Origin of the sequence: Bordetella genomosp. 10 (assembly GCF_002261225.1) — a bacterium.
Taxonomy (GTDB): Bacteria; Pseudomonadota; Gammaproteobacteria; order Burkholderiales; family Burkholderiaceae_B; genus Bordetella_C.
In genome coordinates, this window is record NZ_NEVM01000005.1 from 854,455 (window position 1) to 969,797 (window position 115,343).

General features: G+C 67.8%; 97 protein-coding genes and 1 pseudogene (1 of these 98 running past the window's edge). 35 read left to right on the forward strand and 63 right to left on the reverse strand.

Annotated features, from left to right (window positions below; genetic code table 11):
- Positions 1–97 precede the first annotated feature (97 nt).
- From CAL29_RS20080 to CAL29_RS20115, 8 genes are all read left to right on the forward strand, one after another.
- Positions 98–667, forward strand: coding sequence for an RDD family protein (locus tag CAL29_RS20080; RefSeq protein WP_094854793.1), 570 nt, complete (start codon positions 98–100; stop codon positions 665–667).
- Positions 668–912: 245 nt separating this feature from the next.
- Positions 913–1,905: a DUF2167 domain-containing protein gene (locus CAL29_RS20085; RefSeq protein ID WP_094854794.1), complete on the forward strand. Its 993-nt coding sequence runs from the start codon at positions 913–915 to the stop codon at positions 1,903–1,905.
- Between the two features lie 399 nt (positions 1,906–2,304).
- Positions 2,305–3,024, forward strand: a complete 720-nt coding sequence (locus CAL29_RS20090) for a site-2 protease family protein (protein WP_094856779.1) — start codon at positions 2,305–2,307, stop codon at positions 3,022–3,024.
- A 134-nt stretch (positions 3,025–3,158) separates the two neighbouring features.
- Entirely contained in the window at positions 3,159–4,034 is an 876-nt protein-coding gene (locus CAL29_RS20095; RefSeq protein WP_094854795.1) for a UDP-2,3-diacylglucosamine diphosphatase, read from the forward strand.
- A 244-nt stretch (positions 4,035–4,278) separates the two neighbouring features.
- The gene (locus CAL29_RS20100) at positions 4,279–5,952 is read left to right on the forward strand and encodes an acyl-CoA synthetase (protein WP_094854796.1); all 1,674 of its coding nucleotides are present in this window, start codon (positions 4,279–4,281) and stop codon (positions 5,950–5,952) included.
- A 15-nt stretch (positions 5,953–5,967) separates the two neighbouring features.
- Positions 5,968–6,489 carry a gamma carbonic anhydrase family protein gene (locus tag CAL29_RS20105; RefSeq protein ID WP_094854797.1) on the forward strand — a complete coding sequence of 174 codons (522 nt, stop codon included), beginning with the start codon at positions 5,968–5,970 and terminating at the stop codon, positions 6,487–6,489.
- Positions 6,490–6,564: 75 nt separating this feature from the next.
- Complete coding sequence (gene hslO / locus CAL29_RS20110) at positions 6,565–7,491, forward strand: Hsp33 family molecular chaperone HslO (RefSeq protein WP_094854798.1); 927 nt, start codon at positions 6,565–6,567, stop codon at positions 7,489–7,491.
- Positions 7,492–7,659: 168 nt separating this feature from the next.
- Positions 7,660–8,361 (forward strand): TadE/TadG family type IV pilus assembly protein, encoded by a 702-nt coding sequence (locus tag CAL29_RS20115; protein ID WP_094854799.1) that lies wholly within the window; start codon positions 7,660–7,662, stop codon positions 8,359–8,361.
- A 64-nt stretch (positions 8,362–8,425) separates the two neighbouring features.
- Here CAL29_RS20115 and ftsB read toward each other — a convergent pair whose 3' ends face one another.
- From ftsB to CAL29_RS20130, 3 genes are all read right to left on the reverse strand, one after another.
- Complete coding sequence (gene ftsB, locus CAL29_RS20120) at positions 8,426–8,818, reverse strand: cell division protein FtsB (protein ID WP_094854800.1); 393 nt, start codon at positions 8,816–8,818, stop codon at positions 8,426–8,428.
- 53 nt (positions 8,819–8,871) lie between these two features.
- Complete coding sequence (gene eno, locus CAL29_RS20125; RefSeq protein WP_094854801.1) at positions 8,872–10,158, reverse strand: phosphopyruvate hydratase; 1,287 nt, start codon at positions 10,156–10,158, stop codon at positions 8,872–8,874.
- Between the two features lie 148 nt (positions 10,159–10,306).
- On the reverse strand, positions 10,307–11,962 hold the full coding sequence (locus CAL29_RS20130) for a CTP synthase (protein ID WP_094854802.1): 1,656 nt from the start codon (positions 11,960–11,962) through the stop codon (positions 10,307–10,309).
- Between the two features lie 204 nt (positions 11,963–12,166).
- Here CAL29_RS20130 and CAL29_RS20135 point away from each other — a divergent pair, with 204 nt between their 5' ends.
- Positions 12,167–13,183 carry a hypothetical protein gene (locus CAL29_RS20135; RefSeq protein ID WP_094854803.1) on the forward strand — a complete coding sequence of 339 codons (1,017 nt, stop codon included), beginning with the start codon at positions 12,167–12,169 and terminating at the stop codon, positions 13,181–13,183.
- 55 nt (positions 13,184–13,238) lie between these two features.
- Here CAL29_RS20135 and CAL29_RS20140 read toward each other — a convergent pair whose 3' ends face one another.
- From CAL29_RS20140 to CAL29_RS20225, 18 genes are all read right to left on the reverse strand, one after another.
- On the reverse strand, positions 13,239–15,071 hold the full coding sequence (locus CAL29_RS20140) for an aminopeptidase P family protein (RefSeq protein WP_094854804.1): 1,833 nt from the start codon (positions 15,069–15,071) through the stop codon (positions 13,239–13,241).
- Positions 15,072–15,082: 11 nt separating this feature from the next.
- Positions 15,083–15,901 carry a M55 family metallopeptidase gene (locus tag CAL29_RS20145; RefSeq protein ID WP_094854805.1) on the reverse strand — a complete coding sequence of 273 codons (819 nt, stop codon included), beginning with the start codon at positions 15,899–15,901 and terminating at the stop codon, positions 15,083–15,085.
- Positions 15,902–15,908: 7 nt separating this feature from the next.
- Positions 15,909–17,063: a DmpA family aminopeptidase gene (locus tag CAL29_RS20150; RefSeq protein ID WP_094854806.1), complete on the reverse strand. Its 1,155-nt coding sequence runs from the start codon at positions 17,061–17,063 to the stop codon at positions 15,909–15,911.
- Positions 17,064–17,082: 19 nt separating this feature from the next.
- Positions 17,083–17,997, reverse strand: coding sequence for a glutathione ABC transporter permease GsiD (gsiD, locus tag CAL29_RS20155; RefSeq protein WP_094854807.1), 915 nt, complete (start codon positions 17,995–17,997; stop codon positions 17,083–17,085).
- Positions 17,998–18,004: 7 nt separating this feature from the next.
- On the reverse strand, positions 18,005–18,925 hold the full coding sequence (gene gsiC, locus CAL29_RS20160; RefSeq protein ID WP_094854808.1) for a glutathione ABC transporter permease GsiC: 921 nt from the start codon (positions 18,923–18,925) through the stop codon (positions 18,005–18,007).
- Positions 18,926–19,028: 103 nt separating this feature from the next.
- Entirely contained in the window at positions 19,029–20,582 is a 1,554-nt protein-coding gene (gene gsiB, locus CAL29_RS20165) for a glutathione ABC transporter substrate-binding protein GsiB (protein WP_094854809.1), read from the reverse strand.
- 112 nt (positions 20,583–20,694) lie between these two features.
- Complete coding sequence (locus CAL29_RS20170) at positions 20,695–22,593, reverse strand: dipeptide ABC transporter ATP-binding protein (protein ID WP_094854810.1); 1,899 nt, start codon at positions 22,591–22,593, stop codon at positions 20,695–20,697.
- A gap of 53 nt (positions 22,594–22,646) precedes the next feature.
- Complete coding sequence (locus CAL29_RS20175; protein WP_094854811.1) at positions 22,647–23,627, reverse strand: isoaspartyl peptidase/L-asparaginase family protein; 981 nt, start codon at positions 23,625–23,627, stop codon at positions 22,647–22,649.
- On the reverse strand, positions 23,624–24,511 hold the full coding sequence (locus tag CAL29_RS20180; protein WP_094854812.1) for a MurR/RpiR family transcriptional regulator: 888 nt from the start codon (positions 24,509–24,511) through the stop codon (positions 23,624–23,626). Before CAL29_RS20180 ends, CAL29_RS20175 begins: the two co-directional genes overlap by 4 nt.
- Before the next feature lie 388 nt (positions 24,512–24,899).
- Complete coding sequence (locus CAL29_RS20185) at positions 24,900–26,042, reverse strand: lysylphosphatidylglycerol synthase domain-containing protein (RefSeq protein ID WP_179284117.1); 1,143 nt, start codon at positions 26,040–26,042, stop codon at positions 24,900–24,902.
- The gene (gene clsB / locus CAL29_RS20190; RefSeq protein WP_256977615.1) at positions 26,023–27,363 is read right to left on the reverse strand and encodes a cardiolipin synthase ClsB; all 1,341 of its coding nucleotides are present in this window, start codon (positions 27,361–27,363) and stop codon (positions 26,023–26,025) included. Before clsB ends, CAL29_RS20185 begins: the two co-directional genes overlap by 20 nt.
- Before the next feature lie 112 nt (positions 27,364–27,475).
- Entirely contained in the window at positions 27,476–28,243 is a 768-nt protein-coding gene (locus tag CAL29_RS20195) for an endonuclease/exonuclease/phosphatase family protein (RefSeq protein ID WP_094854814.1), read from the reverse strand.
- 93 nt (positions 28,244–28,336) lie between these two features.
- Positions 28,337–28,993: a CoA transferase subunit B gene (locus CAL29_RS20200; protein ID WP_094854815.1), complete on the reverse strand. Its 657-nt coding sequence runs from the start codon at positions 28,991–28,993 to the stop codon at positions 28,337–28,339.
- Positions 28,994–29,005: 12 nt separating this feature from the next.
- Positions 29,006–29,707: a CoA transferase subunit A gene (locus CAL29_RS20205; RefSeq protein ID WP_094854816.1), complete on the reverse strand. Its 702-nt coding sequence runs from the start codon at positions 29,705–29,707 to the stop codon at positions 29,006–29,008.
- Between the two features lie 250 nt (positions 29,708–29,957).
- A complete protein-coding gene (locus CAL29_RS20210; RefSeq protein ID WP_094854817.1) occupies positions 29,958–30,764 on the reverse strand; it encodes an aspartate dehydrogenase in 807 nt (268 codons plus the stop codon).
- A gap of 85 nt (positions 30,765–30,849) precedes the next feature.
- Positions 30,850–31,860, reverse strand: a complete 1,011-nt coding sequence (locus CAL29_RS20215; protein WP_094854818.1) for a LysR substrate-binding domain-containing protein — start codon at positions 31,858–31,860, stop codon at positions 30,850–30,852.
- A 22-nt stretch (positions 31,861–31,882) separates the two neighbouring features.
- Positions 31,883–32,866: a Bug family tripartite tricarboxylate transporter substrate binding protein gene (locus CAL29_RS20220; RefSeq protein ID WP_179284118.1), complete on the reverse strand. Its 984-nt coding sequence runs from the start codon at positions 32,864–32,866 to the stop codon at positions 31,883–31,885.
- Positions 32,867–33,045: 179 nt separating this feature from the next.
- Positions 33,046–33,543, reverse strand: a complete 498-nt coding sequence (locus CAL29_RS20225) for an acyl-CoA thioesterase (RefSeq protein WP_094854820.1) — start codon at positions 33,541–33,543, stop codon at positions 33,046–33,048.
- A gap of 161 nt (positions 33,544–33,704) precedes the next feature.
- Between CAL29_RS20225 and CAL29_RS20230 the strand changes: the two genes are divergently transcribed.
- The 3 genes from CAL29_RS20230 (at position 33,705) to CAL29_RS20240 (ending at position 37,247) form a co-directional block, all read left to right on the forward strand.
- Positions 33,705–35,351, forward strand: a complete 1,647-nt coding sequence (locus CAL29_RS20230) for an electron transfer flavoprotein-ubiquinone oxidoreductase (RefSeq protein ID WP_179284119.1) — start codon at positions 33,705–33,707, stop codon at positions 35,349–35,351.
- Between the two features lie 16 nt (positions 35,352–35,367).
- On the forward strand, positions 35,368–36,282 hold the full coding sequence (locus CAL29_RS20235; RefSeq protein WP_094854821.1) for an NAD-dependent epimerase/dehydratase family protein: 915 nt from the start codon (positions 35,368–35,370) through the stop codon (positions 36,280–36,282).
- 71 nt (positions 36,283–36,353) lie between these two features.
- Complete coding sequence (locus CAL29_RS20240) at positions 36,354–37,247, forward strand: GntR family transcriptional regulator (protein WP_094854822.1); 894 nt, start codon at positions 36,354–36,356, stop codon at positions 37,245–37,247.
- 107 nt (positions 37,248–37,354) lie between these two features.
- On the opposite strand, the gene ltaE is transcribed toward CAL29_RS20240, so the two are convergent.
- Positions 37,355–38,374, reverse strand: a complete 1,020-nt coding sequence (gene ltaE / locus CAL29_RS20245; RefSeq protein WP_094856782.1) for a low-specificity L-threonine aldolase — start codon at positions 38,372–38,374, stop codon at positions 37,355–37,357.
- A 244-nt stretch (positions 38,375–38,618) separates the two neighbouring features.
- On the opposite strand from ltaE, the gene CAL29_RS20250 reads away from it, so the two are divergent.
- The 3 genes from CAL29_RS20250 to CAL29_RS20260 are packed head-to-tail and all read left to right on the forward strand — an operon-like array spanning position 38,619 to position 52,311.
- Positions 38,619–39,050, forward strand: a complete 432-nt coding sequence (locus CAL29_RS20250) for a hypothetical protein (RefSeq protein WP_094854823.1) — start codon at positions 38,619–38,621, stop codon at positions 39,048–39,050.
- A 58-nt stretch (positions 39,051–39,108) separates the two neighbouring features.
- Positions 39,109–47,439 carry a Tc toxin subunit A-related protein gene (locus tag CAL29_RS20255; protein ID WP_094854824.1) on the forward strand — a complete coding sequence of 2,777 codons (8,331 nt, stop codon included), beginning with the start codon at positions 39,109–39,111 and terminating at the stop codon, positions 47,437–47,439.
- 39 nt (positions 47,440–47,478) lie between these two features.
- Positions 47,479–52,311, forward strand: coding sequence for a SpvB/TcaC N-terminal domain-containing protein (locus tag CAL29_RS20260; protein WP_094854825.1), 4,833 nt, complete (start codon positions 47,479–47,481; stop codon positions 52,309–52,311).
- A gap of 12 nt (positions 52,312–52,323) precedes the next feature.
- Here the strand turns inward: CAL29_RS20260 and acs are convergent, their stop codons facing one another.
- From acs to CAL29_RS20280, 4 genes are all read right to left on the reverse strand, one after another.
- Positions 52,324–54,303: an acetate--CoA ligase gene (gene acs, locus CAL29_RS20265; protein ID WP_094854826.1), complete on the reverse strand. Its 1,980-nt coding sequence runs from the start codon at positions 54,301–54,303 to the stop codon at positions 52,324–52,326.
- Between the two features lie 180 nt (positions 54,304–54,483).
- Positions 54,484–55,128: a DsbA family oxidoreductase gene (locus CAL29_RS20270; protein WP_094854827.1), complete on the reverse strand. Its 645-nt coding sequence runs from the start codon at positions 55,126–55,128 to the stop codon at positions 54,484–54,486.
- Positions 55,129–55,207: 79 nt separating this feature from the next.
- Positions 55,208–55,612 (reverse strand): heme-binding protein, encoded by a 405-nt coding sequence (locus tag CAL29_RS20275; protein ID WP_094854828.1) that lies wholly within the window; start codon positions 55,610–55,612, stop codon positions 55,208–55,210.
- Complete coding sequence (locus CAL29_RS20280) at positions 55,609–57,495, reverse strand: propionate--CoA ligase (RefSeq protein WP_094854829.1); 1,887 nt, start codon at positions 57,493–57,495, stop codon at positions 55,609–55,611. Before CAL29_RS20280 ends, CAL29_RS20275 begins: the two co-directional genes overlap by 4 nt.
- A gap of 376 nt (positions 57,496–57,871) precedes the next feature.
- On the opposite strand from CAL29_RS20280, the gene CAL29_RS20285 reads away from it, so the two are divergent.
- On the forward strand, positions 57,872–58,564 hold the full coding sequence (locus CAL29_RS20285; RefSeq protein WP_094854830.1) for a C40 family peptidase: 693 nt from the start codon (positions 57,872–57,874) through the stop codon (positions 58,562–58,564).
- A gap of 88 nt (positions 58,565–58,652) precedes the next feature.
- Here the strand turns inward: CAL29_RS20285 and CAL29_RS20290 are convergent.
- Both CAL29_RS20290 and CAL29_RS20295 read right to left on the reverse strand, forming a co-directional pair.
- A pseudogene (locus tag CAL29_RS20290) lies at positions 58,653–59,177 on the reverse strand (cytochrome b); the annotation flags it as partial.
- Positions 59,174–60,253 (reverse strand): catalase family peroxidase, encoded by a 1,080-nt coding sequence (locus tag CAL29_RS20295; protein ID WP_094854832.1) that lies wholly within the window; start codon positions 60,251–60,253, stop codon positions 59,174–59,176. The gene CAL29_RS20295 and the pseudogene CAL29_RS20290, both read right to left, overlap by 4 nt.
- 198 nt (positions 60,254–60,451) lie before the next feature.
- Here CAL29_RS20295 and CAL29_RS20300 point away from each other — a divergent pair, with 198 nt between their 5' ends.
- Together CAL29_RS20300 and CAL29_RS20305 are read left to right on the forward strand one after the other, a co-directional pair.
- On the forward strand, positions 60,452–60,973 hold the full coding sequence (locus tag CAL29_RS20300; protein ID WP_094854833.1) for a sigma-70 family RNA polymerase sigma factor: 522 nt from the start codon (positions 60,452–60,454) through the stop codon (positions 60,971–60,973).
- The gene (locus tag CAL29_RS20305; RefSeq protein WP_094854834.1) at positions 60,970–61,737 is read left to right on the forward strand and encodes an anti-sigma factor family protein; all 768 of its coding nucleotides are present in this window, start codon (positions 60,970–60,972) and stop codon (positions 61,735–61,737) included. The genes CAL29_RS20300 and CAL29_RS20305 overlap by 4 nt, the downstream gene beginning before the upstream one ends.
- Positions 61,738–61,902: 165 nt before the next feature.
- On the opposite strand, the gene CAL29_RS20310 is transcribed toward CAL29_RS20305, so the two are convergent.
- From CAL29_RS20310 to CAL29_RS20325, 4 genes are all read right to left on the reverse strand, one after another.
- Positions 61,903–62,235 carry a DUF2325 domain-containing protein gene (locus CAL29_RS20310; RefSeq protein ID WP_094854835.1) on the reverse strand — a complete coding sequence of 111 codons (333 nt, stop codon included), beginning with the start codon at positions 62,233–62,235 and terminating at the stop codon, positions 61,903–61,905.
- Between the two features lie 300 nt (positions 62,236–62,535).
- Positions 62,536–63,483: a CysB family HTH-type transcriptional regulator gene (locus tag CAL29_RS20315; RefSeq protein WP_094854836.1), complete on the reverse strand. Its 948-nt coding sequence runs from the start codon at positions 63,481–63,483 to the stop codon at positions 62,536–62,538.
- A gap of 189 nt (positions 63,484–63,672) precedes the next feature.
- Entirely contained in the window at positions 63,673–65,166 is a 1,494-nt protein-coding gene (locus CAL29_RS20320) for a CoA-acylating methylmalonate-semialdehyde dehydrogenase (RefSeq protein ID WP_094854837.1), read from the reverse strand.
- 22 nt (positions 65,167–65,188) lie between these two features.
- On the reverse strand, positions 65,189–66,406 hold the full coding sequence (locus CAL29_RS20325; protein WP_094856783.1) for an ABC transporter substrate-binding protein: 1,218 nt from the start codon (positions 66,404–66,406) through the stop codon (positions 65,189–65,191).
- A gap of 287 nt (positions 66,407–66,693) precedes the next feature.
- Here CAL29_RS20325 and CAL29_RS20330 point away from each other — a divergent pair, with 287 nt between their 5' ends.
- Entirely contained in the window at positions 66,694–67,614 is a 921-nt protein-coding gene (locus CAL29_RS20330; protein WP_094854838.1) for a LysR family transcriptional regulator, read from the forward strand.
- 96 nt (positions 67,615–67,710) lie between these two features.
- Here the strand turns inward: CAL29_RS20330 and lptF are convergent, their stop codons facing one another.
- Positions 67,711–68,838: an LPS export ABC transporter permease LptF gene (gene lptF / locus CAL29_RS20335; RefSeq protein ID WP_094856784.1), complete on the reverse strand. Its 1,128-nt coding sequence runs from the start codon at positions 68,836–68,838 to the stop codon at positions 67,711–67,713.
- Positions 68,839–68,893: 55 nt separating this feature from the next.
- On the opposite strand from lptF, the gene CAL29_RS20340 reads away from it, so the two are divergent.
- From CAL29_RS20340 to CAL29_RS20365, 6 genes are all read left to right on the forward strand, one after another.
- Entirely contained in the window at positions 68,894–70,411 is a 1,518-nt protein-coding gene (locus tag CAL29_RS20340; protein ID WP_094854839.1) for a leucyl aminopeptidase, read from the forward strand.
- A gap of 13 nt (positions 70,412–70,424) precedes the next feature.
- A complete protein-coding gene (locus CAL29_RS20345; RefSeq protein ID WP_094854840.1) occupies positions 70,425–70,889 on the forward strand; it encodes a DNA polymerase III subunit chi in 465 nt (154 codons plus the stop codon).
- A gap of 34 nt (positions 70,890–70,923) precedes the next feature.
- Positions 70,924–71,214 (forward strand): hypothetical protein, encoded by a 291-nt coding sequence (locus tag CAL29_RS20350; RefSeq protein WP_094854841.1) that lies wholly within the window; start codon positions 70,924–70,926, stop codon positions 71,212–71,214.
- Positions 71,215–71,425: 211 nt separating this feature from the next.
- A complete protein-coding gene (locus tag CAL29_RS20355; RefSeq protein ID WP_094854842.1) occupies positions 71,426–72,139 on the forward strand; it encodes a Bax inhibitor-1/YccA family protein in 714 nt (237 codons plus the stop codon).
- Positions 72,140–72,235: 96 nt separating this feature from the next.
- Positions 72,236–73,150, forward strand: coding sequence for an aldo/keto reductase (locus CAL29_RS20360; RefSeq protein ID WP_094854843.1), 915 nt, complete (start codon positions 72,236–72,238; stop codon positions 73,148–73,150).
- A 159-nt stretch (positions 73,151–73,309) separates the two neighbouring features.
- Entirely contained in the window at positions 73,310–74,683 is a 1,374-nt protein-coding gene (locus CAL29_RS20365) for an NTP/NDP exchange transporter (RefSeq protein ID WP_094854844.1), read from the forward strand.
- 65 nt (positions 74,684–74,748) lie between these two features.
- Here the strand turns inward: CAL29_RS20365 and recO are convergent, their stop codons facing one another.
- The 18 genes from recO to CAL29_RS20455 all read right to left on the reverse strand — a co-directional run bounded on the left by recO (position 74,749) and on the right by CAL29_RS20455 (position 90,699).
- On the reverse strand, positions 74,749–75,339 hold the full coding sequence (recO, locus tag CAL29_RS20370; protein WP_094854845.1) for a DNA repair protein RecO: 591 nt from the start codon (positions 75,337–75,339) through the stop codon (positions 74,749–74,751).
- A gap of 7 nt (positions 75,340–75,346) precedes the next feature.
- Positions 75,347–76,237: a GTPase Era gene (gene era / locus CAL29_RS20375; protein WP_094854846.1), complete on the reverse strand. Its 891-nt coding sequence runs from the start codon at positions 76,235–76,237 to the stop codon at positions 75,347–75,349.
- On the reverse strand, positions 76,234–76,992 hold the full coding sequence (gene rnc / locus CAL29_RS20380; RefSeq protein ID WP_094854847.1) for a ribonuclease III: 759 nt from the start codon (positions 76,990–76,992) through the stop codon (positions 76,234–76,236). Before rnc ends, era begins: the two co-directional genes overlap by 4 nt.
- 1 nt (position 76,993) lies before the next feature.
- A complete protein-coding gene (lepB, locus tag CAL29_RS20385) occupies positions 76,994–77,893 on the reverse strand; it encodes a signal peptidase I (protein WP_094854848.1) in 900 nt (299 codons plus the stop codon).
- Positions 77,894–77,913: 20 nt separating this feature from the next.
- A complete protein-coding gene (gene lepA, locus CAL29_RS20390; RefSeq protein WP_094854849.1) occupies positions 77,914–79,707 on the reverse strand; it encodes a translation elongation factor 4 in 1,794 nt (597 codons plus the stop codon).
- Between the two features lie 98 nt (positions 79,708–79,805).
- The gene (locus CAL29_RS20395) at positions 79,806–81,323 is read right to left on the reverse strand and encodes a DegQ family serine endoprotease (RefSeq protein ID WP_373559801.1); all 1,518 of its coding nucleotides are present in this window, start codon (positions 81,321–81,323) and stop codon (positions 79,806–79,808) included.
- A gap of 108 nt (positions 81,324–81,431) precedes the next feature.
- Entirely contained in the window at positions 81,432–82,475 is a 1,044-nt protein-coding gene (locus CAL29_RS20400) for a MucB/RseB C-terminal domain-containing protein (RefSeq protein ID WP_179284120.1), read from the reverse strand.
- Between the two features lie 17 nt (positions 82,476–82,492).
- Complete coding sequence (locus tag CAL29_RS20405; RefSeq protein ID WP_179284121.1) at positions 82,493–83,017, reverse strand: sigma-E factor negative regulatory protein; 525 nt, start codon at positions 83,015–83,017, stop codon at positions 82,493–82,495.
- A 13-nt stretch (positions 83,018–83,030) separates the two neighbouring features.
- Entirely contained in the window at positions 83,031–83,630 is a 600-nt protein-coding gene (rpoE, locus tag CAL29_RS20410; protein ID WP_094854851.1) for an RNA polymerase sigma factor RpoE, read from the reverse strand.
- A complete protein-coding gene (locus tag CAL29_RS20415) occupies positions 83,627–84,169 on the reverse strand; it encodes a hypothetical protein (protein ID WP_094854852.1) in 543 nt (180 codons plus the stop codon). The genes rpoE and CAL29_RS20415 overlap by 4 nt, the downstream gene beginning before the upstream one ends.
- 1 nt (position 84,170) lies before the next feature.
- Complete coding sequence (gene fabF, locus CAL29_RS20420) at positions 84,171–85,400, reverse strand: beta-ketoacyl-ACP synthase II (RefSeq protein ID WP_094854853.1); 1,230 nt, start codon at positions 85,398–85,400, stop codon at positions 84,171–84,173.
- Between the two features lie 218 nt (positions 85,401–85,618).
- The gene (acpP, locus tag CAL29_RS20425; protein WP_003813816.1) at positions 85,619–85,858 is read right to left on the reverse strand and encodes an acyl carrier protein; all 240 of its coding nucleotides are present in this window, start codon (positions 85,856–85,858) and stop codon (positions 85,619–85,621) included.
- Positions 85,859–86,068: 210 nt separating this feature from the next.
- Positions 86,069–86,812 carry a 3-oxoacyl-ACP reductase FabG gene (fabG, locus tag CAL29_RS20430; RefSeq protein WP_094854854.1) on the reverse strand — a complete coding sequence of 248 codons (744 nt, stop codon included), beginning with the start codon at positions 86,810–86,812 and terminating at the stop codon, positions 86,069–86,071.
- Position 86,813: 1 nt separating this feature from the next.
- Positions 86,814–87,749 carry an ACP S-malonyltransferase gene (gene fabD, locus CAL29_RS20435; protein WP_094854855.1) on the reverse strand — a complete coding sequence of 312 codons (936 nt, stop codon included), beginning with the start codon at positions 87,747–87,749 and terminating at the stop codon, positions 86,814–86,816.
- Positions 87,750–87,762: 13 nt separating this feature from the next.
- Positions 87,763–88,752 (reverse strand): beta-ketoacyl-ACP synthase III, encoded by a 990-nt coding sequence (locus CAL29_RS20440; RefSeq protein ID WP_373559828.1) that lies wholly within the window; start codon positions 88,750–88,752, stop codon positions 87,763–87,765.
- An 11-nt stretch (positions 88,753–88,763) separates the two neighbouring features.
- Positions 88,764–89,828: a phosphate acyltransferase PlsX gene (gene plsX, locus CAL29_RS20445; protein WP_094854857.1), complete on the reverse strand. Its 1,065-nt coding sequence runs from the start codon at positions 89,826–89,828 to the stop codon at positions 88,764–88,766.
- A gap of 59 nt (positions 89,829–89,887) precedes the next feature.
- Entirely contained in the window at positions 89,888–90,070 is a 183-nt protein-coding gene (gene rpmF / locus CAL29_RS20450; protein WP_094854858.1) for a 50S ribosomal protein L32, read from the reverse strand.
- Between the two features lie 53 nt (positions 90,071–90,123).
- Positions 90,124–90,699, reverse strand: a complete 576-nt coding sequence (locus CAL29_RS20455) for a YceD family protein (RefSeq protein WP_094854859.1) — start codon at positions 90,697–90,699, stop codon at positions 90,124–90,126.
- 252 nt (positions 90,700–90,951) lie between these two features.
- Between CAL29_RS20455 and CAL29_RS20460 the strand changes: the two genes are divergently transcribed.
- From CAL29_RS20460 to CAL29_RS20470, 3 genes are read left to right on the forward strand one after another with little or no spacing between them, the layout of a single operon-like run.
- Positions 90,952–91,563 (forward strand): Maf family nucleotide pyrophosphatase, encoded by a 612-nt coding sequence (locus CAL29_RS20460; RefSeq protein WP_094854860.1) that lies wholly within the window; start codon positions 90,952–90,954, stop codon positions 91,561–91,563.
- A complete protein-coding gene (locus CAL29_RS20465) occupies positions 91,560–92,354 on the forward strand; it encodes an SAM-dependent methyltransferase (protein ID WP_094854861.1) in 795 nt (264 codons plus the stop codon). Before CAL29_RS20460 ends, CAL29_RS20465 begins: the two co-directional genes overlap by 4 nt.
- Before the next feature lie 11 nt (positions 92,355–92,365).
- The gene (locus tag CAL29_RS20470) at positions 92,366–93,304 is read left to right on the forward strand and encodes an N-acetylmuramoyl-L-alanine amidase (protein WP_094856787.1); all 939 of its coding nucleotides are present in this window, start codon (positions 92,366–92,368) and stop codon (positions 93,302–93,304) included.
- Between the two features lie 36 nt (positions 93,305–93,340).
- On the opposite strand, the gene msrQ is transcribed toward CAL29_RS20470, so the two are convergent.
- From msrQ to CAL29_RS20490, 4 genes are all read right to left on the reverse strand, one after another.
- Entirely contained in the window at positions 93,341–93,991 is a 651-nt protein-coding gene (gene msrQ / locus CAL29_RS20475; RefSeq protein ID WP_094854862.1) for a protein-methionine-sulfoxide reductase heme-binding subunit MsrQ, read from the reverse strand.
- Positions 93,992–94,004: 13 nt separating this feature from the next.
- The gene (gene msrP / locus CAL29_RS20480) at positions 94,005–94,970 is read right to left on the reverse strand and encodes a protein-methionine-sulfoxide reductase catalytic subunit MsrP (protein WP_094854863.1); all 966 of its coding nucleotides are present in this window, start codon (positions 94,968–94,970) and stop codon (positions 94,005–94,007) included.
- 187 nt (positions 94,971–95,157) lie between these two features.
- Positions 95,158–95,808, reverse strand: a complete 651-nt coding sequence (locus tag CAL29_RS20485; RefSeq protein WP_094854864.1) for an HAD-IA family hydrolase — start codon at positions 95,806–95,808, stop codon at positions 95,158–95,160.
- A gap of 2 nt (positions 95,809–95,810) precedes the next feature.
- Positions 95,811–96,785 (reverse strand): RluA family pseudouridine synthase, encoded by a 975-nt coding sequence (locus tag CAL29_RS20490; protein WP_094854865.1) that lies wholly within the window; start codon positions 96,783–96,785, stop codon positions 95,811–95,813.
- A 543-nt stretch (positions 96,786–97,328) separates the two neighbouring features.
- On the opposite strand from CAL29_RS20490, the gene CAL29_RS20495 reads away from it, so the two are divergent.
- Positions 97,329–100,613: an Rne/Rng family ribonuclease gene (locus CAL29_RS20495; protein WP_094854866.1), complete on the forward strand. Its 3,285-nt coding sequence runs from the start codon at positions 97,329–97,331 to the stop codon at positions 100,611–100,613.
- A 325-nt stretch (positions 100,614–100,938) separates the two neighbouring features.
- On the opposite strand, the gene CAL29_RS20500 is transcribed toward CAL29_RS20495, so the two are convergent.
- The 6 genes from CAL29_RS20500 to CAL29_RS20525 all read right to left on the reverse strand — a co-directional run bounded on the left by CAL29_RS20500 (position 100,939) and on the right by CAL29_RS20525 (position 108,582).
- Complete coding sequence (locus tag CAL29_RS20500; protein ID WP_094854867.1) at positions 100,939–101,478, reverse strand: acyloxyacyl hydrolase; 540 nt, start codon at positions 101,476–101,478, stop codon at positions 100,939–100,941.
- Positions 101,479–101,708: 230 nt separating this feature from the next.
- Positions 101,709–102,584, reverse strand: a complete 876-nt coding sequence (gene accD / locus CAL29_RS20505) for an acetyl-CoA carboxylase, carboxyltransferase subunit beta (RefSeq protein WP_094854868.1) — start codon at positions 102,582–102,584, stop codon at positions 101,709–101,711.
- 35 nt (positions 102,585–102,619) lie between these two features.
- A complete protein-coding gene (gene trpA, locus CAL29_RS20510; protein ID WP_094854869.1) occupies positions 102,620–103,477 on the reverse strand; it encodes a tryptophan synthase subunit alpha in 858 nt (285 codons plus the stop codon).
- Positions 103,478–103,498: 21 nt separating this feature from the next.
- Positions 103,499–104,698, reverse strand: a complete 1,200-nt coding sequence (gene trpB / locus CAL29_RS20515) for a tryptophan synthase subunit beta (RefSeq protein ID WP_094856788.1) — start codon at positions 104,696–104,698, stop codon at positions 103,499–103,501.
- A gap of 259 nt (positions 104,699–104,957) precedes the next feature.
- The gene (gene argE / locus CAL29_RS20520) at positions 104,958–106,145 is read right to left on the reverse strand and encodes an acetylornithine deacetylase (protein WP_094854870.1); all 1,188 of its coding nucleotides are present in this window, start codon (positions 106,143–106,145) and stop codon (positions 104,958–104,960) included.
- 103 nt (positions 106,146–106,248) lie between these two features.
- The gene (locus CAL29_RS20525; protein ID WP_094854871.1) at positions 106,249–108,582 is read right to left on the reverse strand and encodes a RelA/SpoT family protein; all 2,334 of its coding nucleotides are present in this window, start codon (positions 108,580–108,582) and stop codon (positions 106,249–106,251) included.
- Between the two features lie 223 nt (positions 108,583–108,805).
- Between CAL29_RS20525 and CAL29_RS20530 the strand changes: the two genes are divergently transcribed.
- Positions 108,806–109,663, forward strand: a complete 858-nt coding sequence (locus CAL29_RS20530) for a M90 family metallopeptidase (protein ID WP_094854872.1) — start codon at positions 108,806–108,808, stop codon at positions 109,661–109,663.
- Positions 109,664–109,716: 53 nt separating this feature from the next.
- Entirely contained in the window at positions 109,717–110,223 is a 507-nt protein-coding gene (locus tag CAL29_RS20535; RefSeq protein ID WP_094856789.1) for an NAD(P)H-dependent oxidoreductase, read from the forward strand.
- A 65-nt stretch (positions 110,224–110,288) separates the two neighbouring features.
- Here CAL29_RS20535 and CAL29_RS20540 read toward each other — a convergent pair whose 3' ends face one another.
- Together CAL29_RS20540 and pncB are read right to left on the reverse strand one after the other, a co-directional pair.
- Complete coding sequence (locus CAL29_RS20540; RefSeq protein WP_094854873.1) at positions 110,289–110,642, reverse strand: RidA family protein; 354 nt, start codon at positions 110,640–110,642, stop codon at positions 110,289–110,291.
- A gap of 83 nt (positions 110,643–110,725) precedes the next feature.
- A complete protein-coding gene (pncB, locus tag CAL29_RS20545; protein WP_094854874.1) occupies positions 110,726–111,913 on the reverse strand; it encodes a nicotinate phosphoribosyltransferase in 1,188 nt (395 codons plus the stop codon).
- A 186-nt stretch (positions 111,914–112,099) separates the two neighbouring features.
- Between pncB and fdxA the strand changes: the two genes are divergently transcribed.
- From fdxA to rsxB, 4 genes are all read left to right on the forward strand, one after another.
- The gene (gene fdxA, locus CAL29_RS20550) at positions 112,100–112,423 is read left to right on the forward strand and encodes a ferredoxin FdxA (RefSeq protein WP_094854875.1); all 324 of its coding nucleotides are present in this window, start codon (positions 112,100–112,102) and stop codon (positions 112,421–112,423) included.
- A gap of 31 nt (positions 112,424–112,454) precedes the next feature.
- Entirely contained in the window at positions 112,455–113,351 is an 897-nt protein-coding gene (locus CAL29_RS20555; RefSeq protein ID WP_094854876.1) for a ferredoxin--NADP reductase, read from the forward strand.
- 298 nt (positions 113,352–113,649) lie between these two features.
- Positions 113,650–114,879 (forward strand): polyhydroxyalkanoate depolymerase, encoded by a 1,230-nt coding sequence (locus tag CAL29_RS20560; protein ID WP_094854877.1) that lies wholly within the window; start codon positions 113,650–113,652, stop codon positions 114,877–114,879.
- Positions 114,880–115,023: 144 nt separating this feature from the next.
- Positions 115,024–115,343, forward strand: partial view of an electron transport complex subunit RsxB gene (gene rsxB, locus CAL29_RS20565; RefSeq protein ID WP_094856790.1) — the start only. Its footprint extends 373 nt past the window's final position; the window shows 320 of its 693 coding nt (coding positions 1–320); the start codon lies at positions 115,024–115,026; the stop codon falls past the right edge of the window.

Below are 115,343 nucleotides of genomic sequence, written 5' to 3' on the forward strand. Positions count from 1 at the left end.
CCCCTTGGGGGCTGCAAAGCCCCTTTTCTAGACCCGTCACTCAGTGACGGGTTTTTTTTGCATGGCGCCATTGGCGGTTGCTGCGGATAATGCCCGGATGTCCCAGCCCTTCCCGTCCGCCGCCGCCACCCTCCCCGCCACGCCCTCGGAGACCACGCCGCCCCGGCTGCGCCGGTTCGCCTGCATGATGTACGAAGCCGTGCTCCTGTTCGGCGTCGTCTTCCTGGCGGGATATCTGTTCGACACGCTGACGCAGAGCCGCAGCGGCATGATGTACCGCCATGGCCGGCAGGCCTGGCTGTTCTTCGCCCTGGGCGTCTACTTCATCAGTTGCTGGCGGCGCAACGGCCAGACGCTGCCCATGAAGACCTGGAACATCCGGCTGGTGGACCGCGATGGCCAGCCGCCCTCGATGGCCCGCCTGATCCTGCGTTACCTGCTGGCCTGGCTGCTGCCGCTGGCGGCGGCCGGCGCCATCCTGGCGGCGACGCTCTGGAGCGGCTGGCCGACCATGCAGCTCCTGATCGTCGCCGCGCCTTTCGCGGTCTTCATCGGCAGTTGGCTGGACCGGGACGGGCAATTCCTGCACGACCGCCTAGCCGGCACCCGGCTGGTCAATGCCGCAGCGGCCAAAACAAAAAGTATCAAATCGGCCGTTTCAATGTAACCGTTTTTGACGGCAGAACGAATAAGCCGCCTCGACGGGGGACGGAAGATTTTCCTATCGGCTTGCTGAGAGGAAATCCCCGTGGCGCTATATCGGCGCTGATATAACGAAGGCGTGCACAGGCGGTTGGCGAGCGGCCGTTCTCCCCTCTGCCTTACCTTTGGCGACATATTCAACACGACCGTTCAGAAAGGCGTCAGCCGGCCGCTTCGACAATTGCGCCGTCCAAAAGTTCCAGAAAAATCATGTACGCCAAACTGCTCGCATCCTTCGCCATCGCCGGCGCCCTCCTCGGCTTCGCGCCCGCCGCTTCCGCCCAATCGGAAGCCGCGCAGCGGGAAATCCAGGCCGCCACGGAAGCGGCCTTCCGCGCCGCCCAGGAAAGCGGCGTCGTCAAGCTGGGCGACCAGGCCACGCTCCAGTTGCCGCCCAACACCATCTTCGTGCCGCGCGCCCAAGCCAACCGGCTGATGGAAGCCTACGGCAACGGCCGCGACGAGACGCTGCTGGGCCTGTTCATGCCGCCGGCGGATTCCCCCGACGACTGGATCGTCACCGCCAACTTCGAGAAGGCCGGCTACATCAAGGATGACGACGCCAAGAACTGGGACGTCAAGGAACTGCTGCAAAGCCTGCGCGAGGGCACCGAGGACCAGAACAAGGAACGCCGCGCGCGCGGCATCGCCGAACTGGAAGTGGTGGGCTGGGTGCAGTCGCCGCAGTACGACAGCGCGCACCAGCGCCTGGTGTGGTCGGTCGAAGGCCGCGACAAGGGCTCGGCCGCCGATGCCGACTCGACCGTCAACTACAACACCTATGCCCTGGGCCGGGACGGCTACATCAGCCTGGACCTGCTGACCAGCAAGAGCCAGGTGGCGGCGCAGAAACCCGCCCTGATCTCCCTGTTGGACAACCTCAGCTACAACGACGGCAAGCGCTACGCGGACTTCAACTCGTCCACCGACAAGATCGCCGAATACGGCCTGGCGGCGCTGGTGGCCGGCGTGGCGGCCAAGAAGCTGGGGCTGCTGGCCATCGTCCTGGCCTTCCTGGCGAAGTTCGGCAAGCTGGCCATCCTGGCGGTCGCCGCGGGCGGCGGCGCCATCTTCAAGGTGTTCCGCCGCAAGAAGGCGGAAGAACCGCAGGCCCCGGCGCCCAGGATCGAGGAACCGAAAGCGGAAGCACCGGCGGCTGAAGAACCGAAGGCGGAAGAGCCGAAGGCGCCGGGCGCCGTCTGATTCCCGCCAGCCCGTTTCCCGCCGTTCAAGGCACGTTCGGTCCTCCGTGACCCGTCGCGCTGGAAAAGGGCTTGCGCCGCGCGCAAGCCCTTTTTTGCCGCCGGGCCGCCAAGGGAGGCCCACCCCCTACCCGCTTCGCGGGCCCCCTCAAGGGGGCGACACCGGCGGACCGGGGAACCCGGCTCCGCGGTGTCTTCGATGGGCGTTGCTTCTTGCCGCCGGGCCGCCCCAAGGCAAAAACGCCCCCTCGGGGGCAGCAAGCGGCGCAAGCCGCGCGGCGTGGGGGCCTTTTTTGCCGCCGGGCCGCCCCAAGGCAAAAACGCCCCCTCGGGGGGCAGCAAGCGGCGCAAGCCGCGCGGCGTGGGGGCCCTTTTCATTTCCCCTTTCCGGATCCGCACCGTGAAACTGCTACTGCTCCTGCTGTCCGGCTTCAAATACCTGAAGTTCAGCAAAGTGCTGCTCTCCGGCGGCACCATGCTGCTGTCGGTGCTGAGCTACGCGCTGATCTTCGGCTGGCCCTACGCCGTCGGCTTCGTGGCGCTGATCTTCATCCATGAAATGGGCCATTACGTGGCCGCCCGCCAGCGCGGGCTGGACGTCGGCGCGCCCACCTTCATTCCCTTCGTCGGCGCCTGGGTCGAGTTGCGGGACATGCCGCACAACGCCGAGACCGAGGCCTACGTCGGGCTGGGCGGCCCCTTCCTGGGCACGGTGGCCGCGCTGTGCTGCTATCTGCTCGCGCGCAACGAAGGCAGCCGCCTGCTGCTGGCCCTGTCCTATGCCGGCTTCTTCCTCAATCTGTTCAACCTGATTCCGCTCTCGCCCTTCGACGGCGGCCGCATCACCGCCGTGCTTTCGCCTCGCATCTGGCTGGCCGGCGTGCCCATCCTCGCGGCGCTCTTCTTCTATCGGCCCAGTCCCATGCTGATCCTGGTCGCCGTGCTGGCGCTGCCCAAGGTCATCCAGGCCTGGCGCTACGATCCGGCGGCCCCGGAGAACCAGGCCTACTACACCACCAGCACGGCCACCAAGGTAGGCTACGCCGCCGTCTACCTGGGCCTGGTGGGCTTGCTGGCCATCATGACCCACGACGTCCACGAGATGCTGGGCGGCGCCTGAGGCGCGGGCGGCATGCCCGCCGCCGTCCATGACGCATTCGACCGACGACAGGTCCGATACATATGACGGCTTCCCCCTTGGTGTCATAAAGCGTTCACGCCTTTTTAACGTTCACGTCATCGCCCGGTGTTCCCATGCTCAGGTGGAAGCAGCCTGCGAGGAGACGCGCCGTGAACGATATCCGCCCCACCCACTGGCGCACCTTGTGGATTTCCGACATCCATCTCGGCACCGCGGGATGCAAGGCGGAATTCCTGCTCGATTTCCTCGAGCACAACGAGGCGGAAACGCTGTATCTGGTCGGCGACATCGTCGACGGCTGGCAGTTGCGCAAGCATTGGCACTGGCCGCGCGCGCACAACGACGTCATCCAGCGCATCCTGCGCAAGGCGCGCAACGGCACCCGCGTCGTCTTCGTGCCCGGCAACCATGACGAATTCGCCCGCGAATTCGCCGGCCATGCCTTCGGCGACATCGAAATCCTCGACGAGGACGTCCATGTCACCGCCGACGGCCGCAAGCTGCTGGTGCTGCACGGCGACCGCTTCGACGGCGTCATCCAGCACAGCAAGTGGCTGGCGCACCTGGGCGACAGCCTCTACCAGATGGCGCTGTGGATGAACCACCATTTCAACCGCCTGCGCCACCGCCTGGGCCTGCACTACTGGTCGCTGTCGCAATACCTCAAGCACAAGGTCAAGAACGCGGTCGCCTTCATCAGCGACTTCGAGCAGGCGCTGGCCGGGGAAGCGCGCCGGCGCGGCATGGACGGCGTGGTCTGCGGCCACATCCACAAGCCGGAACTGCGCGACATCGAAGGCGTGCTTTATTGCAATGACGGCGACTGGGTGGAAAGCCTGTCGGCGCTGGCCGAAGACCACGCCGGCCAGTTGCGCCTGTTGGACTGGGCCACCGTCATGGCCGGACGCAACGAAAGCGCCCCCGCCGCCCGGCGCCGCACCGTCGAACTGCCTGCCCTGCCTTCGGCCCTGCGACGCCAGGGGAAATAGGCGCGCGGGGTTGCCTGCCCCGCCGTCGGCCCCACGCTGGCCTCCCTGCTCCTCCATGCCCGTTCCATATCAGTGGAAACCCTAGCCATTGTTGAGGGAAGCCCTCTGAAATGAACGGGAATGTTGCAGTTCAACGCCCTCTCAGTCATGCTTGCGATTGGGGCAATCCGGCCCCAAAAGCACTGCCGACGAGTCTCCCATCGTTGTAACGGGCGGATGGCCGCCCCCCTATCACAACAGGGCCATGAACGATCAATACCAGGCGCTTTACCAATCCTTCCGCTGGCTCGTGCCCACGCAGTTCAACATCGCGGATGTGTGCTGCCATCGCTGGGCCGCCAACAGCCCCGATGCGCGGCGCATTGCGATTTATTACGAAGACGAAGCCGGCAACCGCGAAGTGTGGACCTACGCGCGGTTGGCGGAAGCGGCCAACCAGCTCGCCAACGGCTTGGTGCGCATGGGCGTGGGCAAGGGTGACCGGGTAGGTGTTGTATTAGGACAACGGCCGGAGACCGTGGTGGCCCACATGGCCACCTACAGCGTCGGCGCCGTCATCCTGCCGCTTTCCTCGCTGTTCGGACCGGACGCCCTGGAAGCCAGGCTGCGCGACGCCGAGGCCCGGGTCGCCATCGTCGACGCCGCTTCCAGCGCCAACCTGCTGGCGGTGGCGGACCAGTGCCCGGCCCTGCACCAGATCATCGGCATCGGCTTCGCCGACGAATGCGTCCTGCCCTGGCGCAGCCTGCTGGCGCGCCAGCCCTCGGAATTCAAGCCGGTGCCGACGCTGGCGACCGACCCGGCCATCCTGCTCTATACCTCCGGCACCACCGGCGCGCCCAAGGGCGCTCTGCTGCCGCATTCGGTGCTGATCGGCAACCTGCCCGGCTTCGTCGCCTCGCAGGACTGGTTCCCCAAGCCCGGCGACGTCTTCTGGTCGCCCGCCGACTGGGCCTGGACCGGCGGCATGATGGACGCCCTGCTGCCGACGCTGTACTTCGGCCATCCCATCGTCGCCACCCGCGCCCGCTTCTCGCCGGAGCGCGCGTTCGAGTTGATGGAGCGCTACCAGGTCACCAATACCTTCCTCTTCCCCACCGCCCTGAAGGCGATGATGAAGACGGTGCCGGCCCCGCGCGAACGCTACAAGCTGGCCTTGCGCGCCATGATGAGCGCCGGCGAGAGCGTCGGCCAGGCCGTGTTCGACTGGTGCCGGACGGCCCTGGGCATCACGCCCAACGAAATGTTCGGCCAGACCGAGATGAATTACCTGGTCGGCAACAGCCAGCGGCGCTGGCCGGCCAAGGCCGGCAGCATGGGCCGGCCCTATCCCGGCCACCAGGTCGCGGTGATCGACGACGAGGGCCGCCCCGTGGCCGCCGGCGAGATCGGCGAAGTCGCGCTCAACCGCCTGGACATCCACGGCTATCCGGACCCCATCCTGTTCCTCGGCTACTGGAACAACCCGGCGGCCACGGCGGCCAAGTTCACCGGCGACTGGTGTCGCACCGGCGACCTGGCGCGCATCGACGCCGACGGCTATCTCTGGTACGCCGGACGCAGCGACGACGTCTTCAAGTCGGCCGGCTACCGCATCGGGCCGGGCGAGATCGAGAGCTGCCTGGTCAGCCACCCGGCGGTGGCCAATGCCGCCGTCGTGCCCAAGCCCGACGCCGAACGCGGCGCCCTGGTCAAGGCCTACGTGGTGCGCACCGCGGAGTATGCCGAGCGCGAGCCGCAGGCCCTGATCCAGGAACTGCAGGATTACGTGCGCGACCGCCTGGCCGCCTATGAATACCCCAAGGAAATCGAATTCCTGGACGAACTGCCGATGACCACCAGCGGCAAGATACAACGCCGGGTGCTGCGGCTGCGCGAGGAAGAACGCGCGGCGAACGCCGCCCACGACGCGACCTGACGGAGACAATGCCGCATGGCGATCTATCAACTCGAAGACCTCGTTCCCGACATCGACCCCGACGCCTGGGTGGCCGAGAGCGCGGCCATCATCGGCAACGTCACGCTGGAGGCCGGCGTCAGCATCTGGCCGCAAGTGACCATCCGGGGGGACAACGCGCCCATCGTGATCCAGCGCGGCAGCAACATCCAGGAATCCAGCGTCCTGCACGTGGATGCGGACAAGGGCCTGGTGGTCGGCCCCTACGTGACCGTGGGCCATCAGGCCATGCTGCACGGCTGTACCATCCAGGAAGGCGCCCTGGTGGGCATGCAGGCCATCGTGCTGAACGATGCGGTGATCGGCCGCAATTGCCTGATCGGCGCCGGCGCCATCGTGCCGGAAGGCCGCGTGATTCCCGACAACAGCCTGGTGATCGGCATCGGCAAGGTGGTGCGCGAGCTGTCGCCCGAGGAAATCGCGAACATGCGCAAGAACACGGAAGGGTATGTGCGGCGCGCCGCGCAGTACAAGCGGGCGTTGAAGCGGCTGGCCTAGGGAAGGTTCGCTCATGCCCCTGCCGGCCGCGCGGGCGGCATGCCGGCCGCGCGGCGGATCGGCTAACATTCCCGCATGACCGATCTCCTCAAGAAATATCTGTTCGAAGACCGCAGCGTGCGGGTGCAGGCCGTGCGCCTGCACCAGACCTGGCTGGATGCCCAGACCAATCACCAATATCCCCCCGCCATCAAGCGCCTGCTGGGCGAGCTGGTGGCGGCGTCCACCCTGCTGGCCGCCAACCTGAAGTTCGACGGCTCCCTGCTCCTGCAACTGCAGGGCGACGGCCCCATCGCCCTGCTGGTGGTGGAATGCCGCTCCGATCTCAGCCTGCGCGCGACCGTCAAGCTGCGCGACGGCCATGCGGTGCCGGAAGACGGCACCATGCAAAGCCTGATGAATCCGGGCGGCAACGGCCGCTTCATCGTGGTGCTGGACCCGCAGCGCAAGGTGCCCGGCCAGCAGGCCTACCAGGGCATCGTGCCCATCATCGGCGAAAGCGTGGCCGAGGCGCTGGCGCACTATATGCGGCAGTCCGAGCAGTTGGATACGCAGTTGTGGCTGGCCGCCGACGAGCAGCATGCCGCCGGCGTGCTGCTACAGCGCCTGCCCGAGCAGGGCGGCAACGGCGAGCCGGGCGCGCCCGGCAGCGCCGCGCTGACCTGGGAACGCGCCGGCCACCTGGCCGCCACCATCAAGCGCGAGGAACTGCTGCAGTTGGACATCGATACGCTGATCCACCGGCTGTTCTGGGAAGAAACCTTGCTGGCCTTCGATCCCCTCGAAGTGCGCTGGCACTGTACGTGCTCGCGCAACCGCGTCGCCGGCATGCTGCGCATGCTGGGCCGGGAGGAAGTCGACAGCGTCCTCGCCGAGCAGGGCAAGGTGGAAGTCGCCTGCGATTTTTGCGGCAAGCCCTATGTGTTCGACGCGGTCGACTGTGCGCGCGTCTTCGCCGGCTCGCAGACGATGCCGGAGCAGGACCCGCCGACCGTGCATTGACGGGGGCGGCGCGGCGCCTTGGATCGCGGCCCGGCAACCGCGCACCCGCAAGGCGCGCGTAGCGGCGCATATCGCGCGATGCGTGCCGCCAGGATGGCGGCCTACGCAGGTCTACGCGCGTAGGTTTCCGTATGGACGGCGGCGGGCCGGCCGCCGACACTGTGCGGCATGGCTGCATCGACGCTCCCCTTCCGACTATCCGGGCCGGCCGCCCAGCGCGGCGCGGCGCTCGCCGGTTTCGTCATATCCCTTCCCGTGCTGCTGTTGGCCGGGCTGGCGGTCATAGAAGCCGCCTACTGGCACATCACCCGCCAGGTCCTGGACGTGGCCCTGCTGGAGGCCGCGCGGGCCGGCGCCACGGCGCATGGGCGTCCGCAAGCCATGGCGACGGCCTTCGAGGCGGCCCTGCGGCCGCTGCCCACCGGCAGGGCCCGCTGGCGGCGCATCCATGACGACAGCGGCGCGCCCGCCTGGCGCATAGACATACTCGCCCCGCCTGCCGCCGCCTACGCCGACTTCGGCGTGCGCGGCCTGGCCGTGCCCCATGGCGCGGGCACGACCGCGATACGCAACGACTACCAGGCCGAGGAACATGCCCGCCGGCGCGCCAAGGGTTGGCCCGAAGGACGCGGGCCCGCGTCCGGGATGACGATATTCGAAGCCAATGTCCTGCGGCTGCGGCTCAGCTACCAGTTGCCGCCGCTGACGCCCATCGTGCGCGCCCTGCTGCGGGCGCTGGCGCCGGCCGGCGGCGACGCGCTGCGCGCCTCGGCGGCGCGGGCGGGGAACGTCCTCATCGTGCACGAGATGGCGCTGGAGATGCAGTCGCACCCCGCGGCATGGCCGCGACGGAGGATAGAACCGGGATGAAGGAAACGCCGCGGAGAGAGAAAAACAGGAGGCGGGACGCCACCCGGCAATCAGTCCCGGACGATCAATGCCGGGCAGCGGGACGCGCGGGGGCGGCGGGACGATTGTTCGACGCGGCCGGCGCGGGCGTGGCTGGCGCGGCGGCGGGGGGCGCCACCGAAGCGCCGCCAGCGGGCGGCGCCGTGTTCTGCGGCAGGATCTGCACGAAAATCTCGCCTTCGCGCATCATGCCCAACTCGCTGCGGGCACGCTCCTCGATGGCGCCGGTGCCCGACTGCAGATCGTGCACTTCGGCGTCCAGCGCGTTGTTGCGCGCCCGCAGGCCGTCATTGGTCTCGCGCTGCGCGGCCAATTGCTTCTGCAAGTCCCAGACTTTGAACCAGCCGCCCTTCCCCGCCCACAACGGGTATTGGATCAGGCCGACCAGGACCAGCAGAACCAGGAACAGCAAACGCATGAGCGGATATCCGTGCAGCGGGCACGCGCCGGCAGGCGCGCGCCCTGATGCGATCAACGCAGGTTGTAGAAGGCTTCGAGGCCGGGATAGGAAGCGACTTCGGCCAGTTCTTCCTCGATACGCAGCAACTGGTTGTACTTGGCCATGCGGTCGGAACGCGACAGCGAACCGGTCTTGATCTGCATGGCGTTGGTGGCCACGGCGATATCGGCGATGGTCGAGTCCTCGGTTTCGCCCGAACGGTGCGACACGACGGCGGTGTAGCCGGCGCGCTTGGCCATTTCGATGGCGGCGAAGGTCTCGGTCAGGGTGCCGATCTGGTTGATCTTGATCAGGATCGAGTTGGCCACGCCCCTGGAGATGCCTTCGCGCAGGATGCGGGTGTTGGTCACGAACAGGTCGTCGCCCACCAGTTGCACCTTCTTGCCGAGTTGATCGGTCAGGATCTTCCAGCCGTCCCAATCGTTTTCGGCCATGCCGTCCTCGATCGAGATGATGGGGTACTTGTCGCACCAGGCCGCCAGCAGGTTGGCGAATTCCTGCGAGGACAGCGAGACGCCGCCTTCGCCGGCCAGGGTGTACTTGCCGTCGCGGAAGAATTCCGAGCTGGCGCAGTCCAGGCCCAGGGCGATCTGCGTGCCGGGCTCGTAGCCGGCTTCGGCGATGGCCTTGAGGATCAACTGGATGGCCGCCTCGTGGTTGGCGACGTTGGGCGCGAAGCCGCCTTCGTCGCCCACGGCGGTGGACATGCCCTGGGCGTTGATCAGCTTCTTCAGCGAGTGGAAGACCTCGGCGCCCCAGCGCATGGCTTCGCGGAAGCTGGCCGCGCCCACCGGCAGGATCATGAATTCCTGCATGTCCAGGGTGTTGTTGGCGTGCGCGCCGCCGTTGATGACGTTCATCATCGGCACGGGCATGCTCATCGGGCCGCTGCCGCCGAAATAGCGGTACAGCGACAGGCCGGATTCGTCGGCGGCGGCGCGGGCCACGGCCATGCTGGCGGCCAGGATGGCGTTGGCGCCCAGGCGCTCCTTGCTGTCGGTGCCGTCCAGTTCGATCAGGGTGCGGTCGACGAAGGTCTGTTCCTGCGCGTCCAGGCCCATGAGGGCTTCGGAGATCTCGGTATTCAGGTTCTCGACGGCGCGCAGCACGCCCTTGCCGAGATAGCGGCTCTTGTCGCCGTCGCGCAGTTCGATGGCTTCGCGCGCGCCGGTCGACGCGCCCGAGGGCACGGCGGCGCGGCCCATGGCGCCGGACTCCAGCAGCACGTCGCATTCGACGGTGGGGTTGCCGCGCGAATCGAGAATCTCGCGGCCGATGATATCGACAATTGCACTCATGGTTTTGTCCCTAGAACGTTTGAAAAGTCTGACCCTCTCCCGGCCTCATGGTACCGCGCCCGCCGGGCGCCGCCATGGGCGGGCGGGAGCGGCGGCGCCATGCCGGCCATGGACCCGGGGCGGCAGGCGGCACCGCCCCCGGGCCAAATCATGCCGCGCCCTTGTTACGCGCGGCCTGGTTGGCCAGCGCGGCCTGGATATAGCTGGAGAACAGCGGGTGGCCGTCGCGCGGGGTGGAGGTGAATTCAGGGTGGAACTGGACGCCCACGAACCAAGGGTGCTTGGGCAGCTCCATCATTTCCGGCAGGTTTTCCGTCGGCGTGCGGGCGCTGATCACCATGCCGGCCTCTTCCAGGCGGGGCACGTAGACGTTGTTGACCTCGTAGCGATGGCGATGGCGCTCGTTGACCTCGGGACCGTAGATCCGCGCCGCCAGCGTGCCGGCCTTGATGGGGCAGCGCTGCGCGCCCTTGCGCATCGTGCCGCCCAGGTCGGAATTGGCGTCGCGCTTCTCGACGCGGCCTTCGCGGTCCATCCATTCGCTGATCAGCGCCACCACCGGGTGCGGCGCGGCGGGATCGAACTCGGTGCTGTTGGCGCCGCCCAGGCCGGCCACGTGGCGGGCGAACTCGATCACGGCCAGTTGCATGCCCAGGCAGATGCCCAGGTAGGGCACGTTGTTCTCGCGGGCGTAGCGGATGGCGGCGATCTTGCCTTCCGTGCCGCGCTTGCCGAAGCCGCCCGGGACCAGGATGGCGTCGAGATGCTTGAGCTGGTCCGTGCCGCGGGTCTCGATGTCTTCCGAATCGATGTACTCGATCTTCACGCGCGAGCGGGTGTGGATGCCCGCGTGCACCAGCGCTTCGGTCAGGGACTTGTAGGATTCGGTCAGGTCGATGTACTTGCCGACCATGCCGATGGTGACCTCGTGCTGGGGATGCTCCAGCGCGTCGACCAGGTTGTCCCACATGGACAGGTCGGCCGGCGGCGGCGTCAGGGCCAGCGCGTCGCACACCAGGTTGTCCAGGCCCTGCTTCTGCAGCATGGACGGGACCTTGTAGATCGAGTCGGCGTCCCACACCGAAATGACGGCGTCCAGCGGAACGTTGGCGAACAGCGAGATCTTGGCGCGCTCGTCGTCCGGAATCGGGCGGTCCGCGCGGCACAGCAGCGCGTTCGGGTAGATGCCGATTTCGCGCAGCTTCTGCACCGAGTGCTGGGTCGGCTTGGTCTTGAGCTCGCCGGCCGAGGCGATGAAGGGAACAAGGGTCAGGTGGATGAAGGCCGCGTTGTTGCGGCCCAGGCGCAGGCTCATCTGGCGCGCCGCTTCCAGGAAGGGCAGCGATTCGATGTCGCCCACCGTGCCGCCGATCTCGACGATGGCCACGTCGGTGGCGCCGTCGAAGCCGGCTTCCGCGCCGCGGGCGATGAAATCCTGGATTTCGTTGGTGATGTGGGGAATGACCTGCACGGTCTTGCCCAGGTAGTCGCCCCGCCGCTCCTTGCGCAGGACCGATTCATAGATCTGCCCGGTGGTGAAATTGTTCACCTTGCGCATGCGGGTGGAGATGAATCGCTCGTAGTGGCCCAGGTCCAGGTCGGTCTCGGCGCCGTCTTCGGTCACGAAGACTTCACCGTGCTGGAAGGGGCTCATCGTGCCCGGATCGACGTTGATATACGGATCCAGCTTGAGCATGGTGACTTGGAGGCCGCGCGATTCGAGAATGGCGGCAAGAGACGCGGCGGCGATGCCTTTCCCCAGGGAGGACACCACGCCACCGGTGACAAAGACGTATTTGGTCATCGTAATGAGCACCCGGTTCGGCCGGGCGCGTGCGGGAAATTTGGATTATAGCTGGGAGCCGGCCGCTGTTTTTGTTTTCCCTGAGCGACGGGGCGTAACAAAGCAACACCACCTTGACAGCGCCCCGGCGCGGCCATGGCGCCCCATTTTGATAAGATCGGGCCCCTCCCCGACACCTCCAGCCAGACAAGGAGATAAACCTGCATGTCCAGCCCCGACAGCGATCGTCTCCCCCTGCCCCGCCTGCTCGCCCTGACCGCCGCCGTCATGGCGCTGCTCCTGTCCCTGGCGCTCATGGCGATCCAACTGAGCTTCGGCGCCTACGCCGAGCAGCTTCGCCATCTCTACATGGACCGGGGATACCTGCTCACCATGGCGCTGGACTGGAGCGCGAACGTGACGCTCACCGCCCTCATCGTCTACGCCTGCGCGCGCGCCCATGAGGAAAACCACGGCGCCCTGCCCCTGGCCGCGCGCCGCCGGGTGCAGGGGCTGACGGCGGTCGCGGTGGTGGTCGTGACCCTGGCGCTGCAGATGGTGTGGATCACGCTGTATCCCGTGACGGTGGCGCCCCTGATGCAGTGGACCTTCACCCATGGCCACCATTACGCCGCGCCCCTGATCATGCAGGGCATCAACCTCGTGCAGACCATCATCGCGGCCCTGCTCGTCAGCCTGGCCGCGCTGGCCTATGCCCGCCGCCTCACGGCCATGCTGGGCCACGACGAGCCGGTGGGTCCCATGGTGCCCGCCGCGCGCTCGGCCGCCGCCGTTTTCGGCTGGACCTGGGCGGTCCTGCAGTTGCAGTTGACGCGTCCCCTCTACAGCCTGTTCGGCACCGACGTCATGCGCGAACACCCGAAGGCCGCGCTGGCCCTCGTCGTCCTGCCCTTGCTGCCCGCCCTGGTGGCCTTTGTCGCCGCGGCCAAGCCGCTGGCCGACCTGCAGCCCTGGCGCGCCGCGCCGGGCCGGGCCATCCTGGCCGCCCTGTGCGCTTTCGTCTCGGCCCAGCTCGTCCACGCCGCGGTGGCGCTGGGCCTGGCCTACACCCTGGGGCTGGCGCTGCTGTCGCAGATCGGCATGGTGAGCGGCGCCGTCGTATTGCTGCTGATCTATCTGGTGGCGCTGGTGCCCCTGAGCCGCCTGTTCCTGCGCCTGTTCTACCGAAGCGAGGCCAGCGCGGGAGCGCCGGCCACGCTGTCGAACGCCAGCGTGGACTGAGCCCCTGAGCCCCTAAGCCCCGGCGGGCCGGCGCCGGCCCGCAAGAAAAGAATTCTTATCGCGCCCGTTCCAGCGGTTCGGTCGCCTGGACCAGCCAGTCGCGGGCCGCGCCCTCGACGTGGGGCAGCAGGCGCTCGCGCACCTCGGCGTGATAGGCGTCCAGCCAGGCGGCCTCGTCGGCCGCCAGCAGCGCGCGGTCGATGCAGCGCGTGTCGATCGGGCACAGCGTCAAGGTCTCGAAGGCCAGGAATTCGCCCAGTTCGGTGGTCTGCCAGGGCCGGTTGCAGACCAGGTTCTCGATGCGCACGCCCCAGCGCCCCGGCCGGTAGAGCCCGGGCTCGTTGGACGTGATCATGCCCGGCTCCATGGCCGTGTGCGGCCCCGCCGGCGCGCGATGCGAGATCACCTGCGGGCCCTCGTGCACGTTCAGGAAATATCCCACGCCGTGGCCCGTGCCATGGCCATATTCCGCGCCGCCCGCCCAGATCGGCGCGCGCGCGATGGCGTCGAGCATGGGCGAGAACACGCCGCGCGGGAAACGCGCGCGCGACAGGGCGACCATGCCCTTGAGCACCAGGGTGTAGTCGCGCTTCTGCTCGGCGGTGGGCGCGCCCACCGCCACCACGCGCGTGATGTCGGTGGTGCCGCCCACGTACTGGGCGCCCGAATCGATCAGCAGCAGGCCGTCGCCGGCAATGGTCGCGTGCGACTGCGCGGTGGCGCGGTAGTGCGGCATGGCGCCGTTGGCGTTGAAACCCGCGATGGTGCCGAAGCTCAGCGAGACGAAGCCCGGCTTGCGCGCGCGCGCCGCGCTGAGCACCTCGTCGACCGTCAGCTCCGTCACGGTCTCGCCGCGCGCCAGGGCCGCCTCGAACCAGGCGAAGAATTCGCACAGGGCGGCGCCGTCCTGCTCCATGGCGGCGCGCACGTGCGCCAGCTCGGCGTCGGTCTTGCGCGACTTGGCCAGCGTGCTGGGATTGATCGCCTCGATGCGCCGCGCCGACGGCGGCAGCGCGGCCAGCACGCCCACCGTCACGCGGGCCGGATCGACCAGCACCGCGGCATCGTCCATCGCCGCCAGGGCGGCGGGCAGCTCGGCGTAGGGCCGCACGGCCACGCCGTCGGCCCGCAAGGCCGCCTGCAAGGCGGCGTCCACCTTGCCCAGCGCCACGAACAGCGTCGCCGCCGAGTCCGTCACCAGGGCGTGCGCCACGAAAACGGGGTTGTATTCGACGTCGGCACCGCGCAGATTGAACAGCCAGGCAATGTCGTCCAGCGAGGAAACCAGGTGCGCGTTCGCCTGGCGGGCGCGCATGGCCTCGCGCACCCCGCGCAGCTTCCCGGCGCGCGTGACGCAGGCATAAGGCGCCAGGTGCTCATAGACCTTGCCCTCCGGCAGCCCGGGCCGGCCGGGCCAGACGGCATCCAGCACGTCCTGGCCGATGTCCAGCGTCACGCCGCGCGGACCCAGCGCGGATGACAGCGCCTGGAAGGCGCCGAGCGACAGCACCTGGCCGTCCACGGCCGCGCGCGCGCCCTTCGGCAGGTGCGCCGCCAGCCAGTCGACATGGCCGGGAACGCCCACCGCGGCGATCTTCATCAGGCTCACGCACGTGCCGGCCAACTGGGCCTCGGCCTGCACCCAATAACGGCTGTCGACCCAGAGGCCCGCGAAATCCGCCGTGACCACCAGGGTGCCGACCGAGCCGGTGAACCCCGACAGCCACTGCCGCCCCTGCCAGCGCGCCGGCAGGTATTCCGACAGATGCGGATCGGCCGAGGGCACGATGCAGGCCGACACGCCGCGCGCGGCCATTTCGTGGCGCAGGGCGGCGATGCGGGCGTCGGCGGCGGAGGACGGGGAAGCGGAAGGCGTCGGTCGGGTCATGGTTCCAGGGTTCAGCGCAGCATGAAGGACATGGCGGCCAGGCTGTTGAGCGTGCGGATGGCCGCCTGCATGCTGTCGGTATGGAACCGCAGGTTGACGCCGTCCACCCGCTCCAGCGAGGGCAACATGCAGAACAGGTCGGCCACGGCCGTGGTCTGGGTTTGCAACTGGCATTCTATCGGGGGCGCGATGCGGAAGGGCTTCAGGCTGCCCAGATTGGCCATGGCGGCCTGCGCCGCCTCGGCGATGGCCGCGCGCGAGGCCGCCGGCGACAGCGTGGCGCCGCTGCCCTGCCCGCGCGCCACCTTGGTCTGCACCCACAGGGCGCCGGGGAACAGCTCGCGCGTTTCGCCGATGAAGACGTCGTCGCCGCTGGCCAGCGCCACCGGCACGCCCAGTTCGCCCGCCAGCGCGCCGTACAGGCCGGCCTCGCCCAGCTCCATGCCGTTGATGCGCACCTTGGCGAAGGCGAAGCTGTTGATCGTGTGGGCCAGGATGCCGCGGCCCTGCGCGCGCGAGTGGTAGCCGATCATGAAGACGCCGTCGCACGGTTCTTCCAGGCCGCCCATCATGCCCAGGTAGCGCGGCTTGCCCATGACCAGGCGGGCGCGTTCGTCGATGCCGTCGAGCAGCAGGTTGCGGAAGCCGCCGTGCGAATCGTTGACCAGGACGTCGTCGGCGCCGCCGGCGAAGGCGCCGCGCGCGGCCGCGTCGGCCTCGCCGGTCATCCAGGCGCGGGCCCGTTCGTATTCGCCGTTGCCGGCCGTGATCTGCTGGGAATGGAAGACGCCGGCGACGCCTTCGATATCGGTGGAAACAAGAATGCGCATGGCAAGCTCACGAGGAAGTGGAGACCGGGGCCGCGGCAAGCCAGGCGGACCAGGACGGAATGGCTTCGGTGATGGCCTGGCGGACGTGGCCGTCGCGGCCGCGCACCGTGACGGCGCGCCACAGGGCGTGGATGATGGCCTGCTCGGTCGACTCGGCGGCGGCCTCGAACAGGGGGTCGATGCGGGATTCGTGCAGCAGGCGCGGCGCGGGCATCTCGCGCTCGGCCAGGTGGGGCACGGTATAGGCGGTGGAAAACGCCAGCGCGATATCGCCGCTGCCGTGGCCGTACACCGAGCCGGTGCGCGCCAGGCCGGCGCCCGCGCGCAGGGCCAGGCGGCGCAACTGGCGCGCGTCCAGCGGCGCGTCGGTAGCCAGCAGGAGAATGATGGAGCCCTTCTCCGGGCCATTGTCCGGGCCTTGGCCCAGGTCCTGGCCGCGCCCCGGGCCATCGCCCGCGGCGCCCGCATTCGCCCCGGCAACCGCAGCATCGCCATCGACAGCCTTCGCGCTTTCCGCCTCCCGCAGCCAGCGCCCGAACGGCCGCCCCGCCACGGTCAGGTTGGGCTTGCGGCCGTAATTGGCCAGCACCAGCGCGCCCACCGTGTAATCGCCGGCCCGGCGCGAGGCCGAGCCGATGCCGCCCTTGAAGGAAAAGCAGGACATGCCGCGTCCCGCGCCCACGGCGCCCTGGTCGAACACACGGCCGGCGGCGGCCAGCGCCTGGCCGTAATGCGCCTCGGTCACGGCCAGGGCCTGGATGTCGTTCAGATAACCGTCATTGCACTCGAAGACCAGCGGATTGACCGTGGCCCACTCCCGGCCCACCTGCGGATTGGCCCGCACCGCGTCGCGGATCTGCGCGTTGGCCACCGTGCCGACGCCGAAGGTATTGGTCAGCGCGATCGGCGTTTCCAGCACGCCCAGTTCCTCGACCTGGATCAGGCCGGTGCTCTTGCCGAAGCCGTTGATCACCGACGCCGCGGCCGGCACCTTGTCGCGATAGGGATCGCCGCCGTGCGGCCGGACCACGGTGACGCCGGTCTGGATCGGCCCGTCGTCCAGGGTGGCGTGGCCGACGGCCACCCCCGGCACGTCGCAGATATTGTCCAGGGGGCCCGTGGGCAGTTCCCCGATGCGTGGCGGATTCCGCTTGCCATCCATGATGCTGTTTCCTGCTGTCTTACTTGCGGTCGATCTTGGGGTCCAGCGCGTCGCGCAGGCCATCGCCCAGCAGGTTGAAGGCCAGCACCGTCAGGAAGATGGCCAGCGCCGGGAAGATGGCGATGTGCGGCGAGGTCACCATGTCGGCGCGCGCCTCGCTCAGCATGGCGCCCCACTCCGGCGTGGGCGGCTGCGCGCCCATGCCCAGGAAGGACAGGCTGGCGGCCGTGATGATGGACGTGCCCACGCGCATGGTGCCGTACACCACGATGGGCGAGATCGTGCCCGGCAGGATGTGGCGCATGATGATGGTCCAGTCCGAGGCGCCCACGCTCTTGACGGCCTCGACGTAGGTCATGTGCTTGATGGCCAGCGTGTTGCCGCGCACCAGCCGGGCGAAGGCCGGCACGCTGAACACGGCCACCGCCACCACGACGTTGACCATGCTGGAGCCCAGGATGGCCACCACGCCGATGGCCAGCAGCATGCCGGGGAAGGCCAGCAGCACGTCGGACACGCGCATCGTGATGCGCTCCCACCAGCCCTCGTAATAGCCCGCCATCAGGCCCATCGCGGTGCCGACCACGGCGCCCAGCGCCACCGACACGAAGCCGGCGATCAGGGAGATGCGCGAACCCATGAGGATGCGGCTGAAGATGTCTCGGCCCAGCGAATCCACGCCCAGCCAGTGGGTCAGCGACGGGCCCGCGTTCAAGGCGTCGTAGTCGAAATAGTTTTCGGGATCGAACGGCACCAGCCAGGGCGCGAAGATCGCCACCAGCACCAGCAGCAGCACGAAGACGGCGGCGGCCACCGCCAGGTGCTGCTTCTTGAACTTGCGCCAGAACTCGCTGAACGGCGTGCGCACGTCGGTCGGCGCGGCCGGGGCGGCGGGCGGCGCCGAGGAAGGGGTAACGGTATTGATGTTGCTCATGGCCGCCTCACTTGTAGCGAATGCTGGGATTGATGACGCCGTACAGCACGTCCACGACCAGGTTGATCGCAATGAATTCGAAGGAGAACAGCAGCACCAGTCCCTGGATCACGGGATAGTCGCGCTGCGTCACCGCGTCGACCAGCAGGCGGCCCAGGCCGGGCCAACTGAACACGGTTTCCACCACGATGGAGCCGCCCAGCAGGAAGCCGAATTGCAGGCCCATCATGGTGACCACCGGAATCATGGCGTTGCGCAGCGTGTGCTTGACCACCACCACGCGTTCGGACAGGCCCTTGGCGCGCGCGGTGCGCACGAAGTCTTCCTGGATCACTTCCACGAAGGAGGCCCGCGTGAAGCGCGCCATCACGGCGGCCACGGCGGCGCCCAGGGTGATCGAGGGCAGGATGTAGTGCTTCCAACTGGAAGCGCCCACGGTGGGCAGCCATCCCAGGCCCACGGAGAAAATCTGCATCAGCATCATGCCCAGCGCGAAGGCGGGAAACGAGATGCCGGAGACGGCCAGCGTCATGCCCAGGCGATCGGGCCACTTGTTGCGCCAGACCGCGGAAACGATGCCGATCACCATGCCGAACACCACGGCCCAGACCATGCTGGTCAGGGTCAGCAGCAGGGTCGGCATGAAGCGGTCGGAGATTTCCGTCGTCACCGGGCGCTTGCTGCGCAGCGAAGTGCCCAGATCGCCCTCCAGCATGTGCTGGAAGTAGCGCACGAACTGCTGCGGCAGCGGCAGATCCAGGCCGAGGTCGTGGCGCACCAGCTCGACGGTCTGCTGATCGGCATCCTGGCCGGCGGCCAGCCGCGCCGGATCGCCCGGCAGCATGTGCACGAACAGGAACACCACCACCGAGACCAGCAGCAGCGTGGGGATCATGCCCAGAAGGCGTTTGACGATATAGGAGAACATTTAGATCATTCCAGCGCGCGGGTCCGTCGGGACGCCGCGCCAACTTGCGGCAAAAGGCCGCGCGCCGGCCCATTGCCGGGCGCGGCGCGCGGATCGTTGCGGCTTACTGCTTGAGGTCGATGTCGCCGTACCAGAAGTTGGTGTCGGGCTGCACGTACACGCCGGTCAGGTTCTTGGATTTCGCATACACGTTGTTCTGCGTCACCAGGAAGGCCCAGGGCGCATCCTTCCAGACGACTTCCTGCGCGTCCTTGTACAGCGCGGCCTTCTCGTCGCGGTTGGAGGTGGCCAGCGCCTTGGTCACGTCCTCGTCGACCTTGGGGTTCGAGTAATAGGCGGTGTTGTTGAACACCGGCGGGAACGCCGCGGTAGTCAGCAAGGGACGCAGGGCCCAGTCGGCCTCGCCGGTCGACGACGACCAGCCGGCGTAGTACATGCGGACCTGGGCGTCATCGGGCTTCTGCACCTGCTGCACGCGTTGCACGCGCTGGCCGGACTCCAGCACCTCGACCGACACCTTGATGCCGACCTGGGCCAGTTGCTGCTGCAGGAACTGCACCACCTTGACCGAGGTGCCGTCGTTATAGGCCGACCACAGCGAGCTTTCGAAACCGTTGGGGTAGCCGGCTTCCTTCAGCAGTTCGCGCGCCTTCTTCGGATCGTAGGGGTATTCGCCGGTCTTCACGGCGAAGTCCACGCCCTGCGGCACCACGCCCGTCACCGGCGTGGCGTAGCCGGCGAAGGCCACCTTGGCCAGGGCCTGCTTGTTGATGGCGTAGTTGATGGCCTCGCGCACCTTCGCGTTGTCGAAGGGCTTCTTCATCGTGTTCATGGACAGATAGCGCGCCATGATCGAGTTCTTGTCGTTGACCAGGTCCAGCTTGTCGTTCTTGGCAAGCACGGCGGCCTGCTCGAACGGCACCGGGAAGGCGAACTGCGCCTCGCCCGTCTGCACGACGGCCGCGCGGCTGTTGTTGTCCGTGACGGTGCGGAAGGTCAGCGTATCGATCTTCGGATAGCCCTTCTTCCAGTAGCCGTCGAACTTCTTCACCTTCAGGTATTCCGCCGGCTTCCATTCGACGAATTCGAAGGGGCCGGTGCCGACCGGGTGAAAGCCGATGTCCTTGCCCCATTTCTTCAGGGCGGTCGGCGAGATGATCATGGCCGACGAGTGGGCCAGCGCGTTGATGAAGGCCGAGAACGGCTTCTTCAGCGTGATGCGCACGGTGTAGGGGTCGACCACTTCGGTCTTGGCGACCTGGTTGAACTGCGTGTACCGAGCCAGGTGGTTTTCCGGATTAGCGACGCGGTCGAAGTTCACCTTGACGGCGTCGGCGTTGAAATCGGTGCCGTCCTGGAACTTGACGCCCTGGCGCAGCTTGATCGTGTAGACCAGGCCGTCCGGGCTCACTTCGTAGCCGGTGGCCAGCAGCGGCTGGATCTTCAGGTCCTTGTCGAATTCGAACAGGCCTTCGTAGTAGGCCTTGCCGGCCGCCTGGTTCAGGGTGCTATTGGTGTTGTAGGGGTCCAGCGTCTCCAGCGCGATGGCGACGGCGAAGGTCACGTCCTTGCTGGCGTGGGCCAGCGGGGCCGCGATCATCCCGAAGGCCAGCGTGGCGGCGGCCATCATGCGGGTCGGGCGCAGTAGTTTCATGATGAAGCACTCCTGTTGTCGAGGAAGGAGGTTTGGTGGTTGAAAGACAAAGCGATCGTCTGGATGGGGACTGCCGGACCGCCGCGGCGAAGGGGAAGGCGCCGCGGCAATCCTTTCAATACGCGCCGCCCAGCGCGTGGCGGGCGACGTAGTGATCGGGACCGACGTTCACCAGCGGCTCGACCAGGGGCTCGTCGCCCGGCTTGCGCACGGGGCTGGGAATCTCCTCGGTCAGCAACTGGCGCTTCAGGTGCCGGCGCTGCGGATCGGCGATGGGCACGGCGGCCATCAGCTTCTTCGTGTACGGGTGCTGCGGATTCTCGAAGATGGCGCGGCGCGGGCCGATCTCCACGATCTGGCCCAGGTACATCACCGCCACGCGGTGGCTGATGCGCTCGACCACCGCCATGTCGTGCGAAATGAACAGGAAGGACACGCCCAGGTCGCGCTGCAGGTCGATCATCAGGTTGACGATCTGCGCCTGGATGGACACGTCCAGCGCGGACACCGATTCGTCGGCGATCACCACCTTCGGATTCAGGGCCAGGGCGCGCGCGATGCAGATGCGCTGGCGCTGGCCGCCGGAGAACTCGTGAGGATAGCGCTGCGCCACTTCCTGCGGCAGGCCGACGCGGTCCAGCAGCTCGGCGACGCGGCGCTCGGCCTGCTTGCCGCTGGCCACGCGGTGCACCAGCAGGGGCTCCATGATGGAGAAACCCACCGTCACGCGCGGATCGAGCGAGGCGAAGGGGTCCTGGAAAACGAACTGCATGTCGCGGCGCAGCGTCTGCATCTCGGCGCCCTTGAGCTTGCCGATGTCGCGGCCTTCCAGCAGGATGGTGCCGGACTGGCTTTCCGTCAGGCGCAGCAGGGAGCGGCCGGTGGTCGACTTGCCGCAGCCGGACTCGCCGACCAGGGCCAGCGTTTCGCCGGGATAGAGGTCGAAGCTGACTTTTTCGACGGCGTGCACGCGGCCGCGCACCCGGCCCAGGATGCCGCCGCGCAGATCGAAGCGGGTCACCAGGTCGCGCACGCTGAGCAGCGGCTCGCCGCCGTGGCTGGACGGCGCCGACGGCGGCGCTTGCGTGGTCTCGGGCGCGGGCGCCGCCGCGGACCGCGGCGCGCCCTCGACCTGCACCAGCGGGAAGCGGGCCGGCAGGTCGGTCCCGGCCATGGAGCCCAGGCGCGGCACGGCCGACAGCAGGGCCTTGGTGTAGGGATGCTTCTGCTGGGAGAAGACCTGCTCCGAAGGCCCTTCCTCGACCTTGTCGCCGCGGAACATGACCAGCACGCGGTCGGCGACTTCCGCCACCACGCCCATGTCGTGGGTGATGAAGATCACCCCCATGTGCATTTCTTCCTGCAGCGCGCGGATCAACTGAAGGATCTGCGCCTGGATGGTCACGTCCAGCGCGGTGGTCGGTTCGTCGGCGATCAGCAGCGCCGGCTTGCAGGCCAGCGCCATGGCGATCATGACGCGCTGGCGCATACCGCCCGACAACTGGTGCGGGAAGCGGTTCATGATGGAGCGCGCTTCCGGGATGCGGACCAGTTCCAGCATGCGCAGGGCCTCGGCGCGGGCGCCCGCCTTGTCCTTGCCCTGGTGCAGGCGGATCGACTCGGCGATCTGGTCGCCGGCCGTGAACACCGGGTTCAGCGAGGTCATCGGCTCCTGGAAGATCATCGCCATGTCGGCGCCGCGCACGCCGCGCATGGTGCGCTGGCTGGCGCCGGCCAGCTCCAGCAGCGAGCCGTTGCGGCGGCGCAGTTGCATGCTGCCCTGGGCGATGCGGCCGCCGCCGTGCTCGACCAGGCGCATCAGCGCCAGCGAGGTCACGGACTTGCCGGAACCCGACTCGCCCACGATGGCCAGGGTCTCGCCCCGGTCGACGTGGAAATTGAGATTGCGCACCGCTTCCACGGTGCGCTCGGCGCCCACGAAGCGCACGGTCAGGTCACTGACCTGGACAACCCGGTTATCCGGCATCGCCAGGCGTTCGGCTCCATCGGCCATCGTTCTGTTTCCTTGCTTGCTCAATACGGGAGACGGGTCCGCCAGCCGCCCGCTTATCGGTAAATCGAAGCCACCGGGGCCTCGCCCACGCGGGCGTAGCCGCGGTACATGCCCTCGGTGTTGAAGGGCAGCGTCACGTTGCCCTGCGCGTCCACCGCGATCAGGCCGCCCTTGCCCTGGATGCGCGGCAGCTTTTCATGGATGACGGCATGCGCGGCCTGCTCCAGCGTGGCGCCGCCATATTCCATCTGCGCCGCCACGTCGTAGGCCGCCACCATGCGGATGAACATCTCGCCGGTGCCGGTGGTCGACACCGCGCAGGTGGCGTTGGCCGCATAGCAGCCCGCGCCGATCAGCGGCGCGTCGCCGACGCGGCCGACCTGCTTGTTGGTGATGCCGCCGGTCGAGGTGGCGGCGGCCAGGTTGCCCTGGGCGTCCACCGCCACGGCGCCGACCGTGCCGAACTTGCGGTCGGCGTCGATGGGCTCGGGCGCCGGCTGGGCGCGCGCCACCATGGCCTGGCCGTCGTGGTCCAGCACCGCGGCGTCCGGCTGCTCGCGCTGCACGCGCAGCAACTGCTCGCGGCGCGCCTCGGTGGAGAAATAGGAAGGATCGACGATCTCCAGGCCCTGCTCGCGGGCGAAGGCCTGCGCGCCCTCGCCCACGAAGAACACGTGCTTGCTGTTCTCCATGACCTTGCGGGCCGCCAGCACCGGATTGCGCACGCAGTTCACGTTGGCGATCGCGCCCGAGCGCAGCGTGGCGCCGTCCATGATGGAGGCGTCCAGCTCGTGCGTGCCGGCGCTGGTGAACACCGCGCCGTGGCCGGCGTTGAACAGCGGACAGTCCTCCAGCAGGCGCACGGCCTCGGTGACGGCGTCCAAGGCCGATCCGCCCCGCGCCAGCACGGCCTGGCCGGCACGCAGGATGCCTTCCAGCGCGTCGATGTACTTGCGTTCCTGCTCGGCGGACATGGCCGCGCGCGACATGGCGCCGGCGCCGCCGTGGATGGCGATAACGGGTTGTTGCTTCATCTCTTGCGGTCTCCTGCGCCGTGGATCAGCCACGGCATGACGGACTGGGTCACTTCCAGCGCCGCCTGTATCGAATCCCTGGCCTTGTAGGACACGGCCGCGCCCAGCGCCTCGATCAGGCACAGCGCGGCGGCTTCCGAATTGGACGAGTACTGTCTTTCGCTGTGGGCGTAGAGCGCCCCGACCGTGGCGGTGGGCGCCAGCGGGGAGGTCGGCTTGTCCGTCATGGCCAGCACCTGCACGCCGGCGGCCTTGGCGGCCGTCGCCAGCGTCACGGTGTCGTTCAGGTAGCGGGGGAAGGAAATGGGGATCAGCAGGTCCTTGGGCGTCAGGCGGTAGGTCTGCCGCGCCGCCCAGGACACGCCCGCGGGCGTGGCCAGCGACTCCACCGAGCCGCGGTACACGAACAGCGCGCGCTGCAGCAGGCCGGCCAGGAAGCCGCTGGCGCCGAAGCCGACGATGGCGATGCGGTCGGCGGCCAGCACCGCGTCGACCGCGCGCTCGATCACGCGCGGGTCCATCGTTTGAAGCGTGCGCTCGATATTGCGCGCGTCCTCGCGCAGCGAGGTGGCGAACACGTCGGCCGCGCTGGCCGGCTGGGCCAGTTGGGTGCGCAGCCTTTCCACCGGCGCCAGCGCCGATTCGAACCCGCGCGCCAGCTCGGCGCGGAACTGGGCGTAGCCGGGCAGGCCCAGCGTGCGCGCGAAACGGTTGGCGGTGGCGATGGACACCCCGTTGGCGGCGGCGAACTCGTCGATGGTCATGGTCGCCGCGCGGAACTGGTGCGCCAGCACGTACTCGGCCAGCTTGTGCTGGGCGCGGCTCATCGTGTCCTGGACGCTGGCAATGCGTTCGGCAATGGAGGCGACGGGCGCGTCGTTCAAGGGGGCATCCAACTTGGGTAAGGCTCTCAGGACAGGATGTAAATTTAATTACGGCATAATTTTAATTAAGAAAATAAATTTTCAAAGTCGGGGTAAACCCCAAAAAACGCCCCCACGCCGCGCGGCTTACGCCGCTTGCTGCCGCGTTTTTGCCTTGGGGCGGCCCGGCGGCAAAAAAGGCCGGGCATAAGCTTCGGTGCCCATCCAGGGCGTAGCGGAGCCGGCTTTGCCGGTCCGCCAACGCCGCCCCCTTGAGGGGGCCCGCGAAGCGGGTAGGGGGTGGGCCTCCCTTGGCGTCACGGCGGCTTGCAGATTTAGATTTCCGGATTGATTGGGTGAAATAGGTGGATTTTGAGGACTGTAGACGTCCAGATGAAGCCGGAAGGGTTCAGGGCCGCATGGCGTGCATCCGCGCCTCGCGCGTTTTCGTTTCGCCACGCTCCCCTGCCCCTTCGCCCCCGGCGCCGGTCCGTGGCGGCGCTGCGCCGGCGTCGCCTTCCGCCTCGGCCTCGTCCTTCTCCGCCAGCTTCGGCAAGCGGGCCTCCAGGAAGAAATACAGCACGGCGGCCAGCGCGAACGGCCCCAGGTAGTACACGGCGCGATAGGCCAGCAAGGTGCCGATGATCTCGTAGTGCGGCACCTTGCCGCCCAGCATGGCGACGAAAACCGCCTCGACCACGCCCAGTCCCCCGGGAATATGCGTCACCGCGCCCGCGATGCCGCTGAGCAGCAGCACGCCGAGGACGAAGGGGAACGACACGTCGTGGCGCATCAGCGACCACACCACCAGGCCGATCGACACCCAGCAGGCGCCGCCCAGCAGGCTCTGCGCCACGGCGATCTTGAACGCGGGCAGCTCGATTTCGTGCCCGCGCACCGACCACGCCCGCCGGCGCGACAGCCCGCACAGCGCCACGTAGGCGGCGGCCGCCGCCACCATGGCCACGCCGATGCCGCGCAGGGCATAGCCGCTGATGCTCCAGTTGTCGGGGATGGGCAAGCCGCCCCAGGCGAATATCCCGCCCGCGACCCAGAGATATCCCAGCCAGTTGGTGGTCAGGCTCAGGCCGATGATGCGGGTGATCTCGCCCGCCGCCAGCCCCAGGCGCAGGTACAAGCGGAAACGGAAGCCGACGCTGCCCACCAGCGATCCCATGTTCAGGTTGAAGGCATAGGCGACGATGCCGACCGCCATGACCCGCAGCGGCGGGATCATGTGGCCGAGGTAGGGAATCGCCAGCAGGTCGAAGCAGCTATAGATCAGGTAGCTCAGGAGCGACAGCCCCGCAGCGCGCAGCAGCACCGGCCAGGTGTAGGCCTGCACCGCGCCCAGCACCTTGTCCCACTCGACGTGGCGCGCCTGGTCGGCCAACAAGCCGATGACCAGCAGCGCGAAGGCGATGAAGAAGATCTTGCGTAACAGCGGCCAATGACGGCGCAGGCCGGCGGCGCGACGACGGCCGTGCCCGCCCGTCCCCGCGCCGATTCGCGCTTGGGGCGGCCCGGCGCGCTCATGCCGTTCGTTGCGCATGCCGCCCTCCGTCCATCGCGCCGTCGTCCTGCATCGACTGCTTTTCATGGGGCCGCCCAGCCGATTCCGCGTACGGGGTTTCCGCAGCCGCCGAGGCGTCGGCATCGGCCTGGATGACCGGATCTGCCGGCCCGGCCGATGCTTTCGGCCGCCAGGGTTGCAGCCTGGGCTTGTGCGCCGGCAGCCAGCCGGTCCACGAAGGAAAGCGGCGCAGGAAGTGATAGACGAACACCCCGAAGAACAGGCGGCGCAGCTTGCGGCTGCCCAGCGGCGCCGGCTCCGGCTGGCGGCAATGATGCGCGATCAGCCATTCCAGCCGCTCGTTCAGGACGCCGGCGAATTCGCGGTCGCGGATCATCACGTTGGCTTCCAGGTTCAAGGACAGGCTCAGCGGATCGAGATTGCTGGAGCCCACCGTGGCCCAGGTATCGTCCACGCTGGCGACCTTGCCGTGCAAGGGCCGCTCGCAGTACTCATGGATCTGCACGCCGGCCGCGGTCAGGTAGTCGTACAGCATGCCCGCGGCCAGCTTGGCGATGGGCATGTCCGGCTCGCCTTGCAGGATGAGGCGCACGCGCACGCCGCGCCGGGCCGCGTTGCGCAGTTCGCGCAGCAGGCGGTAGCCGGGGAAGAAATAGGCATTGGCGATGATGACGTCGCGCCGCGCCAGGCGGATGGCGGCCCGGTAGTGGCGTTCGATGTCCGTATGGTGGCGATGGTTGTCGCGCACCACGAACATGGCTTCGGCCGATCCCGCTTGCGGCGGATTGGCGGCCGCGTGCGAGCGCTTGCTCCACCAGCGGCGGCGGCGCGGCGGCTCCAGCGCGTTCAAGGCGAAGCGATGGATTTCGCCGACGATGGGGCCATGGACTTCCACCGCATAGTCCTGCTTGGCCTGGGGCCCGAAATCGCCCAGGTGATCCGCCGAATAATTGATGCCGCCGACGAAGGCGAGCCGGCCGTCGACGACCACGATCTTGCGGTGCATGCGGCGAAAGACGTTGGTCCGCAGGCCGAGCACGCGGGCGCGCGGGTCGAAGGCCTGGATCACCACGCCGGCGTCGGTCATGCCGCCGATGAAGGCGTCGGACAGGCCTTCCGAGCCGAAGCCGTCCACCAGCAGGTTGACGCGTACGCCGCGCCGGGCCGCGTCGATCAAGGCCTGGCGCAGGGCCTGGCCGACCTTGTCGTCGAACAGGATGAAGGTCTCGACCAGCACCTCGTCGCGGGCCTCGCCGATGGCCTCGATCACGCGCGGAAAAAACGCTTCGCCGTTTTCCAGCAGCTTGAAGTCATTGCCCGGTATCCAGCGCACGCTCACGATATGCCCTCCTGTCGCTTGAGACGGCCCGATAGGCTCATCGATGTGCCCTCCTGTCGCTGCGCGATCGCCTCCCCGAGAGAGAATGCGCGCTTGGGACTTCCCTGCTCCCTCATAGCTCCACCTCCGCCGCCAGCGGCGCGTGGTCGGACAGGTGCATCCAGGGGCGCGTGGCCAGCGCCAGGGGGCGGAAGCGGCCGATGTTGCGCACGTAGATGCGGTCGAGCCGCAGCAATGGCCAGCGCGCGGGAAAGGTCCGCGCGGCCACGCCCTGCGTGCTGACGAACACTTCCTCCAGGCCGGCGCAGCGGCTGAGCTTGCCGTGCGCGCGCAGCCGCCAGTCGTTGAAGTCGCCGGCGATGAGCACGGGATGGCCGCGCGGGATTTCCCGCTCGATGCGCGCGCACAGCAGATTGAGCTGGCGCTGCCGGTGCGCCTCCTGCAAGCCCAGGTGCACGCAAATGGCATGCACCTGGGGCCGCCCCGGCGGCTCGATCACGCAATGAAGCAGGCCGCGCTTTTCGTGCCCGTCCACCGACACGTCCATATTCTCGGCGTGCACGATGGGAAACTTCGACAGCACCGCGTTGCCGTGGTGGCCTTGCGGATATACGGCATTGCGCCCGTAGGCGAAATCGGCCCAGATACTGTCGGCCAGGAATTCGTATTGCGAGGTCGCGGGCCAGCCGGCGAAGCGCGCGGCATGCCCCTCGTGCGCGCCCAGCACTTCCTGCAGGAAGACCAGGTCCGGCCCGACGGCCCGGACGGCGTCGCGCAATTCGGGCAGGATGAATTTGCGATTGAAGAAGGTGAAGCCCTTATGGGCGTTCACCGTCAGGAGTTTGAGAGAAAGGGGGGCGTCCCCGTTCAAGCCGGACATGGATTCCCGCGATCGTTATAAGACCGACGGGTAAAGCAAGCCCCGTGCCCGGCAGGCCGCGCAGCGGGTACGGGGTGGGCTTCCCCTCGCCGCTCAGGCCGCGATCTTGCCCGTATCCAGCGGCGCGCCGGTCTTGGCCTTGATTTCCTCGACCGTCACGCCCGGCGCCAGTTCGACCAGCTTCAGGCCGTCGTCGGTGACCTCGATCACGCCCAGGTCGGTGATGATCAGGTCGACCACGCCCACGCCGGTCAACGGCAGGTTGCACTCGGGCAGCAGCTTCAGGTCTTCGGTGCCGTCCTTCTTGCGCGCCACGTGCTCCATCAGCACGACCACGCGGCCGACGCCGGCCACCAGGTCCATCGCGCCGCCCATGCCCTTGACCATCTTGCCGGGAATCATCCAGTTGGCCAGGTCGCCCTTGGCCGACACCTGCATCGCGCCGAGGATGGCCAGGTTGATCTTGCCGCCGCGGATCATGCCGAAGGAATCGGCCGACGAGAAAATCGACGAGCCCGGCAGCGTCGTCACCGTCTGCTTGCCGGCGTTGATCAGGTCGGCGTCGACTTCCGCTTCCGTGGGGAAGGGGCCGATGCCCAGCAAGCCATTTTCCGATTGCAGCCAGACTTCGACGCCGGCCGGCACGTGGTTGGCGACCAGGGTGGGCAAGCCGATGCCCAGGTTCACGTAAAAACCGTCTTGCAGCTCGCGCGCGGCGCGCGCGGCCATTTCGTCACGGGACCATGCCATGATGTGTTCTCCTTACGCGGCGGGGCGGATGGTGCGTTGTTCGATGCGTTTTTCCGGATTCGCGTTGACCACGATCCGGTGCACGAAAATGCCCGGCAGATGGATCTGGTCCGGATCCAGGTCGCCCGTGTTCACTACCTTTTCCACTTCCACGATGGTGATCTTGCCGGCCTGCGCCACGTTGGGATTGAAGTTGCGCGCGGTCTTGCGGAACACCAGGTTGCCGCTGCGGTCGGCGATATGCGCCTTCACCAGCGACACGTCCGGCACCAGCGAACGCTCCATCACGTATTGCTGGCCGTCGAATTCGCGGATTTCCTTGCCTTCGGCCACCAGCGTGCCCACGCCGGTGCGCGTGAAGAAAGCCGGAATGCCGGCGCCGCCGGCGCGCAGCTTTTCCGCCAGCGTGCCCTGCGGCGTGAATTCCAGCTCCAGCTCGCCGGCCAGGAACTGGCGTTCGAACTCCTTGTTCTCGCCCACGTAGGAGGCGATCATCTTGCGGATCTGGCGCGTGGCCAGCAACTGCCCCAGGCCGAAGCCGTCGACGCCCGCGTTGTTGCTGATGCAGGTCAGCCCCTTGACGCCCGAGTCGCGCAAAGCGGCGATCAGCGCTTCCGGGATGCCGCACAGCCCGAACCCTCCCACGGCGATCATTTGGCCGTCCTTGACGACGCCGGCCAGCGCCTCGGCGGCGCTCGCATAAACCTTGTCCATCGCTCCAACTCCAGTAAGGTCAGTAAACCGGCCTGTCCCGTTCCCGCCGCATCCCCGCAGGGCCCGGCGCGGGCGGCCGGATTGGTGTTATTGGTCCAGCACGTCTTTGCATCGGCCGGCCGCTTGCGCGCGGCAGCCGATGGGCGCGGTCGATTTTACGGGGGAATGCCGCAATGCGAAAACCGGCGGCGTGGAAAGGTGTTCTGCGAATCCGGAGGATGCAGCGCCGGGCGGGCCGGCCCGCCGTCCCTCAAGTCCCCACGCGCAGAGGCCCGCCGAGCTTGCGCAGCACCGCCAGCACGCTCAGCGCCGTGATGCGGCCGGTCTTGGGATTCTCCGACGGGATATTCTGGATTTCCATCGAGAACGAGGCTGAATCGGAATCCACCACCACGCGGTGCGTATTGCGCTCCAGGTGCGGATCGGCCCAGATCTCCAGGGTCGTGCGGTCCGGCCCGATGCCGGCCAGCGACACGCTGACCGCCACGTTCAGGTTGGCGGGAAAGCCCACCGCCGCCTCTCGTGGCGTACCGCGGAACACCAGCGTCGGCTCGGTGATGCCGGAGATATCGATGCCGTTCTTTTCCAGATAGGGAGCGCCCAACAGCCCGCGCACCGGCTTGCGCGTGATCATGGTGACCGAGTGGATGACGCCCTCGGCCGCCGCGGTCAGGGCGTCCAGGCCCAGCACGGCGCCCGACGGCACCAGGATCTGGCCGCCCTTGGCGCGCGCCAGTTCGATCAGTTCCGGATGCGACAGCAAGGCGCCCGAACTGAGCACCACCAGCTTCTTGCCGGTGCCCAGAATGGGCTTGGCGATCTGGCCGAAGACCGCCGCCGGCGCGCATTCGATCACCACGTCGCACAAGGGCTCCAGGCCGTCTATGGTCGTGAACAGCGGCGCCTGGCCCTGCCACGCCATGGCGGCGTGGCGCAAGGGATCGCGCACGGCGATGGCCGCCAACGCCAGGCCGGGCACCACGCCCGCGTCCAGCGACTTCGCCACCGATTGCCCGATAGCGCCAAACCCAGCAATACCCACTCGAATCCGGTTCATTTACATCCTTGTCGAAAAAGCGGTGAACGGTCTCGCCGCCATGCCGCGCCCATCCTAGACGGGTGCCGGCGCGCGCGGCAAACGATTATTTTTGCGCGCCAGCCCCATCGGCGCTCATGGGCGCGGCGGAGATCGCCCCGGCGAACTCGCGCGCCTGCTCCAGCACCCAGGCACGAAAAGTCCGGATGGCGGGGCGTTCCCGCACCGCGTCCTGGATCAACAGGTAGTACTCCCCGGCGCTCTTGACCGGCCGCGCCGGCCGGAACGGCACGACCAGCTCGCCGCGGCCCGGATAGCCGTCCAGCAGCACGTCCGGCACCAGGGCGATGCCCTTGTGCTCCTGCGCCGCGCGCAAGGCGATGTAGAAATGCCCGACCTCCAGGTTGGCGCGCCGGCGCGGCAGCCCCGCGCCCTGCGCGCGCAGCCAGTCGCGCCACGCATTGGGCCGGCTGGCCGTGTGGATGAGCTCGAAGGCGGCCAGGTCGGCCAGGCTGTCGATCGGGCCGCCCTGCTCGTACAGCCGGCGCGACATCACCGGCACCATCACGTCGTCGAACAGGTAGTCCGCGCAGACACCTTCCCAGCGCTGCACCAGCGTCAGGTCTATGCCCGGCAGGTCGCGCGCATAGTGGCGGCCGGCCAGCGGCCCGACCCGGATGGCGGCGTCGATGCCGTCGGCCTGCATGTCCAGGGGCCGGATATCGGAGACCACACGCACCTCGATGTGCCGGTGCGCGTCGGTGAAGGACGCCAGCCGGGGCATCAGCCAAAGCTGCCCTATCGTCGGAATGGTGCTGATGATCAACAGTTCGTTGCGGTCGCGGCTGCGCATGCGCCGCGTGGCGTTTTCCAGGTCCGCCAGCACCCGCCGGCAGGCTTCGAAATAGGCCGCGCCATCGGCGGTCAGCTCGACCCTGCGCGGGTGGCGCAGGAACAGCTTCTTGCCCAGATAGGCTTCCAGCTTGCGCACCTGCAGGCTGACCGCGCCCTGGGTCACCGCCAGTTCGTCGGCGGCCAGCGTGAAGGAGCCGTGCCGTGCCGCGGCCTCGAAAGAGCGCACCGAGGACAAGGGTGGCAAGCTGCGCGTCACGGCCATGGCCGCATGGGCTCCAGGGGGATTACTGCATTTCGATATGGGCGTCGCGGATGACGCCCGCCCAGGTCTGGTTTTCGGCGCGCACGTAGTCCGTGAACGCGGGCCGCGCCAGCGGCAAGGGATCGATGCCGTGCGCGCGGAAGTCCTTCTGTAGCGCCGGATCGGCCAGCGCGGCCGACAAGGCCTTGCCCAGCTTCGCCACGATCGGGGCCGGCGTATCCTTGGCCACGAACAGGCCGAACCAGGTGCTGGCATTGTAGTCGACCCCCAGCTCCTTCAGCGTCGGCACATCGGGCAACGTCGCCGAGCGGACGTCGGTGGTGATGGCCAGCGGCCGCACGCGGCCGGCCTTGACGTTGCCCAGGGTAGTGGGCAAGGGATCGACCAGCAGGGCAATCTGGCCGCCGATCAGGTCCACCGTCGCGGGCGCCCCGCCCTTGTACGGAATATGGCGGAAATGTGTGCCGGCGCGGATATTGAGCATTTCCGCCTGCATATGGTGGCTGGTGCCGAAACCCGCCGAGCCGTAGTCCAGCGAGCCCGGCCTGGCCTTGTCCGCCGCCACCAGGTCGGCGAATGTCCGATACGGCGAATCGGCCGACACGATGACGACGCTGGGCACCGAGGCGATGCCGCCGACGGCTGTCAGGTCCGCGGCCGTGTAGCCCGGATTGCGGTACAGATGGGGCGCCACCGCCATGGTGCTGGCCGCGCCGAGCAGGATGGTGTAGCCGTCGGCCGGGCTGTTGATGGCGCTCACCGTGCCTATGGTCCCGCCGGCGCCCGGCTTGTTCTCGATGACGATGCTGGCGTTCAGCTTATCGCCCAGGGCCTTGAACGTCACACGGGCCACGATGTCGTTGATGCCGCCCGCGGGGAAAGGCACCACCGCGCGGATCGGCCGCGACGGGTAATCGTCGGTCGCCTGCGCCCGCGCGGCGGCGGGCGCGAGCCCCAGCCATGCCGCGCACAACATGGCCACGAGGCCCAGTCTGGATCGTTGCACATCACGCATTTGCTGGGCTCCGCGGTGGTAGGGGCATGCCCGCCGCGCCGGCGCGGCCAGGGGACAGCGTGAAGTCTACGAGCGGCGGGAAACGCCAGGCAAACGATTAATTGCGCGGGCCGGCGCGAGTAAAACTCATGCACGGGCCCGGTTCATGCGCACCATCGTGGGGCGCCAGCCTAAGGCCGCATGACCCGCGCCAGCGCGGCCAGCGTCTCCGCCGGCCAGGGGGCGGAGCGATTGGCGGTGTTGTCCATCCAGACCAGCACGTTGCGCCCTCGCGCATAGGGCCCGCTGTCGTCGCCGACCTTCTCCAGCAACAGTTCGAGCTCCATGCTCGAGCGCCCGACGCGGGTCACCACGTGCGTCACCCGCACGGTGGCCGGATAGGTCAGCGAACGCAGGAAATCGCAGGACGCGTGCGCCAGGATGGGGCCGTCGCCGCCCGGCACCCGCAACCCGGCGGCATACAGGATCTGCACGCGCGCTTCCTCCATCAGGCGGAAATACAGGGTGTTGTTCAGGTGGTTGAGGGCGTCGGAATCGCCCCAGCGCAAGGGCAGTTCGGCGACGTGGCTGGCGCCGGGCGCCAGGACGGCGGACGGGGCCGCCGCGGAGGCGGTCCGGGCGGCGTCCGGGTCAGTGTCTGAAAGGCAATCGGAAAGGGAATCTGACATGAAAACCTGGCGGAATATCGCCGCGGCGCCCCGGCGCGGCGCGATGGGCGCGGGCGTGTTCGCGGCTGCAATACAATCGAGGGTTGAGCCTGGATCATACTTCCAGCAAACGCCGCCGGAGCGCGGCATTCTTCGCCAGGAAAACAGAGGGGCAAAAGCGCATGTCAGAACGCGAAAGCATGGAATACGACGTCGTCGTCGTGGGGGGCGGCCCCGCCGGCCTGGCCGCGGCCATCCGCCTGAAGCAGTTGGCGGCAGAGAAAAACCACGAGGTCAGCGTCTGTGTGCTGGAGAAAGGCGCCGAACTGGGCGCCCATACCCTGTCCGGCGCGGTCATGGACCCCGGCGCGCTGACCGAACTCATTCCCGACTGGAAGGAAAAAGGCGCCCCCCTGACGGTAGCCGTCACCGAGGACAAATTCCTTTTTCTCAGCAATACCGGCGCGCGCCAGACGCCGGACTGGCTGCTGCCCGAATGCTTCCACAACAAGGGCAACTACATCGTGCGCCTGGGCGACGTGGTGCGCTGGCTGGGCGAACAGGCCGAAGCCCTGGGCGTGGACATTTTCCCGGGCTTCGCCGCCGCCGGCGTGCTGTATGACGAACAGGGCGCCGTGCGCGGCGTCTACACCGGCGACATGGGCGTGGCGCGCGACGGCAGCCACACCGACCAGTACCAGCCGGGCATGGAGCTGCTGGCCCGCTATACCCTCTTCGCCGAGGGCTCGCGCGGCCAACTGGGCCGCGAACTGATCGCCCGCTACAAGCTGGACAAGGACTGCGACCCGCAGGCCTACGGCATCGGCCTGAAGGAATTGTGGGAAGTCGACCCGGCGCAATCGCGCCCGGGCCTGGTGGTGCACACGGCCGGCTGGCCGCTGGACGCCGACACCTACGGCGGCTCCTTCCTCTATCACCTGGACAACAACCTGGTCGCCGTGGGCATGGTGGTGGGCCTGGATTACGCCAATCCCTGGCTCTCGCCCTTCGAGGAATTCCAGCGCTACAAGACGCATCCGGCCATCCGCCCCACCTTCGAGGGCGGCAAGCGCATCGCCTATGGCGCGCGCGCCATCACCGCCGGCGGCCTGCTGGCCTTGCCCAAGCTGGTGTTCCCAGGCGGCGCGATGGTGGGCTGCGAGGCCGGCTTCCTCAATGCCTCGCGCATCAAGGGCAGCCACGCCGCCATCAAGACCGGCGCCATGGCCGCCGAAGCCGCCTTCGACGCGCTGGTGGCGGACCGCCGCCAGGACGAACTGGCCGCCTACCCGGCCGCCTTCCAGTCCTCCTGGCTGCACGCCGAACTGAACAAGGCGCGCAATTTCAAGCAGTGGTTCAAGAAGGGGCGCACCGTCGCCACGATCATGACCGGCATCGAGCAGTGGCTGCTCAAGGGCAAGATGCCCTGGACCATCCATCGCACCAAGCCCGACTATGCCTGTCTGCAGCCGGCCTCGGAATGCGCGCGCATCGACTATCCCAAGCCGGACGGCAAGCTCACCTTCGACCGCCTCAGTTCGGTATTCATCTCGAATACCAACCACGACGAGAACGAGCCCGTCCACCTGACGCTGAAGGATCCCACCATCCCCGTGGCCGTCAACCTGGCCAAGTACGGCGGGCCGGAGGCGCGCTACTGCCCCGCCGGCGTGTACGAATTCGTCAAGGACGATCACGGCGCCGACCGCCTGCAGATCAACGCGCAGAACTGCGTGCACTGCAAGACCTGCGACATCAAGGACCCCACGCAGAACATCGTGTGGGTGGCGCCGCAGGGGGGCGAAGGCCCCGTCTACAGCGGCATGTAGGCCGGGGCCGCCGCCGATGCCCGCCGTTCCCGCAGCGGATGCCCGCGCCGAGCGGATCCTGCTGGCGGGGGGCGGCGACCTGGGCATGCGCGTGGCGGCGCGGCTGCTCGCCACGGGCCCCCTCTGGGCGCTGCGCCGCCATCCGCCGGCCGCGGCCGGGCCGATCCGGTGGCTGGCCGGCGACGTCAGCCGTCCCGCCACGCTGTCCGGCCTGCCGCGCGGCATCACCCGCCTGGTCTATGTCCTGGCCCCGGACGCGCGCGATCCGCGGGCCTATCGGGACGTATTCATCGACGGGCCGCGCCACCTGCTGGACGCCCTGGACACCAGCGCCTTGCGCCGCATGGTCTTCGTCTCCTCGTCGGCGGTCTACGGCGACCATGGCGGCGACTGGATAGACGAGGACACCCCGCCGGCCCCGCAAGGCATGAACGGCGAAATCCTGCTGCAAGCCGAGCAATGGCTGGCCGCGCAGCGCCTGCCCGTCACGACCCTGCGCCTGGCGGGGCTCTACGGCCCCGGCCGGCTCCAGCTTCTGGCGCGGCTGCGCCAGGGCCAGGCCCGCGCGCCGCGCGCGGCGCCGCACTGGGCCAACCGCATGCACGCCGACGACGCGGCGGCGGCGATCGCGCATCTGGTCCGCCTGGCGGACGCGGAACCCCTCTACCTGGGCGCGGACGACACGCCGCTGCCGCTGGACGTCCTCTACGATCACCTGGCCCGCCTGCTGGGCGCGCCCTTGCCGCCCGACGGTCCGCCGCCGGCCGGCGTGGGCAGCAAGCGGATGCGCAACGCCCGCCTGCGCGCGAGCGGCCTGCGGCTCGACTGGCCGGACGCGCGCGACGGCTATGCGCGCCTGATCGAATGCGCCGGAGACGGGTTCGGACCGGCTGGCTGTTACGTTAATTTGTCGCCATATAGGCACAAATAGCGTATTCTGCCGTGACCACGGCGGTCCGTCCCCGTGGTCACCCTGCCGTTCAACGCAGACGGGAGCCGCTTATGCTGGACCACGCCCAAGCGCTTCGCCCCACCGCCTTGCAGGTAGACCTGGCACGCCGCATCGCACGGGAAATACTGGCCGGCGCGCATGTGGCGGGAACCCACCTGTCGGAAGAGCTGCTGGCCCGGCAATACCAGGTCTCGCGCACGCCCGTACGGGCCGCCCTCAAGCTGCTCGCCACGCAAGACCTGATCAGCTACCGGCAGAACAGCGGCTATTTCGTCTGCGAGTTGGCCGAGAACGCGCAGGCGCCGGAATGGCAGTCGCAGGGCTTGACCAGCGACGAACTCTATCGCGTCATGATCGAGGACCGCGCCAACCGCCAGTTGCCCGACAGCCTCACCGACCGCGACCTGCTACAGCGCTACGCCGTGACGCGCAGCGTGCTGGCCAAGACGCTGGTGCGCCTGAGCGCCGAGGCGCTGATCGAAAAACGCAAGGGCCACGGCTGGCGCTTCCCGAATTCGCTGGAAGACGCGCAAGCGCGCGCGGAAAGCTTCCGCTTCCGTTCCGCCGTCGAATGCGCCGGGCTGCTGGAGTCGGACTTCCGCGCCGACCCGGCCGCGCTGGCGCGCATGCGCGCCAGCCACCAGGCGCTGGCCGAGGAAAGCGACCCCGAAGCGATGGCGCAGGGTTTTTTCGCGCTGAACGCCGAATTCCATGAAATGCTGGCCCGCTTTTCCGGCAACCGCTTCGTCCTGCAGACGGTGCAGCAGCAGAACCAGTTGCGGCGCCTGGCCACCCACGGCACGCGCGTCCAGGCGCCGCGCTACGCGGCCTCCATCCAGGAGCACCTGCAGATCATCCAGGCCGTGACAGACAACGAGCTGGAATGGGCCGCGGCGCTGATGCGGCAGCACCTGCGCCTGGACTACAAGGCGACAGGCGAGTAAGGAAACAGGGAACAAGAAACAGGGAACAGGGACCACGGGCACGGGGACATGGAGACCGGCAGTGGCATGCCGCCCTCCGGTCCCCGGCCCGCGAGCCGTAGCTCGAACTACGCCTGCGTGGCGAAATAGGACTTGAAGATCCCGACGGCGCGATCGACGTCCGCTTCCGATACGTCCAGGTGCGTGACCAGGCGCATGGCGGCGCCGTAGACCGGATTGATCGCCAGCCCCTGCCCGGCCGCGTAGGCGCCCAGCGGCGCGCTGTGCTCCGGCGCCACCGAGACGAACACCATATTGGTCGCCTGCCCGTTCACGGTCACGCCCTCGATCTCCGCCAGGCCGCGCGCCAGGCGTTCGGCATTGGCATGGTCCTGGGCCAGGCGCTGGAGGTTGTTTTCCAATGCATACAGGGCAGCCGCCGCCAGCACCCCGGACTGGCGCATGCCGCCGCCCAGCACCTTGCGCCAGCGGCGCGCGCCGTCGATCAGCGCGCGGCTGCCGACCAGTACCGAGCCGACCGGCGCGCCCAGCCCCTTGGAAAAGCAGATCGATACGGTATCGAACGGCGCGCACAGGTCGGCGATGGATTTGCCCGTGGCCGCCGCGGCGTTGCAGACCCGCGCGCCGTCCAGGTGCACGCCCAGCTCGTGCCGGCGCGCGAAGGCGGCGGCCTCGACGATGTAGTCCTGCGGGATCACCCGGCCGTGGCAGGTATTCTCCAACGCCAGCAGCCGCGTGCGGGCATAGTGCGGGTCTCCCAGCGGCTTGATGGCGGCCGCCAGCCTGGCGATCGGCAGCGATCCGTCGTCGGCGTGCTCGATGGGCTGCGGCTGGATGCTGCCCAGCACCGCCGCGCCGCCGCCTTCGTATTTGTACGTGTGGGCCAACTGCCCCACCAGGTACTCGTCGCCGCGCCCGCAATGGGCCATGATGCCCGCCAGGTTGCTCTGCGTGCCGGTCGGAAAAAACAGTCCCGCTTCCTTGCCGGCGCATTCGGCCGTGCGCGCCTGCAGGCGCAGGACGCTGGGGTCGTCGCCCATGACGTCGTCGCCCACCTCGGCGGCGGCCATGGCCGCGCGCATGGCGGCGCCGGGCCGGGTCACGGTATCGCTGCGTAAATCGATCATGCTGGTTCCCTTGTCGAAGTTGTCGTTGGCGCGATGTGCCGGATGCCAGATGCCGGATGCCATGGGCCATGGGCCGGCGCGCGGCGCATCGCCGCCGTGCGTGCTTTCAAAATGATCGGGCGCTTATCCAATGCCGCGCCACGGCGGCGGCCTCATACACTCGCCCTGCGAACCGCGCCGATGACAACGATGGAATCGCGCCTGAACGCCGCCCCGGTCGACAATTTCAAACGGAAAATGCGCGATGAGCAATACGTTCAACATGACGATCAAGGCCGGCAAGTTCGCGGACACCGGATACGGCGTCCTGATCCGGCCGCCCGAGGGCTATCCGCCGAACAGCTCCAACATGCAAACGTGGCGCGTTCCGGAGAACGATACCAGCATCTCGGAAATCGGTCCCAAGTCATGGTCGGGACAGGTCGTCGCCAAGGGCGCCAAGGCCTACAACACCTGGGTCTGCGAAATCCGGAGAGCGCTCAACGTCCTGGGCACGGCCACCTTCCAGCTCCAGCTCAATAACGACGGCGTGCTCGTCGACGCCGCGACATACGCGGGCGACGCGGAAAATTTCGTCAACGCGGCGACCCTGAACGGGAACGACTGCCTGAACAGGACGGTGTCGGACACCGAAGGCGATCTCATCGTCACGATAGGGCCGCCCCCGGCCTCCTAGCGCGGCCCTGCTTCGACCCGCAAGGCCATCGACAACCCGACGCGCAAGGTCCGCCGCCATGAACGCTTCCCCGTCCGCCATCGAGATCCTGGAACGCCACAGCCGACAGCCCGCCGGAACGCTTGCCGCGTTGGGGATCGCGTCCCTGGCCGGCATCGTCCGTATGCGCAAGACGACCTTCGTCGCGAAATACCATGAAGGCCTGGGCGGCAAGGCCAACGCGTCGCTGCTCTATCGCTACGCGCTCTCCCTCCTGCGCCATGCCCGCTCGCGCCAGGCCACGCCGATCGTCTCCGGCCAGCCTTATATCGGCGTGGCGCCCGACGACATCTCCGATCCGAACGAATTCCCGCCCACCTGGGTCAATCAGTTCGGCGTGGGCGGTCCCTATGCCGCGCAAGGCAGCCTGGGCGCGCAGGACTCGCCGGTGGCGTACGCCGCGATGCTGTACGACCTGGCCACGGAACTGGAGACGGAATTCGGCGACAGGTTCGAACCGGACGACCCGGGCCACGACTACCGCCACAAGATGATCCCGCTGTCCCAGCGCCGGGCCGATATCGCCAGGATCGCGCTCACGTCCGTGACGGAAAGCCAGGTCATCCCGAAACTGGATCTGGTGAACCGGGTATTGCAGCAAGGCGTGGACGATTACCTGGCGTCCGTGTTCGGCGCCAGCCCCCCGGACAGCGCGACGCGCGAGGAATTCACGGCCCGCATCGCGTACCCCGCCGACAAGCTGCCGTATCACGCCGCCTACGACCAGGCGAGGCAGGCTTGCGACGCCAGGCATCTCTCGCTGTTCCAGTTGATCTACGCCACCGACGCCGGCTTCCCCTGCGTCGACAAGATCTGGCCCGGCGCGGCGACCGACGCCGACATCCAGGCCGCGGGGCTCAGTCCCGCGCTCATCGCCGTCCTGGAATCGCAACCGGGAACGAGCAGCGGCGCCTCCGGCGACGGCGACAGCGAGGGCGACGACGCTGACGATCCCCAGGCGGACTATCGCAGCCGGTACTACGGCAACCCCAACATCAACGGGCTCAACGACGTCGCCACGCTCGGCGCCAGCCTGGGCGCGCCGGCCGATCGCATCAAGGAAATGCTCTGCGTCGACGGCGCCGGCAACAACACCGCGGTCACGCTGACGGCGTCGTATGCCTGGACACCCCCGCGCACCGAACAGAATGCCTACGAGAACAACCGGCTCCACGGCGCCCGCTACCTGTGCGCCGACGGCCCCCTGTGCCTGCTCGGCCTCGCCACCCCGGCGGCCGAGACCATGCGCCTGGCCAACACGCCCGCGGACACGCCCAGCCTGAACACGGCCGTCGCGCCCTCGTTCTTCGTGAAGATCCACAAGCTGATGCGCCTGCACGACGCCACGGGCCTGCCCTTCGACCAGCTCGACGCGCTGATCGTCGCGGCCGCGAGCGCTTCGCTGGACACGCCGCCGGCCGCCGCGCCGGACTTCGGCGCCAACACCTATCGCCTGCTCGGCCTGTACGAGCGCTGGAAGGCCAGCCATGGCGCGACGCTGGAGGACATTTGCAGTTTCGCCTACCGGCTCGCGCTCGGGGCGGTCGGCAATGCCACGCCGCAATTCGATCGCATCTTCAACAGCGTCCCGGGCATGACGCCGCTTCGCATCGACGACGGGCAGACCTTCGACCCCGCCGATTCCGGCGACGCCATCGTCGTCGCCCTGTGCGCTGCGTTGAAGATCGACCATGCGACGTTCCGCGCCATCGCCGCCGGGCTGCCCCAGGTGTCCGGAAAAATCGCCTTGTCCCTGGACAACTACACGGCGCTGTTCAACCTGGTGCGCATTCCTTCCTACCTGGGCATTTCGCCGCAGGCCTTCGAGGCGCTGATGCTGCGCGTCCCCGACCGTCCCAACGCCCGCATGCTGGAGCGGCTGCGGGCCAATGGCCCACGGCTCAAGGCTGCCGAGGGGGCCGCCGACGGGACCGATCAAGGCCCCGATCTCATCGACTGCCTCAACTATCTCGAATACGTGCTGGCCCTGCTGAAGCAGCGCGGCATCTCCCTGGCCGCCTACCTGGCGACCACGGCGCTCTACTACGACGGCAAGGACGAACTTCCCGCCCCGGCCGTGGCGACGCAAAAGGAAGTGGAACTGGTGAACGGGGCGATCAGCCAGTCGCTCCCCGCGCGCGTCAACGTGACGGAGCTCCTGCAAAGCCTGCCCTTGCAGCGGCAGGACTACGCCGCGCCGCCCGTGACGATAGACTGGCAGCAAGCCATCGCGGCGACCGGCATCGTGGACGGCCACGGGCTCATCGCCATGGAGTACGACGCGGACCGCACGGCGGCCTTCCGTCTTGCGCTCGACGGCTACCAATGGGTCGCCGGCCAGAAGACCGTGGACAACGCCACGCCGGAAGCCATCGCCAACATGGACGCCGCGTCGCTGCCGCTGCGCGAGGCGTTCGACGCGGCCTATCGGAATCAATGGCAGGTGACGGACAGCGTGCTACAGCAGGCCCTGGGGCTGGACAGCGCCGAGCTGATGCATGAAATCATACGCACCTGGGCCGACGGCGTCGTCAACGACGGCGCCGCCTCCGACTTCGCGGGCCGCCCGGGCGCCAGCTACGTCTTTCTTTCCGCCTGCGACGCCCTGAACGACGGACTACCCATCGCGGACGCCGGCCAGATCGACGGCAGCGCCGGCCTGCTGAAGCAGCTCGGCCTTTTCTCCCGCATGGCGCTGGTGGCGATCACCCACGGGCTCGGCGCTCCCGCCGTGCGGGCCACGGCGTACCGGCAACCGCTCGACGACGACACCGTGCAGAATTGGTTCGGCTTCGTCCCGCGGACCATGATGGGCAGCCTGTACATGCTGACGCCCGGCGCGTTCCTGGTCTTCTGCGCCTACGGCACATGGCGGGAACTGGCCGACAGCGAGGACGACGTGCTGCAATACCTGGCGGACGTCCATCTGCGCGGCGACGACATGACGGCGGACCAGGCCGCGCTGCGGCTGTCCGGCCAGATCGGCGCCGCCATCGAGGACGTCAAGGCCGCGGCGCCCTGGGCCGGCGGCGACACGTCCGCGACGAAAATCCTCACCGTCGCCCAGATGCTCAAGGCGCTGGGCCTGCTATCGACCGCCGCGCGGGCGGGCCTGACGGCCGCGCAACTCCTGCGGACCGGCGCATTGGCGTACAAGGCGGACGGCGGCATCGCCCTGAACGTGGCCGCGGATCCCGCCTACCTCGCCTGGCGCGGCGCCGCGGCGAATCTGCTGGCCGGCGTCGGCGTGAAGTCCGACAGCCGCTTGTGCCCGCTGGCGCCGGACGACGCCGGCATGGAAACGGTGCGCGGCGCGCTGGCGCGGAACCGGCGCAACGGCCTGTGCGGCGCATGGCAGGTTTTCATCGCGCGCCAGATCTACCGCAATGCCGACCTGGCGCTGACCCAGCAGGAAGTCTCGGAATACCTGCTGACCGACACCCAGGTCACGCAGGACGTCGACACCAGCGTATTGGCCGACGCCATTGCCTCGCTGCAGCTCTACATCAACAATATCTTCAACGCCACGGAGCCCGGCTACGAGGGCGTGCAGTGGGCGCAACTGGATTACGCCACCGTCCTGGACGACTGGCAGCAGATCGATGCCCAGTACAGCACCTGGGCCGCCAATGTCGAACTGGGCGAGTATCCCGAGAACTACCTGGCCCCGCCGCTGCGGCCGGACCAGACGCAAAGCTTCCAGGCCTTCTGCACGAACCTGCAGCAAGGCCCCATCGACGAACCGCGCGCGCTCGACGCATTGCAGAAGTACCTGAGCGCGTTCGAACGCATCGCCAACCTGACCGTCGTCAGCGGCTACATGGACGAAATAAACGGCGGTCGGACCGATGCCTATGCCTTCCTCACGGGCCGCGTGCACCTGATCGGCAGGACGGCCACCGAGCCGGGCGCCTATTTCCTGCGCCGCGTCGATCTCATGCGCACCGACGACAAGGGCTACCCCCTGACCGACGCCTGGACGGACTGGCAGGAAATAACGGTGCTCGGCGACGCCGGCAGGATCGTGAGCATCCCGCGCGTGGCCACGCACAATTCGCGTCCGTCCGTCTGCTGGTTCGAACGGGAAATCATCGAGGACAGCGAACAGAACCGCTACTTCGAGGAAAACAATACCTACGCCGGCACCCACGAAAACCCGCAGAACGCCGTCATCAACCCCCTGGTCAGGCTGACGGGCTACGTCTCGTTCCTGATGCTGGATGGCACCTGGTCCATGCCGCAGGAAGTCGCGAGCGCACAGGGCACGACCTACGGCAGGAACTCCCTCTTTTACTACTACAAGGAATCGGACGGCGTGGACCCCGTGGAATCCGACTACTGGACCATGGCGTTCGAACACCGGCCCACGCCCGGCCTGCCGCCGGTCCTCTATGCGGTCCTTTACGCCGACGCGGCGCAGGCAAAGTCTCCCGACGATCCGGAGAACGGCTGGCAATACGCGCTGGTCGGCACGCTGGACGCGTTCGACGAGGCCAATACGACGAATGGCGCGACCGTCCCCGCGGACTACTGGGAAACGTTCGCCGGCACCACCGGACTGACCGACGATGAGAAAAAGCAGGTGCAGAACCCGGCGCTGACGGGACAGTCCCGCGTCCAGGCGGGCGCCGAAGGCAATGCCGAACTGCCGAACGGCAATACGCAGGTCATCGTCGACGATTTTCCCGTGCTGGCTTCCGGCTTCGACGGCGCGGCGCCGCAGGCGCTGGCGCGCCTTACCGCGGAAACGCCGCAGATCGGCGATGCCGTCAACGTACTGCGCTGCAAGGACAAGACGGGCAGGTTCACCTACCAGCCGGGCCTGAACCTCCATGGCGATTCGAGCAATCCCGTCAATCCTCGCTTCTATCAAAGAGGCTGCACGTTCAGCCAGCCCAACCTGATCGAAAAGGGCTCCTGGACCGTCGATTTCAGCGACAGCGATTACCACCGGTGGACGGGGACGCTGTATATCAAGCTGGCGTCGAATTGCGGCTTCACCTTCAAGGAGCCCGACCTGTCCGCGATAGGCGCGTCCAATGTGAAGCGCTATCTGCCGCAACTCTATTTCAAGGACTACAGGCAGTATCAGTGGTACACCCGGAAGATCTGGACGTATGCCGGTCTCGAACTGGAAGTGGATCTCGTCTTCTACGATGACAACGACGTCACCGACGCGCGGAACAATACGCCGGCCGGCGCGCTAAGCTACGATCATTGGGGCGACTACCTGATACGGTTCTCCGACAACAATTGCGTCAATCCTTCCTCCGGGGACATCAACGCGCACCTGAATCCCGACACCCTGAACGTCACCGTGCAAACGCCGGGTTACGACAAATCGGGTCCCAGGCCGAAGAGCGGCAAACAGACGCACTGGGCCATCGACGCGGACAATTCGGCGCCGATGAATTTCAATACGCTGTACACGCCGGCCATCTCCCTGGGCAACTACCGGGACAAATCGAACTGGAAGGACGGCAACGGCGTCAGCCTAGCGCTTTTCAATCCCGGGACCAACAAGCAGACGGTCCAGGAGATCACGCCCTCCACCACCTTCGATATGACCTTCTCGTACACCAGGCAGGGCGCCGACATGTACGTCGGCATCCTGGAGACGGACGAGAACGGCGGCAACATGAAGACGGTCTGGCGCGGAGACTTCTTCCGGGAGGCGGGCTTCTTCGCCCTGCAGGATAAAAGCTATCCCTTCCTGGACAGTCATCTCGACCCGGATTTCGGCACCGCGCAGATGCTCAACATGCTGGGCAATCACCGCGACACCAACAGCAAGGACACCTTCCCCCTCATCCGCCTGAATACGACCTTCGCGCGCATGCTGGTGGGCAAGGCGTCGCAGGGCCTGCAGTCCCTGTATGCCTGGAGCACCCAAAGCGCCTACGAGCCGAAGCTGTCGGCCACGGACGCGATGCAGCCGCAATTGGACTACGAAGGCGCCAACAGCATCTATTTCTGGGAGATATTCTTTCACTGCCCGGCGATGATCGCCTATCTGCTTTCCGCCCAGGGCGACCACGCCGGCGCGCTCGCATGGCTGCAACGCATCTTCGATCCCCGGGCGCGCAACCAGATCGCCACGCTCGTCATCCCGGACGCGGACGGCACGCTGCGCCAGGCGGAGGTCGCCCCGTACTGGAAGAGCGAAGCCGTCACGCCGACGCGTCCCGGCTCGACCCAGCGGGCCTCGGAACAGCCCTGGCGCGCGATCGCGCCCTTCGCGCTGGCGTACGCGGACACCACGCATTACCGCAAGTGGACGTATATGCAGTACATCCGCGCATTGACGGCCGTCGGCGACGACTATTACCGCCGCCTCACCCGCGACGGCGTGAACCAGGCCTATCAATGCTATGCGCGCGCGTTGTCCTTGCTGGGCCCGCGGCTCTTCCATTCGATCTCCGCCTTCCCGCCCGGCCTGGCGCTGGCGGACGTGACCATCGACTTCAAGGAGGCCGTCCGCGAGGAAATCGCCGAACTCGTCCCCTGCCTGCCTATCCCGGTCCCCGCCCTGCTCACGCAGGCCGCCCCCGCCGTCAAGTGGGCCGATACCTTCGATCCGACCACCAACCCGCAGCTCGAAGGCCTGTGGGACACGCTGGACGCCAGGCTCTACAACATCCGCCACAACCTGGACATCAACGGCACGCCCATGCGCCTGCCGCTGTATGCCGCGCCGGGGGATCCGGGCGAATTGCAGTCGCGCGCCGTCGGCGCGGCCACCGCCGGCGCCGTCGTCGCCGCGGATACGATGCCGATTCCGCCCTACCGCTACCAGGCCATCGCCGGGCTGGCGGACAAGGCCGTCGGCGCCCTCTCCTCCCTGGGCAACACGCTGCTGGGATTGCGCAGCAGCCAGGACGGACGCCGCCAGGAACAGTTGCAGATGTCGCAGCTCCTCCAGTTGTGGTCGTTCACGGACAAGGCGGCGCAACAGGGCATCGATATCGCCAGGGCGACGTTGAAGTCCCTGAACGCCAGCCTCCAGGCCAACAAGGAGCAGCAGGAATACTATGTCCGGCAGATCCGGGGCGGAGACTCGCCCCTCGAAATCGCCGCGCTCTCGCTGCTGACGGCGGCCACCACGGCGAAGCTCGGCGCGCAAGGCCTCCTGCTGGGCATAGGCGGCTTGCGCAGCGCGCCCAACATCTTCGGCCTGGCCGTCGGCGGGCAGGACTACGGCGCCCTGCCCAGCGCGCTCGCCGGCATATTGATGGCCACGTCGGATATGGCGTCGACCGCTTCGCAGGGGCTGTTCCAGCAGGCCGGTTTCCGCCGCCGCCGCGAAGAATGGCAGAACACGCTGGACAGTCTCAAGGCCACGGAGAAAGTCACCCGCGCCCAGATCGAGGCGCAGGAAATCCAGTTGCAGGCCGCGACCACGTCCAGGGAGCTGGCGCAGGCCCAGCACAGGCATAACCTGGAAATGTACGACTTCCTGCGGCATCGCTTCACCAACGACGCCCTGTACGGCTGGATGGCGTCGCGGATCGCGCCGCTGCAGTACCAGGCCTACGATGCCGCGCTGAGCCTGTGCCTGCTGGCGCAGTCCTGCTGGCGCAACGAGGTGGCGGACTGGACCACGACGTTCTTCCATGACGGAAGCTGGAACAGCCGCTACCAGGGCCTGCTCTCCGGCGAACCCCTGGCGCTGGCGCTGCTGCAGATGCAAAGCCTGTGGTACGGCTCGCGCCACGCGCGCCGGCTGGAAATCGTCAAGACGGTGTCCGTGAAGGCGCTGATGACGGAAGCGAAATTCAATGCCGCGCGCACCGGCGCCGGCGCCCGGCAATTCGCCTTCAGCCTGACGCAGCGGAACTTCGACGAAGACTATCCCGGCCATTACCTGCGCCAGATCGTGAGCGTGGCGATCACGCTGCCCGCGGCCATCGGGCCGTTGCAGAACGTCCGCGCCATCGTGCAGCAGACCGGATCGGCCATCGTCCTGGACATGAGCGATCCGGCGGCCGCGCTGGACGCGGTCGACAAGAAGACCGTCGCGGCGCCCTCGATCAGGTTCGATTCGAACGCGCGGCAGTCGACGGCGTTGTCCACGGGGCTCCACGACGGCGGCGTCCTGGGCGGCGACGACGGCCGCTACCTGCCGTTCGAAGCCACCGGCGCGGTCTCGGACTGGACCGTGACGTTTCCTTATTCCGGCAGCAACAAGACCGGCGCGGACCGGCCGCAGGCCGACGTGGAGCAGGACGCGGTGCTGGCCAGCCTAGACGACATCATATTGACGTTGACGTACACGGCGCAGGACTCGGGCAAGGGCAGCGACGTATCGGCCTACTGGAACAACCACGACATGAGCGTCGTGTCCCAATGACGCAGGCCGGAACGGCCGCCGCCCGGGAGCAAAACGGAAATGGGTAAAACGCCAACCGCGCCGGCCGTCACGCCCGCGCCGCCCACCCTGCCCCAGCCCGGCGCCGGCGGCCTGGGCCTCGCATCGGTGGAAGCCGCGCCCATTGGCAACCAGGGCGGCACCGGCTTTTCGATCGACCTGCCCATCTCGCCCGGACGCGGTCATGCGCCGCGGCTGGCGCTGGCCAGCGGCGCCGGCGACGGCGCGTTCGGCTGGGGTTGGGACGCCGGCATCCCGTCGATACGGCGCCGCCTCGATCACGGCTTTCCCGGCTACGAACGCGACGACGACTTCGTCGGGCCGGACGGCGAGGTGATGACATTCGTCGCGGAGCCCTGCCCGCTTTCCTGGACGCCCGACCAGTACGCCACCCGCCAGTACATGCCGCGCAAGCAGAGCGACTTCTCGCGCATCGTCTACATGCAATCGCCGGCGGGGCAGGACGGAGACTTCTGGCAGGTCTCGACGGCCGACGGGGAAATACAGTGGTTCGGCAGAACCGCGGCGGCGCGCGTGCGCGACCCCGCCGACGCCACCCGCACGGCGGTCTGGCTATTGCAGGAATCCGTCACGCCGGACGGCCAGCACATCTACTATGAATACAGCGCCGGCCCCGACGCCGGCCAGGCCAGCCGCTACCTCGCCGCCATCCACTACGGCAACGTGGCTTACGAACAGCGCCCCTTCCTCTATCTCGCGGATACGGACGCCGCCCAGGGACCCGACGGCCAGCAATGGCTGTTCACGCTGCTGTTCGACTACGGCGTTCCCACGCTTCCCTGGCAGGCGCCGGCGCCCTACGACACCCTCAGGTCCCGACCCTGGGCCGGCCGGCGACAGGACCGCCACGTCGACCACGGCTACGGCTTCGCGGTCGCCGCCGACTACCTGTGCCGGCAGGTGCTCATGTACCACCGCCTCGACGGCAAGCGGCAGTTGAGCGGCAGCGGGACGCCGGCGCTGGTTTCCCGCCTGTGGCTGGACTACGAGGAAACGCCCTCGGCCTCGCGCCTGATGGGCGCGCAGCGCATGGCCTACGAGGCCGACGGCGCGTGGCGCTTCCTGCCCATGGTGGACATCGAATGGACGCCGGACTTCGTCGCGCCGGCCGACGCGGGCTGCTGGACGGCCCTGGCGCAAGCCATGGCTCTTCCCATCGGCGGCGACGCCCCCGAACCCGATCCCATCCTGTATTCGGCGGCCGATCTGTACGGCGAAGGCATGGCCGGCCTGCTGCACCGGACAGGCAACTGCTGGTACTACCGCCGCCCCGTGCGCGACCGGCGCCCAGGCGCGACGGCGCGGGCGATTACCTACGGACCGCGGACATTGCTGGACGGCGTTCCCGTCATCAGCGGCGCCCCCGACAACCTGCTGATGGACATCAACGGCGACGGCTGCCTGGAAAGCCTGAAGTTCGGCGCGGTCGGCCCGCGCGGCTATCACGCCATGCAGGCCGACCGGACGTGGTCGGCTTTCGTCCCGGTCCAGAGCTTGCCCGCGGAGATCGGCGCCCCGTATGCGCGCTTCGGCGACATGCATGGTTCGGGCCTGCCGGACCTGTTCGTCCTGTCGCCCACCTCGGTGCGCTACTACGCCAACCAGTCCAGCGATACCGGCGTCGCTTTCTCCGCGCCGCGCGACGTCGCACAGGATGCCGGCGTCGTCCTGCCCATACCCGGGCGCAATCCCCGCGAATGGGTGAATTTCGCCGACGTGCTGGGCTCGGGGCAGGCGCATCTGGTGCGCCTGCGGCACGACTCGCTGACCTATTGGCCCTGGCTGGGCGACGGCCGCTTCGGCAGCCCCGTCACGATGACCGCGTCGCTGCCTTTCGACGCGGCCGCCTTCGACCCCGAACGGGTGTATTTCCTGCCCCTCTTCGGACCGCGGGCGCCGGATCTGGTCTACGCGGACGTGGACGGCATCCGGATCTTCCAGAACCAGTGCGGCAACGGCTACGCCGGCACGCCCGTCACCATCCCCTACCCCGCCGGCTTCCACCTGGGCGCCCTCGCGCAAATCCGCTGTTCCGATCTCGCGGGCACCGGCGGCGTCAGCATCGTGCTGGTCCAGCCCTATGGCGACGTGACGCCGCCCCACGGCTATCCCGGGTCCGGCGCGACCCGCTACTGGCGCGTCGACCTCAATGCCACGGCGCCTTATCGGCTGGCCGCGCTGGACAACAACGCGGGCGCCCGCACCCAGGTAAGCTGGCGCAGCTCGATCCAGGACTGGCTCGACGAGAAAATCGAGACCGGCGATCGCGCGCCGGGCAACCGCCCCGGCGCGCGCATGGTGGTGGACCAGATCGCGAAGATCGACTACATCGCCAATCTGCAACGCATCTCGACGCCCAAATACCGCGATGGCGTGTGGGACGGCCGCGAACGGGAACCCCGCGGCTTTCGCTATACCGAAATCGCGCAGCAGACCTGCGACTGGCCCGGCGCGACGCCGGTATCGGCGCTGGCGCCTTCGGTCACCAGGACCTGGTTTCACGCGGGCAGGGATACGGACGACCAGCTTACCTCCGCGCCCGGCACGCCCTATTTCTACGGGACGCCTTATTCGGAGCCGTCGGCTTTCGCCGACATGGCGACGCGGTATACCGCATTGAACAGCGCCACGACGGCCCAGGATCCCTGGCACGACACCGTGGTTGCGCCCTCCTACCAAAGCCTGCGCTGGTGGCAAGCCCGCGCGCTCGCCGGCTGCCCGCTGCGCGTCGAAACCCATGGCGCGGACGAGGTGCCGCTGACTTCCCGGCACCTGCGTTGGCAGAGCCGCATAGCGTGGCCCTCCGAACGATATCCGGTCGTCCTGCCCATGCAACTGGAGTCGATGACCTACGACTACGAAGGGTACGCCACCGACCCCTTGATCACGCAGACCGTGGAGATGGATGCCGACCACTACGGCTACGCCACCTGGCGCCTGGACATCGCCTATCCGCGGCAACTGGAGGCCAGCGCCGCCAACCCCTATACCGACGAACGCCTGGATCCGGCGCGGCGCATTCCCTTCCCGGTGGCGGGCAACGGCGCAAGCGCCATCGCCGGCCTGAGCTGGACCTCCACCTTCGACGCCCAGCAGACCGTGCTGCGCATCACGGAGTCGCGCTTCCAGGCGCGGCACATGGACGGCGCGGACTATCGCCTGGGCATCCTGGAGGCCGAACGCCGGAACGTCCTGACATACGACGATTGCAAGGACGCGCAACCCGGCGGCGCCGGCCTGCACGTCGAGTCATTGTCGGCATTGGCCGACCCCGCCTGCCTGCTCGCGCCCGGACAGACACGACGCCTGCTGGCGCAGTCCAGCCATGAATACGTGGACGGGCTGCCGGGACCGCTGGTCTTGCCGGCGTTCACCGATAAAGCGCTGCTGACCGCGGCGGACTACGGCACGCTGCTGGCCAACGGCCTGGACGCCGACGACATCGCGCGCGCCGGCTACGAGGCCGGCGGCCTGCTGCTCACCGTGCCCGGCGGCGCGCCGGAAACGGACAAGGTCTATATCGGGCGGTTCGATATCAATGTCTATTACCTGGGGGATGCGTTCTGGACACTCGCCTGCCGGCAGACGTCCTCCCTGGCCGCGCGAAGCGACGGTCAGCCCGTCTATCCCGTCACGATGTTCTCCTGGGACACGCATTGCGTTCTCATGACGAAGGCCACGGACCCGTACGGCAACGTCGTCGCCGCCCAGACCGTCGACTATCGCTTCCTGGCGCCCACCACCTTGTTGGACCCGAACATGAACAAGCGGCAGGCGCAGTTCGACGCGCTGGGACGGGTGATCGCCACGAGCTTCTCCGGCACGCAGCTCAAGGCCGAGGGCGGCGGCGCGGTCGTCGAACAAGTGGGCTTCGACGATCTCGACGCGACCCCCTACGACGGCAATTTCGACGGCGCCGCCCCGCAAAACCAGGCGTCGCGCATCGATTACCAGGCCAACAACATGATGGCGGCGTTCGTCGCCGTCACGTTGGAGAAGTACGCAGGCGGGACCACCACCAACGATCGCCTGACGGGCGCGCGCTACGCCTTTCTCGACGGCCCGGCGACGGAGGGGACCACCCGCGGATTCCTGCGCTCGCGCGGCCGCGCGTGGCTGGCGGGCAATCCCGCCCCGCGAACGCCGTGGGACGACCACTGCCTGCAATACCTGCAAATCGAGCAGGCGACCGCCCAGCCGCCCCTGGTGACCACGCAGACGGCCGATGCGTTTTCGACCAGCGCGGCCCCCGTGCCTGCCGCCGCGCAGCAACTGCTGTCGACCACGACCTACCTGGACGGATACAACCGCGAGCTGGCCACGTTCGTGCGCGTGCCCGGCGGCGTCCAGGCCTACGTCGTCGACTGCAACGGCGCCCTGGCCACGCCCGCACCTGCCGCCGATCCCACCGCGGCCGACGCCCCGGTCCACGCCGTCCGGGACTACGCGCGCCATGCGCCCGACGGGCAGACGCTGGCCAGATGGCCCGCGTTCTTCCTGCAATACGACGCCGAACTGGCCACGTTGTATTACCCAACCTTCCCCCGGGCCACGACCTTTCCGAAATACGGCCAGCTTCCGGACTCGGTGCCGCCCGACCGCTATCTCTACGACGCCCTGGCCAGGGAGACCCGCGTCGTCACCGGCCGCGTCAGCGACCGCACGGGCCAGGCCTACGAGCGCAGGACGTACCGCGCGCCGTGGTTCACGCTGGAACAGGACGAGAATGACATCGACGACGAACTGCCGGACCAGCCCGCGCCGCAGGCGAGCGCCGCCCGATCGCTTTTCTCGCGCATCGGGAAGCGCTCGTCCAGAAAACGACGGCGCTGACGGCGAGGCAGGTCAGACCGACTTCGACAACTGTTCGAGGATCTGCGGATTCTCCAGCGTCGACACGTCCTGGGTCACCTCCTCGCCCTTGGCCACCACGCGCAGCAGGCGCCGCATGATCTTGCCCGAGCGCGTCTTGGGCAGGTTCTCGCCGAAGCGGATGTCCTTGGGCTTGGCGATGGGGCCGATTTCCTTGGCCACCCAGTCGCGCAGTTGCTTGGCCACCGCGGCGGCCTCGTCGCCCTCGGGGCGCGCGCCCTTGAGCACCACGAAGGCCACCACGGCCTCGCCCGTGGTGTCGTCCGGACGGCCCACCACCGCGGCCTCCGCCACCAGCGGGTGCGCGACCAGCGCCGATTCCACTTCCATGGTGCCCAGGCGATGGCCCGAGACGTTCAGCACGTCGTCGATGCGGCCCATGATCCAGAAGTAGCCGTCCGCGTCGCGCTGGGCGCCGTCGCCGGCCAGGTAATAACCGCGCAGCTCGGGCGGGAAGTAGCTCTTCTTGAAGCGCTCCGGGTCGCCCCAGATATTGCGGATCATCGCCGGCCAGGGTTTCTTGATCACCAGGAAGCCGCCGTTGCCCTGGTCCACGTCCGCGCCGGTCTCGTCGACCACGGCGGCGGCGATGCCCGGCAAGGGCAAGGTGCAGGAACCCGGCTTGGTGGGCGTGGCGCCCGGCAGCGGGGTGATCATGTGGCCGCCGGTCTCCGTCTGCCACCACGTGTCGACGATGGGGCAGCGTTCGCCGCCCACCTTCTTGTGATACCACATCCACGCTTCCGGGTTGATGGGCTCGCCCACCGAGCCCAGGATGCGCAGGCTGCTCAGGTCGTAGCGTTCCGGGTCCGTATCGGGCGCGGCGGCGGACGCCTTGATCAGCGAGCGGATGGCGGTGGGGGCGGTATAGAACGTCGTCACCTTGTGGCGCGCGATCATGTCCCAGAAGCGGCCCGCGTTGGGATAGGTGGGCACGCCCTCGAACACCACCTGGGTCAGGCCGGCCGCCAGCGGGCCGTAGGCGATGTAGGAGTGGCCGGTGATCCAGCCCACGTCGGCCGTGCACCAGTAGACGTCGTCCGGACGCGCGTCGAAGGTCCACTTGACGGTCAGCAGCGACCACAGCAGGAAGCCGGCGGAGGCATGCTGCACGCCCTTGGGCTTGCCGGTCGAACCGGAGGTGTAGAGGATGAACAGCGGATGCTCGGCTTCCACCGGCACCGGCTCGCACTGCCCGGACTGGCCGGCCATCACGTCATGCAGCCACAGGTCGCGGCCCTCCACCCAGGCCGTCTTGCCGCCGGTGCGGCGATAGACGATGACCTGGCGCACGGCGTCGCAGCCGCCCATGGCGAAGGCTTCCTCCACCGCCGGCTTCAGCGGGATGGTCTTGCCGCCGCGCACCTGCTCGTCCGCGGTGATCACCAGCGTGGCGCCGACGTCGACGATGCGCTCCTGCAGGCTCTTGGCGGAAAAGCCGCCGAACACCACGGAGTGGGTCACGCCCAGGCGCACGCAGGCCTGCATCACGACCACCGCCTCGATCGACATGGGCATGTAGATGATGGCGCGGTCGCCCTTCTTGTAGCCCAGCTTCTTCAGGCCGTTAGCGAGTTGGCAGACGCGCTCCAGCAAGGCGCGGTAGGTGATCTTCTCGACCTTGCCGTCGTCCGCCTCGAAGATGATGGCGGTCTTTTCGGCGTTGCTTCCCTGCGCGTGCCTGTCCAGGCAGTTGGCCGAGACGTTGAGCTCGCCGTCGCCGAACCAGCGGTAGAACGGCGCCTTGCTGTCGTCCAGCACCTGGGTGAAGGGCTTGGTCCAGACCAGGTTCTCGTTCGCCAGGCGCCGCCAGAAACCGTCGAAGTCCTGCTCGGCTTCCAGGCACAGCTTTTTGTAGGCATCCATGCTGCCGATGGCCGCGCCGGCGGACGCGGCGGGCGGCGGCGGAAACACACGGTTCTCGACCAGCACGGATTCGATGGCGTTGGACATGACGCTCTCCTTCAGAGAATTTTGACGCTGCTGTTTTGCTTGCAAATCTATTTATATTCGTCGGGCTATGTGTGTCCGGCTCTATACCGCGGGCTCCATATGTCGGGCTCCATATGCCGGGCTCCATACATCGGGCTCCATACATCGGCTCCCATACTTCGGGCAATCCGATTCTAGCCCTTAGCCGGCCTCGGCGAGGACCTGCCGTATCGCCTGCTCGAAGGCCTCCACGGGCTGGCCGCCGCTCAACAGGTACTTCTGGTTGAAGATGATGGCCGGCACCGATTGGATACCCATATCGATGTATTCCCGTTCTTCCGCGCGGACCTCGTCGGCGTACTGTCCCGTTTCCAGCACCCGACGCGCCGCGGCGCCGTCCAGCCCCACCGATTCGGCAACCTCGACCAGCACGTCGTGCTGGCTCGGGTCCTTGCCCTCGCCGTGGTAGGCCCGCAGCAGCGCCGCCTTGAGCGGCAACTGCCTGCCTTCGAGGCCGGCCCAATGCAGCAGGCGATGGGCGTCGAAGGTGTTGTAGACGTGCGTGCGCGGCCCGAAGGCGAAGCCCACGCTGGCGCCGCGCGCGCGGATCATGGCCTGCGATTCGGCGATCTGCTCGGGGGTGCGGCCGTATTTCCGTCCCAGGTAGTCGACGATGGCCTCGCCTTCGGGCCGCATGTCCGGATTCAATTCGAAGGGATGGAAGACGATGCGGGCGTCGACCTCGTCCCCCAGGTTCGAAAGCGCCCGTTGAAGCGACCACAGCCCGACCGCGCACCAGGGACAGGCGATGTCCGAAACGTAGTCGATTCGTAGAGATTGCGTCATTTTTTCCATCCTGGTCGATGCGGGTCGATCTGGTCCCGGCCCATCCTGGTCCATCCGCCGGCGGCAGCGCCGCCGTGCCTCAAAGGCCCAGGGCCGCGATGCCGGCGTTGGCGATGGCGACGTCGTCGGTCGACTTCACGCCGGACACCCCCACCGCGCCGACCACCACGCCCTGCGCGACGATGGGCACCCCGCCTTCCAGCATCCCCGTCATCGGCGCCGACAAGAAGGCATAGCGGCCGTTGTTGATGGACTCCTCGTAGACCTTGGACTCGCGCCGGCCGAGGGCGGCGGTCTGTGCCTTGGCCGGGGCGATCTGCGCGGAAATGGGCGCGGCGCCGTCCAGCCGCAGCAGGCCCAGCAGGTGGCCGCCGTCGTCGGCGACGGCGATCGAGACCGCCCATTTGTTGGACTGCGCATGCGCTTCGGCGGCCGCCAGGATCTTCTTGACGTCGTCGGCGGTAAGGACAGGCTTGCTATTCATTTCAGCGATTCCTTGATCAGTTCCAGTGCGTTGGGATCCTCGATCGTCGCCAGATCGCCGGGATCGCGTCCTTCGCACACCGCCACGATGGCCCGCCGCAGCACCTTGCCGGAACGGGTCTTGGGCAAGGCGGCGACGAAACGGATGCGCGCCGGCCGCGCCACCGCGCCGAGCTGCTGATCGACCACGCGCATCATATCGCCTTCCAGCGCGCGCACGGCCTCCTCGCCCTCGGCCTGCGCGGGATCCTTCAGCACCACGAAGGCCGAGGCCACCTGCCCCTTCAGCGCATCGGCCACGCCCACCACCGCGCATTCGGCCACCTTGGCGTGGCTGCTGATGGATTCCTCGATCTCGCGCGTGCCCAGCCTGTGGCCGGCCACGTTGATCACGTCGTCGGTGCGCCCCAGGATGAACCAATAGCCGTCCTCGTCGACCCGGCCCCAGTCGAAGGTCGAATACACCTGGCGGCCCGGGATGGATTCGAAATACGTGCGCACGAAGCGTTCGTCGTCGCCCCAGATGGTGCTCATGGCGCCCGGCGGCAGCGGCGGCACGATGGCCACCACGCCCTTGCGGCCCGGGCCCAGGTCCTCGCCGGTGCTTTCGTCGATCACCCGCACGTCGTAGCCATACGTCGGGAAGGAGGGGCTGCCCAGCCGCGGCGGCGTGCGCTCCACGCCGGGCTGCGCCGACAGGATGGGCCAGCCGCTTTCGGTCTGCCAGTAGTTGTCGATGATGGGCTTGCCCAGGGCCTCGCCGATCCAGCGCGCGGTCGGCTCGTCCAGCGGCTCGCCGGCCAGGTAGATGGCGCGCAGCGAGGACAGGTCGTGCCGCCGCAGCAGCTCGGGATCCTGCCGCTTGAGCACGCGCACCGCGGTCGGCGCCGAGAACAGCGTGTTCACCTTGTAGCGCTCGACCAGCTTCCACAGGATGGCGCCGTCGGGCCGCACCGGCGTGCCCTCGTAGAGAATGGTGGCCTGGCCGCCGATCAGGGGGCCATAGACGATATAGGAATGGCCGACGACCCAGCCGATGTCGCTGGTGCAGAAAAACGTCTCGCCCGGCTTGCCGTTGAAGATGTACTCCATCGACGCGGCCAGCGCCACGGTATAGCCGCCCGTGTCGCGCTGCACGCCCTTGGGCTTGCCGGTCGTGCCGGAGGTATAGAGGATGTAGCTCGGTTCGGAGGACTCCAGCCAGGTCACGGGCACGCGCGCGCCCTCGTGCCGCGCGCGCAATTCGGCGTAGTCCCATTCGCCCTCGCCCAGCGGGGCCGGCGCCAGGCCGCGGTCGAGCACGATGACGGCGGCGGGACGGGAGGCGCTCAGGGTCAGCGCCTGGTCCAGCAGGGGCTTGTAGGGCGTGACCTTGCCGCCGCGCGAGCCGGCGTCGGCGGACACGATGACCTTGGGGCGCGCGTCGTCGATGCGCTGCGCCAGGTTGTGCGCGGCGAAGCCGCCGAATACCACGGAATGGATGGCGCCCAGGCGCGCGCAGGCCAGCATGGTGAACACCGCCTCCGGCACCATGGGCATGTAGAGCAGCACCCGGTCGCCCCGGCCCACGCCCTGCTCGCGCAGCATGGCCGCCACCGCATTGACCTCGTCATGCAGTTGCGCCTGCGTATATACCCGCTCCTGGTCGACCTCGGTGGAGACCCAGATCAGGGCTTGTCTATCGGCTTGAAGGGGGAGCCAGCGGTCAACCGCGTTGTAACAAAGATTCGTCTTGCCGCCCACGTACCAGCGCGCGAAGGGGGGCCGGCTGTCGTCCAGGGTCCGCTCGGGGGGCGTGTCCCAATGTATGCGGCCGCCTTCGCGGCGCCAGAACTCGTCGCGGTGATGCACCGAGGTGTAGTGGAAATCCCGGATTTTTTGCATGCGTGTCTCCTGTTATGGTCCGACTGTTTCAGATTCTTGACGATCCTTACCAGTTATTTAGTCTGATCTAAATGACTGAGAAGTGCTTTCAAGACATCGCTGCGGTGCTTCCCCGGCGCTGGGCTGCTCGCATCACTGCAAGGCCCCCCTGCTGCTCTTTTCGAAGCTCTTTAGATTCTAGCCATAACAGCGCCGCATAGCTTATGCAGCTTGTTACATCTTTAGTATACGCAGCACCCTGGTCATCTGTACGCAAGATTGATAAAATCACGCGAGTTATTACAGTCCAGTTCCAGCTCTTCCGTTCGTCACCCCTCTTAAACCACGGCGGTCGTCCGTCGTCTTCCAGGCGTTTTCCGGCGCCTTCAAGCGAACAATGAACCGATACGGCCACCGTCTCTCGCGCATCCTATCCCCCCTCCTCCCCAATACCCGCCTGTTGCGGCTCGGCAGCGCAGCGCTCGGCGCCGCCATCCTCGCCGGCTGCGCGAACACCGGCACCTCCCAGCGCTACGACTACGCCTCGACCGACCTGGAAGGCTATGAAGCCGAATGGGCCAGCAATGCCGACGATCCCATCGGCATGCTCCTGGCCGAAAAGCTGCGCCGTCCGGTGCGCGGCGGCGGACAGGGCCTGGCCTACAAGGGCGGGAACGGGACCGACAACGTGCTGCTGGCGGGCGAGGCGCTGAACTACCTGGGCATCCGCTACCGCTTCGGCGGCACGTCGCCGTCGACCGGCTTCGATTGCAGCGGCCTGGTGTCCTATGTCGCCCAGCAGTCGCTGGGCCTGAAACTGCCCCGCAATGCCGCCGAGATGTACCAGAAGGTCGGCGTATCGGTGGCCCGCAACGACCTGCAGGTGGGCGACCTGGTGTTCTTCAACACCATGGGCCGCCGCTATTCGCACGTAGGCATCTACCTGGGCGACGATCGCTTCGTCCACTCGCCCAGCGCCGGCGGCAAGGTGCGCATCGAAAGCATGGAGCTGGCGTACTGGAGCAAGCGCTACAACGGCGCCCGCCGCATCGACGGCGCCCTGCTCGCGCAAGCCCGCGCCGGCAACTGATCCCGCGCGGGCGGTTTTCCTGCCCGCTTCATTTCCCCGTATTGAACTTGAACGGCTGCCCGGCGCCCGTGGACGCCGGCGGCCGCGGCTTGCCGATCATGGCCCGCAACACGCCATCGCGGCGGATCAGCCCGTGGTACAGCGCCGCCGCGAAATGCGCGACGAAGGTCAGGAAGAACAGATAGGCCAGCCAGCGATGCGCGAGCCGCAGCCAGGCGAACAACGCGGCATCGGCCGGCGCGATCGGCGGCAGGGTCACCCCGGCGGCCAGGGTCACCGGATAGCCGCCGGCCGACAGCATCGCCCAGCCGATCAGCGGCATGGCGATCATCAACGCATACATCGCCACGTGCGACCCATGCGCGGCAAGCTTCTGCCATGCCGGCAAATCCCGCGGCAGGGCCGGCGGCCGCGATGCCAGCCGCACGACCAGGCGCAGACAGGCCAGAGCCAGCACGGCCGCGCCCAGCGGCCGGTGCAGGGACAGCAATGCCTCGTGCCAGGTCGACACGGTAGCCGTCATGCCCACGCCGATAAAAAGCATCGCGACGATCATCGCCGCCATGACCCAATGCAAGGCGCGCGCGGGCCAGCCAAATACGGTTTTCATCATTTCTTCTCCGAAGACAGGGGAGCCGCGCCGGGGATGCCGGCCTCTTCACTGGTGCGGCGCAGATAGGAATCCGCATAGGCGGCGGCCCGCGCCGCCAACAGCGGATCATGGGAAACCTGGATGCCGGCCGGCAGGACGGTCGGGTCGTAATTGACGTCCCTGCACGGCCCGCTGTCCTGCGGCGCGACGCCATCGAGCACCAGGGTGCCGGCGTCTATCGTCGTTCTGTCCGCGGGCCAGCTCCTGGTCGCGTCATCGACGGGATCTCCGGGAGCCGCCAGCGTGAGCAGCAGCTTCCAGCGCTGCGGACCGGCGGCGATGCGGCGCGGCAGGTCCTCCCGCAGGATGTCCGGCTCGCCGGCGGGCGCCGGGTCGCCGGCCCCGCCGGCTTGTTGGGGCGCCATCCGCCACCGCACCGCCTGCCGCTTGCCGTCCTTGTCCACCAGGTAGAACGCGTTGAGGGAGTAATAGGTTTCCGTGGCGAAACTGGCGCTGGGCCTGGCCCCTTTGACCCATGCCAGGAACTGGGCCATTTCCGGATGCGCGCCGACAAAGGCCTTCAGCTTTCCGGGATCGGGCTTGCCGGTCTTCGGGTCGGGCGCGCTCGCGACGGCCTGTTCATAGAACGCCTGCGGCGTCGCCAGGGGGAATACCGGCATACTGTTCATGCCGGTTCTCCACTGCTCCCCGTCCGGCGCGGTGAGCCGCAAGGCCATGCTGCGGATCGGCACGCTGCTGTCCGGCGCATAGGGATTGCCGCCCGGCAAGGCGAAGCGGCCCACCACCGGGGCCTTGCCCACGGCGAAGAAAGGCGCGGTCGAATAGACGCTGGCCGCGCCATTGCCCTCGAAGTAACCGCTCACGCAAATGCCTTTGGCGTGATTGCGCCGGTATCCCGGATGCAGGCCGCCGTTGGCCTGCAGGGCATCGACGATCCGTGCCGGCGTCAGCCGCGCGGGCGCCAGCCAGCCGCCGACATAGCCGAAGGCGAGAACCACCCCCGCCACGGCCGCGCCCAACACCGCCCAGCGCAGCGGCTGGCGCGCCGGATCGCGCGGTGATGTAGTCTGTTCCATCGAAATCGCTCCCGACCATGAGGTCCTGTGTAGAACCGCTGTAAGACGCCGGCCCTCCCGCTTTATTCCCTGGGATATTTTTTCCGCTCCCATGGAATAAACCGCGGCCTCGCGCGTCTTACGGGTTCCGACTGGCGCTTTTCGCGCGCGCATTCCCTTCCCCGCCCGCTCCCGCGTATCCGGGAAACCTGGCCCGCCATGCCTTCGACTTCGACCGAACAAGACGATCAACTGCGTGAACTGATTCCACGGCTACGGCGCTTCGCGCTGTGGCTGACCCGCGACGTCCACGCGGCCGACGACCTCGTCCAATCCACCCTGGAGCGCGCGCTGTCCCGCTGGGCCAGCCGGCGCGGCGGCGACACCCTGCGCAGTTGGCTGTTCACGATCCTGCATCGGCGCTTCATCGACGGACAGCGCAGCGCGAAACGCCATGCGCGGCTGCTCGGCAGCCTGCGGGAGCCCGATGAAGCGCACTGGCCATCGGCCGAACACATGGCCGCCACCCGCTCCACGCTCAACGCCTTCGGCGAACTGTCCGCCGAGCAGCGCGGCCTGCTGCTCCTGGTGGCCGTCGAGGGCTTCAGCTACCAGGAGGTCGCCGACCTTCTCGACGTGCCGATCGGCACGGTCATGTCACGGCTTTCCCGCGCGCGGCAGGCATTGCGCCAGCTCAGCGGCGGGAAGCGTCCAGCCCCCTTGTTGCGAGTCATGAAATGAGCATTCCTCCAGACGAAGACGATCTCCATGCCTACGTCGACGGCCGGCTCGACGACGAGACGCGCGAGTCCCTCGAACGCGCGTTCGCGCAAGATCCGGGCAAGGCCGCGCGGGCGCAACGCTGGCTGCGGGACGCCCGGAACCTGCGGGCCGAGCTGGACGACCTGCCGCTGCCGCCCGCGAATCCGGCGCTCGATCCGGCGGCGATCCGCGCCGGGCTCGCCGCGCGCGCGCGGACACGCTGGGCGATCGCGGCGTCCATGGTCCTTTGCCTGGGGTTGGGCACGATGGGGGGCTGGCAGGCGCGCGGCTGGCGGGGCGGCGTGGACGCATCCTTGCGCGCCGCGCCCATGAGCGACGCCATCGCCGCCTACAGATTGATGGTGGTCGACCGCAGCGCGCACATCGATTTCACGGCATCCAGCGTCGGCGAATTGCAGGCGTGGCTGGCGCGCAGCGTGGGGCCCGGGGCCAGGCTGCCGGATCTGGCCGCGGCGGGCTTCCACCCGGTCGGCGGAAGATTGTTCGCCACCGAGGGAGGCGCGGCGGCCATGGTCCTTTACGAGGATGCCGCCAAGCGCACGCTCAGCTTCTACCTCCGGCCGCCGGAAATGCCGCGGCAGCGGCTGCCGGCCGGCAAACGCACGGACGGTGGACTGCTGGCGCGCTATGGCACCCTGCACGGCCTGCTCTATGCCGTGGTCGGACCGGTGGAAAGCCTGGACGAGAACGCCGTTGCGCACGCGCTGGACGAACAGACATGAACCACGCCGCGCGGCTGCGCCGCTTGCTGCCCCCCGAGGGGGCGCTTTTCATCTTGGGAGCGGCCCGGCGATGAAAAAAGCCGTTGCATGAACCGACCCCGGAGGTCGACCCATGCAACGGCCCTTGCTTGAAGTATCCAGCCCTGCCCTGCCCGAACGCCGCGCTCAGTGCGTCTTCACGCCGCTGTTCGGGTTGTTCGGACACAAGCCGCACTGGTTCAGCGCCTGCTGCATGCTGCATACCGAGCGCCGGCACGCCACCACCTTGATGCCCGCCCGCTGGGCCGAATGGCGGAACGTCTTCATGACGTTGTGGCCGAGGAAATCGGTCAGCAGGATCACCAGTTGCGTGCCCGTGGGCAACGACAAGCCGCGTTTCTGATGCGAAGGATCACGCCCGCTGATATGGTGCGTGATCGAAATGTTGTGTCCTTTCAGCAAGTCCGGGATGTTGCCTAGCCGGTCCGCCCCCACTACCACTGCGCTTAGTCCCGCCATGAGATTCCCTCGTTGCGTTCGTTGATGTGGGATTAATGATAATGATTCTTGTTTGTTTGGGCAAGTAAATGAGAAAACTTCTTATTTATATTTTTTATTGAGAAAACTGAAGGCATAGTGGGGATCGGGGAGAGGCGTCTTCCAGGACAGCCCCTACGATCCCACCGCAACCGCCGCCGCGGCTTGCGTTGGATCAAGAAGGCCCCGCTTCGGCCGCGCAAAAGACAAACGGGCGGCGCCATCGCTGGCGCTGCCCGTTTTGGGGGACACAAGGCTTCCCGGGACTGCCCGGGCGGCGTTCTAGTCGGCCTGCTGCCCTTGCACCGCCTTGGCCACGACGTTGCGCGTCAGGGCCGGCGCCAGCATCTCGATGAAGGTATAGACGTAGTCCCGCAGGAAGACGCCCGCCTTCACCCCCACCCGCGTCGTATGGGTGCCGAACAAGTGCCCCACCGGCAGGCCGATCAGGCCGCTGTCGCGGCGCGGATCGTAGGCCACGCCGGCGATGATGCCGATGCCCAGGCCGACGTCGACGTACGTCTTGATCACGTCGGCGTCGATGGCCTCCAGCACGATGTCCGGGTGGATGCTCTTGCTGGCGAAGACCTCGTCGATGGTCGAGCGGCCGGTGAAGGCGCGGTCGTAGGTCACGATCGGATAGGCCGCCAGTTGTTCCAGCGTCAGCCGCTTGGCCTCGCTGGACTTCAGTTCGGCCAGCTCGTGGTCCGGCCGCACCACCACGGTGTGCTCCCAGGTATAGCAGGGCAAGGTCGCCAGGCCCGGCGTCAGGGCCAGGGACTCCGTGGCGATCGCCAGGTCGGCCTGCTCGTGCAGCACCATTTCCGCCAGTTGCGACGGGCTGCCTTCGGCCAGGGACAGGTGCACCTTGGGAAATTGCTTGCGGAAGGTGGGAATCACGCGCGGCAACAGGTAGCGCGCTTGCGTATGGGTACACGCGATCACCAGGCCGCCCTCGTCGCGGCGGGCGAACTCGTCGCTGACCTTCTTCAGGTTATCGACCTCGCGCATGATGCGATCGATCACCTGGGACACGGCCAGCCCGGGCTTGGTCAATCCCTTGATGCGCTTGCCATGGCGTTCGAAGATCTTGACGCCCAGTTCATCCTCGAACTCGATGATGGCCTTGGACACGCCGGGCTGGGACGTATAGAGCATGCGCGCGGCTTCGGTAAGGTTGAAGTCGCGGCGGATGGTTTCTCTGACAAAACGGAATTGTTGCAGGTTCATGGGGGATTCCTGAGCAGGACCCCCGATTATAGGTAATAAAGAACGCATTCCAAATTACATATTAGTATAAGCTTAGGCGCTATACGGCCATGGAGAAAGGCCGCATCGCGCCGGCGCCCCGCAAAGACGCAACGCATCGTCAGTCCGCGAACGCCAAGCCCTCGCCCGGCGTCCGCGAACATCCCCCTCTTACTTCATCGAAATAGTCGAATTCACCGTCCGGCCATGGCCCGACCAGCGGGCCGTGACGGTCTTGGTCTGGGTCCAGAACTGCACCGCCTGCTTGCCGTTGGGGCCCAGGTCGCCGAGCTTGGAGCCGCGTGAGCCGGTGAAGCTGAACCAGGCCACGGGCACCGGGATGGGGATGTTGATGCCCACCTGGCCGACGTCGATGTTGTTCTGGAAATAATGCGCCGCGGCGCCGTCCTGGGTGAAAAGCGCGACGCCGTTGCCGTTGGGATTGCCGTTGACGAAGGCCACGGCGTCCTCCAGCGTTTCCACCTCCACCACGCACAGCACCGGTCCGAATATCTCCTCCGTGTAGATCTTCATATCGCCCTTCACGCCCGAAAACACCGTGGGGCCGACGAAATTGCCCTTCTCGAAACCGCTGACCTCGATGCCGCGGCCGTCGAGCAGCAGTTGCGCGCCTTCGTCCACGCCCTGCTGGATCAGGCCCTCCACGCGCTTGCGCGCCGACGGCGACACCAGCGGGCCGAGATCGGCCTGGCGATCGACGCCGTTGTTGACCTTCAGCTTGCGCGCCCGCTCGACGAACTCGGGCAGCCACTCGCGCGATTGACCGACGAACACCGCCACCGACGTCGCCATGCAGCGCTGGCCCGCCGCGCCGAAAGCCGCGCCCAGCAACTGGTTGAGCACCACTTCGGGGTCCGCGTCGGGCAGCACCACGCAGTGGTTCTTCGCGCCCATCATGGCCTGGCAGCGCTTGCCGGCTTCCGACGCGCGGTGATAAATCTCCGTGCCCACGCGCGTCGAACCGATGAAGGAGACCGCCTTGATATCCGGATGGTCGCAAATGCCCATGGCGATGTCCGGGCCGCCATGCAGGACGTTCAGCACGCCCGGCGGCAGGCCCGCCTCCAGCGCCAGTTGCGCCAGGAACAGGGAAGACGTCGGATCCTGCTCGGAAGGCTTGAGGATGAAGGTATTGCCGCAGGACACGGCGATGGGGAACATGAAGCAAGGCAGCATCACCGGAAAATTGAAAGCCGTGATGCCGGCGCACACGCCCAGGGGCTGGATCAGCGTGTAGACGTCGATGCCGGACGCGGCGTTCTCCGCGTACTCGCCCAGTTGCAGGCTGGCGATGGCGCAGGCGTGCTCGACCACCTCCAGGCCGCGTCCCACTTCCCCCTCGGCATCGGGCAGGGTCTTGCCATGCTCGCGGGTGATCATCTCGGCCAGCTTGCCGGTGTTGTCGCGCAGCAGTTGCTGGAACTTCAGCATGACGCGCATGCGCGTGCCCTGGCCGGCGTTGCGCCAGGTCTGGTAGGCCTCTTTCGCATTGGCGACGGCGCGGTCGAGCTCCTCCCGCGTGGCGAAAGGCACTTGCGCCACCACCTCCTGGGTCGCGGGATTGACGACGTCGCGCCACTGCGTGGTTTTCGATTGCACCAGCTCGCCGCCGATCAGCAGCGGCAGGCGGGGAATGTCGGTCATGATGGTCTCCTCGTAAGCGGGTTCATTGGCGCGCGGACTGCTGCACCAGCGGGCAGGTGGAATCGGCCAGCGGCTGGAAGGCGTCGGCGGCGGGAATCACCGAGACCAGCTTGGAATAGTCCCAATCGCCATGCGATTCGGACGGCGTCTTCACCTGGTACAGATACATATCGTGGATCACGCGGCCGTCGGCACGGATGGTCGCGTGACGCATGATGGGATCGTCGATGGGCATGCGGCGCATCTGCGCCGCCACCTTGTCGGCGTCGGTGGTGCCGGCCGCCGCGACGGCGCGCAGGTAGTGCAGCACGCTGGAATAGACGCCGGCCTGGGTCATGGTGGGCTTCAGGCCGCGGAAGGCCTTCTCGAAGCGCGCCGACCATTTGCGCGAGGCGTCGTCATAGTCCCAGTAGAAGCCGTCCACATAGGACAGGCCCTGGGCGTTCTGCAGGCCCAGCGCCCGCAGGTCGGACAGGAAGACCAGCAGCGCCACCAGCCGCTGGCCGCCGGCGACGATGCCGAATTCCCGCGCCTGCTTGACGGCGTTGACGGTGTCCTGGCCGCCGTTGGCCAGGGCCACCACCTGCGCCTTCGAGGACTGCGCCTGCAACAGATAGGACGCGAAATCCGGCGCGTTCAGCGGATGGCGCACGCTGCCCACCGTGGTGCCGCCCAGGGCCTTCACGGCCTTGGCGGTATCGGCCTCCAGCGCATGGCCGAAGGCGTAGTCGACGGTGATGAAGTACCAGGACTTGCCGCCGTTGGCCACCGTGGCCTTGGCCGCCGCCACCGATTGCGAATAGGTGTCGAACATCCAATGGAAACCGGTGGGCGAGCATTCCTTGTTGGTCAGCGCCGTGGTGGCTGGCCCGGAGAACAGCGCGATGCGGTGCTTTTCACGGGCGATGCCCTGCACCGCCAGCGCCACCGCGGAGTTGGTCAGGTCGGCGATGGCGTTCACGCCGTCCCGGTCGAACCACTCGCGCGCCCGCGCCGCGCCGACGTCGGCCTTGTTCTGGTTGTCGGCCGACACCAGCGAGATCTTCATGCCCTTGCACTGCGCCGCCAGGCAATCGTCGATGGCCATCTGCGCGGCCGCCACCGACCCGGCGCCGCCCATGGAGGCATAGTTGCCGGACATGTCCGTCAACACGCCGATCTTCACCGTCGGCTGGCCGGCGGCGTGCGCGGCAAGCGGGAACAGGACGCCCGCGGACAGCGCGGGCGCGAGGCGGCGCATGCGGGACAGGACGGAGGGAAGCTGCGCGCGGACGCGCGCCAAGGCGCCCAGCGGTGCTGGCGCGGCATTGCGGAATTTCATGGACTTGTCTCCTGGTTCTTCGCTGCCGGCCGCATGGGGTCTGACGCCTCCTCCAGCCTGGGCGGCCTCTATGGACCGTAGCCCAGTGTAGATGTGTAAAAATCCCCCAGCAATTGGACAAAATGCACATGACTTGTGCGAAATTACACAAGAAAACGGATCCGCCCGGTTTTGCCCGGCGCGGCGCGAAAACGGAGCAAGACGAGATGCTGGACTGGGACAGCCTGCGCTATTTCCTGGCCGTGGCGCGCACGCAGCGCGTGAGCGCCGCCGCCCGCCTGCTGGGCGTGGAACACACGACCGTCGCGCGCCGCGTGCGCGCGCTGGAAGCCGAGATGGACGTCCTGCTGTTCGAGAAGTCCCGCAGCGCGGGCTTCATGCTGACCGAGGACGGCCAGCGGCTGTTCGTCCATGCCGAGCAGATGGAAACCTGCGTGCACAACGCGCGCGAGAACCTGTCCGGCGTCGGCCAGGCGCCCTCGGGGCATATGCGCATCGGCGCCACGGAGGGTTTCGGCAGCTACGTATTGACGCCGCTGGCCGCGGATTTCCAGCGCCGCTATCCGCACATCACCCTGGACATCCTGCCGGTGCCGCGTTTCGTCAGCCTGTCCAAGCGCGAGGCGGACCTCGCCATCACCATCGAACGCCCCCAGCGCGGGCCCTACGTGTGCAGCAAGCTGTGCGACTACGCCCTGAAACTCTACGGCACGCCCGACTACCTGGCGCGCCATCCGGCCATCCGCCACCGCGACGACCTGTCCGGCCATACCTTCATCGGCTACGTGGACGAACTGCTTTTCAGCGAAAGGCTGCGCTACCTGGAGGACGTGCTGCCCGCCAGCCGGGTGGTGTTGCGCAGCACCAGCGTCATTGCCCAGTACCACGCGGCGCTGCAGGGACAATCGCTGGCCATCCTGCCCTGCTTCATCGCGGCGCAGGATCCGCACCTGGTCCCCATCCTGGAGCGCGAAATCTCCATCACCCGCAGTTTCTGGATGTACTGCCACGAGGACCTGCGCAGGCTGAAGCGGGTCACCCTGCTGTGGGATTTCATGCGCAAATCGGTGCTGGGCAACGCGGCGCTGCTGGCTGGGCGCGGCGGCGCATTGCGCTATCTGCCCTGACGGCACGCCGGCCGGCGGCGCGCGCAGCAGGCGCGGAATAAGGCATGGAGGGCTATTCAGGAAAAAGGGCGCCGATTCAATATCAGCGCCCTTCCCTCATGCCGCTGCCGGAGTCGGCGGCTTGCCCTTGTCGCGCGGCGCTTTCACGCGCAGGCGGCGGTGGAACAGGTAGAGGCCGAAGACCAGCACCACCGCGTGGATCGCCCAGGAGCCCACGCCGAAGGGAATGCGGCCATCGCTGATCCAGGCCCGGACCAGGTTGATCAGGTTCATGTACAGCAGCGCGACCAGGCCGGAAATCAACAGGTCGCCGGAACGTCCCAGGCGCGGATTGACCGCGCCCAGCGGAATCGCCAGCAGCGCCAGGTTCAGCGCGGCCAGGGGCATGGACACACGCCACATCACCTGCGACCACGAACTGGTGGTGTTGTCGTCCATCAGTTGCAGCGTCGAGCGGGCCTTGCTGGAACGCTCGGCGGCCGCGCGCGCGGCCTCCACCGGGTCGGTGCCGCTCTTGCTTTCCAGGCGCACGCCGTAATGGTCGAAGGCGACCATGCGGAACTCGGCCGAGCCCGGCTTCAGGTCGTAGCGATGGCCCGCGCCCAGGACCAGGAAACGGTCGCCGTTGGGCTGGACTTCGGTGTGCGCGCTGTCCGCGGTCAGCACGCTGAGCCATTCCGGATCGATGGCGCGCACGAACACGTGGCCCAGTTCGTCATGCGGGTCGGTGGGATTCTCCGCGAAGAACACGCGGTCGCCGCTGCTGGATTCGCCGAACTGGCCGGCGGTCACCTTGGACAGGTCGGAACGCTGCTCGAAGCGCTGGCGGTATTCGCCGATCTGCCGGTAGGCCCACGGCGAGGCCTCCAGCGTCAGGACCGCCACGATGAAAGCCACCGGGATCGCCACGCGCATGACGGGACGCAGCCAGTCGGCCAGCGACAGGCCGCTGGCGAACCAGACGACCATCTCGGACTCGCGGTAATTGCGGGTGACCGTGGTCAACACCGCGATGAACAGCGCCACCGTCATGATGGTCGGCAAGGCGGTGATGGTGGAGAAGGTCGCCAGGCCCAGCACCACGTCCGCGCCGATCGTGCCGCCGGCGGCTTCGCCCAGCAAGCGCACCAGCAGAACACTGAGCCAAACCACCACCAGCGTGGAAAACACTACGCCTGCGTGACTCGTGATCTCGCTGACGACAGACCGTTTGAATAGGGACATGGGAAAATATGCGGGATAATCGTCCGCACTGAACGACACACGGGAAAAAGCCCTCATGGAATTTAGCACACACAGCACCGCCTCCTTGCACCAGATCAAGACCGCCGCGCTGGCGCTGGGCGTCTACGCCGACGGCATCCTGTCTCCCGCCGCCGAACTGATCGACCGCGCCAGCAACGGCGCCGTGCGCGACGTCGTGAAAAGCGAATTCCGCGGCCGCACCGGCAGCACCCTGGTCTTGCGCGCCCTGCCCGGCGTCACGGCCCAGCGCGTGGTCCTGGTCGGCCTGGGCAAGCAGGCCGAATACGGCGCGCGCGCCCATGCCGCCGCCGAGCAGGGCTTCGCCGCCTACCTGGTGTCGGCCCAGTTGGCCGAGGGCGTCTCGACGCTGGCCGCCAACGCCTACCCCGATTCGACGCTGCGCGCGCGCGCCCGCGCCGCGGCGATCGCGGCCGGCAACACCACCTACCACTACGACGCCACCTTCGGCAAACCCGACCGCGACGCCCGGCCCAAGCTGCGCAAGATCACGCAGGTGATCGAGCGCAGCGACGCCGCCCAGGCCCAGGCCGGCCTGCGCGAAGGCGGCGCCATCGCCAACGGCATGGAGCTGGCGCGCACGCTGGGCAACCTGCCCGGCAACGTCTGCACGCCCACCTACCTCGGCGAAACGGCCCGGAAGCTGAGCCGCGAGTTCAAATCGCTGAAGGTCGAGGTGCTGGAGCGCAAGCAGATCGAAGCCCTGGGCATGGGCTCCTTCCTGTCGGTGGCGCGCGGCTCCGACGAGCCGCCGCGCTTCATCGTGCTGCGCCACACGCCGCCCAAGCCGGCCGGCGCGCGCAAGGCCGCCGCCAAGGACGGCGCGGGCCCGGTGGTGCTGGTCGGCAAGGGCATCACCTTCGATTCCGGCGGCATTTCGATCAAGCCGGCCGCCACCATGGACGAAATGAAATTCGACATGTGCGGGGCCGCCAGCGTGCTGGGCACCTTCCGCGCCCTGGCCGAGCTGGAACTGCCCTTCGAGGTCGTCGGCCTGGTCGCCAGTTGCGAAAACATGCCCAGCGGCAAGGCCAACAAGCCGGGCGACGTGGTCACCACCATGTCGGGCCAGACCGTCGAAATCCTCAATACGGACGCCGAAGGCCGTTTGATCCTGTGCGACGCCCTGACCTACGCGGAACGCTTCAAGCCTTCCGCCGTGATCGACATCGCCACGCTCACCGGCGCCTGCGTGGTGGCCCTGGGCAACGTCAACAGCGGCCTGTTCTCCAAGGACGACGCCCTGGCCGACGCCCTGCTGAAGGCCGGCCGCGAGTCGCTCGACCCCGCCTGGCGCATGCCCCTGGACGACGCCTACCAGGACCAGTTGAAGTCCAACTTCGCCGACATCGCCAACATCGGCGGCCCGCCGGCCGGCGCGGTGACCGCGGCCTGCTTCCTGTCGCGCTTCGCCAAGGCCTACCGCTGGGCCCACCTGGACATCGCCGGCACGGCCTGGCGGGGCGGCAAGGACAAGGGTTCGACCGGCCGGCCGGTGCCCCTGCTCATGCAGTACCTGCTGAACCAGGCCTGACCGGCGCCGCCGCATGCCGCGCATCGACTTTGCCTTCGGCGCTCCCGACCGCCTGCGCACGGCCTGCCAGGTCGTGCGCAAGCAGTACCTGGCGGGCCAGCGGCTGGTGGTCTATTGCACCGACGCCAGCCGCCTGTCCGCCTTCGACCGCCTGCTGTGGGCGCTGGACGATATCTCCTTCATCCCGCACGTCCTGGCCACCGACGCGCTGGCCAGCGTCACCCCCGTGCTGCTGACGGCGTCCGACCCGGCGCGCGCGGCCGCGGCCGCCGGCCCCGAAGGCACGCCGCCCTGGCTGCTCAATTTGGACGACGACTGCCCGCCCGGCTACGATGGCTATGAGCGGGTGCTGGAAATCGTCTCGCAGGACGACGCCGACCGGCAGGCCGCGCGGCAGCGCTGGCGCGCCTATGCCGCCGCCGGCCACGAACCGCAGAGCCACGCCATCGGCGGGGCGCAGCGCGGCCAGCAAGGCTGAAGCGGCCCGGCCGGAACACCAAGAGGTCCTACGCATGTCCGACACCCGGGACGACGATCCCGCCATTCCCACCCTCACGATCCAGGCCGGTCCGGCACGCCCGGCCGAGGCGCCGGCGGAACTGCCGCCGCTGCTCACCGAGGTCGTGGAACGCGGGGCGGCACGGCTGCCCCCGGACCCGGTGCTGCGCGCCGCCCTCCAGGCCGAGCTGGAACACATGCTGGCGCAGGCGCTGGAACGCGCCATGGCCCACGTGCGGGAGGAAATGGAAGCGGAACTGCCGGCCGCGGTGACCCGCGTGGTATCGCGCCTGCGGCCCGGCTGAGGCAGCCGCCTGGTGCAACCTGGGCCTGTTATCCTGGCTCGAACGGATTAATGCCTCAAGCCAGGTCCCCTGGACCTTGCGGCGGCAGGATTTGTCCCTATGTTCTGCTTTGCTTGCGCTGATAAAATTCCAAACTTCAGGGAACTGTCAGGTATGCTTTGCGTCCAAGTACCGTGTGGCCTTCCATAAGGCCCTTACAGGAGTCAAACTCATGAACGATTATCGTCCGTCCCCCTTTAACCGCGCAGGCGCCTACGCCGGCGCGCCGGGCGAAGTGGTCCGCAACCGCGTCTTGCGCAATACGTACTGGTTGCTGGCCGTGTCGCTCATTCCCACGGTGCTGGGCTCGGCGGTCGGCCTCTATACCGGCATCAACCGCGTCATGGCCGCCAGCCCGGGCATGTCCGCCATCATTTTCCTGCTGGGCGCCTTCGGCCTGATGTTCGGCATCGAACGCAACAAGAACAGCGGGCTGGGCGTCGCCCTGCTGCTGGCCTTCACGTTCTTCATGGGCGTCATGCTGTCGCGCCTGCTGGGCTTCGTCATGGGGCTGCAGAACGGTTCGCAGTTGATCATGATGGCCTTCGGCGGCACCGCCGTCGTGTTCGGCGCCATGGCGACCTTGTCGACAACCATGAAGCGCGACCTGTCCGGCATGCAGAAATGGCTGTTCGCGGGCGCCATCGTCATCCTCGTGGCGGCGCTGGCCAACATCTTCCTGCAACTGCCCGCGATGATGCTGGCCATCTCCACGCTGGCCGTGGTCATCTTCTCGGCCTTCATGCTGGTGGACCTGCAGCGCGTGGTCAACGGCGGCGAAACCAACTACGTCACCGCCACCCTGGCCATCTACCTGGACGTCTACAACGTCTTCACCAACCTGCTGGTCCTGTTGAGCGCCTTCACCGGCGGCAACCGGAACTAAGCCGACCCCTGGTGTCGTTGAAGGGCTGGCCTCCGGCCGGCCCTTTTGCATTGAGGCCCGCGCGTTTGCGCGCCAGCCGTCAAGGGAGATACCGCCATGCCCACCCGCCGCCGCCTGCTGCAAGCCGCCTGCGCCAGCCTGCCCGCCACCCTGCTCTCCGGCGTCGCCCGCGCCGCCGACAGCCCGGTAAACCATCGGGCCATTCCCGCCACGGGGGAGATGCTGCCCACCGTGGGCATGGGCACCGCCGACACCTTCGACGTGGACCCGCAAGGCGCGGAAATGGCCACGCTGGAGGACGTCCTGAAACGCCTGGTCGCCGCGGCCGGCAAGAATGCCGTCATCGACACCGCGCCCAGCTATGGCCGCGCCGAGGCCGTCACCGGCGAGCTGCTTGCCCGGCAGCACGCGCGCGACGGCATTTTCCTGGCCACCAAGATCGGCGCCACGGGGCGCGACGCGGCGCTGCGCCAGGTCCACAACTCGCAGGCCATGCTGAAATCGCAGCGGCTCGACCTCATCCAGATCCACAACCTGATCGATACGGTCAACCAACTGGCCCTCCTGCGCGAACTCAAGCAGCAGGGCGTGACGCGCTACGTCGGCATCACCCACTACACCGAATCGGCGCATGACGAACTGACGCGCCTGGTCGAGCGGGAGAAACCCGATTTCGTGCAGATCAACCTGTCGGTCACGGCGCGCGGCGCGGAGCAGCGCCTGCTGCCGGCCTGCCAGGCCCACGGGGCGGCGGTCCTGATCAACCGCCCGTTTCGCGACGGCGCGCTGTTCCGGCAGGTGCGCGGCAAGGCCTTGCCGGCCTGGGCCGCGGAGATAGACTGCACCAGTTGGGCGCAATTGTTCCTGAAATTCATCATCGGCCACCCCGCCGTGACCTGCGTCATCCCGGCCACTTCCAAACCGGCCAATATGGCGGACAATCTGCTTGCGGGCCGGGGCCGCCTGCCCGACGCCGCCATGCGCGAGCGCATCGCCGCCCTGTTCACCTGATTTCTTTACCCGGTCCGGAGGGCGCCTCGGCCCGGGCCCTTTTTTCGGCACGCAGGGCACGCGGGGCGCCCTGGCGTCGATAGCTGGGAAGCCGCCGCCATCGCCAGGCCGCAAACCGCAAGCAAGCTGCAAGCCGTCTCCGTCTCTCATCCGACCGCCATGACCAGCCCGTTCACCTCCGTCATCGAACGCGCCAGCCGCGCCGTCAACGTGCGGCCCGGCGAGGGGCGGGCCGCCGTGTGCGGCTTCGGCTTCTTCTTCTGCCTGTTCACCGGCTATTTCATGCTGCGCCCCATCCGCGAGACCCTGGGCATCGCGGCCGGCGTCGACAAGCTGCAGTGGCTGTTCACCGCCACCTTTCTCGTCATGCTGGCCGCCGTGCCCTGCTTCGGCTGGCTGGCCCGGCGCACGCCGCGCACGCGCTTCGTTACCTGGGCCTACGGTTTCTTCGCGGCCACCCTGGTGGTCTTCGCGGCGGTGTTCCAGGCCGCGCCCGACAACGTATGGGGCGCGCGCGCCTTCTACGTATGGATCTCGGTATTCAACCTGTTCGTGGTCTCGGTCGCCTGGAGCCTGATGGCCGACGTTTTCCGCACCAGCCAGGCCAAGCGGCTCTTCGCCTTCATCTCCGCCGGCGCCAGCACCGGCGGCCTGCTCGGCCCCGTGCTGGGCGGCGTGCTGGCCGGCCCCCTGGGGGCGGCCGGGCTGGTGCTGCTGTCGGCCGCGCTGCTGGCGGCCACGCTGCCCCTGAAATCCTGGCTCATGGGCTGGCGCGCCCGGGCGGGCGCGGGCCAACCCGAAAGCGATGCCACGCAGGCGCCGCGCCGCGACGAGGATCCCTCGCGGCCCATCGGCGGCGGCATCGTCGCCGGCGCCACGCGCACCTTCAAGTCGCCGCTGCTGCTGGGCGTTTCCGCCTTCGTCGTCCTGCTGGCCACCGCCAGCACCTTCCTGTACATGGAACAGGCGCGCCTGGTGGCCCACGCCTTCGCCACGCCGACGCAGCGCATCCAGGTCTTCAGCGCGTTGGACTTCACCGTGCAACTGCTGTCCCTGCTGACACAGCTTTTCCTCACCGGCCGGCTGGCGCAGCGCCTGGGCGTCACTTTCCTGCTGACCGTCGTCCCGCTGGCCATCTGCGCCGGCTTCCTCGTGCTCGCGGCCTGGCCGGTCTTCGGCGTGCTGGCCGTGGTCATGGTGTTGCGCCGCGTGGGCGAATACGCGCTGGTCAGGCCGGGCCGCGAAATGATCTTCACCACGGTGAGCGCCGAGGACAAGTACAAGGCCAAGAATTTCATCGATACGGTGGTCTACCGCGCCGGCGACGCCGCCAGCGCCTGGGTCAAGACCGCCGTCGACGCCCTGGGGCATAGCGCCGCGATCGTGGCGCTGGTCGGCGCGGCGGGCGCCGGGCTGTGGGCGATATGCGGCTATCTGCTGGGCCGCGCCACCGATGCGCGCCAGGCGGCCGCGGCCGGAGCCGGGAATGAGACCGGAACCGGAACCGGGACCGGCCCGGCTACCTTGCGATAAAGGAAGGCGGCGGCATCAAGGCATCAACCCGCGTGCAGCCACCCGCACGCCTCGGCTCGCCCGCATCAGCCCAGCCGTTGCAGATCCAGCAGCACCCGGCGCGTCGCCAGTTCGCGGCCGGCCAGGTTCTGCGCCAGGCGTTCGCGCAGGTCGCGCCGCAGCGCGGGCTCGATGGCGGGATCCTCGAAATCCGGCATTTCCGCGTCCACGCCGTAGCCGGTTTCGCGCAGCAAGGTCCATTCGAAGCGGCGCAGCGCGGCGGCCGCGCGGCTGCCGGCGGCCAACTGGGTCAACGCGGTCTGGTAGGCATCGAACAGGACAGGATGGGCATCCTCGCGCGGCATCAGGCGCAGCAGCAGCTCGTTCATGTACCACGCCGACATCAAGGCCCCGCCGGCCAGGGGCAGCACCCCGGCGATCTCGGCCCGCGTCAGCGTCTTGACCTCGCCCGCCCCGGTCCACGACAGGCTCAGGGGCTGGAACGCCGACAGGACCGGCCGCAACACGGAATAAGGCCGCTTGGCGCCCTTGGCCACCATGGCGACGCAGCCGAACTCGCGGGAAAAAGCCTGGATCACCAGCGACGTCTCGCGCCACGGCGTGGCATGCAGCATGTACGCGGGGCTGTCCTGCACCCGGGGAGAACGCCGGCTCATGAAAGGCTTACTCGTAGCCCAGATCGCGCAAGGCGCTCTCGCGCTCCGACCATCCCTTGCGCACCTTGATGTAGACCTCCAGGTGCACCGGCTTGTCCAGCATCTTGGCGATGTCCTGGCGCGCCTCCGAAGCGATGCGCTTCATGTGCATGCCGCCGGCGCCCAGCAGGATGGGCTTGTAGCTGTCGCGCTCGACGAGAATGCACGCGGCCACGCGCGCGCCCTTCTCGCTTTCTTCCCATTGCTCGATGACCACGGTGCAGCCATAGGGCAGTTCGTCGCCGACCAGGCGGAAGATCTTCTCGCGGATCAGCTCGGCGGCGATGAAGCGCCTGGGGCGATCGGTCAGCGTATCGGCCTCGAACATGGCTTCGTTCTCGGGCAGGCGCTTGGCGATCTCGTCCAGCAGGACGTCGAGCTGGCGGTCCTTGGCGGCGCTGACAGGAATCACCGCCCCGTAGTCGTGCAGCGTGCTCAGCCGGGCCACGTAGGGAAAGAGTTCGTCCCGGCTCTTCAGCGCATCGATCTTGTTGACGGCGAGGATGCAGCGCTCGCCCTTGGGCAGCAGGGGCAGCAGCTTGGCGTCGCCCTCCGACCACTTGCCCGCCTCGACCACGTGCACCACCACGTCGACGTCGTTCAAGGCCTGGGTGACCACGCGATTCATCATGCGGTTCATGGTCCCGCCATGGCGGGTCTGGAAACCGGGCGTGTCGACGAAGACGAACTGCTCATGGTCGCGCGTCAGCACGCCATGGATGCGATGGCGCGTCGTCTGCGCCTTGCGCGAGACGATGGAGATCTTGCTGCCGATGAGGGCATTGTTCAGGGTGGATTTGCCGACGTTCGGCCGGCCGACGATGGCCACGAAGCCGCAGCGGAAAGGTTGTTCGCTCATTTCACTTCTTGGGCGACCGCGACGGGCAAGGATAGCTGCGCGGTCTTGCGCGCGCGGGGCGCGCGCTTGGGGTTCTTGGCGGGACTGGCGGCCTGCGCCGCCTCCAGCGCCGACTTGGCCGCGGCCTGCTCGGCCGCGCGGCGGCTGGCGCCGGCGCCCACCACCTTGATTTCCCAGGCGGGGATGGCGCACTCGACCTCGAATTGCTGGCTATGGGCGGCGCCGTGGGTGGCGATCACCGTATACACGGGCAAGGCCAGCTTGCGGCCTTGCAGGAATTCCTGCAGCAGCGTCTTGGCGTCCTTGCCCAGCGTCTTGGGGTCGACGGTAGCCAGGATGGGTTGATACAGGCGGGCGATGACGCGGCGCGCGGCATCGAAGCCGCCATCCAGGAAGACGGCGCCGAAAATGGCCTCCAGCGTGTCGGCCAGGATGGAGGGACGGCGGAAGCCGCCGCTTTTCAGCTCGCCCTCGCCCAGGCGCAGGTCGTGCGAAAGCTCCAGCTTCTGCGCGATGTCCGCCAGCGAAGCCTGCTTCACCAGGTTGGCGCGCAGCCGCGAGAGGTCGCCCTCGTCGATCTTGCCGTAGCGATCGAACAGCATGGAAGCGACCACGAAGTTCAGGACGGAATCGCCCAGGAATTCGAGTCTCTCGTTATGGCGCGCACCATGGCTGCGATGAGTCAGCGCCTGCTCCAGCAGGGCCTCGTCACCGAAGCGGTGATCCAGACGGGATTGCAGCGCGGCTAGGGACATGTCAATTGAATCGGCCGATCCGGCTCAGATCGGAGAAATTCATCCAGATGAAGAAGGCCTTGCCCACGATATTACCGTCCGGAACGAATCCCCAGTAGCGGCTGTCGGCGCTATTGTCCCGATTGTCGCCCATGGCGAAATACTGCCCCTCGGGCACCTTGCAGCGCACCCCGGCCCGGCTGTATTGACAGTTCTGCGAGTACGGGAACTGCCAGATGGGCTCATATTGCTGGTATTTTCCTTCTTCCAGCAGGATATCGTGCTCAACGTCGCCCAATTTTTCCTTATATCGGGACACGTAGGCGACCCGGTCCGGCTCGAAATAGTTGCCGTCGCGGGTATGGGTCACTTCCTGGCCGTTTACATACAGTTTCTTGTCCAGGTAGGCGATTTCATCGCCCGGCAGGCCCACCACGCGCTTGATGTAGTCCACGTCCGGGTCAACCGGGTAGCGGAAGACGATGACGTCCCCGCGCTGCAGCGAGCCGGTGTTGATGATCTTGGTGTCCAGGATGGGCAGGCGTATGCCGCGGCTGAACTTGTTCACCAGGATCAGGTCGCCGGACTGCAGGGTGGGCAGCATCGACCCCGACGGAATGCGGAAGGGCTCGACCACGAAGGACCGCAGCACGAAGACGAACAGGATCACCGGGAAAAAGCTGACGGCGTATTCGACCCACCACGGCGCGCGGCTGGCGGCCTCGACCGCGGCGCGGCGCTGGCGCTCGGTTTCGGCGGGATCGGCGGCGCCGGTGTCGGCCGCCGCGGCCCGGTCGAACTGCGCCCGGGCCTCTTCGCCCTTGCGCTTGCGCGACTTGCGCAACACCGTGATGTCCAGCAACCAGATGACGCCGGTGACCACCAGCAGGATGAACAAGATCAGCGCGAAATTCCAGCTCATGTGTAATGCCTTATTGGAACTTATTTGTCTTCCACTTGGAGGATGGCGAGGAAGGCCTCTTGCGGGATTTCCACGCTACCGACCTGCTTCATCCGTTTCTTGCCCGCCTTCTGCTTTTCCAGCAGTTTCTTCTTGCGGGTGATATCGCCGCCGTAGCACTTGGCGAGCACGTTCTTGCGCAGGGCCTTGACGTTCTCGCGGGCGATGACCTCGGCGCCGATGGCCGCCTGGATGGCGACGTCGAACATCTGGCGCGGGATCAGCTCGCGCATCTTGGACACCACTTCGCGCGCGCGGTAGCGGGCGTTGCTGCGGTGGACGATCATCGACAAGGCGTCGACCTTGTCGCCGTTGATCAACAGGTCGACCCGCACCACGTCGGCGGCGCGGTACTCCTGGAACTCGTAGTCCATGGAGGCATAGCCGCGCGAGACGGACTTCAGCTTGTCGAAGAAGTCCAGCACGATCTCGCCCAGCGGGATCTCGTACACCAGGTGCACCTGGCGGCCGTGGTAGCTCATGTTCAACTGGACGCCGCGCTTGTTGTTGCACAGGGTCATGACGGGACCGACGTAGTCCTGCGGCATGAACAGCGTCACCTTGACGATGGGCTCGCGGATTTCGGCGATCTTGCCGATTTCGGGCAGGCGCGAGGGGCTTTCGATGAAGATCACCTCGCCGTCGCGCTGTTCGACCTCGTACACCACCGACGGCGCGGTGGTGATGATGTCCATGTCGAACTCGCGCTCCAGCCGTTCCTGCACGATTTCCATGTGCAGCAGGCCGAGGAAGCCGCAGCGGAAGCCGAAGCCCAGCGCCTGCGACACTTCGGGTTCGAACATCAGCGCGGCGTCGTTGAGCTTGAGCTTTTCCAGCGAATCGCGCAGTTGGTCGTATTCGCTGCTCTCCACCGGATAGAGGCCCGCGAACACCTGCGGCTTCACTTCCTTGAAACCGGGCAGCGGCGCCGGCGCGGGCTTGCCCGCCAGGGTGATGGTGTCGCCCACCTTGGCGTTGGCGAGTTCCTTGATGCCCGCGATGATGAACCCCACCTCCCCGGCCGACAACTGCGTCCGCTGCACCGACTTGGGCGTGAACACGCCCACCTGTTCGCACAGGTGCGTGGCGCCCGAGGCCATCAGCAGGATCTTGTCCTTGGGCCGCAGCACGCCGTTGACGATGCGCACCAGCATGACGACGCCGACATAGTTGTCGAACCAGGAATCGATGATCAGGGCCTGCAGGGGGGCGTCGACCTCGCCCCGGGGCGGCGGCACGCGCGCGACCACGGTTTCGAGAATCTCGTCGATGCCCATGCCGGTCTTGGCGCTGGCCAGCACGGCGTCGGACGCGTCGATGCCGATCACGTCCTCCACTTCCTGGCGCGCGCCGTCCGGATCCGCCTGCGGCAGGTCCATCTTGTTGAGGACCGGCAGCACCTCCACGCCCAGCTCGATCGCGGTATAGCAGTTGGCCACCGTCTGCGCCTCCACCCCCTGCGAGGCGTCGACCACCAGCAGCGCGCCCTCGCAGGCCGACAGCGAGCGGCTGACTTCGTACGAGAAGTCGACGTGCCCCGGGGTGTCGATGAGGTTCAGGTTGTAGACCTTGCCGTCCTGCGCCTTGTACTGCAGGGCGGCCGTCTGGGCCTTGATGGTGATGCCGCGCTCGCGCTCGATGTCCATGGAGTCGAGCACCTGGGCCGACATCTCGCGATCCGCCAGGCCGCCGCAGCGCTGGATCAGGCGGTCGGCCAGGGTCGACTTGCCGTGATCGATGTGGGCGATGATGGAAAAGTTGCGGATATGCTGCATAGACAGGGGGACAAGAGGAAAAAAGGAACGGCCAAAAACAAGGGGGCGCAAGGCGCCCCCTTGTTGCGGCAACCAGCGATTTTAGCCGGTCTTTGCGTTTACTTGGACGGCTGCACCGCCACCCACTGGGTCTGGTCGCCGCGGCGCACCAGCACGCCGATCGACTTGGTCTTGTCGACCTTGCCGGCGGTCTTGACGAATTGGTCCGGGCTGGTGATATCCGTGTCGTTTATTGCCAACACAATATCCCCTTCCATGATGCCGGCCCGGCCCGCGGCGCCTTCGGCCTGGCGCACCAGGACGCCGCCGGTGATTTTCATCTTGCGCTGGGTTTCGGCCGGCACGGGGACCACGGTCAGGCCCAGGGCGCTGGAGGACTCCGGTTCCGTCTTGGGATTGGATTTCTCCTTGGCGGCGGTCTTGGGCGGCTGGATTTCCGCGATCTTGACCGTCAGCGTCAGCGACTTGCCCTTGCGCCAGACCTGCAGCGGCGCCACGGTGCCCGGCTTGGTCTCGCCGACCATGCGGGGCAGATCGGACCAGCGGGCGATGCTGCGGTCGTTGAACTTGAGGATGACGTCGCCCGGCTGCACCCCGGCGGCCTCGGCGGGGCTGTCGCCCTCGACGCTGCTGACCAGGGCGCCTTCCGCCTTGGACAGGCCGATGGCGGTGGCGACGTCGTTGGTCACCTCGCCGATCTGCACGCCGATGCGGCCGCGCGTCACCTTGCCGTTGGCGCGCAACTGCTCGACCACGCGCATGACCTCGTCGATCGGGATGGCCAGGGAAATCCCCATGAAGCCGCCGCTGCGCGAAATGATCTGCGAGTTGATGCCGACCACCTCGCCGGCCAGGTTCAGCAGCGGACCGCCGGAGTTGCCGGGGTTGACCGCCACGTCGGTCTGGATGAAGGGCAGGTAGTCGCCGGTGTCGCGGTTGATGGCGCTGACGATCCCCGCCGTGACGGTGGAATCCAGGCCGAACGGCGAGCCGATGGCCAGCACCCACTGGCCCTTCTTGAGCTTGGAATCGTCGCCGATGGGCAGCGGCGTCAGGCCCTTGGCGTCGATCTTGAGCAGGGCGACGTCGGTGCGCTCGTCGGTGCCGATGACCTTGGCCTTGAACTCGCGGCCGTCGGTGGTGGTGACGAAGATGTCGGTGGCGTCGCTGACGACGTGATTATTGGTCAGCACGTAGCCGTCGGCCGAAATGAAGAAGCCGGAACCGACGCCGCGCGGCACGGTGCGCTCTTCGGGTTCCTTGTTGCTGTCCTTGGGCGTCTTGTCGCGCGGCGTGCGCTGGCCGGGCACGCCGGGCATGCCCGGCGGCTGGAAGTCGGGGCCGAAGAAAAAGCGGAACAGGTCGTAGGGATCCTGGCCGTCCAGGCCCGGACGGCGCACGGGCACGGTCGCCGTGGTGCGGATATTGACCACCGCCGGATCGGCCTTCTCCACGATGCTGCTGAAATCGGGCATCGTGACCGTGGGCATGGGCGTCTGCGCCTGGGTCTGCGCCCGTGCGGGCGTGGCAGCCACGCCGGCCAGCGCCGCGACGGCGCCCATCGTCACCAGCAAGCGCCGCAGGAGCGCTTGCGTCTTCTCATAGGAAAAGTTCATGTACAACTCCGCGTAAATATACGGGTCTTTCTACCACGGATTTCATACGAAAGTCCGTGCCGGCCCGCTGCGATATGGCGCGCCGGACGTGATTTCTTGAAAACTTGCTTATTTCGGCGGGGGCACGGCCGAGGCCGCGGGCGGCACGAATTCGGTTGCCTTCGCCAGGTGCTCCAGCGTGGCGGAAGGCACTTCGCCCAGCGCGGTCAGCCAGAAATCCGCAATGCGCGTGCCATAGACGCTGACGGCGCCGCGCCGATAGGCGCCATGCGGCTGCCGGCTGTTGCGCTTCTTGTCGAACGGCTCGATGAAAACCGAAATGGCCGCCAGCCCGTCGGACAGGACCAATTGGCTTACCGATTCGTTGTGCCCCAGGATGCGGGCCACCTGCGACACCTGGACGAAGCCGGGCGGGACCGGGATGCGCCAGCCCTGCGCCGCCAGGTCGACCGGCTGCATGGTCGACTGCTGGACCTTCCAGTCCTTGTACGGCCAGCGCGACTCCAGCAGCTTGCCGTCGACGTCCTTGCCCAGCCGCAGCGTGGTGAACGTCACCTGTTCGATGACGCTGTTGCCGGCCGACAGCGTCTGCGCCTTCAGCAGCAGGTCGTTCTGTTCGTCGGCGCACAAGCGGTAGCCATAACGCGCCTTGTCCAGGGGCTCGATGGTGATCATGCGGCATTCGCGGCCGGCGACGCGATGCGGCGCGGCGTCGCCATAGACGTGGTAGAAGCGCGTGACCGCAGCCGGCGAACCCAGCAGCAGGCCCGGGAAACGGTCCGCGCGGCGTTGCTGCGACAGCACGATCTTGCGCTCGGGCACCAGGCACTGCACGTCGTCGTTGTGGCGCAGGTATTCGCGCGGCTGCCCGTCCAGCACTTCGAGGCGTTCGCGCTCGCCGCTGCCGTCGACCATGTGCACCAGGCGCGAGGACTGGATCAGTTCGCCCTGCTGGTAGGTGAAGATGCCCGAGTAGTCCAGCTTGCGGGCGGCCTCCTGGATGCGCGACAGCAATGCCTGGGCTTCCTCGGCCCCCATGGGGGTGCGCGCCGCCAGATTGCCCTGCGCCTGGGCCAGTCCGCCACCCAGGCAGCCCAGCAGCGCCACGAAGGACAGGCTCATCGCCCGCGAGGCTACGCGCAGACTGGGCATGGCCAAGGTCGCGATCATCAGCGGCCGGCCCCCAGGTCGAAGGAAACCTGGCGGATGGCGCTGGGGCCGGCCATCTGCATGTGCGCTTCGAGGTAATCGCTGAGCACGGGCTCCTCGGCGGAGGACGCCGCGGGCGTGGCGTCGGCGATGACGCGGGTTTCCTGGGACGGCGTCCCGCCGCCCAGCAGGGGCTGGGCGACCCAGACCACCGAGGCCACGGCGGCGGCCATGGCGGCCCCGGACAGGCCCAGGCGCCACGACGGCCGCGCGAAACGGCGCTTGCGCGGCGCCGCCACGATGGTCAGCTCGTTATCCAGCGCCGCCGACAGGCGGGCGCTGAAACCTGGGGAGGGGGTGATCGCCAACTCGGGATTCCGCATGACATCGCCTATCAGGTGGTAGGTATCCCAGGTTTCCCGGCCTTCGGCGACTTCCAGTCCGTCGAGCCACTCCTCGAAACCCTCGCCATCCATCCAGGCCGACACCGACGCTTCCCAGGACAGTTCTTCCTCGGACAGTTCGGACGGATCTGTGTGTTGCATGATGACTTGCTCCTTACCAGCGACGATCGGCATCGTTGCCGAGCATGGGCCGCAAACGGGCGGCGACGGCCTCGCGCGCGCGAAAAATCCGCGAACGCACGGTCCCGATGGGACACCCCATGCTCTGGGCGATGTCTTCGTAACTCATTCCTTCAATTTCCCGCAGGACGATCGCCGTGCGCAGCTCTTCAGGCAAGCTCTCGATAGCCGCGTTCACCGTTTCGGCGATCTCGCGGCTGGCGACCATGGATTCGGGGGTGCTTATATCGCTTAGGTTGTCCGCCTCGTTAAAAGTTTCACCATCTTCGTTTTCCACCGCGGTCGGGGCGCTGGGACGGCGTCCGCTGGAGGCCAGCCAGTTGCGCGCGGTGTTGATGGCGATGCGGTACAGCCAGGTATAGAAAGCGCTCTCGCCGCGGAATTGCGGCAAGGCGCGGTATGCCTTGATGAAAGCTTCCTGGGCGACGTCCTCGATTTCCGCGGGGTCGCGGATCATGCGCGAGAGCAGGCGCATGATCTTGCGCTGATACTTCATTACCAGCAGATCGAAAGCTTTCTTGTCGCCGCGCTGGACGCGGGCGACCAGCTCGGCGTCGATTTCGCGTTCGCTCATGCGGGCCCCGTCCCCTTCTCTGCCCCCGCCCTGGCCGCGGTCCTCGCCAGCGCCTGCCGGCCGCCCGCCGCCGCGCGGCGCAGGCGCCGGTGGCTCAGCAGGTTCAGCCGGCGCCAGGCGGAAGCCGGCAGCGCATCCTGCCAGACCGTGAAGGCGACCCGGCGCGCGCGCCAGGACCCGCGGCGGGGACTGAGCGGCGCCCGCAGATCGCCCTGCAAGGCAAGGCAGCGCCAGCCGCGCGCCGCGGCGCGCAAGGCCAGCGGACGCCAGCCGCGGCGCTGGCGCACGTACAAGGCATGATCGGCGGTGAACAGCAAGGCCCGCACGGCGGGCGCGCGGGAAATGCCGGCGTAAATGCCCAGCGCCACGGCGGCCAGCGCCAGCGTCCAGGCCAGCCCGGCGGGCAGGCCCAGCCAGGCCAGCGCGCAGGCGGCGGCCGCGCCGCCGGCCCAGCGCATGGCGGACCCGGCAAGCGCGGCCCAGCGCGGCCGCAACACCGGCACGCGCAGGATCCAGCCGCTATGCTCCGTGGCGCTCAAGTCAGATCCGGCGAACGGCCATCGACCCGTTCGTGCCGCCAAACCCGAAGGAGTTGGACAACGCGACGTTGATCTTCATCTGCCGCGCCTCGTTGGCGCAGTAGTCCAGGTCGCATTCGGGATCCTGGTTGAAGATGTTGATCGTGGGCGGCGAGACCTGGTTGTGCACGGCCAGCGTCGTGAAGACCGCCTCGATGCCGCCGGCGGCGCCGAGCAGGTGGCCGGTCATCGACTTGGTCGAATTGACCACCAGCTTGCGGGCATGGTCGCCGAAAGCCAGCTTCAGGGCGTCGGTCTCGTTCTTGTCGCCCAGCGGCGTCGAGGTGCCATGGGCGTTGACGTAATCCACGTCTTCCGGATTGAGGCCGCCGTTGCGCAAGGCGTTGACCACGCCGCGGCGCGGGCCGTCCTTGTCCGGGGCGGTAATGTGGTACGCGTCGGAACTCATGCCGTAGCCGACGAATTCGCCGTAGATGCGCGCGCCGCGCTTCTTGGCGTGTTCGTATTCTTCCAGCACCACCACGCCGGCGCCCTCACCCAGCACGAAGCCGTCGCGGTCGCGGTCCCAGGGACGCGAGGCCGTGGCCGGATCGTCGTTGCGGGTGGACAGCGCGCGCATGGCGGCGAAACCGCCGATGCCCAGGGGAGAAACCGTCGACTCGGCGCCGCCGGCGACCATCACGTCGGCATCGCCGTATTCGATCAGGCGAGCGGAATCGCCGATGCTGTGCAGGCCCGTCGTGCAGGCGGAAACGACCGCGTAGCTCGGTCCCTTCATGCCGTACTTGATGGACAACTGGCCGGAAATCAGGTTGATCAGCGAACCCGGCACGAAGAAAGGCGAAATACGGCGCGGGCCGCGTTCGAGCAGATCGGTCTGGGTCTCTTCGATACGGGGCAGGCCGCCGATGCCCGAGCCGATGATCACGCCGATGCGCTCGGCATTTTCCTCGGTCACTTCCAGGCCGCAATCCTGCCAGGCCTGCACGCCGGCCGCCAGGCCGTAATGGATGAAGGTATCCATCTGACGCGCTTCTTTCACGGGCATGTATTGCGTGACGTCGAAGTTCTGCACCTCGCCGGCGATATGCGTGGTCAAGGCGCTGGGATCGAAACGGCTGATGCGGCGAATGCCCGAACGTCCGTTCACGATATTGTCCCAGGCAGTGGTAATGTCGTTGCCAACGGGGCAGACAATACCCAGTCCGGTGATGACGACGCGTCGTTTCACGGATGACTCCTCAAACAGACAAAACAAAGGCGGCCCGGAACATGCCGTCCGCGAGAGACGCGAGCACGCGGGGCCTGCCGGTCGGACGCGGGCCAGAATGGCCACGCCCGGGCATGGGCCGCACGGCCCGACCCCGCGCGAGCGCGCGGCATGTTCCAAAAACCGCCCTGGTTCCCGCCGGGGGAGCAAACCCCCGGCGCGGGGAAGGAAAGGCTAGCTTACTGCTTACCGTGCGAATTGATGTAATCGATCGCTTGTTGCACGGTCGTGATCTTTTCTGCCTCTTCGTCGGGGATCTCGGTCTCGAATTCGTCTTCGAGGGCCATGACCAGCTCAACCATGTCGAGCGAATCGGCACCGAGGTCGTCAAGAAAGGAAGACTCGTTCTTGATCTCGGCTTCATTGACGCCAAGTTGTTCAGCGACGATCTTCTTGACGCGCTGTTCGATGCTTTCCATGCAGATCTCCAATTGGGAAAAATCCCGCGAATTATAGCCAAGCGCAGAGGAATGCAAACGCCGGACCGTGAGAAAAAAACTACCCCCGGGGAGCATCCACCGGGAATACGCGGACGCCGGACTGGCGACCTTTGCGACGAACCTCGTCCAACATCGGCCTATCCCCGTCATTTCAAGGGAAGGACCGCGGCAGGGCGAGGTCCGCGGAAACTACATATACATCCCGCCGTTCACATGCAAAGTCGTGCCGGTAATGTAACCGGCATGCGGCCCCGCCAGGAAGGCGACCGCATGCGCGATATCCGACGGCGACCCCAGGCGGCCCAGGGGAATCTGCTGCAGCAGCGCGGCGGTCTGGCTTTCGCCCAGGACGCGGGTCATGTCGGTGTCGACGAAACCCGGGGCCACGCAGTTGACGGTAATGCCGCGGCTGCCCAGCTCGCGCGCCAGCGCACGCGACATGCCCGCCACGCCGGCCTTGGCGGCCGCGTAGTTGGCCTGCCCCGGATTGCCGGACGAGCCCACCACCGAGGTGACGTTGATGATGCGGCCCCAGCGGGCCTTCATCATCACGCGCATGACGCCGCGCGACAGGCGGAAAACGGCGGCCAGGTTGGTATCGATCACCGCGTCCCAGTCCTCGTCCTTCATCCGCATGGCCAGCGTGTCGCGCGTAATCCCGGCATTGTTGACCAGGATGTGCGGGCCGCCGTCCTTCGCCAGCGTCTCGAGCAGCGCGTCGCAGGCGGCGGCGTCGGTGACGTTCAGCACCACGCCGCGGCCGCCGTACTGGGCCAGGGCTTCGCCGATCGCCTGGGCGCCGGATTCCGAGGTGGCGGTGCCGACCACGGTGGCGCCGCGCACGGCGAGTTCATGCGCAATCGCCTTGCCGATGCCGCGCGTGGCGCCGGTGACCAGCGCCAGTTTGCCTTGCAGGTCCATTGCATTATCCATTTCAATTGCCTCCGAGCAGCGCCAGCGCGGCGTCCAGGGAAGCCGGATCGGTGATGGCCAGGCCCGTCAGTTCGCCGTCGATGCGCTTGACCAGGCCCGCCAGCACCTTGCCGGGGCCGCATTCGACCACGTGGGTGACGCCCTGCTCCTTGATGGCGCGGATGGTTTCCACCCAACGCACGGGATGCCAGGCCTGGCGCACCAGCGCATCGCGGATGGACGCGGGATCGCTCGGCGCCAGCACGTCGACGTTGTTGATGACGGGAATGGCGGGCGCGCTGACGATGACGTCGTTCAAGGCCTTGGACAGCACCGCCGCGGCGGGCTCCAGCAGGCTGGAATGGAAAGGCGCCGAAACCGGCAGCAGGATGGCGCGCTTGGCGCCGGCCGCCTTCGCCGCTTCGCAGGCGCGCTCGACCGCCGCCTTGTGGCCGGCGATCACGACCTGGGCCGGGGCGTTGAAATTGACGGCTTCCACCACCTCGCCCTGCGCGCCCTGCGCACAGGCGGCGCGGACCGCGTCGTCGTCCAGGCCGAGAATGGCGGCCATGGCGCCCGTGCCCACCGGCACGGCGGCCTGCATGGCGTCGGCGCGGATGCGCACCAGGCGCACGGCGTCATCGAGCTGCAGGGCGCCGGCCGCGGTCAGCGCGGCGTATTCGCCCAGGCTGTGGCCGGCGACCACTTCCGGCAGCGGACCGCCGGCGGCGCGCCAGGCGGCGAAGAAGGCCACGCCGGCCGTCAGCATGGCGGGCTGGGTATTGGTGGTGAGGTTGAGCTGGTCCGCGGGCCCCTGGCCGATGAGCGCGCCCAGGTCCTGCCCCAGGGCGGCGCTGGCGCGCGCGACCGTGTCGGCGACGGCGGCGTTGCCGGCCCAGGCATCGAGCATGCCTACCGATTGAGAACCCTGTCCGGGAAATACAAAAGCGATTTTCATCTTTTTGGCGGGATTACCGTTTCGTGGCTGTCATTCTGGCAAGGACCGAGCCCCAGGTAAAGCCGCCGCCCACGCCTTGCATGAGCACGGTGCACCCCGGCTGGATGCGGCCTTCGCGGCACGCGGCGTCCAGGGCCAGCGGCACGCTGGCGGCCGAGGTGTTCGCATGGCGATCCACCGTGACGACCAGCTTTTCGGCGGGCAGGCCGAGTTTACGGGCCAGGAAATTGAGAATGCGCAGATTGGCCTGGTGCGGGATCAGCAGGTCGATATCGCCGAGCGTGACGCCCGCTTCCTCGCAGACGTCGCGGGCGGAGCGGTCGAGCACCGTCACGGCCTGCTTGAATACGGCCTGGCCGTCCATGCGCAGGAAGGGATCGCCGACCACTTCGCCATAGGCCACGTTGCCGGCCGCGCAAAGAATCTTGGTCTGGCTGCCGTCGGCGCGCAATTGCGCGGCGAGGATGCCGGGCTCGGCCGCGGCGCTCAACACCACGGCGCCGGCGCCGTCGCCGAACAGCACGCAGGTGGAGCGGTCGTTCCAGTCGAGAATGCGGGAGAAGACTTCCGCGCCGATCACCAGCGCATGGCGGGCGCGGCCGGTGCGCACGAAGCTGTCGGCGGTGGTGAGGGCGTAGACGAAGCCGCTGCACACGGCCTGCACGTCGAAGGCCGCGCCGTTGCGGATGCCGAGCTTGTCCTGCACCAGGCAGGCGGTGCTGGGGAAGACGAAATCGGGCGTGGACGTGGCGACGATGACCAGGTCGATATCGCCCGGCTGCAGGCCGGCGTCCTCGATCGCGCGGCGCGCTGCCTCCGAGGCCAGGGTGCTGGTGGTGACGCCGCGCTCGGCCAGGTGGCGCTGGCGGATGCCCGTGCGCTCGACGATCCACTCGTCCGACGTGGCGATGTCGCGCTGGGCCAGCTCCGCCGCCAACTCGTCGTTGGAAACCACGCGCGGGGGCAGATAGCTGCCCGTGCCGGTGATCGCGGAATACTGCAAGGAATTCTGTTTCAAGCGGAGTCTCCCGCCGCGCGCGGCAATGCCGTCGCCACGTTGTTGGTATGCACGCTCTGGTGGATCTGCGCCACGCTTTGCATGATGCGTTCCAGCAGCCTGCTGGCCACCGCCTCGCGCGCGCGCTGCAAGGCGAAGCCGAAGGCATAGACGTCGGCCGAGCCGTGGCTCTTGATGACCACCCCGCGCAGCCCCAGCAGCGCCGCGCCGTTGTAGCGGCGATTGTCGACGCGGCGGCGCAGGCGGTTGAGGACGGGCGACGCGATGGCGCCCGCCAGCAGGGTGATGAGGTTGCGTTTGAATTCCTCGCGGATGACGCTGCTCATCATCTTGGCGAGGCCTTCGATGGACTTCAGCACCACGTTGCCGACGAAGCCGTCGCAAACGACGACGTCGACCGTGCCCTTGAAGATGTCGTTCCCCTCCACGTTGCCGTGGAAGTTCAGCGGACTGGCGCGCAGCAGCTCGGCGGCTTCCTTCACCACCTCGTTGCCCTTGATCACTTCCTCGCCGATGTTCAGCAGGCCGACCTTGGGCCGCTCGCAATGATCGAGCGCCTGCGCCAGCGCGGTGCCCATGATGGCGAACTGCAGCAGGTGCTCGGCCGTGCAATCGACGTTCGCGCCCAGGTCCAGCACCGTGGTAGCGCGGCCTTCCTGGTTGGGAATGGACGTGGCGATGGCCGGCCGGTCGATGCCGTCCATCGTCTTCAGCACGTAGCGCGTGATCGCCATCCAGGCGCCGGTATTGCCGGCGGACACGCAGGCGTCGGCGCGGCCGTCCTTGACCGCCTGGGCAGCCAGGCGCATGGACGAATCCTTTTTGCGGCGCAGCGCGACCTCGACCGGATCGTCCATCGTGACGACCTCGGAGGCCGGCACGATTTCGATCCGGTCGCGCGGCACGTCCCGCGACGCGCCCAATGCCTTTTCGATGGCATCGGGCACGCCGACCAGCAGCAGCCGGGCGTCGGGAAATTGCCGGGCGAACGCGATGGACGCGGGTATGGTGGTGGGCAGGCCTATATCGCCGCCCATGCAGTCAATGGCGATGCGTATCACGGGTGCCAAGTATCAGCGCCAGCCTAAACGAACAGTCCGGTCACGCGTTACGCGGTGACTTACTCGTCGTTCTTGGTCTTGATGACCTTGCGGCCACGGTAGAAACCGTTGGGGCTGATGTGGTGACGCAGGTGCGTTTCGCCCGTGTTCGGCTCGATCGCGGTCGACGGAGCGGCCAGGAAATCGTGCGAGCGGTGCATGCCGCGCTTGGAGGGGGACTTCTTGTTTTGTTGAACAGCCATGATGACTCCTAGAATCGGGCCGCATTGTACGCGATGCAGCCCGAATGTTGATCTCAATCTTTGTGCTTCAGTTTTTCCAGCACCGCGAACGGCGATGGACGCTTGACAGGTTCGGATTTTTCCTGGCCTGCCTGTCCCGCCGCGCCCGGGCAGACTTCATGCCTGGGCACGTAGGGGATATTCAAAATCAATTCATCCTCAACCTGGGACAGCACGTCGAAACGCTGCGATCCCACTACTTTCTCGGGGGCGGCCGCGCCGGAACCCGGCTCGCCGTCCTCTTCTTCATCCTCGTCGTCGCGGCCATCGTAGCCGCCGTCGTCCAGTTCGGACTCGTTGCGCACCAATTGCAGCAATACTTCCGCATCGATGGGAAACGCAAAAGGCTCCATGCAACGCTGGCAGATCAGCACCGGACTGGCCTGCACCCGCAGTTCCAGCAAGGGCTCGTCCATCGCGCCGCGCAGGCCCCGCAACTGCCAATGCACTTCGCCGCTCGCGTCGTCGGGCTGCTTGGGCAGCCCCTCGACCGCGCGCAGCATGCGCGCCAACGGCACGCTGCCTTCGGCCTGCTTGCCCAGGCGAACGAACTCGAACGCGTCGATGATGCCGGCCGGCTGCTTTTTCATCGCTTCTCTCGATGGCGCTTTCGACCCACCCGCGGCCTGCCGCGCCGCCGCTTCCGTAGCGGCGCCCTTGCCGGACCCGGCCATGGCTTCACCTTTATACATTCGCGGCCTGCTCCGCTCGCTATGCCGCCGTATCGCTCACTGCATACCGCTCACCGCGTACCGCATACCGATTTCTACGCAGAAACCGCGAGGAAAATCCCGCGAAACGTTAGATAATACTGTGACTTACGTCATAACGTCAAACCAAGCATGACTATTTCCCCACGCCGCCTGATCCTCGCCTCGACCTCCAAATACCGCCGGGAACTGCTGTCGCGCCTGCGGCTGCCCTTCGACGTCGTCCCGCCCCTGGTCGACGAAACGCCGGCGCCCGGCGAAGCGCCGGCCGACCTGGCCGTGCGGCTGTCCCTGGCCAAGGCCGAGGCCGTGGCGCGGCAGCACCCCGGCGCCGTCGTCATCGGCTCGGACCAGGTGGCGACGGTCGACGGCACGCCGATCGGCAAGCCTGGGGATTTCGTCGGCGCCCAGCGCCAGTTGCGCAGCCTGTCGGGCCGCGAAGTGGCGTTCCATTCGGCCCTGGCCGTGACCGACGGAGAGCGCGTCGCCCATGCGGACATCGTCACCCGCTGCCGCTTCCGCGAGCTTTCCGACGCCGCCATCGACGCCTACCTGCTGGCGGAATCCCCCTACGACACCGCCGGCAGCGCCAAGGCGGAAAGCCTGGGCATCGCGCTGATGGAGAGCATACAGAGCGACGATCCTACCGCCATCATCGGGCTGCCGCTCATCGCCCTGACCAGCATGCTGACGCTGTTCGGCCTGGACCCGTTGACGGCCGGCCACGGCGGAGCGGCGCAATGAGCGCGGCCGGACACGCGGCGGAGGGGAAAGCGACGGCAGAGAACGCCACGGCGGCCCAGGCGCGCGGGCAAGGCGGCGGCGAACCCGGCACCCTGCACCTGATTCCCGTCGGCCTGGGCGATGCGCCGCCCGACCGCTGGCTGCCCGCCGAAGCGCGCGGCCTGGCCGCCCGCCTGGACTGCTACATCGCCGAGAACGCCAAGACGGCGCGCGCCTTCCTGAAGCAGATCGGCACGCTGCGGCCGCTGCAGGAGATCGCCATCCATACGCTGGGCGAGAAGACCAGCGCCGCCGAGATCGACGGCTGGCTGCGGCCCTTGCGCCAGGGCGGGGAAATCGGCCTGGTCTCCGAGGCGGGCTGCCCGGCGGTCGCCGACCCGGGCGCGCGCGTGGCCGACGCCGCGCATCGCATGGGCCTGCGGGTCCGTCCCTGGGTGGGGCCGTCCTCCATTCTGCTGGGCCTGATGGCCAGCGGGCTGGACGGACAGCGATTCGCCTTCCATGGCTATGCGCCCGTGGAGCCCGGCGAGCGGGCGCGCCAGTTGCGCGCCTGGGAACAGTTGTCAGCGCGCAACAACCAGACGCAGATGCTGATCGAAACGCCCTATCGGAACGCCGCCATGTTCGCCACCCTGCTGGCGAGCCTGCGCGGCGACACCCGGCTGTGCGTGGCCCGGTCCCTGACCACGGACGACGAATGGGTGCGCACGGCGACGATCGCCGACTGGAAGTCCCGTCCGGCGCCGGACCTGGACAAGAAGCCGACGCTGTTCCTTTATCTGGCCCGATGACGGCGCGCCCGATGACGACGCGGAAGCATTTTCGCGCCGGCCGCCGCGCGGCGCTGGCCCTGCTGGGCGCGGGCGCGCTGGCGCTTGCCGGCTGCGCGCAGCGCTGGCCGGCGGGACTGGACGTCGACACGTCGATCACGGCCCTCAGCCAGGACAGCCGGGTGCGCTTCATCGTGCTGCACTACACCGACGGCGACGAAGCCGTCTCCCTGCGCACGCTCTCGCGCGGCGACGTCAGCGCCCACTACCTGGTCAGCGACGAGGAAACCGGCGGCGGCCGGGTGCGCGTCTACAACCTGGTGCCCGAGGACCGCAACGCCTGGCACGCGGGCGAAAGTAGCTGGTTCGGCCGCACCGCCCTGAACAACGCCTCCATCGGCATCGAGATCACCAACGAAGGCCCCCTGCCCGGCAGCGCGGACCAGCCGCCGGCGCCGGCGGTCCCGGCACAGCCCGCGCCCGCGCTGTCCGCGCAGGGACAACAGCCCGCCGGGCAGGCCCCGGCGTGGCGGCCGCCGCGTTGGCAGCCCTATACGGAAGACCAGATCCGCGCCGTCATCCTGCTGGTGCGCGACATTGCCCGGCGCCACGGGGTGCGGCCGGAGAACATCGTCGGCCACAGCGACATCGCCCCGCAGCGCAAGACGGACCCCGGCCCCCTCTTTCCCTGGCGCCGGCTGGCCAAGGAAGGCCTGGGCCGCTGGTACGACGAAAGCGCCGCCCAGGCCGCCGCCCAGCGCTACGCGAGCGAGGGCCTGCCGGACGCCGGCTGGTTCCAGGCCGAACTGGCGCGCGTGGGCTACGACGCGCCGCGCACGGGCGTCTACGACGCCGCCACCACGCGCGTCATCGCCGCCTTCCAGATGCACTACCGCCCGGCCCGCTACGACGGCGTGGCCGACGCCGAGACGGCGGGCATCCTGAGCGTGCTGCCGGGCGAGAGCGAATAGGCGGAGGGCGAGTAAGCGGCGGGCGGCGCCCCCGCGTCACGCGGACCGCGTCCGCCTGGCGCGCGCCCACAGGACCACGCGCCAGGCCAGCAAGGCCAGCAATACCGCCCCATACCAGAGCGGCTGGGTGAAATCGTGCTTGCCCGCCTTGTGCCACCACAGGTGCAGCAGCGCCAGCAGGCCGACCAGGTAGACGGCGCGATGCAATCGCCCCCAGTTGCGCCCCAGGCGCCGCATCGCCGCCTGGAAGGACGTCAGGGCCAGGACCAGCAGCAGGACGAAGGCCAGGAAACCGACCAGGATGAAGGGCCGCTGCCCCACGTCCTCGACCATGGACGCCGGATCGAATCCGCGATCCCAGCCGGCCCAGGACAGGAAATGCAGCAGGCCATAGAAGAACGTGAACAGGCCGCACATGCGCCGCACCCGCAGCAGGGCCGGCTGGTCCAGCAGGCGCCGCAAGGGCGTGATGGACAAGGTCACCAGCAGGCAGACGAAGGTCCAGGTGCCCGCCGAACGGGTCAGGAACTCGACCGGATTGGCCGTCAGGCCGTCGTTCATCCCCAGCCAGACCCAGCGCAGCACGGGCGCCAGCCCCAGCAGGAACAACAAGGGCTTGAAGCGGCCGACCTGGCGCGCGGTCCATGGCCGCCGCGCGGCGCCGGACGGAGACAGATACGCCGACATCAATGCGCCGCCATCAATAATTCGCGCGCAGGTCCATGCCCTGGTACAGCGACGCCACCTGGTCATAGCCGTTGAACATCAAGGTCTTGCGCTTGGGACTGAACAAGCCGTCGCCGATGCGCCGCTCCGTGGCCTGGCTCCAGCGCGGATGCGGCACGTTGGGATTGACGTTGGCGTAGAAGCCATACTCGTTGGACGCGGCATCCATCCAGGAACTGACGGGCATTTTCTCGACCAGCCGGATCGCCACCAGCGACTTGGCCGACTTGAAGCCGTACTTCCACGGCACGATCACGCGCACCGGCGCGCCGTTCTGGTTGGGCAGCACCTTGCCGTAGAGTCCGAAGGTCAGCAGGGCCAGCGGATGCATGGCCTCGTCCAGCCGCAGGCCTTCCGTATAAGGCCAGTTCAGCACGCCGCTGCGCAGGCCGGGCATGGTGTCGCGCTGCGCGACGCTGACGAATTGCACGAATTTGGCGTTGCCCGTGGGCTCGACCTGCTTGAGCAGCGCGGACAGGGAATAGCCGATCCAGGGGATGACCATGGACCAGCCCTCGACGCAGCGCAGGCGGTAGACCCGCTCTTCCTGCGGCGCCAGCTTGAGCAGTTCGTCGATGTCGAAGGTGCGCGGCTTGCCGACCTCGCCCTCGACGCGGAGGGTCCAGGGCCGCACCCTCAGCGCCTTGGCGTATTTGGCCGGATCGCCCTTGTCCAGGCCGAACTCGTAGTAATTGTTGTAGGACGTGATGTCGCCGTAGGACGTCTGCTTGTCCATGACGGTGTACTGGGCGTTGGCCGCCGAGGGCAAGGCCGGCAGGCCGTCCCCTTCCCCCTCCGCGCGCGCCGGCGGCGCCAAGCCCGCCGCGCCCAGGGCGGCCAGCCCCGCGCCCGCCCGGCCCAGCCAGGCGCGCCGCGCCCGCCAGACGGGTTCCGGGGTGATCTCCGAGGGAGGAATGTCCGAAGGTTTACGTATGAGCATGGCTGCCGGCTCCAGAAAGCGCGTCCTCGCGGGGCGAGGCGCAGCGAAATATTTTCACCAAGACCTCCACTAGGACCGGGCGGCCGGGCTGGACGTTCCCCTGGCGCGGTGCAAGCATGCGCCCCGGGCCCGGGCTCGTTTCACGCCCGGTTGACGCGACAGCCGCCCTGCCCTTCGTCCCTTGCCCTCAGTTCTTCGAGGCCAGCCAGGCGCCCAGCTCCGCCACCGTTTCCACGATCGCCTGGGGCGCGCAGCCTTCCAGTTCCTTGCGGGTGTGGGCGCCATAGGTGACGCCGACGCCGTGCACGGAGGCGTTGGCGGCCATCTGCAGGTCGTGCGAGGTGTCGCCTATCATGACCACGCGCTCCGGCAGCACGTCCAGCTCCGCCATGATTTCGTGCAGCATGGCCGGATGCGGCTTGCTGAAGGTTTCGTCCGCCGTGCGGGTGGCGTGGAAGGCGTCGGCCAGGCCGCTGGCCGCCAGCGCCCGGTTCAGGCCGACCCGGCTCTTGCCGGTCGCCACCGCCAGCCGCACGTCGCGCCGCGCCAGGTCCTCCAGCATCTCCCGCACGCCCTCGAACAGCTTCAGTTCAGGATCCCGCAGCAGGTAGTTCACGCGGTAGCGCTCCAGGAAGCGGGGCATCATGGACTTCGGCAGGTCCGGCACGGCGTGGCGCAGCGCCCCCTCCAGGGACAGGCCGATGACCCAGCTCGCCTGCGAGGCCGACGGCACGGGCAGGTCCAGGTCCCGGCAGGCGCCCTGGATGGCGGCCACGATATGGTGGGTCGAATCCATCAGCGTGCCGTCCCAGTCGAACACCACCAACGAATAAGCCATGGTCAAGCACTCTCCAGCGTTTTCAGTAATTGCACGCAAGCCTGCGGCAGCGGCGCGCGCAGGTCCAGCGTTTCCCCGGTAAGCGGGTGCGGAATGGTCAATTGGTGCGCATGCAGGAACATCCGGTTGAACCCCTGGCGCGCGAACGCGGCCCGGGTTTCATCGTCCCCGTATTTATCGTCGCCGACAATGGGAAAACCGCTGGACGCCAGGTGCACGCGGATCTGGTGGGTGCGGCCGGTGCGCAGTTCGGCCTCGACCAGGCTGTAGCGGCCGAAGCGCTGCTTGAGGGTGACGATGGTATGGGCGGCCTGCCCCTCGCGGTCCACGCGCACGCGCCGCTCGCCCGACGCCGTGGTCCACTTCAGCAAGGGCAGCTTGATGTGCTGGCGGTCGTTGACCCAGTCGCCCTGGACCAGCGCGTAGTAGCGCTTGCTGCCCAGCCCCTCGCGGAACATGCGATGCAGGCCCAGCAGGGCGTTGCGCTTCTTGGCGATCATCAGCAGGCCGGAGGTCTCGCGGTCCAGGCGGTGCGCCAGCTCCAGCATCGGCGCCTGGGGCCGGGCGGCGCGCAACCGCTCGATCACGCCGAAGGCCACGCCGCTGCCGCCGTGCACGGCGATGCCCGCCGGCTTGTCCACCACCAGCATGCCCTCGTCTTCATAGACCACGGGAAACTCGGCCGGCGGCACCGCGCGCGGCGCGTCGGCGGCCGGCAGGCGGAAAGGCGGCACGCGCACGACGTCCCCTTTTCCCAGCCGATGGTCCGCCTGGATGCGTCCCTTGTTCACCCGCACGTTGCCGTCGCGGATCGCCTTGTACACATGGCTCTTGGGTACGCCCTTGCACAGGCGGAACAGGAAATTGTCGACCCGCTGGCCGTCGTGCTCGTCGGTCACTTCGACCATGCGGACGGCCGCGGGCGCGCTCGGGGAAGTCCCAGGGGAGGATTCTTTGCGCATTGCGAAAAGCGGCATATAATCGGGACAGCCTTAAGGGGCTGAAATGGGGGGCTGTGGCTGAATGGCCGCTTGGCGTAGAGATGCTGTTGCAACTCCGTCGGGTACGCTTTTTTGGCAACGCCGTCCGGTGCGCAGGACGCTATTGTACCGCCTGCTCGATTTCAGCTCCGGGGTCATTCGGTCGCCGGCGCAACCGAGCCCAACAGAAAGTGGTGTGGCACATTTTGCCCGCTTTCATGACAGGACCGTTGCAAGCCGCGCGCGGCTCTGAAGCATTCGCAAGCATCGTCGCATTTAACGCACCAGGCGCGCGCCCTCACTTTTCGCCGCGTCTGAGTTCCCACAGCAATTATTCGTCAACCACATACGTGCTCCTGACTCTCCTGCTGACAGAACCCCGTGCCTACCGGCACGCAGTGCCCGCCTGACTGGCGCGGATACGCCTGGGCGCCGCCCGGGTACGGTCCGCAAGCCGCTTGCCCTTGCCGCAGTCCGCAGACCGCGTGATCCGAGGTCACGCGCCGATATCGGCGTGTCATGACTACGGAGAACCTTCTCATGAAGCGAATGTTGTTCAACGCGACGCACCAGGAAGAACTGCGCGTCGCCATTGTCGATGGGCAGAAGCTCATCGACCTGGACATTGAAACCGCCGGCCGCGAACAGCGCAAAGGCAACATCTACAAGGGCATCATCACCCGCATCGAACCCGGCCTCGAAGCCTGCTTCGTCAACTACGGCGAAGATCGCCACGGTTTCCTGCCGTTCAAGGAAATCGCGCGCAGCTACTTCAAGGAAGGCGTCGACGTCCGCACCGCCCGCATCCAGGACGCCCTGCGCGAAGGCCAGGAGCTGATCGTCCAGGTCGAGAAAGAGGAGCGCGGCAACAAAGGCGCCGCGCTGACCACCTTTATCTCGCTGGCCGGCCGCTACCTGGTGCTGATGCCCAACAACCCGCGCGGCGGCGGCGTCTCGCGCCGCGTCGAAGGCGAGGACCGCCAGGAACTGCGCGATACGATGGAGCAGTTGCAACTGCCCCAGGGCATGAGCATCATCGCCCGCACCGCCGGCATCGGCCGCAACGTCGAGGAACTGCAGTGGGACCTGTCCTACCTGCTGCAACTCTGGACCGCCATCGACGGCGCCGCGCGCGACAATTCCGCGCCCATCCTGATCTACCTGGAATCGAGCCTGGTCATCCGGGCCATCCGCGATTACTTCTCGCCCGAAATCGGCGAGATCCTGATCGATACCGACGAGATCGCCGATCAAGCCACCGCGTTCATGAGCGTGGTGATGCCGGACAACGTGCACCGCGTCAAGCGCTACCGCGACGACGTGCCGCTGTTCTCGCGCTTCCAGATCGAACACCAGATCGAAACCGCCTACTCGCGCAACGTCACCCTGCCCTCCGGCGGCTCGATCGTGATCGACCACACCGAAGCGCTGGTGGCGGTGGACGTCAACTCGGCGCGCTCCACGCGCGGCGCCGACATCGAGGAAACCGCCCTGCGCACCAACCAGGAAGCGGCCGATGAAGTGGCGCGCCAACTGCGCCTGCGCGACCTCGGTGGCCTGATCGTCATCGACTTCATCGACATGGAGGACAGCAAGAACCAGCGCTCGGTGGAACAACGCCTGCGCGATGCCTTGCATTTCGACCGCGCCCGCGTGCAGATGGGCAAGATCTCGCGCTTCGGCCTGATGGAGCTGTCGCGCCAGCGCCTGCGCCCGGCCCTGAACGAGGGCTCGCACATCACCTGCCCGCGCTGCAACGGCACCGGCGTGATCCGCGACGCGGAATCGAGCGCCCTGCACGTGCTGCGCCTGCTGCAGGAAGAAGCCATGAAGGAAAACACCGCCGCCGTGCACGCGCAAGTGCCGGTGGACGTGGCGACCTTCCTGCTGAACGAGAAGCGCGCCGACATCGCCAAGATGGAAGCCCGCCTGAAGGTCAACCTGGTGCTGATCCCCAACAAGCACCTGGAGACCCCGCATCACCACATCGAGCGCCTGCGCCACGACGACCCGCGCCTGGAAGAGACCAAGACCAGCTTCGAGCTGGCCGAGGCTCCCGCCACCGACGTCGCCTGGGCGCCGCGCGAACAGGAAGTGAAGGCCCGTCCGGAAGCGCTGGTCAAGGGCATCACCCCCTCCCAGCCCGCGCCCGTCGCGCCGGCGCCGGTTCCGGCCGCGCCGGTGGCGGCCCCCGCGCCGGCGCCCGCCGGCCTGGGCGGCTTGTTCAAGCGCCTGGTCGGCTGGCTGTCCGGCGGCGAGAAGCCCGCCGCGACGTCCGCGGCCACGCCGGTCCAGTCCGACGAGGCCCGGCGCGCCGCCAGCCGTCCCAAGTCCCGCACGCATGACGGCCAGGACCGCCGTGGCGAGCGCCATGGTTCCGACCGTGGCCGCGGCGGCCGCCGTGGCGAAGGCCGCAACGCCGAGGCCGTGGAAGGCGCCGACGCCAACAACCGCCACCATGTGCGCGGCGGCCGCCGTAGCGGCGACGCCGAACGGGCACCCCGTGGCGAACGCACGGAACGCGGCGATCGTGGCGACCGCGCGGAACGCGGACAACGCGAGGCCGTCCAGGCCGCGGCTGCCAGCCAGGCGGTGAACCAGGCCGCCGAGCAGGCCGAACGCAACCTGCCACCGGTGGAGACCCTGGAGGACGGCACGCCTGCCCGCCAAGGCCGCAACCGCCGTGGCCGTGGCGGCCGCAACCGCCGCGAGGAAACCGGCAGCGATGCCGTCATGAGCGAGCAGGAAAGCATGGTCGCGGCCCTGGCCGAGACCGTGGCCGCCGCCCTGCCGCCGGATGACGTCACCGACACCGCGACCCGCGATGCCGCCGTGGCCGAGGCCGAAACCGACGAGTTCGGCAATCCCCTCGCCGCGGAAGGCGCGGGCGCCGATCCGGAACGCAAGCGCCGCCGCCGCCGCAGCCGCCGTGGCCGCCGCAGCCAGGAAGACGGCGTGAGCACGGACGCCGAAGGCCAGGAAGATACGCTCGACGCCTCGGAACAGGCGGACGCCGAAGACCGCCTGGCCGCCGAGGCGCAGGCCGCGCTGTCGGAAGTCGCGACGCCGGTGGATACGGCCAGCCCGGTCGAAGCCATCCAGGCGCACGTGGCGGCGCCGATCGCCGAGCTGTCCGAGTCGACCCCGGCGCCCGCCGCGGCCGAACCGGTGACCACCACGGCGCCTGTCGCCGTGACCGAGCCCGTGCAGATCGCCACGCCGGCCGAGATCGCGGCGGAAACGCCGGCGCCGCAGGTTCAGGCGGTTGATGCGCCCGCGGCCGCCGAGGCGCCGGCGGTTGCCGTGGCGCCTGCCCCGGCTGCTGCTGCTCCGGCTGCTCCTGCCCCGGCCCCCGTGCCGGAACAGGCTGCCGCGCCGGCTTCGGCCTTCGCGCCGGAGCAAGCCGCTGCGCCCGCTCCTGCTGCTGCATCGGTTCCGGCCGAGGCGCCGGCTGTTGCGTCCGCCGAGATCGCCGCTCCGGCGCCGGTCCAGGCGGCTCCGGTCCAGGCTGCTGCGCCGGCTTCGGCCGCTGCTCCGGTCCAGGCTGCTCCTGTTCAAGCGGCTACCCCGGCTCCGGCTGCTGCCGAGCCCCAGTCCGCTGCCCCGGCTCCGGCCGCTGGCGCGAACGGCGCGCCCAGCAAGCAATCGCTGCATAACGTGGTCAACGCCGCCGGCCTGAAGTGGATCGAGACCGACCCCGAGCGTCACGCCCAGACCCAGCAACGCATCGCGGCCAGCCATGTGCCGCTGCGCCTGGGCCGCGAGCGCAAGCCCGTGGCGCCGGTTTCCAGCCAGCCGCTGGTGCAGGTCGAAACCCGCCGCTGATCCGCCCGACCAGGCTGGTCAGCCCTAAGCCCCGAGGCCCGGACCACCCGTCCGGCCTCGGGGTTTTTTATTGGGCGGCGTGGGCCGCCGGCCAGCCATTGGCGGGTGACCTGAGTGTGCCCGGTGGCTACGTAGCCCCAATCCAGCCATGGACGCCCTATCCGTGCTCTCCACAAACCGCGGGCATAAAAAAACCCTGGCGCATGGCCAGGGTTTTAAGACTTCAGACTTCGGATACTTCATGCGCCGGCCGGCGCCGGCATATTGCCGCCTGGCGGCCCGGCCGGCCCGTGGAAGGCCGACGGGAGACCGCCGGGGGCAACGGTCAGAACAGGTAGGTGTACGTCACCTGGGTCACGTCCAGGCCCGGATTCGGGCGCTTGATGCTGGCGTTCGAGAAGTGCGAATAGCGCAGGCTCACGCGGTTGTGCTGGTCGAACTGGAAGCCCAGGCCGATGTGGTCGCCGAACTGGAAGGCCGTGCTGATGGTCTCGCCGGCGAACTTGGTGTGATTGAACACCGTGGCGCCCACGCCGCCTTCGAAGAAGAAGCGGTCGGACACCCACCAGCGGAACATCGGGATGGCGTTCACCTGCCAGGCATTCGAGGGATGGCCGCCGCCGCTATGCGCCCACCAGTAGGCGGCGCCGAGTTCGCCGGTCAGGTCCAGGCGGCCCAGGCTGCCGCTGATCTGCCACAGCGGCGCCGTTTCGTAGTTGATCGCGGTGCGGTTGTACTTGTCGCCGATACCGCCCTGCACGCTGACGCCGCCTTTGTCCTGGGCTTGCGCGGCCGGAACGGCGCACGCCATCGCCAGGGCCGCCAACGCGCCCGCTACCAAGCTCTTTTTATAACCACTCTGCATGGGGAACACTCCAACTAGCTACATTTTTCAAGGTATAGACGCGCTGTAACTTATCAGAAAAAATCAACAGCGGCCATGAGACCGGGGAATCGCCCGGCCCGCCTGGGCAAGAAAGCCACGAAATACAGTTTTCGAAAATCGGCACCAATCCGCCGGCATGGCCTTGTTGACTTTCTCGCGCCGCGCCCTTAGCACGCGGCGTGCCCGGCGGACGCGAGCAAGCATCCGCCTCAGGCGGTCAGGACTTCGGCGGGCTGCCGCGTCAGCAGGGCCAGCAGGCGGGCGATTTCGTCGCGCAATTGGCGGCGGTCCACCACCATGTCGATGGCGCCCTTCTGCAGCAGGAACTCGGCGCGCTGGAAGCCTTCGGGCAATTTCTCGCGCACGGTCTGCTCGATGACGCGCGGACCGGCAAAACCGATCAGGGCCTTGGGCTCGGCGATCACGACGTCGCCCATGAAGGCGAAGCTGGCCGACACGCCGCCCATGGTCGGATCGGTCAGCACGCTGATGAAAGGCAGTTGCGCGGCCGACAGGCGCGTCAGCATGGCATTGGTCTTGGCCATCTGCATGAGCGACAGCAGGCTTTCCTGCATGCGCGCGCCGCCCGAGGCGGCCACGCAGATGAAGGGCGTCTTCTGCTCCAGCGCGGCCTGGGCGCCGCGCGCGAAGCGCTCGCCCACCACCGAGCCCATGGAACCGCCCATGAATTCGAATTCGAAGCAGGCCAGCACCGCCGGCACGCCCTTGATCGAACCGCTGACGACCACCATGGCGTCGGTTTCGCCCGTCTGCTTGACGGCTTCCTGCAAGCGTTCCGGATACTTGCGCGAGTCCTTGAACTTCAGCGTGTCGACCGAACGGATGGACTGGCCCAGTTCGACTCGGCCTTCCAGGTCCAGCAGCGAGTCGATGCGCGCGCGCGAGCCGATGCGCATATGGTGGTCGCACTTCGGGCAGACGTGCAGATTGGCGGCGAGGTCCTCGTTATAGAGCACCGATTCGCAGGACGGGCACTTGACCCAGAGACCTTCCGGTACGCGCCGAGCGGTAGGCTCGGTCGTCTTGTTGATGCGCGGCGGCAGGAGTTTTTCGATCCAGCTCATTGTGAGTTTTATCCTGGGTGGAGAAAGGCGGCCGCTCAGGCCGCCGCGGAGTCCCGTTTGACGTCGTCCAGGGCCTGGCGGATGGTGCTCAGCCAGGCGCCGGCGGCGCTGGCGGCGGCCTCGGCCTGGCCGGCGGCGGGAACGCCTTCGATGGCTTTTTCCATGGTCTCGATCAGCTTGCTGCCGATCACCACGGCGTCGGCCACGCGCGCCACGCGTCGGGCGCTGTCGACGTCGCGGATGCCGAAGCCCACGCCCACCGGAATGTGGACGTGGCGGCGGATGGCGGCCAGCCTGGCCGCCACGTCGTCGGTGTCGATATGGCCGGCGCCCGTCACGCCCTTGAGCGAGACGTAATAGGCGTAGCCGCGCGCCACCTTGCCGACCGCCTCGATGCGGGCCTCGGTGCTGGTGGGCGCCAGCAGGAAGATGGGGGCGATGCCCTTGGCGCCCAGCAGCTCGGCGAACTCGCGCACTTCCTCGGGCGGGTAGTCGACCACCAGCACGCCGTCGACGCCGGCGGCCGACGCCGCGTCGACGAAGGCGGCCTGGCCCATGGCCTCGATGGGATTGGCGTACCCCATCAGCACCACCGGCGTGGCGTCGTCCTCGCGGCGGAAGCCGGCCACGGCGTCCAGCACCTTGCGCAGGCTCATGCCCTGCGCGATGGCGCGCTCGGTGGCGCGCTGGATGACGGGACCGTCGGCCATGGGGTCGGAAAACGGCACGCCCAGCTCGATGACGTCGGCGCCGGCGCGCACCAGCGCATGCATCAGCGGCACGCAGGAAGCCGGCGAAGGATCGCCGGCGGCGATATAGGGAATCAGGGCGGCGCGGCCGGCCGCCCGGGTACGGGCAAAGGCGGCGCCGATGCGGTCTTTTTGTGCGGTCATGCTGTTCTGGTCACCGGTGGATTACAACTGCATGCCGGCGCGCTCGGCGACGGTGTGCATGTCCTTGTCGCCGCGGCCCGACAGGTTGACCAGGATGATCTTGTCCTTGGGCAGCGTCGGCGCCAGCCGCAGCGCGTGCGCGATGGCGTGCGAGGATTCCAGCGCGGGCATGATGCCCTCGATGCGGCAGCAATCGTGGAAGGCGCGCAAGGCTTCGTCGTCGGTCACGCCGACGTAGCTGGCGCGGCCGCTGTCCTTCAGCCAGGCGTGTTCGGGGCCCACGCCGGGATAGTCCAGGCCGGCCGAGACCGAATGCGTTTCCTGCACCTGGCCGTTTTCGTCCTGCATCACGTAGGTGCGGTTGCCGTGCAGCACGCCCACCTGGCCGGCGGCGATGGAGGCCGCGTGACGGCCGCTGTCCATGCCCTCGCCGGCGGCTTCGACGCCGATCAACTGCACGTTCTCGTGCGGAATATAGGGGTGGAAAATGCCCATGGCGTTGGAACCGCCGCCCACCGCCGCGATCACGTAGTCCGGCTGGCGGCCGGTTTCTTCCGGCATCTGCGTCAGGCATTCCTTGCCGATCACGGTCTGGAAATCCCGCACCATGCGCGGATAGGGGTCGGGGCCCGCCACCGTGCCGATGATGTAGAAGGTGTTGGCGACGTTGGTGACCCAGTCGCGCATGGCTTCGTTCAGCGCGTCCTTGAGCGTGCGCGAGCCCGATTCCACCGGCACCACCTTGGCGCCCAGCAGCTTCATGCGGTAGACGTTGGAGGCCTGGCGGCGCACGTCCTCGCTGCCCATGTAGACCACGCATTCCATGCCGTAGCGGGCCGCGACGGTGGCGGTGGCCACGCCATGCTGGCCGGCGCCGGTCTCGGCGATCACGCGGGGCTTGCCCATGCGGCGCGCCAGGAGCGCCTGGCCGATGCAATTGTTGACCTTGTGCGCGCCCGTATGGTTGAGGTCTTCGCGCTTGAACCAGATCTGCGCGCCGCCGAGTTCCTGCGACCAGCGGCGGGCGTGGTACACCGGCGTGGGCCGGCCCACGAAATGCTTGAGTTCGTAGGCGAACTCCTCGAGAAAGAGCGGATCGACGCGGAAACGGTCATAGGCCGCGCGCAATTCGTCCAGGGCGTGCATCAGCGTTTCCGCCACGAACACGCCGCCGTAGGGTCCGAAATGCCCTTGGGCATCGGGAAGGTCGTAAGGTTTCACCTGGCTTCTCCCGCCGCGATGCGACGCCATCGGCCGCATCGCCAGCTTGGCGGCCCACCCTGGTCCGGGCAGTGCCGCCGACTTAGCAACCGGCTATTTTACCCGAGCGGGGCCGGTTGCCGCTTCCCGGACCGCGCCGGCGCGGTTCGATTCATTCGATTCCGCCGGATTCGATTCGGGCGGATCGGAGGATTGCCCGCGCCGCCGATCCCGCCGCCACGACTCCCGCCGCCCGCGCAACGTGCCGGCGGGCGCGATCCTACAAGGATTGCCCGATCCGCCGCAGGAAGCCGATGCACGCCGCCAGTTGATCCAGCGCCACGTATTCGTCGGGCTTGTGGGCCTGCACGATATGGCCGGGGCCGCAGACCACGGTGGGAATGCCGATGCCCTGGAACAGGCCGGCCTCGGTGGCATAGGCCACCTTGCGCGTCGCCGTGTCGCGGGTGAGCGCGCGCACCAGGCTGGTGATGGCGGCCTGCTCCGAGGCCTCCAGGCCCGGCGCCGCGGCGCCCGCCTCGATGTCGACCCGGGCTTCCGGGAACTCGGCGCGCATGCGCGGCAGCAATTGCTCGCTGACATAGCGCTGAATATCGGCCTGGATGTCCTGCGGCGACATGCCGGGCAGGTTGCGGAATTCGTAGCTGAATTCGCAGGCGTCCGGAATGGTGTTGACCGCGATGCCGCCCTGGATCTGGTTGGTGGTCAGCGTGGAGAACGGCACGTCGTAGAACGTATCGTAGGGCCCGTTGGCGCGATAGGCGTCGGCCAGGTCGCGGATATGGCAGATCAGGCGCGCGGCGTGTTCGATGGCGTTGCAGCCCTGCGTCGTCAACGAGGAATGCGCGGCCTTGCCGTGGACCCGGCAGCGGAAGACGTTGATGCCCTTGTGCGCGACCACCACCTGCATGCCGGTGGGTTCGCCCACCACGCAGCCCTCCGGCCGGATGCCGCGCTCGCGCAGGTCGGCCAGCAGGTAGGGCGCGCCGGCGCAGCCGATTTCCTCGTCGTAGGAAAGGGCCAGGTGCAGCGGTTTCTTGCGCGGCATCGCCAGGAATTCGGGCACCAGGGCCAGGGCCGCCGCGATGAAGCCCTTCATGTCGCATGTGCCGCGGCCGTAGAGCCGGCCGTCCCGTTCCTGCACGACGAAGGGATCGGAAGACCAGTCCTGCCCGTCCACCGGCACCACGTCGGTATGGCCGGACAGCACGATGCCGCCCTGCGTGCCGCCGTCCTGGGCCGGCAGCGTGGCGAAGAGATTGGCCTTGTTGCGCCCGGCGTTGTGCACCAGCGTGGCCGCGATGCCCTGGCCCGCGAGCGCGTCGCGCACGGTCTCGATGAGCGCCAGGTTGGAGTTGCGGCTGGTGGTGTCGAAGGCGACCAGCTTTTCCAGCCAGGCACGGGTCTGGCTGTCGACTTCCGGGGAGGCTTGCGTGGGGGTGTCCATGATGGCGGCCCTGCATATGCGAAACGGGCAGTTTAGGACGGCCGGGGCGCGGCCGTCCAACGATGCGCGCGGCGTCCGCTTGCTTGTCCGCGTGCTTGTCTGCTTACTTGCGCGCCGCGCTGGTCACGCCGGCCACCTCGGTCAGCGCCGCCAGCGCGCGGGACAGGGCCTCCCCGTCCGGCACTTCCACGGTGAAGACCATGTGCGCCAGCGAGCCGCGGCTCTGCGTATTGACGCCGATGACGTTCAGGCGCAGCCGGGCGAAGACCTCGGAAAGGTCGCGCAGCAGGCCGGAGCGGTCGTGCGCCCGGATGCTGACGTCGACCGGATAAAGCGTGCCGCCGGTCTTGCCCCAGGTCACTTCGATGACGCGCTCCGGCTCGCGGCTGGCCAGCGCGGCGTAGCTGTGGCAATCGGCGCGATGGATGGACACGCCGCGGCCGCGCGTGACGAAGCCCACGATCCGGTCCGGCGGCGCCGGCCGGCAGCAACGCGCCAACTGGGTCATCAGGGAACCCACCCCGACCACCAGCACCCCGCTCTTGCCGCTTTTTTCCGTGCTTTCGGCCCGGCTGGCGTGGGTGACGACCTGCGGCTGGTCCGGGTCGGCGGGCGCGGGCTGCTGGAAAGCGCTGTCGATCTGGCGCAGGCTGAACTCGTCCTTGGCGGCGGCGACGTAGAGATCGTCGGCGCGGGCGAAGCCCAGTTGCTGCGCCAACTGTTCCAGGTTGACCGCCGTCTTGCCCAGCCGCTGCAGCTCTTTTTCCACCAGGGCCTGGCCCTGGGTGATGCGCTGCTGCAATTCGATGGCGTTGAACCAGGCGCGCACCTTGGCGCGCGCGCGCGGGCTGGCCAGGAAGCCCAGTTGGGGATTGAGCCAGTCGCGCGAGGGGCCGCCGGACTTGGCGGCCACGATTTCCACGGTCTGGCCGGTGGCCAGGCGCGTCTGCAACGGCACCAGTTGGCCGTCCACGCGCGCGCCGCGGCAACGGTGGCCCAGGTCGGTATGCAGGTGATAGGCGAAGTCCACGGCGGTCGATCCCGCCGGCAGCTCGATCACGCGGGCCTGGGGCGTGAGCACGTAGATATGCTCGCCCCCATCCGCCGCGACGGCGGTCTTGCGGGCGCCGCGCGGCGGCTTGCCGGCATGCTCCCCGGCTGTGCCGTCCGGCGGCGGCACGGGCACGCCGGCCGGGGCGGCCTCGTCCGGCGGCGAGGCCAGATCCTCGTTCCACGCCAGCAACTGGCGCATCCAGGACACCTGGCGGTCGTAATCGCTGGACGCCGACACCTGGCCGCCCTTCGCGCCCGCTTCCTTGTAGCGCCAGTGGGCGGCCATCCCGTATTCGGCGAACTGGTGCATTTCGCGCGTGCGTATCTGCACTTCGAACGGCCTGCCGTTCTCGTCGGCCACCACCGTATGCAGCGACCGATAGCCGTTGGGCTTGGGACGGGAAATGTAGTCGTCGAACTCCTCGCCCACCGGCGTCCACATGGCGTGCACCAGGGACAGCGCGGCATAGCAGTCGCGCACGTCGCCGACGATGACGCGCAGCGCGCGCAGGTCGTACAGGTGCGAGAAATCCAGCTTCTTGACCCGCATCTTGTTCCAGATGCTGTAGATGTGCTTGGGCCGGCCGCTGACCTCGCCGGCGATGCCGGCCTTGGCCAGGGCCTCCTCCATGCGCGCCACCGCGCCGCGGACGAAGGCCTCGCGCTCGACGCGCTTTTCCTCCAGCAGGCGGGCGATCTGCTTGTAGCGGTCCGGGTCGGTGAAGCGGAAGGCCAGGTCTTCCATCTCCCACTTGATCTGCCAGATGCCCAGGCGGTTGGCCAGGGGCGCGTAGAGGTCCAGCGTTTCGCGGGCCAGTTGCGGATCGCAGGGCACCTTGGTGGCCGCGTGCCAGCGCAGGCTTTGCAGGCGCGACGCCAGGCGCATCAGCACGATGCGCAGGTCGGCGGCCATGGCCAGCAGCATCTTGCGCCGCATTTCCTTCTGCGTGCCGCTGCCGGCGGCGCTGTCGCTGGCATGGCGCGCCATCACGCCCAGCCGCAGCAGGGCGTTGGCGCCCTGGACCAGGCGCGCCACGTCGTCGCCGAATTCCTCGGCCAGCGGATCGATGCGCAGGGTCTGCGGCGGCGCCTGCAAGTCGACGGGCAAGGCCGCCAGCACCGCCGCGACGCGGGTGGCGGCGTCCGTCTGCAAGCCCGCCAGCACGCGCGCCACGCCCGCGGCATGGACGATCAGGGGTTCGCCGGTGATGGATTGCTGGCCGGCGAAGCGGTCGGCCACCGAGCGCGCCGCGCGCTCCAGTTGCGCGCGCCCGGCCGCGTCCAGCCCCGCCGCGGCGGCGTCGAGCCAGTCGGCGTCGAGGCCGACGCCGGAATCGGCGGCGGCGGCAGGCTGCGGGGATTCGGGAACGGAAGGCGCGGACATCGACGACGGAAACGACAGGAACCGGTTAAGAGTTTGACACTCTACACTAAGCACCAGGCGAAGCTTGCGGCCGGACGGGACGGCCGCGGCGGAAAAGGCGGGAGGCCGCGCCGCCGGGGTAGCAACGCAACGGCGCAATGGCGACACGGCGCAGCAGCGACGCGGCGAGACGGCCCGGCGCGCGGCAAGCCGCGGCAAGCACAAAACACAGGACAGGCAACGCATGTTTGGATGGCTCAAGGGACGCGGGGCGCGGGAGTCGCAGGTCGACGCGGTGCGCGAACGCATTCCCGCGGAACTGTGGGAACAGGTGCTGGACGCCTTTCCCTTCCTCTACCCGCTCTCGCCGGAAGAGCAGGCCGCGCTGCTGGACCGCGCGGCCTGGGTGCTGGCCAGCAAGACAATGAACGGCGCCCGCGGCCTGGCGCTGACCGACTTCATGCGCCTGTGCATCGCCGCCCAGGCCGCCCTGCCCATCCTCAACCTGCCGCCCGCGCTGTACGAGGGCTGGGACGAGATCGTCGTTTATCCCGGCGGCTTTCTCATCCCGCGGCGCCGCGAGGACGAGGACGGCGTGGTCCATGAATACGAGGAAGACGCCGCCGGCGAAGCCTGGGACGGCGGCCCGGTGCTGATTTCCTGGGAGGACGCGCGCCATGCGGCCGGCGGCTACAACGTGGTGATCCACGAATTCGCCCACAAGCTGGACCTGTACGCCGGCGCCGCCGACGGCGTGCCCAGCCTGGCGGGCCGGCGCGATATCGACGGGCGCGCCTGGCGCCGCGTGCTGGAGGACAGCCTGGACCGCTTCCGCGCCGCGCTGGACGCCGTGGAGGCCGCCATTCCGTCCGACGTGGACCCCGAAGGCCCGGAGGCGGATCGCTGGTACGGCCAGTTGCCGCTGGACCCGTACGCGGCGACCGACGAAGCGGAATTCTTCGCGGTCAGTTCCGAAAGCTTTTTCGCCGATCCCGCGCCCCTGGCCGACGCCCTGCCCGACTGGTACGCCCTGCTGCGGGCCTATTACCGGCAGGATCCCCTGGCGCGGCTGGCGCGCCATGAACAGGAATCGTCGACGTGAACCCGCCCCGCCTGCTCATCGTATGGCACAGCCGCACCGGCGCCGCCCTCGGCATGGCGCGGGCCGCCGCCGAGGGCGCGCGCGACGTGGCCGCCTGGGCCGCGCGGGAGCAGGCGCGGCAGGACGACGGCGCGGCCGCCGCGTCCGCGCTGCACGTCGACCTGATGCCGGCGGCCGACGTGCAGGCCGGCGACCTGCTGCACAGCGACGGCTATCTTTTCTGCGCGCCGGAAAACCTGGGCAGCCTGAGCGGCGCGATGAAGGAATGCTTCGACCGCTGCTATTACGGCGTCCTCGACGCTGACGGCGTCAGCCCCGTCAGCGGACGGCCCTACGGCCTGATGGTCAGCGCCGGGACCGACGGCAGCGGCGCGGCCCGGCAGATGGAGCGCATCTGCACCGGATGGCGCCTGCGCCTGTCGGCGCCGGCCTTGATCGCGCGCAACGGCGCCCAGACCCCGGCCGCCATCCTGGCGCCCAAAACGGTGGCGCCCGATGTCCTGCGGGACTGCCGGGAACTGGGGGGATTGCTGGCGGGATTGCTGCTGATGGGAGGCTAGTGCCGTGTCGGCCTGATCCTGGCCCAGGCCTGGAGGGCCCCGGCCGGGATCGTTCCGGACGCGATTTAAGCGACAGCGGCGGTGACGACGATCTCGACCTTGTAGTCGGGGTTCGCCAGGCGCGCTTCGACGGTGGCGCGGGGAGGCGCGTTGCCGTCGGCGACCCAGGCGTCCCAGGCCTTGTTCATGCCGTCGAATTCCTTCATGTTGGCGACGAAGATCTGGGCCATCAGGATGCGGGACTTGTCGGTGCCGGCTTCGGCCAACAGCTTGTCGATGGTCGCCAGGACCTGGGCGGTCTGGCCGGTGATGTCCAGCGTGGCGTCGTCCGGCACCTGGCCGGCCAGGTAGGCGACGCCGTTGTAGACGGCCATGTCCGAGAGACGCTTGGCGACGTTGACGCGTTTGATGCTGCTCATGGGGTGATCCCTCCTGCTGTTGGAAACCGACGATTATCGCCGGCTTCCGCGCACAAGGGGAAGCTCGGCCGGGAATGCCGGGATCACTTCCCGGCGGGCAGCGGCGGCAGGTCGAACACCTGGCGCAGGTAGGCCAGGTAGGCCGGATCGTCGCACATGGTCTTTTCCGGCGCGTCGGACACCTTGGCCACCGGCTGTCCATTGCACCGGACCATCTTCATGACGATCTGCAAGGGCTGGTGCCCCAGGTCGTTGGTGAGATTGGTGCCGATGCCGAAGGACACGCGGCAGCGCCCGGCGAAGCGGCGGGCGAGCTCGATGGCCTTGGGAAACGTCAGGGAATCGGAAAACACCAGCGTCTTGGTGCGCGGGTCGACCCGGTTGGCGCGATAGTGCTCGATCATGCGCTCGCCCCACACGAAGGGATCGCCCGAATCGTGCCGCGCGCCGTCGAACAACTTGCAGAAATACATATCGAAATCGCGCAGGAAGGCGTTGGTGCCGTAGACGTCGGACAGCGCGATGCCCAGGTCGCCGCGATATTCCTTGGCCCACACCTCCAGCGCGAAAACCTGGGAATCGCGCAGGCGCGGGCCCAGCGCCTGGCAGGCCTGCAGGTACTCGTGCCCCATGGTGCCCAGGGGCAGCACATCATGCTGGCGGGCCAGGGCGACGTTGCTGGTGCCGGCGAACATCTTGCCCATGGTGGCCTTCATGGTGGCCACCACTTCCTGGTGCCAGGCCTTGGAGAAGCGCCGCCGCGTGCCGTATTCGGCGACGCGGAAATCGGTCATGGAGGGATCGTCCACCACCAGGCGCACCTTCGACTGCAGGCGCGCGCGGCCCTCCGCCAGGTCGGGATGCCGCCTGGTATTGCGGAAATAGACTTCGTTGACGATCGCCAGGACCGGAATCTCGAAAAGAATGGTGTGCAGCCACGGCCCCTTGACCGTGATCGCGATCTCGCCCGCTTCCTTGCCCTCGGTCACCTGGATGCAGCGCTCGGGCAAATGGAAGAGTTCGAGAAAATCGATGAAATCGCTCTTGATGAAGCGCAGGCTGCCGAGATAATCCAGTTCGTCGCGGCTGAAGCGCAACTGGCACAGCTCATGGATTTCCGCGCGGATCTCGTCGATGTAGGGCCGTAGATTGATGTCGGGCGTCCGGCACTTGTACTGGTATTCCACCTGCGCCGCGGGAAAATGGTGCAGCACCACCTGCATCATGCTGAACTTGTAGAGGTCGGTGTCGAGCAGCGAAGTAATTATCATGATGTCGCGTGGGGTGGCCGGCCGTACGGCGCCTGGCCGTGTAACCTGTCCGGCAACCATAGCACAGCGGCCAGGCGGCGGCCCGGGGCGACTATGTCCGAGCCAGGGTTATCCCGGGATGTTCTGGCCGGGTTTGGGTAAAATCCCTACTTTCGCGGATAAATAAACCCCCCGGAGTTCCACGGCATGACCCACGTCGTCACCGAAAACTGTATCAAATGCAAGTACACCGACTGTGTGGATGTGTGCCCGGTCGACTGTTTCCGCGCGGGCCCCAACTTCCTGGTGATCGACCCCGACGAGTGCATCGACTGCGCGGTGTGCATCCCGGAATGCCCGGCCAACGCCATCTACGCGGAAGAAGACGTGCCGCAGGACCAGTTGCAGTTCATCGCGCTGAACGCGGAACTGGCGCCGGAATTCCAGAGCATCAGCCGCGCGACCAAGCCGCTGCCCGACGCCGACGAATGGAACGGCAAGCCGGACAAACTGCAGCACCTGGAAAGGTAAAACGGGCGCGCGCCGCGCGCCTGAACCGCTAATGACCGACGTATCCAAATACACGCGCCAAACCGTCACTGAAGTCCGCAACTGGGTGCCCGGCAAGCTGTTTTCGCTACGGGTGACCCGCGATCCCGCCTATGTCTTCAAGGCCGGGCAGTTCGCCCGCGTGGGCCTGCCGGCCGCCGACGATCCCGATGGGCCGCCCACCTTGTGGCGCGCCTATTCCATGGTGTCGGGTCCGCTGGAAGACGCGCTGGAGTTCTATTCCATCGTGGTGCCCGAAGGCGATTTCAGCCCGCGCCTGGCGCAACTGCGCGTGGGCGACAGCCTGTACGTGGAAAAGAACCCCTATGGTTTCCTGACCATAGACCGCTTCTTTCCCGCCCAGCCCGCCGCGGCCCAGGCCGCCGACGCCGCGGATGCCGCGCCGGCCGTGGAGGCGGCGCCCGCCGGCGGCGCCACGCTAGCCGCCGATCGCAAGCCGGATCTCTGGCTGCTGGCCACGGGCACGGGCCTGTCGGCCTACCTGTCCATCCTGCGCGACCCGGCCACCTGGACGTCGTTCCGCCGCATCATCCTGGTCCATGGCGTGCGCCGTGCCGAGGAACTGGCGTATCGCGAGGAAATCGAGGGCTGGTCCCGCCAGCCCGAGTTCGCCGCCATTCATCGCGCCGACCCGCGCAAGCTGATCTACCGCGCCATCGCCACGCGCGAGGCGCTGCCCGGCATGCCCAGCGAACGGCTGACCACCCTCATCGCCGACGGCCGGCTGGAACAACTGACCGGCGAAAGCCTGGACCCCAGGCACGCCAAGGTGATGCTCTGCGGCAACCCCGAAATGTTGTCGGCGGCACGAAAACTGCTTGGGGAAATGGGCTTCGCGCCTGGACGCCGCGGCATTCCCGGCAATCTGGCGGTGGAAAACTATTGGTGATCTTGGTAAAACCGTAGAGCAAGAGAACAGCAGAGCAACAAAATGCCCGAAACGCGCAATAAAACGTGCGTTTCATGGCAGGAAAACGACGGGAGGGCAGGAATTCCCGTTTTCGCAACAAAAATAGCCGTACGGGGTGCCTGCATCGCCGCGGTTTTGGCTATAAAGACTTGCCGCGGCGTAATAATGCGCACGTAGAGACATGGTGTGCCAGCGCCCCCCGATCGACCTGGCGCCCCAACCCACCCAGGTGAACCGCCACCCCGGAACCTGGATAGAACGAAAGGATTTTCTTCTTATGCTGTACGAATTGCATGAGTTGCAGCGCGCCTTCCTGACGCCTTTCGCCGCTTTTACCGGAGCGGGCTCCCAACTGTTTTCCAATCCCTATAGCCCCTGGGCCTATACGCCGGTTTCGCGCCAGATGGCCGCGGGCTATGAACTGATGCACCGCATCGGCAAGGAATATCAGAAGCCCGCCTGGGGTTTGCCCACCACGGAAATCGACGGCGAGCAGGTCGCGATCGTCGAGAAGGTCGCGGTCGACAAGCCCTTCTGCCGCCTGATCCACTTCCAGCGCGAAGGCCGCGTCATGGCCAAGCGCAAGGACCCGAAGGTATTGCTGGTGGCGCCCATGTCGGGCCACCATGCCACGCTGCTGCGCGACACGGTGCGCGCGCTGCTGCCGAACCACGACGTCTACGTGACGGACTGGACCGACGCCCGCATGGTGCCGGTGTCGGAAGGCCCCTTCCACCTGGACGACTACGTTTACTACGTGCAGGATTTCCTGCGCTTCCTGGGCGCCGACACGCACGTGATCTCGGTCTGCCAGCCCACCGTCCCGGTGCTGGCGGCGATCTCGCTGATGGCCAGCGACAACGATCCCTGTCAGCCCCGCACCATGGTCATGATGGGCGGCCCGATCGATCCGCGCCGCAGCCCGACCCAGGTCAACAACCTGGCGATGACCAAGCCGTACTCCTGGTTCGAAACCCAGGTGATCCACCGCGTGCCGCCGCGCTACCCCGGCTTCGGCCGGCTGGTCTATCCCGGCTTCCTGCAGCACGCCGGCTTCGTCGCCATGAATCCGGACCGCCACATGAAGTCGCATTACGACTTCTACCTGGACCTGCTGCGCGGGGACGACGACGACGCCGAAGCGCATCGCCGCTTCTACGACGAATACAACGCCGTGCTGGACATGTCCGCCGAGTTCTACCTGGACACCATCCGCATCGTGTTCCAGGAATTCCAGCTTCCGCGCGGCAAGTGGAAGGTGGGCGGCAAGCTGGTCAAGCCCGCCGACATCAAGAAGACGGCGCTGCTGACCATCGAAGGCGAACTGGACGATATCTCGGGCCAGGGCCAGACGCGCGCGGCGCAGGACCTGTGCAGCGGCATTCCCGAGGCCGACAAGGCGCACTACACCGCGCAGGGCGCCGGCCACTACGGGATTTTCTCCGGCCGCCGCTGGCGCCAGACGATTTGTCCTAAAATCGGCGAATTCATCCGGCAACACGCCTGAGCGCGGCCCGCCGCGCAGGGTAAAAAAGGGGCCTTCGGCCCCTTTTGCATTTCCCCGGCTGCTGGCCTGGGCGCCCGCCGCGCCGGATGGACGATGCGGGCGCCCATCAGCTTTTGCTTGCAGGATTCTTTCTTCCTGGTCTTTATGTCCGACTTGTCCCTGGCCGATCGCATCGACGCCCTGCTGCCTCAGACGCAATGCACGAAGTGCGGCTACGACGGCTGCCGGCCCTATGCGCAGGCCATCGCCGACGGCGAGGCGCCGATCAACCGATGTCCGCCGGGCGGCGACGCCGGCATCCAGGCCCTGGCCGGATTGCTGCGCACGCCGCCCCTGCCCCTGGACGGGACGCGCGGCGAACACGGTCCCCTGCTGCTGGCCGTCATCGACGAAGAACACTGCATCGGCTGCACGCTGTGCATCCGCGCCTGCCCGGTCGACGCCATCGTCGGCGCCAACAAGCG

Coding starts and splice junctions, on each gene's coding strand:
- CAL29_RS20080 (WP_094854793.1), top strand. CDS start 98: ATGTCCCAGCCCTTCCCGTCCGCCGCCGCCACCCTCCCCGCCACGCCC.
- CAL29_RS20085 (WP_094854794.1), top strand. CDS start 913: ATGTACGCCAAACTGCTCGCATCCTTCGCCATCGCCGGCGCCCTCCTC.
- CAL29_RS20095 (WP_094854795.1), top strand. CDS start 3,159: ATGCTCAGGTGGAAGCAGCCTGCGAGGAGACGCGCCGTGAACGATATC.
- CAL29_RS20100 (WP_094854796.1), top strand. CDS start 4,279: ATGAACGATCAATACCAGGCGCTTTACCAATCCTTCCGCTGGCTCGTG.
- CAL29_RS20105 (WP_094854797.1), top strand. CDS start 5,968: ATGGCGATCTATCAACTCGAAGACCTCGTTCCCGACATCGACCCCGAC.
- hslO (WP_094854798.1), top strand. CDS start 6,565: ATGACCGATCTCCTCAAGAAATATCTGTTCGAAGACCGCAGCGTGCGG.
- CAL29_RS20115 (WP_094854799.1), top strand. CDS start 7,660: ATGGCTGCATCGACGCTCCCCTTCCGACTATCCGGGCCGGCCGCCCAG.
- ftsB (WP_094854800.1), bottom strand. CDS start 8,818: ATGCGTTTGCTGTTCCTGGTTCTGCTGGTCCTGGTCGGCCTGATCCAA.
- eno (WP_094854801.1), bottom strand. CDS start 10,158: ATGAGTGCAATTGTCGATATCATCGGCCGCGAGATTCTCGATTCGCGC.
- CAL29_RS20130 (WP_094854802.1), bottom strand. CDS start 11,962: ATGACCAAATACGTCTTTGTCACCGGTGGCGTGGTGTCCTCCCTGGGG.
- CAL29_RS20135 (WP_094854803.1), top strand. CDS start 12,167: ATGTCCAGCCCCGACAGCGATCGTCTCCCCCTGCCCCGCCTGCTCGCC.
- CAL29_RS20140 (WP_094854804.1), bottom strand. CDS start 15,071: ATGACCCGACCGACGCCTTCCGCTTCCCCGTCCTCCGCCGCCGACGCC.
- CAL29_RS20145 (WP_094854805.1), bottom strand. CDS start 15,901: ATGCGCATTCTTGTTTCCACCGATATCGAAGGCGTCGCCGGCGTCTTC.
- CAL29_RS20150 (WP_094854806.1), bottom strand. CDS start 17,063: ATGGATGGCAAGCGGAATCCGCCACGCATCGGGGAACTGCCCACGGGC.
- gsiD (WP_094854807.1), bottom strand. CDS start 17,997: ATGAGCAACATCAATACCGTTACCCCTTCCTCGGCGCCGCCCGCCGCC.
- gsiC (WP_094854808.1), bottom strand. CDS start 18,925: ATGTTCTCCTATATCGTCAAACGCCTTCTGGGCATGATCCCCACGCTG.
- CAL29_RS20170 (WP_094854810.1), bottom strand. CDS start 22,593: ATGGCCGATGGAGCCGAACGCCTGGCGATGCCGGATAACCGGGTTGTC.
- CAL29_RS20175 (WP_094854811.1), bottom strand. CDS start 23,627: ATGAAGCAACAACCCGTTATCGCCATCCACGGCGGCGCCGGCGCCATG.
- CAL29_RS20185 (WP_179284117.1), bottom strand. CDS start 26,042: ATGCGCAACGAACGGCATGAGCGCGCCGGGCCGCCCCAAGCGCGAATC.
- CAL29_RS20195 (WP_094854814.1), bottom strand. CDS start 28,243: ATGTCCGGCTTGAACGGGGACGCCCCCCTTTCTCTCAAACTCCTGACG.
- CAL29_RS20200 (WP_094854815.1), bottom strand. CDS start 28,993: ATGGCATGGTCCCGTGACGAAATGGCCGCGCGCGCCGCGCGCGAGCTG.
- CAL29_RS20205 (WP_094854816.1), bottom strand. CDS start 29,707: ATGGACAAGGTTTATGCGAGCGCCGCCGAGGCGCTGGCCGGCGTCGTC.
- CAL29_RS20210 (WP_094854817.1), bottom strand. CDS start 30,764: ATGAACCGGATTCGAGTGGGTATTGCTGGGTTTGGCGCTATCGGGCAA.
- CAL29_RS20215 (WP_094854818.1), bottom strand. CDS start 31,860: ATGGCCGTGACGCGCAGCTTGCCACCCTTGTCCTCGGTGCGCTCTTTC.
- CAL29_RS20225 (WP_094854820.1), bottom strand. CDS start 33,543: ATGTCAGATTCCCTTTCCGATTGCCTTTCAGACACTGACCCGGACGCC.
- CAL29_RS20230 (WP_179284119.1), top strand. CDS start 33,705: ATGTCAGAACGCGAAAGCATGGAATACGACGTCGTCGTCGTGGGGGGC.
- CAL29_RS20235 (WP_094854821.1), top strand. CDS start 35,368: ATGCCCGCCGTTCCCGCAGCGGATGCCCGCGCCGAGCGGATCCTGCTG.
- CAL29_RS20240 (WP_094854822.1), top strand. CDS start 36,354: ATGCTGGACCACGCCCAAGCGCTTCGCCCCACCGCCTTGCAGGTAGAC.
- ltaE (WP_094856782.1), bottom strand. CDS start 38,374: ATGATCGATTTACGCAGCGATACCGTGACCCGGCCCGGCGCCGCCATG.
- CAL29_RS20250 (WP_094854823.1), top strand. CDS start 38,619: ATGAGCAATACGTTCAACATGACGATCAAGGCCGGCAAGTTCGCGGAC.
- CAL29_RS20255 (WP_094854824.1), top strand. CDS start 39,109: ATGAACGCTTCCCCGTCCGCCATCGAGATCCTGGAACGCCACAGCCGA.
- CAL29_RS20260 (WP_094854825.1), top strand. CDS start 47,479: ATGGGTAAAACGCCAACCGCGCCGGCCGTCACGCCCGCGCCGCCCACC.
- acs (WP_094854826.1), bottom strand. CDS start 54,303: ATGTCCAACGCCATCGAATCCGTGCTGGTCGAGAACCGTGTGTTTCCG.
- CAL29_RS20270 (WP_094854827.1), bottom strand. CDS start 55,128: ATGACGCAATCTCTACGAATCGACTACGTTTCGGACATCGCCTGTCCC.
- CAL29_RS20275 (WP_094854828.1), bottom strand. CDS start 55,612: ATGAATAGCAAGCCTGTCCTTACCGCCGACGACGTCAAGAAGATCCTG.
- CAL29_RS20280 (WP_094854829.1), bottom strand. CDS start 57,495: ATGCAAAAAATCCGGGATTTCCACTACACCTCGGTGCATCACCGCGAC.
- CAL29_RS20285 (WP_094854830.1), top strand. CDS start 57,872: ATGAACCGATACGGCCACCGTCTCTCGCGCATCCTATCCCCCCTCCTC.
- CAL29_RS20295 (WP_094854832.1), bottom strand. CDS start 60,253: ATGGAACAGACTACATCACCGCGCGATCCGGCGCGCCAGCCGCTGCGC.
- CAL29_RS20300 (WP_094854833.1), top strand. CDS start 60,452: ATGCCTTCGACTTCGACCGAACAAGACGATCAACTGCGTGAACTGATT.
- CAL29_RS20305 (WP_094854834.1), top strand. CDS start 60,970: ATGAGCATTCCTCCAGACGAAGACGATCTCCATGCCTACGTCGACGGC.
- CAL29_RS20310 (WP_094854835.1), bottom strand. CDS start 62,235: ATGGCGGGACTAAGCGCAGTGGTAGTGGGGGCGGACCGGCTAGGCAAC.
- CAL29_RS20315 (WP_094854836.1), bottom strand. CDS start 63,483: ATGAACCTGCAACAATTCCGTTTTGTCAGAGAAACCATCCGCCGCGAC.
- CAL29_RS20320 (WP_094854837.1), bottom strand. CDS start 65,166: ATGACCGACATTCCCCGCCTGCCGCTGCTGATCGGCGGCGAGCTGGTG.
- CAL29_RS20325 (WP_094856783.1), bottom strand. CDS start 66,406: ATGCGCCGCCTCGCGCCCGCGCTGTCCGCGGGCGTCCTGTTCCCGCTT.
- CAL29_RS20330 (WP_094854838.1), top strand. CDS start 66,694: ATGCTGGACTGGGACAGCCTGCGCTATTTCCTGGCCGTGGCGCGCACG.
- lptF (WP_094856784.1), bottom strand. CDS start 68,838: ATGTCCCTATTCAAACGGTCTGTCGTCAGCGAGATCACGAGTCACGCA.
- CAL29_RS20340 (WP_094854839.1), top strand. CDS start 68,894: ATGGAATTTAGCACACACAGCACCGCCTCCTTGCACCAGATCAAGACC.
- CAL29_RS20345 (WP_094854840.1), top strand. CDS start 70,425: ATGCCGCGCATCGACTTTGCCTTCGGCGCTCCCGACCGCCTGCGCACG.
- CAL29_RS20350 (WP_094854841.1), top strand. CDS start 70,924: ATGTCCGACACCCGGGACGACGATCCCGCCATTCCCACCCTCACGATC.
- CAL29_RS20355 (WP_094854842.1), top strand. CDS start 71,426: ATGAACGATTATCGTCCGTCCCCCTTTAACCGCGCAGGCGCCTACGCC.
- CAL29_RS20360 (WP_094854843.1), top strand. CDS start 72,236: ATGCCCACCCGCCGCCGCCTGCTGCAAGCCGCCTGCGCCAGCCTGCCC.
- CAL29_RS20365 (WP_094854844.1), top strand. CDS start 73,310: ATGACCAGCCCGTTCACCTCCGTCATCGAACGCGCCAGCCGCGCCGTC.
- recO (WP_094854845.1), bottom strand. CDS start 75,339: ATGAGCCGGCGTTCTCCCCGGGTGCAGGACAGCCCCGCGTACATGCTG.
- era (WP_094854846.1), bottom strand. CDS start 76,237: ATGAGCGAACAACCTTTCCGCTGCGGCTTCGTGGCCATCGTCGGCCGG.
- rnc (WP_094854847.1), bottom strand. CDS start 76,992: ATGTCCCTAGCCGCGCTGCAATCCCGTCTGGATCACCGCTTCGGTGAC.
- lepB (WP_094854848.1), bottom strand. CDS start 77,893: ATGAGCTGGAATTTCGCGCTGATCTTGTTCATCCTGCTGGTGGTCACC.
- lepA (WP_094854849.1), bottom strand. CDS start 79,707: ATGCAGCATATCCGCAACTTTTCCATCATCGCCCACATCGATCACGGC.
- CAL29_RS20395 (WP_373559801.1), bottom strand. CDS start 81,323: ATGAACTTTTCCTATGAGAAGACGCAAGCGCTCCTGCGGCGCTTGCTG.
- CAL29_RS20400 (WP_179284120.1), bottom strand. CDS start 82,475: ATGCCCAGTCTGCGCGTAGCCTCGCGGGCGATGAGCCTGTCCTTCGTG.
- CAL29_RS20405 (WP_179284121.1), bottom strand. CDS start 83,017: ATGCAACACACAGATCCGTCCGAACTGTCCGAGGAAGAACTGTCCTGG.
- rpoE (WP_094854851.1), bottom strand. CDS start 83,630: ATGAGCGAACGCGAAATCGACGCCGAGCTGGTCGCCCGCGTCCAGCGC.
- acpP (WP_003813816.1), bottom strand. CDS start 85,858: ATGGAAAGCATCGAACAGCGCGTCAAGAAGATCGTCGCTGAACAACTT.
- fabG (WP_094854854.1), bottom strand. CDS start 86,812: ATGGATAATGCAATGGACCTGCAAGGCAAACTGGCGCTGGTCACCGGC.
- fabD (WP_094854855.1), bottom strand. CDS start 87,749: ATGAAAATCGCTTTTGTATTTCCCGGACAGGGTTCTCAATCGGTAGGC.
- rpmF (WP_094854858.1), bottom strand. CDS start 90,070: ATGGCTGTTCAACAAAACAAGAAGTCCCCCTCCAAGCGCGGCATGCAC.
- CAL29_RS20455 (WP_094854859.1), bottom strand. CDS start 90,699: ATGAAAAAGCAGCCGGCCGGCATCATCGACGCGTTCGAGTTCGTTCGC.
- CAL29_RS20460 (WP_094854860.1), top strand. CDS start 90,952: ATGACTATTTCCCCACGCCGCCTGATCCTCGCCTCGACCTCCAAATAC.
- CAL29_RS20465 (WP_094854861.1), top strand. CDS start 91,560: ATGAGCGCGGCCGGACACGCGGCGGAGGGGAAAGCGACGGCAGAGAAC.
- CAL29_RS20470 (WP_094856787.1), top strand. CDS start 92,366: ATGACGACGCGGAAGCATTTTCGCGCCGGCCGCCGCGCGGCGCTGGCC.
- msrQ (WP_094854862.1), bottom strand. CDS start 93,991: ATGTCGGCGTATCTGTCTCCGTCCGGCGCCGCGCGGCGGCCATGGACC.
- msrP (WP_094854863.1), bottom strand. CDS start 94,970: ATGCTCATACGTAAACCTTCGGACATTCCTCCCTCGGAGATCACCCCG.
- CAL29_RS20485 (WP_094854864.1), bottom strand. CDS start 95,808: ATGGCTTATTCGTTGGTGGTGTTCGACTGGGACGGCACGCTGATGGAT.
- CAL29_RS20490 (WP_094854865.1), bottom strand. CDS start 96,785: ATGCCGCTTTTCGCAATGCGCAAAGAATCCTCCCCTGGGACTTCCCCG.
- CAL29_RS20495 (WP_094854866.1), top strand. CDS start 97,329: ATGAAGCGAATGTTGTTCAACGCGACGCACCAGGAAGAACTGCGCGTC.
- CAL29_RS20500 (WP_094854867.1), bottom strand. CDS start 101,478: ATGCAGAGTGGTTATAAAAAGAGCTTGGTAGCGGGCGCGTTGGCGGCC.
- accD (WP_094854868.1), bottom strand. CDS start 102,584: ATGAGCTGGATCGAAAAACTCCTGCCGCCGCGCATCAACAAGACGACC.
- trpA (WP_094854869.1), bottom strand. CDS start 103,477: ATGACCGCACAAAAAGACCGCATCGGCGCCGCCTTTGCCCGTACCCGG.
- argE (WP_094854870.1), bottom strand. CDS start 106,145: ATGGACACCCCCACGCAAGCCTCCCCGGAAGTCGACAGCCAGACCCGT.
- CAL29_RS20525 (WP_094854871.1), bottom strand. CDS start 108,582: ATGTCCGCGCCTTCCGTTCCCGAATCCCCGCAGCCTGCCGCCGCCGCC.
- CAL29_RS20530 (WP_094854872.1), top strand. CDS start 108,806: ATGTTTGGATGGCTCAAGGGACGCGGGGCGCGGGAGTCGCAGGTCGAC.
- CAL29_RS20535 (WP_094856789.1), top strand. CDS start 109,717: ATGGCGCGGGCCGCCGCCGAGGGCGCGCGCGACGTGGCCGCCTGGGCC.
- CAL29_RS20540 (WP_094854873.1), bottom strand. CDS start 110,642: ATGAGCAGCATCAAACGCGTCAACGTCGCCAAGCGTCTCTCGGACATG.
- pncB (WP_094854874.1), bottom strand. CDS start 111,913: ATGATAATTACTTCGCTGCTCGACACCGACCTCTACAAGTTCAGCATG.
- fdxA (WP_094854875.1), top strand. CDS start 112,100: ATGACCCACGTCGTCACCGAAAACTGTATCAAATGCAAGTACACCGAC.
- CAL29_RS20555 (WP_094854876.1), top strand. CDS start 112,455: ATGACCGACGTATCCAAATACACGCGCCAAACCGTCACTGAAGTCCGC.
- CAL29_RS20560 (WP_094854877.1), top strand. CDS start 113,650: ATGCTGTACGAATTGCATGAGTTGCAGCGCGCCTTCCTGACGCCTTTC.